The organism is Atopobium sp. oral taxon 199 str. F0494, from assembly GCF_000411555.1.
Taxonomy (GTDB): domain Bacteria; phylum Actinomycetota; class Coriobacteriia; order Coriobacteriales; family Atopobiaceae; genus Lancefieldella.
This window is the reverse complement of sequence record NZ_KE150486.1, coordinates 1,210,461-1,308,817: the sequence shown is the minus strand read 5'-3', so window position 1 is coordinate 1,308,817 and position 98,357 is coordinate 1,210,461. Positions and strand designations below refer to the sequence as shown.

96 protein-coding genes, 1 tRNA gene, 3 rRNA genes and 1 pseudogene are annotated in these 98,357 nt (G+C 50.0%); 33 read left to right on the top strand and 68 right to left on the bottom strand.

Annotated features, from left to right (window positions below):
- Positions 1 to 183 precede the first annotated feature (183 nt).
- The 22 genes from rrf to hpdB all read right to left on the bottom strand — a co-directional run bounded on the left by rrf (position 184) and on the right by hpdB (position 24,659).
- A 5S ribosomal RNA gene (gene rrf, locus HMPREF1527_RS05985) occupies positions 184 to 299 on the bottom strand.
- Between the two features lie 108 nt (positions 300 to 407).
- Positions 408 to 3,348 (bottom strand): 23S ribosomal RNA (locus tag HMPREF1527_RS05980).
- A gap of 229 nt (positions 3,349 to 3,577) precedes the next feature.
- Positions 3,578 to 5,089 (bottom strand): 16S ribosomal RNA (locus tag HMPREF1527_RS05975).
- Together the 16S, 23S and 5S rRNA genes form the textbook arrangement of a ribosomal RNA operon.
- Positions 5,090 to 5,417: 328 nt before the next feature.
- Entirely contained in the window at positions 5,418 to 6,842 is a 1,425-nt protein-coding gene (locus HMPREF1527_RS05970) for a hypothetical protein (RefSeq protein WP_016477809.1), read from the bottom strand.
- The gene (locus HMPREF1527_RS05965; protein ID WP_016477808.1) at positions 6,814 to 7,710 is read right to left on the bottom strand and encodes a UTP--glucose-1-phosphate uridylyltransferase; all 897 of its coding nucleotides are present in this window, start codon (positions 7,708 to 7,710) and stop codon (positions 6,814 to 6,816) included. The genes HMPREF1527_RS05970 and HMPREF1527_RS05965 overlap by 29 nt, the downstream gene beginning before the upstream one ends.
- Before the next feature lie 192 nt (positions 7,711 to 7,902).
- Positions 7,903 to 8,331: a metal-dependent transcriptional regulator gene (locus HMPREF1527_RS05960; protein WP_016477807.1), complete on the bottom strand. Its 429-nt coding sequence runs from the start codon at positions 8,329 to 8,331 to the stop codon at positions 7,903 to 7,905.
- Between the two features lie 254 nt (positions 8,332 to 8,585).
- Positions 8,586 to 9,776: an LCP family protein gene (locus HMPREF1527_RS05955; protein ID WP_016477806.1), complete on the bottom strand. Its 1,191-nt coding sequence runs from the start codon at positions 9,774 to 9,776 to the stop codon at positions 8,586 to 8,588.
- 5 nt (positions 9,777 to 9,781) lie between these two features.
- The gene (gene murA / locus HMPREF1527_RS05950) at positions 9,782 to 11,065 is read right to left on the bottom strand and encodes a UDP-N-acetylglucosamine 1-carboxyvinyltransferase (RefSeq protein ID WP_016477805.1); all 1,284 of its coding nucleotides are present in this window, start codon (positions 11,063 to 11,065) and stop codon (positions 9,782 to 9,784) included.
- Between the two features lie 11 nt (positions 11,066 to 11,076).
- Positions 11,077 to 11,514: an ATP synthase F1 subunit epsilon gene (atpC, locus tag HMPREF1527_RS05945; RefSeq protein WP_016477804.1), complete on the bottom strand. Its 438-nt coding sequence runs from the start codon at positions 11,512 to 11,514 to the stop codon at positions 11,077 to 11,079.
- An 8-nt stretch (positions 11,515 to 11,522) separates the two neighbouring features.
- Complete coding sequence (atpD, locus tag HMPREF1527_RS05940; RefSeq protein WP_016477803.1) at positions 11,523 to 13,004, bottom strand: F0F1 ATP synthase subunit beta; 1,482 nt, start codon at positions 13,002 to 13,004, stop codon at positions 11,523 to 11,525.
- Positions 13,004 to 13,918: an ATP synthase F1 subunit gamma gene (gene atpG / locus HMPREF1527_RS05935; protein WP_016477802.1), complete on the bottom strand. Its 915-nt coding sequence runs from the start codon at positions 13,916 to 13,918 to the stop codon at positions 13,004 to 13,006. The genes atpD and atpG overlap by 1 nt, the downstream gene beginning before the upstream one ends.
- Positions 13,919 to 13,924: 6 nt before the next feature.
- On the bottom strand, positions 13,925 to 15,601 hold the full coding sequence (gene atpA / locus HMPREF1527_RS05930) for a F0F1 ATP synthase subunit alpha (RefSeq protein WP_016477801.1): 1,677 nt from the start codon (positions 15,599 to 15,601) through the stop codon (positions 13,925 to 13,927).
- Positions 15,601 to 16,074, bottom strand: coding sequence for an ATP synthase F1 subunit delta (gene atpH, locus HMPREF1527_RS05925; protein WP_016477800.1), 474 nt, complete (start codon positions 16,072 to 16,074; stop codon positions 15,601 to 15,603). The genes atpA and atpH overlap by 1 nt, the downstream gene beginning before the upstream one ends.
- On the bottom strand, positions 16,061 to 16,672 hold the full coding sequence (atpF, locus tag HMPREF1527_RS05920) for a F0F1 ATP synthase subunit B (protein WP_016477799.1): 612 nt from the start codon (positions 16,670 to 16,672) through the stop codon (positions 16,061 to 16,063). The genes atpH and atpF overlap by 14 nt, the downstream gene beginning before the upstream one ends.
- 36 nt (positions 16,673 to 16,708) lie before the next feature.
- Entirely contained in the window at positions 16,709 to 16,903 is a 195-nt protein-coding gene (gene atpE / locus HMPREF1527_RS05915; RefSeq protein ID WP_016477798.1) for an ATP synthase F0 subunit C, read from the bottom strand.
- Positions 16,904 to 17,000: 97 nt separating this feature from the next.
- Positions 17,001 to 17,798: a F0F1 ATP synthase subunit A gene (gene atpB / locus HMPREF1527_RS05910; RefSeq protein WP_016477797.1), complete on the bottom strand. Its 798-nt coding sequence runs from the start codon at positions 17,796 to 17,798 to the stop codon at positions 17,001 to 17,003.
- 266 nt (positions 17,799 to 18,064) lie between these two features.
- Positions 18,065 to 18,655, bottom strand: coding sequence for a DUF4125 family protein (locus tag HMPREF1527_RS05905; protein ID WP_016477796.1), 591 nt, complete (start codon positions 18,653 to 18,655; stop codon positions 18,065 to 18,067).
- Positions 18,656 to 18,727: 72 nt separating this feature from the next.
- Entirely contained in the window at positions 18,728 to 19,498 is a 771-nt protein-coding gene (locus HMPREF1527_RS05900) for a tetratricopeptide repeat protein (protein ID WP_016477795.1), read from the bottom strand.
- Positions 19,499 to 19,543: 45 nt separating this feature from the next.
- Positions 19,544 to 20,155, bottom strand: coding sequence for a DUF4125 family protein (locus HMPREF1527_RS05895; RefSeq protein ID WP_016477794.1), 612 nt, complete (start codon positions 20,153 to 20,155; stop codon positions 19,544 to 19,546).
- A gap of 62 nt (positions 20,156 to 20,217) precedes the next feature.
- The gene (locus tag HMPREF1527_RS05890) at positions 20,218 to 21,534 is read right to left on the bottom strand and encodes a nitrate/nitrite transporter (protein WP_016477793.1); all 1,317 of its coding nucleotides are present in this window, start codon (positions 21,532 to 21,534) and stop codon (positions 20,218 to 20,220) included.
- A gap of 93 nt (positions 21,535 to 21,627) precedes the next feature.
- Complete coding sequence (hpdC, locus tag HMPREF1527_RS05885; protein ID WP_016477792.1) at positions 21,628 to 21,903, bottom strand: 4-hydroxyphenylacetate decarboxylase small subunit; 276 nt, start codon at positions 21,901 to 21,903, stop codon at positions 21,628 to 21,630.
- Positions 21,904 to 21,929: 26 nt separating this feature from the next.
- Entirely contained in the window at positions 21,930 to 24,659 is a 2,730-nt protein-coding gene (gene hpdB, locus HMPREF1527_RS05880) for a 4-hydroxyphenylacetate decarboxylase large subunit (RefSeq protein WP_016477791.1), read from the bottom strand.
- A gap of 278 nt (positions 24,660 to 24,937) precedes the next feature.
- Between hpdB and hpdA the strand changes: the two genes are divergently transcribed.
- The gene (gene hpdA / locus HMPREF1527_RS05875) at positions 24,938 to 25,930 is read left to right on the top strand and encodes a 4-hydroxyphenylacetate decarboxylase activase (protein WP_016477790.1); all 993 of its coding nucleotides are present in this window, start codon (positions 24,938 to 24,940) and stop codon (positions 25,928 to 25,930) included.
- 5 nt (positions 25,931 to 25,935) lie between these two features.
- Here the strand turns inward: hpdA and HMPREF1527_RS05870 are convergent, their stop codons facing one another.
- The 7 genes from HMPREF1527_RS05870 to prfA form a co-directional block, all read right to left on the bottom strand.
- Positions 25,936 to 26,850, bottom strand: a complete 915-nt coding sequence (locus tag HMPREF1527_RS05870) for a PleD family two-component system response regulator (RefSeq protein WP_016477789.1) — start codon at positions 26,848 to 26,850, stop codon at positions 25,936 to 25,938.
- The gene (locus tag HMPREF1527_RS05865) at positions 26,851 to 27,621 is read right to left on the bottom strand and encodes a LuxR family transcriptional regulator (RefSeq protein WP_016477788.1); all 771 of its coding nucleotides are present in this window, start codon (positions 27,619 to 27,621) and stop codon (positions 26,851 to 26,853) included.
- A 281-nt stretch (positions 27,622 to 27,902) separates the two neighbouring features.
- Positions 27,903 to 28,547 (bottom strand): uracil phosphoribosyltransferase, encoded by a 645-nt coding sequence (upp, locus tag HMPREF1527_RS05860; protein WP_016477787.1) that lies wholly within the window; start codon positions 28,545 to 28,547, stop codon positions 27,903 to 27,905.
- Positions 28,548 to 28,650: 103 nt separating this feature from the next.
- Positions 28,651 to 29,109: a ribose 5-phosphate isomerase B gene (gene rpiB / locus HMPREF1527_RS05855; RefSeq protein WP_016477786.1), complete on the bottom strand. Its 459-nt coding sequence runs from the start codon at positions 29,107 to 29,109 to the stop codon at positions 28,651 to 28,653.
- Between the two features lie 107 nt (positions 29,110 to 29,216).
- Entirely contained in the window at positions 29,217 to 29,858 is a 642-nt protein-coding gene (locus HMPREF1527_RS07890; RefSeq protein ID WP_016477785.1) for an L-threonylcarbamoyladenylate synthase, read from the bottom strand.
- Positions 29,859 to 29,875: 17 nt separating this feature from the next.
- On the bottom strand, positions 29,876 to 30,790 hold the full coding sequence (prmC, locus tag HMPREF1527_RS07885; RefSeq protein ID WP_016477784.1) for a peptide chain release factor N(5)-glutamine methyltransferase: 915 nt from the start codon (positions 30,788 to 30,790) through the stop codon (positions 29,876 to 29,878).
- 3 nt (positions 30,791 to 30,793) lie between these two features.
- Complete coding sequence (gene prfA, locus HMPREF1527_RS05840; protein ID WP_016477783.1) at positions 30,794 to 31,861, bottom strand: peptide chain release factor 1; 1,068 nt, start codon at positions 31,859 to 31,861, stop codon at positions 30,794 to 30,796.
- A 182-nt stretch (positions 31,862 to 32,043) separates the two neighbouring features.
- On the opposite strand from prfA, the gene HMPREF1527_RS05835 reads away from it, so the two are divergent.
- Positions 32,044 to 33,489 carry a hypothetical protein gene (locus HMPREF1527_RS05835; RefSeq protein ID WP_016477782.1) on the top strand — a complete coding sequence of 482 codons (1,446 nt, stop codon included), beginning with the start codon at positions 32,044 to 32,046 and terminating at the stop codon, positions 33,487 to 33,489.
- A 16-nt stretch (positions 33,490 to 33,505) separates the two neighbouring features.
- Here HMPREF1527_RS05835 and yfcE read toward each other — a convergent pair whose 3' ends face one another.
- Positions 33,506 to 34,057 (bottom strand): phosphodiesterase, encoded by a 552-nt coding sequence (gene yfcE, locus HMPREF1527_RS05830; RefSeq protein ID WP_016477781.1) that lies wholly within the window; start codon positions 34,055 to 34,057, stop codon positions 33,506 to 33,508.
- A gap of 173 nt (positions 34,058 to 34,230) precedes the next feature.
- Here yfcE and HMPREF1527_RS05825 point away from each other — a divergent pair, with 173 nt between their 5' ends.
- Both HMPREF1527_RS05825 and HMPREF1527_RS05820 read left to right on the top strand, forming a co-directional pair.
- Positions 34,231 to 35,067 (top strand): hypothetical protein, encoded by an 837-nt coding sequence (locus tag HMPREF1527_RS05825; RefSeq protein WP_016477780.1) that lies wholly within the window; start codon positions 34,231 to 34,233, stop codon positions 35,065 to 35,067.
- A 63-nt stretch (positions 35,068 to 35,130) separates the two neighbouring features.
- On the top strand, positions 35,131 to 36,213 hold the full coding sequence (locus tag HMPREF1527_RS05820; protein WP_016477779.1) for a zinc ribbon domain-containing protein: 1,083 nt from the start codon (positions 35,131 to 35,133) through the stop codon (positions 36,211 to 36,213).
- 18 nt (positions 36,214 to 36,231) lie between these two features.
- Here HMPREF1527_RS05820 and metA read toward each other — a convergent pair whose 3' ends face one another.
- Positions 36,232 to 37,215, bottom strand: coding sequence for a homoserine O-succinyltransferase (gene metA / locus HMPREF1527_RS05815; protein ID WP_016477778.1), 984 nt, complete (start codon positions 37,213 to 37,215; stop codon positions 36,232 to 36,234).
- Positions 37,216 to 37,330: 115 nt separating this feature from the next.
- On the opposite strand from metA, the gene HMPREF1527_RS05810 reads away from it, so the two are divergent.
- The 3 genes from HMPREF1527_RS05810 (at position 37,331) to HMPREF1527_RS05800 (ending at position 39,907) form a co-directional block, all read left to right on the top strand.
- The gene (locus HMPREF1527_RS05810; protein WP_035434075.1) at positions 37,331 to 38,653 is read left to right on the top strand and encodes a DEAD/DEAH box helicase; all 1,323 of its coding nucleotides are present in this window, start codon (positions 37,331 to 37,333) and stop codon (positions 38,651 to 38,653) included.
- A 48-nt stretch (positions 38,654 to 38,701) separates the two neighbouring features.
- On the top strand, positions 38,702 to 39,085 hold the full coding sequence (locus tag HMPREF1527_RS05805; RefSeq protein WP_016477776.1) for a DUF1304 domain-containing protein: 384 nt from the start codon (positions 38,702 to 38,704) through the stop codon (positions 39,083 to 39,085).
- 114 nt (positions 39,086 to 39,199) lie between these two features.
- The gene (locus HMPREF1527_RS05800) at positions 39,200 to 39,907 is read left to right on the top strand and encodes a hypothetical protein (protein ID WP_016477775.1); all 708 of its coding nucleotides are present in this window, start codon (positions 39,200 to 39,202) and stop codon (positions 39,905 to 39,907) included.
- A 198-nt stretch (positions 39,908 to 40,105) separates the two neighbouring features.
- On the opposite strand, the gene tadA is transcribed toward HMPREF1527_RS05800, so the two are convergent.
- Positions 40,106 to 40,672: a tRNA adenosine(34) deaminase TadA gene (gene tadA, locus HMPREF1527_RS05795; RefSeq protein WP_016477774.1), complete on the bottom strand. Its 567-nt coding sequence runs from the start codon at positions 40,670 to 40,672 to the stop codon at positions 40,106 to 40,108.
- A gap of 47 nt (positions 40,673 to 40,719) precedes the next feature.
- Here tadA and HMPREF1527_RS05790 point away from each other — a divergent pair.
- Together HMPREF1527_RS05790 and HMPREF1527_RS05785 are read left to right on the top strand one after the other, a co-directional pair.
- Positions 40,720 to 40,810 (top strand) — tRNA-Ser (locus tag HMPREF1527_RS05790).
- A 249-nt stretch (positions 40,811 to 41,059) separates the two neighbouring features.
- The gene (locus HMPREF1527_RS05785) at positions 41,060 to 41,611 is read left to right on the top strand and encodes a LemA family protein (RefSeq protein ID WP_016477773.1); all 552 of its coding nucleotides are present in this window, start codon (positions 41,060 to 41,062) and stop codon (positions 41,609 to 41,611) included.
- 93 nt (positions 41,612 to 41,704) lie between these two features.
- Here the strand turns inward: HMPREF1527_RS05785 and aepY are convergent, their stop codons facing one another.
- From aepY to HMPREF1527_RS05760, 5 genes are read right to left on the bottom strand one after another with little or no spacing between them, the layout of a single operon-like run.
- The gene (gene aepY / locus HMPREF1527_RS05780) at positions 41,705 to 42,832 is read right to left on the bottom strand and encodes a phosphonopyruvate decarboxylase (RefSeq protein WP_016477772.1); all 1,128 of its coding nucleotides are present in this window, start codon (positions 42,830 to 42,832) and stop codon (positions 41,705 to 41,707) included.
- A 4-nt stretch (positions 42,833 to 42,836) separates the two neighbouring features.
- Complete coding sequence (locus HMPREF1527_RS05775) at positions 42,837 to 43,604, bottom strand: NTP transferase domain-containing protein (RefSeq protein ID WP_016477771.1); 768 nt, start codon at positions 43,602 to 43,604, stop codon at positions 42,837 to 42,839.
- A 9-nt stretch (positions 43,605 to 43,613) separates the two neighbouring features.
- Positions 43,614 to 44,909 carry a phosphoenolpyruvate mutase gene (gene aepX / locus HMPREF1527_RS05770; RefSeq protein WP_016477770.1) on the bottom strand — a complete coding sequence of 432 codons (1,296 nt, stop codon included), beginning with the start codon at positions 44,907 to 44,909 and terminating at the stop codon, positions 43,614 to 43,616.
- Positions 44,910 to 44,930: 21 nt separating this feature from the next.
- The gene (locus tag HMPREF1527_RS05765) at positions 44,931 to 46,067 is read right to left on the bottom strand and encodes a 2-aminoethylphosphonate aminotransferase (protein WP_016477769.1); all 1,137 of its coding nucleotides are present in this window, start codon (positions 46,065 to 46,067) and stop codon (positions 44,931 to 44,933) included.
- A gap of 36 nt (positions 46,068 to 46,103) precedes the next feature.
- Positions 46,104 to 46,961, bottom strand: a complete 858-nt coding sequence (locus HMPREF1527_RS05760) for a Rossmann-like domain-containing protein (RefSeq protein WP_016477768.1) — start codon at positions 46,959 to 46,961, stop codon at positions 46,104 to 46,106.
- A 157-nt stretch (positions 46,962 to 47,118) separates the two neighbouring features.
- On the opposite strand from HMPREF1527_RS05760, the gene HMPREF1527_RS05755 reads away from it, so the two are divergent.
- Positions 47,119 to 47,763 (top strand): hypothetical protein, encoded by a 645-nt coding sequence (locus tag HMPREF1527_RS05755; protein WP_016477767.1) that lies wholly within the window; start codon positions 47,119 to 47,121, stop codon positions 47,761 to 47,763.
- 79 nt (positions 47,764 to 47,842) lie between these two features.
- Here the strand turns inward: HMPREF1527_RS05755 and HMPREF1527_RS05750 are convergent, their stop codons facing one another.
- The 4 genes from HMPREF1527_RS05750 to HMPREF1527_RS05735 all read right to left on the bottom strand — a co-directional run bounded on the left by HMPREF1527_RS05750 (position 47,843) and on the right by HMPREF1527_RS05735 (position 52,076).
- Positions 47,843 to 48,949: an ABC transporter substrate-binding protein gene (locus HMPREF1527_RS05750; protein ID WP_016477766.1), complete on the bottom strand. Its 1,107-nt coding sequence runs from the start codon at positions 48,947 to 48,949 to the stop codon at positions 47,843 to 47,845.
- A 75-nt stretch (positions 48,950 to 49,024) separates the two neighbouring features.
- Positions 49,025 to 49,864 carry an ABC transporter ATP-binding protein gene (locus tag HMPREF1527_RS05745; RefSeq protein WP_016477765.1) on the bottom strand — a complete coding sequence of 280 codons (840 nt, stop codon included), beginning with the start codon at positions 49,862 to 49,864 and terminating at the stop codon, positions 49,025 to 49,027.
- Positions 49,861 to 50,898, bottom strand: coding sequence for an iron ABC transporter permease (locus HMPREF1527_RS05740; RefSeq protein WP_035433740.1), 1,038 nt, complete (start codon positions 50,896 to 50,898; stop codon positions 49,861 to 49,863). Before HMPREF1527_RS05740 ends, HMPREF1527_RS05745 begins: the two co-directional genes overlap by 4 nt.
- A 209-nt stretch (positions 50,899 to 51,107) precedes the next feature.
- Positions 51,108 to 52,076, bottom strand: a complete 969-nt coding sequence (locus HMPREF1527_RS05735) for a lactate dehydrogenase (RefSeq protein ID WP_016477763.1) — start codon at positions 52,074 to 52,076, stop codon at positions 51,108 to 51,110.
- A 237-nt stretch (positions 52,077 to 52,313) separates the two neighbouring features.
- On the opposite strand from HMPREF1527_RS05735, the gene rlmD reads away from it, so the two are divergent.
- From rlmD to HMPREF1527_RS05645, 19 genes and pseudogenes are all read left to right on the top strand, one after another.
- Complete coding sequence (gene rlmD, locus HMPREF1527_RS05730; protein WP_016477762.1) at positions 52,314 to 53,792, top strand: 23S rRNA (uracil(1939)-C(5))-methyltransferase RlmD; 1,479 nt, start codon at positions 52,314 to 52,316, stop codon at positions 53,790 to 53,792.
- A gap of 138 nt (positions 53,793 to 53,930) precedes the next feature.
- Positions 53,931 to 54,674, top strand: a complete 744-nt coding sequence (locus tag HMPREF1527_RS05725) for an alpha/beta fold hydrolase (protein ID WP_016477761.1) — start codon at positions 53,931 to 53,933, stop codon at positions 54,672 to 54,674.
- Positions 54,675 to 54,705: 31 nt separating this feature from the next.
- Entirely contained in the window at positions 54,706 to 55,215 is a 510-nt protein-coding gene (locus HMPREF1527_RS05720) for a hypothetical protein (RefSeq protein WP_016477760.1), read from the top strand.
- Between the two features lie 79 nt (positions 55,216 to 55,294).
- Positions 55,295 to 55,801, top strand: a complete 507-nt coding sequence (locus HMPREF1527_RS05715) for a hypothetical protein (RefSeq protein WP_006525958.1) — start codon at positions 55,295 to 55,297, stop codon at positions 55,799 to 55,801.
- A 58-nt stretch (positions 55,802 to 55,859) separates the two neighbouring features.
- Positions 55,860 to 56,558 carry a transglutaminase family protein gene (locus HMPREF1527_RS05710; RefSeq protein WP_016477759.1) on the top strand — a complete coding sequence of 233 codons (699 nt, stop codon included), beginning with the start codon at positions 55,860 to 55,862 and terminating at the stop codon, positions 56,556 to 56,558.
- Positions 56,559 to 56,914: 356 nt separating this feature from the next.
- Positions 56,915 to 57,361, top strand: coding sequence for a helix-turn-helix transcriptional regulator (locus HMPREF1527_RS05705; protein WP_035433736.1), 447 nt, complete (start codon positions 56,915 to 56,917; stop codon positions 57,359 to 57,361).
- A 15-nt stretch (positions 57,362 to 57,376) separates the two neighbouring features.
- A complete protein-coding gene (locus HMPREF1527_RS05700) occupies positions 57,377 to 58,573 on the top strand; it encodes a GIY-YIG nuclease family protein (protein WP_016477756.1) in 1,197 nt (398 codons plus the stop codon).
- A gap of 99 nt (positions 58,574 to 58,672) precedes the next feature.
- Positions 58,673 to 59,347 carry a hypothetical protein gene (locus tag HMPREF1527_RS07880; RefSeq protein ID WP_016477755.1) on the top strand — a complete coding sequence of 225 codons (675 nt, stop codon included), beginning with the start codon at positions 58,673 to 58,675 and terminating at the stop codon, positions 59,345 to 59,347.
- A gap of 11 nt (positions 59,348 to 59,358) precedes the next feature.
- Entirely contained in the window at positions 59,359 to 60,807 is a 1,449-nt protein-coding gene (locus HMPREF1527_RS07875) for a hypothetical protein (RefSeq protein WP_016477754.1), read from the top strand.
- 318 nt (positions 60,808 to 61,125) lie between these two features.
- Complete coding sequence (locus HMPREF1527_RS05685; protein WP_016477753.1) at positions 61,126 to 61,671, top strand: hypothetical protein; 546 nt, start codon at positions 61,126 to 61,128, stop codon at positions 61,669 to 61,671.
- Between the two features lie 204 nt (positions 61,672 to 61,875).
- Positions 61,876 to 63,086: pseudogene (locus HMPREF1527_RS08035) on the top strand (RNA-binding domain-containing protein); the annotation flags it as partial.
- Between the two features lie 84 nt (positions 63,087 to 63,170).
- On the top strand, positions 63,171 to 63,284 hold the full coding sequence (locus HMPREF1527_RS07990; protein ID WP_198009242.1) for a hypothetical protein: 114 nt from the start codon (positions 63,171 to 63,173) through the stop codon (positions 63,282 to 63,284).
- 347 nt (positions 63,285 to 63,631) lie between these two features.
- Positions 63,632 to 64,411 carry an alpha/beta fold hydrolase gene (locus tag HMPREF1527_RS05675; protein WP_016477750.1) on the top strand — a complete coding sequence of 260 codons (780 nt, stop codon included), beginning with the start codon at positions 63,632 to 63,634 and terminating at the stop codon, positions 64,409 to 64,411.
- A gap of 175 nt (positions 64,412 to 64,586) precedes the next feature.
- Positions 64,587 to 65,297, top strand: coding sequence for a helix-turn-helix domain-containing protein (locus HMPREF1527_RS05670; protein WP_016477749.1), 711 nt, complete (start codon positions 64,587 to 64,589; stop codon positions 65,295 to 65,297).
- Positions 65,298 to 65,341: 44 nt separating this feature from the next.
- The gene (locus HMPREF1527_RS05665) at positions 65,342 to 66,130 is read left to right on the top strand and encodes a DUF4037 domain-containing protein (RefSeq protein WP_016477748.1); all 789 of its coding nucleotides are present in this window, start codon (positions 65,342 to 65,344) and stop codon (positions 66,128 to 66,130) included.
- A 50-nt stretch (positions 66,131 to 66,180) separates the two neighbouring features.
- Positions 66,181 to 66,447, top strand: coding sequence for a hypothetical protein (locus tag HMPREF1527_RS05660; RefSeq protein ID WP_016477747.1), 267 nt, complete (start codon positions 66,181 to 66,183; stop codon positions 66,445 to 66,447).
- A 111-nt stretch (positions 66,448 to 66,558) separates the two neighbouring features.
- A complete protein-coding gene (locus HMPREF1527_RS05655; protein WP_016477746.1) occupies positions 66,559 to 67,005 on the top strand; it encodes a hypothetical protein in 447 nt (148 codons plus the stop codon).
- A gap of 114 nt (positions 67,006 to 67,119) precedes the next feature.
- On the top strand, positions 67,120 to 67,794 hold the full coding sequence (locus HMPREF1527_RS05650; RefSeq protein WP_016477745.1) for a B3/4 domain-containing protein: 675 nt from the start codon (positions 67,120 to 67,122) through the stop codon (positions 67,792 to 67,794).
- A 20-nt stretch (positions 67,795 to 67,814) separates the two neighbouring features.
- Positions 67,815 to 68,339, top strand: coding sequence for a hypothetical protein (locus HMPREF1527_RS05645; RefSeq protein ID WP_016477744.1), 525 nt, complete (start codon positions 67,815 to 67,817; stop codon positions 68,337 to 68,339).
- Positions 68,340 to 68,354: 15 nt separating this feature from the next.
- Here HMPREF1527_RS05645 and HMPREF1527_RS05640 read toward each other — a convergent pair whose 3' ends face one another.
- From HMPREF1527_RS05640 to purE, 7 genes are all read right to left on the bottom strand, one after another.
- Complete coding sequence (locus HMPREF1527_RS05640) at positions 68,355 to 69,827, bottom strand: radical SAM protein (RefSeq protein ID WP_016477743.1); 1,473 nt, start codon at positions 69,825 to 69,827, stop codon at positions 68,355 to 68,357.
- Between the two features lie 131 nt (positions 69,828 to 69,958).
- Entirely contained in the window at positions 69,959 to 70,996 is a 1,038-nt protein-coding gene (locus tag HMPREF1527_RS05635; protein ID WP_016477742.1) for an acyltransferase, read from the bottom strand.
- A complete protein-coding gene (purN, locus tag HMPREF1527_RS05630) occupies positions 70,993 to 71,607 on the bottom strand; it encodes a phosphoribosylglycinamide formyltransferase (protein WP_016477741.1) in 615 nt (204 codons plus the stop codon). Before purN ends, HMPREF1527_RS05635 begins: the two co-directional genes overlap by 4 nt.
- A complete protein-coding gene (gene purM, locus HMPREF1527_RS05625; protein ID WP_016477740.1) occupies positions 71,597 to 72,688 on the bottom strand; it encodes a phosphoribosylformylglycinamidine cyclo-ligase in 1,092 nt (363 codons plus the stop codon). Before purM ends, purN begins: the two co-directional genes overlap by 11 nt.
- A complete protein-coding gene (gene purF, locus HMPREF1527_RS05620) occupies positions 72,669 to 74,168 on the bottom strand; it encodes an amidophosphoribosyltransferase (protein ID WP_016477739.1) in 1,500 nt (499 codons plus the stop codon). Before purF ends, purM begins: the two co-directional genes overlap by 20 nt.
- Positions 74,169 to 74,322: 154 nt before the next feature.
- Entirely contained in the window at positions 74,323 to 75,240 is a 918-nt protein-coding gene (srtB, locus tag HMPREF1527_RS05615; protein ID WP_016477738.1) for a class B sortase, read from the bottom strand.
- Positions 75,241 to 75,314: 74 nt separating this feature from the next.
- Complete coding sequence (purE, locus tag HMPREF1527_RS05610) at positions 75,315 to 75,776, bottom strand: 5-(carboxyamino)imidazole ribonucleotide mutase (RefSeq protein ID WP_016477737.1); 462 nt, start codon at positions 75,774 to 75,776, stop codon at positions 75,315 to 75,317.
- Between the two features lie 188 nt (positions 75,777 to 75,964).
- On the opposite strand from purE, the gene HMPREF1527_RS05605 reads away from it, so the two are divergent.
- Positions 75,965 to 76,843 (top strand): PfkB family carbohydrate kinase, encoded by an 879-nt coding sequence (locus HMPREF1527_RS05605; RefSeq protein WP_016477736.1) that lies wholly within the window; start codon positions 75,965 to 75,967, stop codon positions 76,841 to 76,843.
- Positions 76,844 to 76,853: 10 nt separating this feature from the next.
- Here HMPREF1527_RS05605 and HMPREF1527_RS05600 read toward each other — a convergent pair whose 3' ends face one another.
- From HMPREF1527_RS05600 to HMPREF1527_RS05505, 19 genes are all read right to left on the bottom strand, one after another.
- Positions 76,854 to 77,867, bottom strand: a complete 1,014-nt coding sequence (locus tag HMPREF1527_RS05600) for a hypothetical protein (RefSeq protein ID WP_016477735.1) — start codon at positions 77,865 to 77,867, stop codon at positions 76,854 to 76,856.
- A 47-nt stretch (positions 77,868 to 77,914) separates the two neighbouring features.
- Complete coding sequence (locus tag HMPREF1527_RS05595; protein ID WP_016477734.1) at positions 77,915 to 79,756, bottom strand: ABC transporter ATP-binding protein; 1,842 nt, start codon at positions 79,754 to 79,756, stop codon at positions 77,915 to 77,917.
- 102 nt (positions 79,757 to 79,858) lie between these two features.
- Positions 79,859 to 80,761: an NUDIX domain-containing protein gene (locus HMPREF1527_RS05590; RefSeq protein WP_016477733.1), complete on the bottom strand. Its 903-nt coding sequence runs from the start codon at positions 80,759 to 80,761 to the stop codon at positions 79,859 to 79,861.
- Positions 80,761 to 82,923 carry a phosphoribosylamine--glycine ligase gene (gene purD / locus HMPREF1527_RS08030; RefSeq protein WP_016477732.1) on the bottom strand — a complete coding sequence of 721 codons (2,163 nt, stop codon included), beginning with the start codon at positions 82,921 to 82,923 and terminating at the stop codon, positions 80,761 to 80,763. Before purD ends, HMPREF1527_RS05590 begins: the two co-directional genes overlap by 1 nt.
- 3 nt (positions 82,924 to 82,926) lie before the next feature.
- Positions 82,927 to 84,207: an adenylosuccinate synthase gene (locus tag HMPREF1527_RS05580; protein ID WP_016477731.1), complete on the bottom strand. Its 1,281-nt coding sequence runs from the start codon at positions 84,205 to 84,207 to the stop codon at positions 82,927 to 82,929.
- 207 nt (positions 84,208 to 84,414) lie between these two features.
- Positions 84,415 to 84,651, bottom strand: coding sequence for a type II toxin-antitoxin system death-on-curing family toxin (locus HMPREF1527_RS08025; RefSeq protein ID WP_369745366.1), 237 nt, complete (start codon positions 84,649 to 84,651; stop codon positions 84,415 to 84,417).
- A 56-nt stretch (positions 84,652 to 84,707) separates the two neighbouring features.
- Entirely contained in the window at positions 84,708 to 85,175 is a 468-nt protein-coding gene (locus HMPREF1527_RS05575; protein ID WP_016477730.1) for a Panacea domain-containing protein, read from the bottom strand.
- The gene (gene dnaB / locus HMPREF1527_RS05570) at positions 85,138 to 86,595 is read right to left on the bottom strand and encodes a replicative DNA helicase (protein ID WP_016477729.1); all 1,458 of its coding nucleotides are present in this window, start codon (positions 86,593 to 86,595) and stop codon (positions 85,138 to 85,140) included. The genes HMPREF1527_RS05575 and dnaB overlap by 38 nt, the downstream gene beginning before the upstream one ends.
- 482 nt (positions 86,596 to 87,077) lie before the next feature.
- Positions 87,078 to 87,632 carry a 50S ribosomal protein L9 gene (gene rplI, locus HMPREF1527_RS05565; RefSeq protein WP_016477728.1) on the bottom strand — a complete coding sequence of 185 codons (555 nt, stop codon included), beginning with the start codon at positions 87,630 to 87,632 and terminating at the stop codon, positions 87,078 to 87,080.
- Between the two features lie 14 nt (positions 87,633 to 87,646).
- Positions 87,647 to 88,747, bottom strand: coding sequence for a DUF2232 domain-containing protein (locus tag HMPREF1527_RS05560; protein ID WP_016477727.1), 1,101 nt, complete (start codon positions 88,745 to 88,747; stop codon positions 87,647 to 87,649).
- Positions 88,748 to 88,775: 28 nt separating this feature from the next.
- On the bottom strand, positions 88,776 to 89,048 hold the full coding sequence (gene rpsR, locus HMPREF1527_RS05555; protein ID WP_016477726.1) for a 30S ribosomal protein S18: 273 nt from the start codon (positions 89,046 to 89,048) through the stop codon (positions 88,776 to 88,778).
- 45 nt (positions 89,049 to 89,093) lie between these two features.
- Positions 89,094 to 89,570: a single-stranded DNA-binding protein gene (locus HMPREF1527_RS05550; protein ID WP_016477725.1), complete on the bottom strand. Its 477-nt coding sequence runs from the start codon at positions 89,568 to 89,570 to the stop codon at positions 89,094 to 89,096.
- 56 nt (positions 89,571 to 89,626) lie between these two features.
- Entirely contained in the window at positions 89,627 to 89,920 is a 294-nt protein-coding gene (gene rpsF / locus HMPREF1527_RS05545) for a 30S ribosomal protein S6 (protein WP_016477724.1), read from the bottom strand.
- A gap of 345 nt (positions 89,921 to 90,265) precedes the next feature.
- The gene (locus HMPREF1527_RS05540; protein WP_156825459.1) at positions 90,266 to 91,396 is read right to left on the bottom strand and encodes a DUF4013 domain-containing protein; all 1,131 of its coding nucleotides are present in this window, start codon (positions 91,394 to 91,396) and stop codon (positions 90,266 to 90,268) included.
- 229 nt (positions 91,397 to 91,625) lie between these two features.
- Positions 91,626 to 92,708: a site-specific integrase gene (locus tag HMPREF1527_RS05535; RefSeq protein ID WP_016477721.1), complete on the bottom strand. Its 1,083-nt coding sequence runs from the start codon at positions 92,706 to 92,708 to the stop codon at positions 91,626 to 91,628.
- A 119-nt stretch (positions 92,709 to 92,827) separates the two neighbouring features.
- The gene (locus HMPREF1527_RS05530) at positions 92,828 to 93,610 is read right to left on the bottom strand and encodes a DUF1828 domain-containing protein (RefSeq protein ID WP_016477720.1); all 783 of its coding nucleotides are present in this window, start codon (positions 93,608 to 93,610) and stop codon (positions 92,828 to 92,830) included.
- Between the two features lies 1 nt (position 93,611).
- On the bottom strand, positions 93,612 to 94,127 hold the full coding sequence (locus tag HMPREF1527_RS05525) for a hypothetical protein (protein ID WP_016477719.1): 516 nt from the start codon (positions 94,125 to 94,127) through the stop codon (positions 93,612 to 93,614).
- Positions 94,128 to 94,643: 516 nt separating this feature from the next.
- Positions 94,644 to 95,411 carry a type I restriction enzyme HsdR N-terminal domain-containing protein gene (locus HMPREF1527_RS05510; RefSeq protein WP_016477716.1) on the bottom strand — a complete coding sequence of 256 codons (768 nt, stop codon included), beginning with the start codon at positions 95,409 to 95,411 and terminating at the stop codon, positions 94,644 to 94,646.
- A 14-nt stretch (positions 95,412 to 95,425) separates the two neighbouring features.
- On the bottom strand, positions 95,426 to 96,070 hold the full coding sequence (locus HMPREF1527_RS05505) for a LexA family transcriptional regulator (RefSeq protein WP_016477715.1): 645 nt from the start codon (positions 96,068 to 96,070) through the stop codon (positions 95,426 to 95,428).
- Positions 96,071 to 96,182: 112 nt separating this feature from the next.
- Here HMPREF1527_RS05505 and HMPREF1527_RS07655 point away from each other — a divergent pair, with 112 nt between their 5' ends.
- Positions 96,183 to 96,377, top strand: a complete 195-nt coding sequence (locus tag HMPREF1527_RS07655; protein ID WP_084594825.1) for a helix-turn-helix transcriptional regulator — start codon at positions 96,183 to 96,185, stop codon at positions 96,375 to 96,377.
- Between the two features lie 281 nt (positions 96,378 to 96,658).
- Here HMPREF1527_RS07655 and HMPREF1527_RS07795 read toward each other — a convergent pair whose 3' ends face one another.
- Positions 96,659 to 97,012, bottom strand: coding sequence for a hypothetical protein (locus tag HMPREF1527_RS07795; RefSeq protein WP_156825458.1), 354 nt, complete (start codon positions 97,010 to 97,012; stop codon positions 96,659 to 96,661).
- 238 nt (positions 97,013 to 97,250) lie between these two features.
- Here HMPREF1527_RS07795 and HMPREF1527_RS05495 point away from each other — a divergent pair, with 238 nt between their 5' ends.
- Both HMPREF1527_RS05495 and HMPREF1527_RS05490 read left to right on the top strand, forming a co-directional pair.
- Positions 97,251 to 97,499, top strand: a complete 249-nt coding sequence (locus HMPREF1527_RS05495) for a helix-turn-helix domain-containing protein (RefSeq protein ID WP_016477713.1) — start codon at positions 97,251 to 97,253, stop codon at positions 97,497 to 97,499.
- 9 nt (positions 97,500 to 97,508) lie between these two features.
- Positions 97,509 to 98,276, top strand: coding sequence for a phage antirepressor Ant (locus HMPREF1527_RS05490; RefSeq protein WP_016477712.1), 768 nt, complete (start codon positions 97,509 to 97,511; stop codon positions 98,274 to 98,276).
- Positions 98,277 to 98,357: the final 81 nt, after the last annotated feature.

The following is a 98,357-nucleotide window of genomic DNA, read 5'->3' as shown; positions in this document are numbered from 1 at the left end:
AAAGAAGCGGCTCAAGATATAGAGATTTCATGTAGGGGCTGAACGGTCACACAAATCCGCCTATGCACACAGTTTCATCAAAAAAACTCGACACATCTTCCACATTTCATCTACGGCATCGTTCTTCAAAAGCCTCCACATACGCGCACACAAAAGTCCCTCTCTATGCAAATGCCCCTTGTTGGTCAGCGACGTCCTGCTCTCCCACGGACTTCCTCCGCAGTACCATCGGCGCTCGGGAGCTTAACTTCTGGGTTCGGAATGGGACCAGGTGTGCCTTCCCTGCCATAATCGCTGACCAACAAGGGGTATTCGACTTTCAAGCGAGGCTTTCGCTCACGTACCCTGAGGGCCGCACAGTGTGATTGTTCGATCGAAGAAGGATCGCGTTTGGTAAAAGTATGTTTGAAAAGAAGAGCTCGACCGATTAGTATTGCTCGACTAAATGCGTTGCCGCACGTACATCTGCAACCTATCAACCTCGTAGTCTACAAGGGGTCTTACCGAAAGGAAAACTCATCTTGGGATGGGCTTCCCGCTTAGATGCTTTCAGCGGTTATCCCAACCGGACTCAGCTACCGGGCTCTGCCATTGGTTGACAACCCGTACACCGGAGGTCCGTCCACCCCGGTCCTCTCGTACTAGGGGCAGCCTCCCTCAATTTTCCTACGCCCACAGAGGATAGGGACCGAACTGTCTCACGACGTTCTGAACCCAGCTCGCGTACCGCTTTAAATGGCGAACAGCCATACCCTTGGGACCTGCTCCAGCCCCAGGATGCGATGAGCCGACATCGAGGTGCCAAACCTTCCCGTCGATGTGGACTCTTGGGGAAGATCAGCCTGTTATCCCCGGAGTACCTTTTGTCCGTTGAGCGACGGCCATACCACTCTGAGCCGCCGGATCACTAGAACCTGGTTTCCCATCTGCTCGACTTGTAAGTCTCGCAGTCAAGCCTGCTTATGCTCTTGCACTCAAAAGAATGGTTGCCGACCATTCTGAGCAGACCTTACGTGCGCCTCCGTTACATTTTAGGAGGCGACCGCCCCAGTCAAACTACCCACCTGACACGGTCCCCACGCCGGATAACGGTCGCAGGTTAGGATGCCGAAACGTCGAGGGTGGTATTCCAAGGGTGACTCCCCAGAAACTGGCGTCCCTGGTTCAAAGTCTCCCACCTATCCTCTACACGACGAACCGGCAGCCAATGTCAAGCTGCAGTAAAGGTTCACGGGGTCTTTCCGTCCTTCTGCGGGTAAGTCGCATCTTCACGACTAGTGCAATTTCACCGGGTCTATGGTTGAGACAGCGTCCAAATCGTTACGCCTTTCGTGCAGGTCGGAACTTACCCGACAAGGAATTTCGCTACCTTAGGACCGTTATAGTTACGGCCGCCGTTTACTGGGGCTTAGATTCGCTGCTTCGCATACGCTAACAACTCCTCGTGACCTTCCAGCACCGGGCAGGCGTCAGACCCTATACGTCGTCTTACGACTTCAGCAGAGTCCTGTGTTTTTGATAAACAGTCGCTTGGACCTATTTACTGTGACCGGCCGAGGCTCAAAGAGCGTGTCTTATCACCCAAACCGGCACCCCTTCTTCCGAAGTTACGGGGCAATTTTGCCGAGTTCCTTAACCATAGTTCTCCCGATCGCCTTGGTATGCTCTACCCACCTACCTGTGTCGGTTTTGGTACGGGCTCCGACAAGCTCCCTAGAGGTTTTTCTTGGAAGTATGGGCTCACTAGCTTCACTCAGTTGCTTCGTCAGACACCTCAGCCTCATAAGAAGCGCGTTTTACTACTTCTTAGCCTACGTGTCTTCACGGGGACGTCCAGAACCCCGACCAGCTACCCTGCTCCGTCACCCCATTGGTGATAGCGCTTGTGCGGAGGGACAGGAATATCTACCTGTTGTGCATCGACTACGCCTTCCGGCCTCGCCTTAGCTCCCGCCTGACCCTGGGAGGATTAGCCTTGCCCAGGAACCCTTAGGTGTACGGCGGACGAGTTTTTTACTCGTCTTTCGTTACTCATGCCAGCATTCTCACTTCTGGTCAGTCCACAGCCGGTTATCCGACTGCTTCAACCCAAACAGAAAGCTCCCCTACCACTTACACATACGTGCAAGTCCGCCGCTTCGGTACTATGCTTAGCCCCGTATATTGTCGGCGCATGTCCACTCGACCAGTGAGCTATTACGCACTCTTTAAATGAATGGCTGCTTCTAAGCCAACATCCTGGTTGTCTGAGCAAACGCACATCCTTTGCCACTTAGCATAGATTTTGGGACCTTAGCGGGCGGTCTGGGCTGTTTCCCTTTTGAATACACAGCTTAGCCCACATATTCTGACTCCCGGACTTTGGACCCTATGGTATTCGGAGTTTGATTAATCTTGGTAGGCGGTGAAGCCCCCGCAACTATTCAGTGCTCTACCCCCACGGGTAAACGTCCGAGGCTAGCCCTAAAGCTATTTCGGGGAGAACGAGATATCTCCAGGTTTGATAGGCCTTTCACTCCTATCCACAAGTCATCCCCTCAGTTTTCAACCTAAGTGGGTTCGGCCCTCCACGGGGTCTTACCCCCGCTTCAGCCTGCTCATGGATAGCTCACCTGGCTTCGCGTCTACGGTATGCGACTCACGCGCCCTATTCAGACTCGCTTTCGCTGCGGCTCGCTTTTGAGCTTAACCTTGCCACATGCCGTAACTCGCTGGCTCATTCTACAAAAGGCACGCCGTCACAGACAAAAGTCTGCTCCGACTGCTTGTAGGCAAACGGTTTCAGGTACTATTTCACTCCCCTCATCGGGGTACTTTTCACCTTTCCCTCACGGTACTGGTTCACTATCGGTCACAAGAGAGTATTTAGGATTGGAGGGTGGACCCCCCAGGTTCCCACCGGGTTTCACGTGTCCGGCAGTACTCAGGTGCCACACGAGAAGACATCGCAGATTCGCATACGGGGCTTTAACCCTCTTTGGCCGGCCTTTCCATACCGTTTTGCTTCCACGATGTTTTGTAACTTCTATGGTGTGTGGTCCTACAACCCCGAAAGCGCTTGCGCAACTTCCGGTTTGTCCTATATCCCCGTTCGCTCGCCACTACTTGGGGAATCTCGTTTGATTTCTCTTCCTCGGGGTACTTAGATGTTTCAGTTCCCCCGGTTACCTCACTCCTGCCTATAGATTCAGCAGGAAGTACTAGACGATTAAATCTAGTGGGTTTACCCATTCGGACATCCACGGGTCAAAGGTTATGTGCACCTCACCGTGGCTTATCGCAGCTTATCACGTCCTTCATCGGCTTCTTGTGCCAAGGCATCCACCGTTTGCCCTTACCATCTTCTTTTAATGGTTTGAACATACTTGATTGCACTTTTGCCGTATCGGCAAAAGTATCTACAGATGCGATCTTCTTGAAGAAAATCGAATTAATCACACTATGCAGCTCTCAAGGTACGCGAGGGCGAACCCTCGAGACCGGATACTGACGCATATGCGGACAAAGATTTCAGTGTTGATACATTGCGAGGGTACTCAAATAAAGTAAATCAATCTAGATGAGGGTATCTCCCTAGAAAGGAGGTGATCCAGCCGCACCTTCCGGTACGGCTACCTTGTTACGACTTCACCCCCCTTACCAACCACACCTTCGGCGTCTCCCTCCAAACGGTTAGGCTGACGACTTCGGGTGCAATCGACTCGGGTGGTGTGACGGGCGGTGTGTACAAGACCCGGGAACGCATTCACCGCGGCGTGCTGATCCGCGATTACTAGCAACTCCGACTTCATGGAGGCGGGTTGCAGCCTCCAATCCGAACTGGGGCCGGCTTTCGAGATTCGCTCACCCTTGCGGGTTGGCAGCTCATTGTGCCGGCCATTGTAGCACGTGTGTAGCCCAGGACATAAGGGGCATGATGACTTGACGTCGTCCCCACCTTCCTCCGGCTTGACGCCGGCGGTCTCGTATAGGTGCCCGGCCGAGCCGCTGGCAATATACGACGAGGGTTGCGCTCGTTGCAGGACTTAACCTAACATCTCACGACACGAGCTGACGACAGCCATGCACCACCTGTATAGGCTCCTTTCGGCCACGACGTTTCCGCCGCTTCACCTATATGTCAAGCCCTGGTAAGGTTCTTCGCGTTGCTTCGAATTAAACCACATGCTCCGCTGCTTGTGCGGGTCCCCGTCAATTCCTTTGAGTTTTAGCCTTGCGGCCGTACTCCCCAGGCGGGACACTTAATGCGTTAGCTGCGGCACGGAGGAAAGGCTCCCCCACACCTAGTGTCCATCGTTTACAGCTAGGACTACCAGGGTATCTAATCCTGTTTGCTCCCCTAGCTTTCGCTCCTCAGCGTCAGTTATGGCCCAGAAGGCCGCCTTCGCCACTGGTGTTCTTCCTAATATCTGCGCATTCCACCGCTACACTAGGAATTCCACCTTCCCCTACCAAACTCAAGTCTGCCGGTATCGGGAGCGGACGGAGGTTGAGCCTCCGGATTTAACTCCCGACCTAACAGACCGCCTACGAGCGCTTTACGCCCAATGAATCCGGATAACGCTTGCCCCCTACGTATTACCGCGGCTGCTGGCACGTAGTTAGCCGGGGCTTCTTCTGCAGGTACCGTCACTTACGCCTCGTCCCTGCTGAAAGCGGTTTACAACCCGAAGGCCTTCGTCCCGCACGCGGCGTCGCTGCATCAGGCTTTCGCCCATTGTGCAAGATTCCCCACTGCTGCCTCCCGTAGGAGTCTGGGCCGTGTCTCAGTCCCAATCTGGCTGGTCGGTCTCTCAACCCAGCTACCCATCATTGCCTTGGTAGGCCTCTACCCCACCAACAAGCTAACAGGCCGCGGGCCCATCCTTCTCCGCAAAAGCTTTCTCACTTGAGTCATGCGGCTCAAGTGAAGTATCGGGTATTATCCTCGGTTTCCCGAGGCTATCCCCAAGAGGAGGGCAGGTTGCCCACGTGTTACTCAGCCGTTCGCCACTTTATACACACCTAAAAGGTGCTTTAATCGTTCGACTTGCATGTGTTAGGCGCGCCGCCAGCGTTCATCCTGAGCCAGGATCGAACTCTCCATTCAAACTGATACAGACACATGTGCCTGTAGAGGTTAAAAGAGGTGAGTATAAATCCTCGCTTAGATCACGCTGATCTCGGATTCGCTGAAATATAAGAATTGGCGTGAATTTGCATTCACATTCGATTATTTCGCTAGTCTGTCTTTGTCGATCTTTTACGATCTCAGTATCCGGTTTTCAAGGTTCGCTGCGCTGCGCTTTTAGTAGGTCTGTCAGCGTCGCGCGGGGAATAACTATAGTCTCTACCCCCCTTCGAAAGACCCGAAAAGGCCGTCTTCACAAATCCTCCACAATTCGGGAACGAGAGGGTGGGTGGAAGGGAGGAAACATCTACGCCTCTCTGCGCACAATCTCGCAGGCGGCGTCTAAAAGCTTGTCGCGCTGCGCCTCGGTCGACGCCTCAGCATAGACGCGTACCAGCGCGTCCATGCGAGACGGACGAATCAACACCCATGAATTATCGGCAAATTGCAGGCGCAGGCCATCGGCGTGGCTTACGGATACAGGTTCATACCCCGCAACATCAGCGGGATTCAATCCGGGAAGGATATTGCGGAACGCCTGTGTAGCCGCCGCGTCAAGACGTACACCGCGGCGCATATAGCACATGCGTCCAAGCTCCAGCGTATCCTCAGCAATAAGCTCTGCAATGCTTTTCTCGCTTTTTGCGACCATCTCGACTATATAGAGAGCCGCAAGCAGTCCATCTCTTTCGTGGAGGTGATGCGGAAAACACATGCCACCATACTCTTCGGCAGCAAGCAACACATCTCCCGCCTCAATTTCGTTGTAGATGCGCGCGAAACCCACGGGCACCGACACAGATTCCAAACCCAGACGCTCAGCCTGGCGAGAAATGCGTGCGGAACAGGTAATCGTAGAAATCACGCGCCCCTTCTCGCCACGAAACGCAGCGAGGTGCTTAATAACCAAAGGAACAAACTCGTGCGGCGTCAGAAGGTGCCCCGACCCGTCGACTATAGCGGCCCGGTCTCCGTCGCCATCGAACAAAACGCCTAAGTCAGCCCCTGTTTCCTGCACAACACTGGAACACTCATCAGCCCATGGATCCGCAGGCTGCGGATGGATACCGCCGAAATCATCCTGAGGTCCCGCATGGATTTCCTGCACGCTGCAGCCCGCGGCGCGGAGCAGCTCGGCAACGTATCCGGAAGCGGCGCCGTACATAGGATCCACAACAACACGCAGGCGAGAAGAAGTGATCGTCTCAACGTCCACCTCTGAGAGAAGCGTTTCAAGGTAGGGAGTCATAAGGTTGATTGTCTGATAGTTGCCGCGCGCTTCGGTGGGCTTCAGCGGGATCTGATGCTCAACCACATCCAAAAAACCGCGAGATACCGGACCCCCGTTGTAATCGCGCACGACGATGCCATTGTATTCGCAGGAAAGCTCGGTCGCCGTAATAATGATGCCGCCAACAGCATCGTCCGACGTCGCACAGGCGAACCCGACTGCCGGCGTGGGGCAAAAACGATCAGAAACCCGTACCTCTAATCCGTGTGCAGCAATGACCTGAGCGACAAGCCGCGCATATTCGGAAGACTGCGCTCGCGTATCAAAACCCACGATAACTGTGGCGCCAGGCTGCTCATCAGACCAGACGTGACCGAGGGCGTCCGCAAGGCGGACGATGTTTTCTTTGGTGAAGCTTTTATCATAGCGGGCTTGCCAGCCATCGCTGGAAAACCGCAGTATATCAGCTGACTTATCCAAGGTTCTCAGCCGCTTGGCCAAGCGCCTCCTTAAATGCATCTATTTGATTGGGATCCAACAGTGCCATACGGGCATTGGTAGCCGCCCATGCAGCAGGCGTCCCCGTGTCGCAGCCTTCGGCAGGGTCTACCACCAGCGCGTACATCTCTTCTTCAGCAAGCAGGCGCTCCATCGCGTCAGTAAGCTGTATCTCATTTCCGGCGCCGGGACCTTGCGTGGCGAGAAGTTCCATGATTCTGGAAGACAAAAGATATCTGCCGACGATAAACAGGTGCGATGGCGCGTCTTTAGGCTCGGGCTTCTCCACAAGTCCTGAAACTTTCCAAACGGCACCTTCGCTTTCAGCGTCCGCTGTCTCAGACCTGTTGGTGCACTCCCCTGCAATGATTCCGTAGCGATTTGTCTGATCTTCAGGGACGGGCGCAACGGCGATAACGGAAGCGCCGCCATGCTCCTTGGAAACCTCCTTCATACGAAGGCACATCTGGCGGTCCGGAACAAAGTAATCGCCCAGCAGTACAAAAAACGGCTCAGCGCCCACAGCCTCCGCAGCGCACAGTACCGCATGACCAAGACCGCAGGGGTTGTCTTGATAGACAAAAGAGACCGGAAGTGTTGAAGCCTCATGAACTCTTTGGGCTAACTCGTCTTTTCCCCGTGAGCTCAACATATCTTCAAGTTTTTCATCAATGGAGAAATAGTCCTCTATCTGTGGTTTTTCTCGTGAATTGACAATGATGACGCCATCGACGCCTTCAGGCTCCAGAGCCTCTTCGACAACATACTGGATGACGGGCTTATCGAGAACAGGAAGCAGTTCCTTGGGCATTGACTTGGTTGCAGGTAGGAATCGAGTACCGAGTCCTGCTGCCGGAATAATAGCCTTCATCACATTCCTTCCGCATGACGCATTACGCTCATCACAATACCCCAAACCGCTCGGTTTAACCGCATTGCGCTATGCCTATGTCGTAAACGGGCGGATTCGGCCGCCCTGCGCATGAGCGCCGCACAACAACGTGTCCTCTATATATCCTCTGCGCGAGTGCACTATACGAGAAATTCTCTGGAATTCGAGAGATTACCTCTCATCGATAGTAATTCCTCGGCTCTCGAGGAATTGCACCAGTTTGGACATGGTACTGTGCGAAAGCGAATGCTCCATCAGGCACGCCTCCGCGTCCGCGGTGTCCTCGTCCACATGCAGGTCATGCTCGAGAAACGTTCTGAGCGCACGGTGGGCGCGCCATACCTGCCGCGCGTTTTTCTCGCCTTCCTCTGTCAGTGTCACACGGCCATAGCGGCTCTGCTCAACCATGCCCTGCTCTTTAAGGAGGGAAAGCGCCTTGTTTACGCTTGCTTTGGAGACCTTGAGCGCCTCGGCAACATCGACCGAACGAACGCCTCTGTCGTCTTCAGGCTGGTCCAAAGCAATCCGATAAATCGCTTCCAGATAATCTTCCCCTGCCTTGCTTAGGGTATGGTCAGGGAGTATTGCGTCATTAGCCATGCGACCCTCCAACAATGTAGAAGCCGTGTTTTTTGATTAAGAGGAACTTTTACTCACTATGAATAATGATACCCCTATTACTTGAAACGTTACTTGAGTCGGCAGCGCACAGCATTACTTCACAATACGGCATGGCGCAAGACAGGCGGCACATCGGACAAACCGGAGCGAGCAAATGAGAGCGGCGACAAGCGCCAGCCCGAGCTTCGCCCAAAGGTATTTTGCAGATGGCTCAGAAACTGCCATCCCACGTTCTACTGAATGACGTCTTCGCTGTTGACTGTAACGGGATTGTCATTATGCCCGCTGTCTTCCTCGCTTTCGGAAGTTAAGCGAGAAGTGCTTGGCTCCTCAGATGAGCCTCCTTCTCCCGCCTCCTTGTCGGCCTCAGCGTCAGTCTTATCGTTGAGCGAAGAGGGATTTCCTCCCCGGTCAATGATTTCCATCATTTTGGCAAGCTTATCGTCATCGGCAATGACATAGGACTGGTCGCCGATGGTTTCAGGAGCCGAGGGTACATATGCCGTATAGATGCCGGTGTCCGCTCGCAGGCCTATCATCTGAGACGCAAGTGAGATTGCGTCGGCCACCGAGAGATCCGTGACCACCATATCGGCCGTAGCGTTAATGATGGAAGCAATCTTGACCGGATCACCCGAAGAAAGCACCTGCGCCAGAAGAGCCTTGATAAAGGTGCGCTGGTGCCGCATACGCGTATAGTCGCTGTCCGCAAAGGCATACCGGCAACGCGTATAGAACAGCGCCTGTTGCCCGTTGAGGATCTGCCTGCCCGCATAGAGCTCGGTCACGCCGCTGAAGTTCTCGGTGTCGCGCATGTATTGATCTACATCGACTGTCACTCCACCAACGGCATCGGTAATACCCGCGAGGCCGTCGAAATTCACTTCCGCGTAGTGCGCAATCTTAACGCCGCAGAGCTGGTTGACTATCTGCACCATTCCGGCCGCCCCGTCATAAAAATGGACGGCATTGATCTTCATCTGTGTGCCCTTCCATGTGACATAGGTGTCACGCGGAATGGAAAGCAAGGTCACTCGCTTGTTGGCCGGATCAACGCGAGCCAAGATGATAGAATCTGCACGATACTCAGTTTCTCCTGGCCGCCCGTCAGTGCCTAAAAGCAGCATATAGTATGGATCGGACGGAGCAGTCTGCTCTGTCAGAGTACTGCGGAGATTGTCATTAATGACTTCTGAGTTATTGAGGCGCATCTGAATGGACGCCACCCATACCACCGCCGCAACAACGGTGGCTATGACAAGGGAAGAAAACGTGACGAGAGCAGCCCTTTTGGCGACACTTCTGTGCGCAACTTTTTTACGGCGCTCGTGATACGCTTCCGCTGAAACTCGGCTGAACCGCGCCGTCTCGGAAACGAACGGCGTGCCTTTGTCCTTTTGAGTCTTAGCGGACCTTGGGCTCATGAACGTTACCCTTCAAAGATATCATCATCAGGAATGGACAGGCGCCGGGCAACCGCTCCGATTGAGACAAGCTTCTCGACAAAGCCCTCGTAACCACGGTCGATATGATGGATGGCCGATACCGTTGTTTCTCCTTCTGCCACAAGGCCAGCCATCACGAGCGCGGCGCCGCCACGAAGATCCGGTGATTTAACCTGGGCTCCTTCAAGCCCGGAAACACCGCGAACGATAGCGTGATGGCCTTCGATGGTAATATCGGCACCCATACGTTGAAGCTCGCTTGCAAGCATAAAACGGTTTTCAAAGACATTCTCCGTAACGATGCAGCTGCCTTCGGAAAGTGAAAGCAGCGTCATAGTCTGAGCTTGCATGTCCGTCGGAAAACCCGGGAACGGCAGTGTCTGAATATCAATGGCTTTCAAGGGTTTTTGGCGAGAAGCACACGCCCACTGTCTGCCGTATTCGATATTGATGCCCATTTGCTCATACTTCTTGAGCACCAGGCCAAGGTGTTTGGGGTCAAAGCCGTTCACGCGCACAGGGTCACCCGTAAGAGCGCCGATGGCTAGAAATGTTCCCGCCTCGATGCGATCCCCTACAACAGCGTGCACGCACGGATGAAGCTCCTTGACGCCGTGAATTTCAATGACGGGAGTACCTGCTCCAACAACGCGAGCGCCCATTTCGTTCAGGAGATTGGCAAGGTCAACAATCTCGGGTTCACGAGCCGCATTGTCGATAACCGTTGTGCCTTTCGCAAACACTGAGGCCATCATGAGGTTTTCCGTCGCTCCAACCGACGCGAACGCCAAAGAGACAGTTTCGCCGACAAGACCATTTGGAACGGAAGCGTGGATATTGCCGTGCGCTACCTTAAACGCAACACCTAAAGCCTCAAGGCCCAGGATATGCATATCAATCTTTCGAGCACCGATGTTGCAGCCTCCGGGCATTGCCACAATCGCCTTCCCGAAACGGGAAATAAGCGGTCCCAACACCGCTGTTGAGGCGCGCATCTGGGCAACAAGGCTGTACGGAGTTTCCCATTTATCGATATCGGAGGTATCAATCTTAAGCGTATGTTTGTCCACAACTTCGATGCGCGCGCCAAGGGTTTTTAAGACCTTTCCCATCACGTGCACATCGGCAATATCGGGTACGTTAGTAAGCGTTGTAACGCCAGGCGCCATGATAGTGGCCGCCATGAGCTTCAACGCAGAGTTCTTTGCACCCTCAACCGTCACCTGTCCTGTGACAGGATGACCGCCTTCAATCTGTATGACATCCATAAGTCTCCGAGCTACTGCTCCTGGGTGCTTGAGTGTTCAAGCACCTGCTTCAAGAGAAGGTTACACCATTTAATCTTATTTTCGTAATACGCACGCCTGTTGTCCTTCTCGTCCAAGGCATCCATCTTATCAATGGCGGCGTCGCGTGTCTCGCGCACAACATCAGCGTTAATGTCGTCCGTCCGGCGGGCGTGGTCAGCCAAAATAATAACGCCGGACGGATCAATCTCAGCATACCCGCCTGAGATAACAACTTTTTGAACAGCGATTTCTCCATCGGGACGCCTGATGTGAAGGCGCACGATTCCATCACCAAGCGCGACAATCTCCGGTTCATGACCGGGCCATACGCCAAGCTCACCATCAATAGTCGCGAGGATGAGACTTGCCACATTTCCCTCGTACAAAAGACGGTCGGGTCGCACAAACTGACAGGTTAACTCAGCCATGGCAGATCCTAATTCTGAGAGTCGCCATCGGCGGCCATACGAGCCGCCCGCTCACGAACATCATCAATAGTGCCGGCAAAACGGAATGCCTGCTCAGGCAAATCATCGCACTTGCCGTCAATGATTTCAGCGAATGAACGAACCGTCTGCTCAACGGTACAGTAGGTGCCGGGATTACCGGTGAACTTCTCGGCAACGTGGAACGACTGAGACAGGAACTGCTGAATCTTACGGGCGCGCGCCACCGTCTTTTGCTGCTCTTCAGAAAGCTCGTCCATGCCGAGAATGGCAATGATGTCCTGAAGATCTGAATACTCCTGCAAGGTCTCCTGAACAGCCATGGCAACACGATAGTGCTCCTCGCCCACAATCGAAGGATCAAGAGCGGAACTGGAGCTTGCCAGCGGGTCGACTGCCGGATAAATACCCAGCTCGGTAATGGCTCGAGACAGAACCGTAGTGGCGTCCAAGTGCGTAAATGTTGTCGCAGGCGCCGGGTCGGTTAAGTCGTCCGCAGGAACGTATACCGCCTGAACGGAAGTAATGGAACCCTCTTTTGTAGAGGTAATGCGCTCCTGGAGCTCGCCCATCTCGGTTGCCAGAGTCGGCTGGTAGCCAACGGCAGAAGGCATACGGCCGAGAAGTGCCGAAACCTCAGAACCTGCCTGCGAGAAGCGGAAAATGTTGTCGATAAAGAGCAGGACGTCCTGCCCCTGATCGCGGAAGTATTCGGCGGTGGTCAAACCGGCCAGAGCGACGCGCATACGGGCTCCGGGTGGCTCGTTCATCTGTCCATAGACCAGACAGGTCTTCTCGATAACTCCCGATTCGGTCATTTCAAGATACAGGTCAGTACCCTCACGAGTGCGCTCGCCGACACCAGTAAAGACGGAAGTGCCACCGTGCTGCTGCGCAAGGTTATTGATGAGTTCCTGAATAAGGACGGTCTTGCCAACGCCTGCGCCGCCAAAAAGTCCTGTTTTGCCGCCGCGGACATACGGTTCAAGAAGGTCAATGGCTTTGATGCCTGTTTCAAAGACTTCCGTCTGCGTGGTAAGTTCCTCGAATGCCGGCGCGGGATGGTGGATAGGATAGTATTCCACGTCATCTGGAACCGGTTTTCCATCAACGGGTTGACCCATGACGTTCCACACGCGACCGAGCGTTGAGCGGCCTACCGGCATCATCATGGACTCGCCGGTGTCGACCACGCGAAGGTTACGCTGCAGCCCATCGGTCGATGACATAGCAACTGTGCGGACAACGCCACCCGGAAGCTGTGACTCAACTTCAAGCACCGTGCTGACATGACCAACCGGCGTATCGTCTTCAACCTTGAGAGCGTTATAGATGCTTGGAACATCACCCTCAAACTTCACATCGACAACAGGTCCGACTACACGGACAATAACACCGTCTTTCACACGATGCGTATGCTTGCCGAGAAAAGCCTCTTCAAGAGCGGAACTCGCTACCTGGTTTTCTGACATTACTTATCCTCCAATGCTGCAGCACCACCGATGATTTCGTTCAGCTCAGTGGTAATTGCGCCCTGGCGTTCACGATTATAGGTACGGCTCAGTGAACTCAAAACCCCTTCCGCGTTATCGGTCGCAGACTGCATAGCGCGGCGACGTGCGCCGTGCTCAGCTGCAGCGGAATCGAGAAGTGCGTGGTAGATGACCGTCCGTATATACGCGGGCATCAAATAGGAAAGCACTTCTCCGGCAGAAGGCGTAAACAAATAGTTGGGATGTGCGATGCGCTTTACCGCTGACAGAGCTTCATCATCGCGGGGCTTATTGGGCATCGTCAACTGCTCTTCGGAAACGGGCAGAAGCTGCTCCGAAACCTGCATCTGGTCTACCCGGTTTTTGGCATGCCAATAGCGAATAATCACGCGATCAATGCGTCCTGCCGCATAGCCGTCCATAATGTAGGAGGCAATGCGGTCCGCCTCATCGGGTGTCGGTTCAGAAGAAATACCCACAAACGACATGACAGGATTGATGTCCCGAAACGCAAAATACTCTGTCGGCTTACGGCCACATGTAATGACCGAAGACGAAATCCCCTGAGCCTTAAGCTTTTCCATATCATGCTCGGTCTGACGCTCAAGCAAGATATTGAAACCGCCCGCAAGCCCACGATCAGACGCTACCACAAGATATAAAACGTGCTTGATGGTAGCGTGCGTATTTAAAAGCGGCTGCGTGGAATCAAACCCGGCGCTCGCGACATTTGCCAACATGCGCGTAATGGCCTCTTTATACGGCATGGCGTCTTCAGCCCTATTGAGCGCTTTGCGGACACGCGCCGTCGAAATCATCGACATTGTGCGCGTAATCTGCATAGTGCTCTTAATAGAGCTCATGCGCCTTTGTATTTCGTGAAGGTTTGCCATTCCGTATTACTCCTGATCAGGACCCTTTTGAGTTGCCGCAAGGTCACTCGGGTTTTCCGCGCTGGCAAGCACGTCCTCCACAACTTTGTTGGGATGTTCATCAAGGAACTTCTCCTTAAAGTGTTGTATGTGCATGCGCAGACGCGCGGCGGCATCATCTGAAATTTTGCCGTCCATGATGCTGTTGCGCAGCTGCGGGTGACGTTCGGCCATGTAAATGGCAAGCTCATCACGAAACGCGCCGACGTGATCAAGGTCAACATCGTCAAGGAAATTTTCCTTCGACGCGAAGATAACAATAACCTGATCGCGCACGTCCAGCGCCGCGTATCTCTGCTGCTTGAGAAGCTCCATGGTATGGGCACCGTGATTGAGCTGGTACTGCGTCGTCGCGTCCAAATCAGAGCCAAACTGCGAGAAGGCCTGCTTTTCACGATAGCTTGCGAGGTCCAAACGAAGCGTACCCGCCACCTGCTTCATCGCTTTGATCTGCGCGTCACCGCCGACGCGTGACACCGAAATACCTACATCAACTGCAGGGCGTTGACCTTGGAAGAAGAGGTTGGACTGCAGATAAATCTGACCGTCCGTAATGGAGATGACGTTCGTTGGAATATACGCCGAGACATCGCCTTCCTGCGTCTCAATGATAGGGAGCGCCGTAAGAGAGCCGGCGCCGTTGGCATCGGAAAGCTTGCAAGCACGCTCCAAAAGACGAGAGTGCAGGTAGAAAATATCACCGGGGTACGCCTCGCGTCCTGGCGGACGGTGCAGCGTCAACGACATCTGACGGTACGCCACTGCCTGCTTGGAAAGATCATCGTATACCACAAGAACGTGCCCGCCGGGATGCTCAGCGTCTGCGGGCTCGCCGTTTTTATCGTTATACATAAAGTACTCGCCGATAGCCGCGCCGGCCATCGGAGCAATGTACTGCATAGGTGCGGAATCCGCAGCCGTGGCGGCAACGATAACGGTCTTGTTCAAGACGCCGTGCCGCGCCAGAGACTCCTTGATTGACGCGACGGTTGAAGCCTTCTGGCCAATAGCGACATAGATACAGACCATGTCGGTCTTGGCCTGGTTAACGATGGCGTCAATGGCAATAGCGGTCTTGCCGGTCTTACGGTCACCGATGATAAGCTCACGCTGGCCGCGTCCGATAGGCACCATTGCGTCAATAGCGAGAAGACCGGTCTGCACCGGCTGGTTAACAGGCTGACGCTCCATAATGCCGGGCGCTTTGAACTCAACGGGACGGCGATGTGTCGCGTGAATCGGACCAAGACCATCAATAGGCTGACCTAAGGGGTTAACCACGCGTCCCAACATATCGTGGGAAACGGGAATGTCCATAACATGACCAGTTGTACGACACTCGTCTCCTTCTCTGATGTCGGAGACATCGCCGAACAGGACGGCACCGACTTCGGTCTCATCCAAGTTCTGGGCAAGGCCGTATACGGCGTGACCTGTGGAAGAGCTGGTAAACTGCAGCAGTTCGCCGGCCATCGCGGTTCGGAGACCAGCAACGCGAGCAATACCGTCAGCAACCTCAGTTACCACGGAAACCTCTTGCTGATCAACCATAGAATTGACCTGGGAAAGACGTTCACGCAGCAACTCAATGATGACGTCAGAGCTCAACGTCCCTTCCTCAATTGTGGCCTTTTCTTCAGTCATTACATTTCGCTTTCAACGTTATTCAATGAGAGCTTGTTCTTGATATTGGTAAGCTGGGCGCGCACGGACGCGTCATAGCGCCGGCCGCGCGTCTCAACAATAATGCCGCCGAGAATAGAGGGATCAACGCGCTCAACAAGATAAATTGCGGCGTTAAACTGCATGCCAAGCGTCTGTTTAATCTTGGAACGCAGCGTATCATCAAGGGGTACTGATGTTGTTACTACAACGGTGATGGTTGCGTCTTCAGTATCGAGAAGCTCCTCAAACTGGTCCGCAACATCCTTGATGAGGCTGAAGTCCTCGCTTGCCTGCATTGCACCGAGGGTCTCAAGGACTTCCGGTGAAAACTTGCGGACATGCTGCCACTGTATAAGATCGGCGTTCAGACGGCCTTCGGCGCGAGCGGCCTCAATGAGAGCCCTCGTGTAACCCTCTACCTTCTTTTCCTGTTCACGCTTATTTGCGCTCATCAGGTTTACCTACTTCCGCAAGATACTTCTCGGCAAGACGACGCTGCTGAGCTTCATCAAGCTCATTGCCAATGATCTTGCCGGCAATTTCAACGGATAGGTCCACTACGGAACCAGAAAGCTCCGTAAGGCAACGGCGGCGCTCAGAATCAACGGCGCTATGGCCTTTGGTGATGATATCGGACGCTTCCTTCTTCGCCTGCTCGATGATGCGAGCACGTTCTTCTTCGCCCTCACGTTTAGCGGCAGCAACAATCTCATCTGCCTTACGACGAGCTTCATCGATGCTTGCGGCGGCAATCTTTTGATCTTTCTCTGCCTTAACGTGAGCATTTTCTGCCGTGTTCAGATCATTTTGAATCTTTTCCTGGCGGCTCTCCATCATCTTGAGAATAGAAGGCCAGGCAAACTTGCCCAAAACAAACCAAATGATCAAAAACGCAATGAGCGCAGGAATGAACTCAGCGGGCTTAGGAAGAAGAAGGTCTGCCCCACTCGGCGACTCAGCAAGCGCGACGGAGGGAGCAAGCAGCTCATACGCCACGGTTGCCACTCCGGCAACTGCCGCGGTCTTCGCTCCCTTTCGTATCGTGTTCATGCGTTCCTCCAACTTAATGATTCAGATGCGGTCGGCCTACTGTGCAATCAGCGTTACAACGAAACCAATCAGTGCCAACGCCTCGATGAATGCCGATCCAAGAATAAAAACCGTAAAGAGACGACCTTGCATCTCAGGTTGACGAGCCATTCCTGAAGTTGCACCGTAAGCAGCAAGTCCAATACCTACGCCGGCGCCCAAAACACCAAGACCGTAACCAATAACGCCCACAATTCCTCCTTTTATTCGTCCTGATTCCAAGACGATCAACACACTACCTATTTCAAGCGACTGTCATCGCCCAAAACACTTTGTACCCCTGTTCTTCTTACTCACTCTCTACAAGCTGAATGTAGACAGATGAGAGCAAGGTAAACACATATGCTTGAATGACGCCGACCAAAAGCTCGACAGCGTAAATCACAATGAGGATAAGCAACCAAAAAGCAGATGCTCCGGCTTGGGCAAATGCAGTCGCCGAAAATCCTTGCAGAATAGGACCCATAAAGAGGGAGACCAGAATCGCAAAGACGCCCATAACAACATGGCCTGCGAGCATGTTACAGAAAAGTCGGACTGCAAGAGTGATGAGGCGCAGGAAGGTCGAGAAGAGCTCAATGACCCAGACCATTGCTCCCATGAAGGGATTGACGCCTTCCGGCGCAAGGCTCTTGATATATCCGAGAGGCCCCATACGCCTGACGCCAACCACGATAAAATAGACAAAGGAGCACAAAGCCAGCGCAGCCGTTACGCCAATGGTACCGGTGCCGGGATGGCAGCCGGGAATAATGCCGACAATGTTGTTCGCCAGGATGAAGAGAAACAACGACGCCAAGAAAGAAAAATGCTTCTTCCATGTATCTCCGAGAAGCCCTTTGACCATATCATCGCGGATAAACTCAACGAGATACTCAATGGAGTTCACAAAGATGCCTTGCGGAACAAGGGATCTTTTCTGCTTCTGGACAAAGATGAACATGACGACCATAAGCAGCACAAGCGCTACGCACATCCAAAAGATGTAGTTGGTAAAACCAACAGTCGTACTGCCAACAAGAGGATGAGTCATAAAGCTGTCAAGCAGCTCGTCCATCTTTTCAGGCAGCTGAGATAGCGGATTCACTTATCTCTCTTCCTTTCCCAACACAGCGGCACCTACCGGGTTCTTATCGCTGCACTCGCACGTAGAATGCAAAGACTTGCGATTATATGATGTATATCGTATACCACGCAAATCATTTCGCATACTCTGTATGCACAAGTGGCGATAGTAACACTTTACAAGCTCTCTCTTTTCGTAAAAAACAATATTTTTGAACTTTATTCAAAAATACATACTGTTTTCACGTTTATGGTTGAAGGCTCCCCTCATACCTCTCTTCATTTTCATCAGACGACCACCGAGCTTTGGAGATAGCTCATATTGTCGTACACCATCATACTTCCATTGATATCCTGTCGTTCCTGTATTATAAGATGTTTGAGATACAGTGAAAGTGTACGTGCTGAGTAAATTGAGAACTCTCCAAACAGGTATACATCCAAAGCAACTAAGGGAACTGACGCGGCATCCAGATTCTTTTGGCGAAGACTTCTTGCCTTCTCCTGCAGTAATCGGTAATGTCCGCACAAGTTTGCTTCCCACCCTAACAGTATGTCCACAGCTTCTTCTATGAGACGTTTATTCAGCAAATCCAATGGAGGTATTTCCAATGCTTCCCGTAAAGCTATTTCTCTCATTCGTGCATATTTCTCACTCATAAGATTGTTGCCATGCTTTTGTGCTTGCTCAAGATCGAGCTTATAACTTTCAAGCACTTCAATCGGCCATGATATATATAAAGCCCGTTGAAAAAGGAGTGCTTGTCTGTAGTCAGTTTGATATAACAGCTCGCTTTTGATAATGCCAGCCTTTAAAAGCATATTTCGCTCAATTTCCTCAATGGCGCCAATTAATAGGTCTTTTATAGCTCTTTTCACAATGATCACCTATTCTGCCAGTAATCGGCATGAAGGAAGCTCACGAAACACATTGCCTATGACACTTCGCTATCAATGCACATAGCTTTCACTGATGAGCTCATATATCTTGCGTGCGCGACAGGCCTGTAAAGAATCGGCACCCATATGAACGGTATAGAGAACTAGTGCCTCCTTGGCATCGTGATAAGCGCGACCAAAATCTCCTCGACGCAAATACTCGCAGAGAGCGCGGTTAAAGAGATTATTCGCGCGATACTCCGCATGCGCCGACATACCAATAATCGTCTGGACACGATCGTGCAGTTCAATAGCCTCGCCGTAGCGGCCCTGATTTTGGCGAAGCAAGGCAAGTTCATTGAGAACCGTCGCGTATAAGGGGTGTTTTGTCCCAACTGTTGCATCGTAAATCTGAATAGCCATAATAAATGCATACTCTGCCTGACCGAAATCACCCATCAGGCGGTATGTTCCTCCAAGACTACAGAGTGTAGCCGCCAGTCCGGGATCAATATGCTTTGTAGGCATAGTCTTTACCGATGAACATGCCGTGCACCCAGCGCTCATACAGCCATCGTCGTCTTGAAAAATCGGTATTGCATCCATCTGAATCTCAACGGCACGAAGAAGATCGCTGGCCGACTCATCTAAAAGTCCGGCATCTCTCTCAATGCTTCCTAGCTCATTAAGAACACTGATAAATTCTGAGCTCTTTTCACCATACTCTCTACCAATCTCACAAAGCTTCCTCCTCATAAGAGAAATTGCGGCATCATTATCTTTACTATCTGCATGGAATTTGAGAACCTCGTCAATCTCATCCAATACATCCTTGCCGTTCATAGTCTTTTCTCTCCAATCTCTCGCATAGCAAGAAGAGCGGTAATGCTATAGAGATGCTCCAAGCTGATCTGCCTCAGACGCACTTGGAAAACCAAGCTCGCGCGCAACGCCATGATAGGTTTGGATATTTGGGTTAAAACCCTCATCCCAACACTGCATAACAAACTCAAAATATGCACGGATAGTTTCGGTGGAATATGTCATGAGTTCTGCTCGAAGACGTACTTCGTATGACGGGCTCATTTGCGTATCCTCTTCAACAATAAGAGGCCCTATACATTTTGTAAAAAGCGGGAATTGCATCCTCGCGCGCGTTTCCCAAATTAAGGAGATTTTTGTAATGAAATCAACATACTTCTTAAACTCCAACGACCTCATAGGAAAACGATACCGGTGGCTCACCTCTTTTGAACACCCATACACATATACAAAACGTTCAATAAAGAGTGACGTATGATACATCCTCGCTTTTTCAAGATCTGCGCAATATGACTCAAGAACTTCAAGGCTCCAAGTCATAAGCTGAGGTCCTCGCATCCGTGTAAAAAATGAATTCAGGTTACACCCAATATAGGGAGGCGACCATTCTTTGACAGCATAGGAAAAATCCTCATATTCGTAGTGCCTAATGGTTTCAACAAGGTCAAGCGAAGCCATGTGCAACGCTCCTCACGCAACGAGCGTAGGGGAAGTTTCTTCCCCTACGCACGGGTAAAAACCTAGAGTGCGGAAGAGATTGTCTGCCGCTCCCGACAATGAGCCCCCGCCTCTTGGGCACGAGTTGGAGCTTTGACTTCCTTCGGAAGAAGCAGAGCCATAAGTGCAGAAAGGACAAACCCGCAGAGAGCAAAAATGACAGATGCAGTATAGTTGCCCGTTACATCGGCTAAAAATCCACCCATAAAGGAACCGGTCGCCGGCCCAACAAACATAACGATGAGCGTAGCAAATCCCCAAACTTTACCAAAGTACTTATTACCAAAAACCGATCCGGCATATCCAGCGCATCCACCTGGCTCAACCGCCCAATAGCAGGCAAACAATACGCAACAAAGTGCGCCGAGCCACAACTGATCAGCCTTCATCATAAGGAGAAGAACGCACCCGATAGCGCCAACGATAGGACCGGCAATAAGCACGATGCGGCGTGCTTCCGGTTCATTTCCTCTTGACTTTACAAGACGATCTGCAACCTTACCCAAAAGCGGCATCGTAAAGATTCCGCAGACACCGATGATAATATACATGTTGGAGGCAGTACCAAGATCCATATTCAGATTGACCGTCCAGTATTTAACAATTTGAGACCAAATGAGAAATTCACCAAGCATTGCAAAGAGAAACGCAAAAATATCACACCACATAGCGCGCGTATGAAATGCTTCTGCAACCGTGAAGTCATGGGTTTTCTCGTTTTTCTTTTGCGGAAGTTTTCCAAACGGTTCAAGGCCAAGATCACTGGGGTTTCGTTGAGCGACGAGAGCCGATACCGAAAGAAGCGCAAGAAAGACGAAGCCCATAATCAACATGACAGTGCGCCATGCGGATGCATTCTGAGCTAAGAACGGCTTCATAAAAAGCGTAAGCAATACCTGAGCGATAGGAGCCCCAGCAAAAGCGATGCCCCACGCCGTGGAGTAACGGTCACCTACAAACCACTTGCGACATGAGGTAGTCGAAGATACCCACAGCATACCGGTGCCGATACCTGCAAAAACACCGTAGCTAAAGAAGTAGAAATAAATATTATCAATAAACGAAGTAGCCACCATACCAAGACAGCAAAATACAGCACCTGCAAAATACACCGGCCTGCAGCCACTCTTATCAACAATCTTACCCGCAAAGAAAGCCGTTACCGCATACACCATCATCATAAGAGAATAGCCCAGAGATAGTTGTGATCCGGTCCATCCGAGATCTTTGCCCATAGGAACCTGAAGGATAGAAAATGTTGAACGGAAACCAAAAAGACAGAAACACGCAAGGAAGGCTGCTAGTACTACCTTACGCGAGGTTGACTTAGCATCTTTCATAAGATGTCCCCAATCATTGCAATGTATAAAAAACGCCCCAGAAACCCGCGAGAGTTCCCGGGGCGCCGTCCTTGGAGGGAAAATCAGCGTGTGCTACGCTTCAACGAGGTCCTTTGCCATCTCGAACGCCTCGCAGTTACGAGCACCGTTCTCTGCAAACGCCCAATACTCGGTTGTAAATCCGCTACATATTCCCATGTTCCTCTCAGTTTCTTTATAGTGCGCACAGAACTTGCACTTATGAGCGGGAACAAAGTCAACAGCAGCAATTTCTTCATCGCCCATTACTACAACATCACCGTGAGCGTGATCGATACCCTTTACGACATCAATGGGAATATAGAAATCGCAATCGCGATACTTACACATAAGGGTCTCCTTTCAATTACCTGAAGTTAAATGGATTCATACTCGGTACGAGCAATTACCTCATCCTGAATTGGCTTGCCAATCTCAACCCAATATTGTGTGAATCCTGCAACACGAATGAGCAGCGTACGGTAATTCTCGGGGTTCGCCTGTGCCTTTTTAAGTATGCGAGAGTCAATAATGTTGTACTGGATATGGAAGCCTCCCTTACGCATGTATGCGCGAGTAAGATCCATCAGTTTCCTTGAGCCCTCAATGCCTTTCGCGGCGCTCGGATGAAGCTTGAGATTCATCTGGCTGTTCTGGGACATAGAGTGATCCCAGCCGGTCGCTGATTCAAAAAGTGCATACTGTCCATGAGTATCCGTACCTGGATAAGCGGACATCGAAGCGTCGGCAAAAGTGGTGCCTTGGAGACGACCGTCGGCGGTAGCGGCAGTAACTGCGCCCTCGGGACCGTGAGTTGATACGGACATCTGACAGACGTAATACGGCTCACCATAGAGATTCTCAATAGTTGCCGGCAAATCGTTGCAGAACCACTGCTCCCAGTCATAGAGCATCTGATCAACATATGGGTCATCATTGCCATACTTCGGAGCGCGCAGACAATCCGCATGAATCTCATCGTAACGACCGTCGTCATCTGTGCGCTTTTCCTGATCTTTCAAAGATTCGGAACCAACTTCCTTAGAGGTTTTATAGCCGAAGTTGTTGTCAAGCGCATCCTTAAGCTGTTCAAGCGTGTACTTCTTATCTTCGTACACGAGCTTTTTAATGGCTGCCATAGAATTAATCTGATTGCACGTTCCGCAGCACTCGATATTAAACGTCGAATTGTAGCGGTAGCCCTTGTGCGCAATACCGAGACCCTTCTCGAGACAATTCGGTTTAAGCAGTGAATTGACCATGGACGGGGTGAACTTACGCCAGACATCATGCTGGATGTTCATGCACTTATTCAGAACTTCACAAGCCTTCTGGTAATACACTTTGTACTGCTCATCCAGCTCTTCGAACGTCTCGAAGGACTTATCGTGTGGTGGGAAGACCTGAAGTCCCGTGCGCTTATCAAGACCGTTATTGAGCGCAAGTTCAAGAATCTTTGGATTGTTTAGGAAGTGAATACCAACTGAAGTCGGCTGTGCAGATCCGCCAGGAATCCAGTAAAGTTTGCCGTTCAGGTGAAGCGGCATCCAAGTTCCGGGAGAAGTCTCAAGACAGCCGCCAACTGACCATGCGCGCGCCTCTTGAACCGTCATGCCTTCGTGAGCATACTGGTTCAGTAAGAATTCCATTGCTACGCGGTTGTTCATAATTGCAGGATAACCAGCGCCTGTCTTTACACATTCCATGCACTTCATGACGAACTCTTCGGGGTTCGCCTCGTCATACAACAGTGAAAGAGTCGGCTGGGTGGTCTGGCAGTTAATACCCGCGTCGAGCATAATCATCTCAAGACGGTTTGCTGCGGACTTGCCGTCGCGATCAACACCACCGATACAGACATTGTTGAATGTATTGCCCGAAAGGACACCTCCGACAACACCGGTACAGGCAAAAGCATCGATGCAGGTCATCTTAACGCGATACAGCTCTTGCCATTCTTCGACCTCTTCCTCAGTAAGAGTGCCGTTTTCAATATCCTGTTCAAAATAGGGGTAGAGAACTTGTCCTATACGACCAGGAGAAAGGCCGGACATTGCATCTTCATTGAGTTCTGCCAAATGCAAAAGATAAATGGTCTGGAAAGCGTCTTTAAATGTCTTTGGCTTCTCATGTGCCAACCGATGCAGGCGCTCGGAAATTTCCTTCAGCTCAGCAATTTCGGTTTCGTCAGTGGTAATAGAAATAAGGCGATCGGCTTCTTTTCCGTAATTGTCAAACCACTTGGAAAGACCTTGAACCAACAAGCCCATAGCAGTGTAATAATACAGCCTGTCCATACCGGCAATACCATCGCCACCTGGCTCACCAGCTACCTCACCGGCACGTTTCTTGCAAATATCAATGAGCTCATCGAATCCATGCTCAAGTACAAAGTAGTAATTCATAACTTCGCGGCCCTGAGGAATGGTGAAACCGGAGTCAAAGTTACTGACAACGGACTTCATGATGTTCTCTTTGATCTTGTATTCAGGAACCATCTGCTCATACTTACGAGCGACATCTTCAACTGACTTGCCGGCCCAAGAATACGCAAGACGATGCATCGCAGGAACGTTTTCAAGGCGTACGCCATACTTACCACCAACAGAAACAACGTTTCCGAAGCTCTGCGTAACGTTGCCGCCACCCGCGCCAAAGTGAGAAACCTCTGCGCTGGATTCGGCTCCCGTGTCAAGGGCTGCCTTGTACAAATCAGAATCTTTGTCCATAAAGAAACTTTCCGTCAGCCAAGGCAGAGGTGCAGAGCCGCGATAAAACCCCGCTTTTGCACCCACGAGCTGCTCATGCGGCCAAATCGGCGTATCAAGGTGTTCAAATACGCTCTGCAAAGCATAACCACGCCGCATGATAGGAACTTCTCCCTCGTGCTCGGCTGCTGCACGGGAGTACCAGTAGGACTCCTGAATGTCCAGCGAGGAGAGCGTGTCGAAGTAAATATCACGGAGGTAGTTAGCTCGCGGGGTTGGCTCCCTCTTGATCTCTCGATCAGTGATTTCAGCCGGTGCCTCTCCGTTTGCATGACTTTCAAGAGAAAGCCCGCGCTCAGCGAGAACTTCACTCAGCTTCATCGGTTGAAGTGTTGCCATCTCCAAGCCTCCCTTAAAACATCAGCGGCAGACCCTCTTAGCCTGCCCATTGCGATAATTTTTAATGAGAATGCTTCGCCAAACATGGGTCGAAATATCTAATAAAAAGTTGTATCTTTTTCTGAGAGAGATACGACTTTAAGACTACTGGTCCTAAAAGTCGTATATCGCCGTTTTGAAATAGGCGAATAGATAGGACTTCCGCTGTACGTATCCATAAAATCTTTTCCTGATAATGCTTTTTAAATCTTTTAGAAAGCATTATCAGGGGAGGATATATGAGAAGGAGTTTGTCTGCTCCCATAGCTCACGAGCAAAAAGACCTTAAAGGACGCATTTTTGATATTCAGTCGTTCAGTGTCCATGACGGACCGGGCTGCCGAACTCTCATCTTTATGTCAGGCTGTCCTTTGCGCTGCTCTTGGTGCTGCAATCCGGAAAGTTTCTATAATCGCCAGGGTAAGCTCTACATGGGTTCAAAATGTATCAATACGGCAAGCAAGCCCTGCACTCGATGCACAAATGCATGTCCCTACGGAGCGGTACATGACAATTCACAGGACCCTGAGCACCCCATGAAATTTGATTGGGAACTTTGTCATACTTGTACGACGCTCGAGTGCATCGACGCGTGTTTTGATGACGCACTCGTAAGAATCTCAAAGGAATATACTGTCGAAGAAATAATGTACATCCTTGAGCGAGATCGTCACTATTGGTCAGGTAACGGCGGTGTAACCTTCTCTGGTGGCGACCCAATGTTCCAGCCGGAATTCCTTGAAGCGGTTCTCGCAAGGTGTGATGAACTATACATTCATAAAGCAATTGAAACGGAGGCTCTTGCTGATACTCCTACGTATCTGCGCATCATGCGCTATATGGACTTTGCATTCAATGACCTAAAATGCATGGATTCTGAGCTTCACCGAGCCTATACAGGAGTTGGAAATGAGCGCATCCTCAATAATATCCGCGCTTTCGCAAACTCCGGAAATCACACACGGCTTATCCTTCGCGCTCCCGTTATTCCAGGGCTCAATGACTCCAAAGAAAACTTCTCCAAAGTCGCTGATTTTATGAACGAGATAGGCCTTGACGAATTCAATCTCTTGCCCTTCCATCGTCTTGGTGTATCAAAATGGGAAGAGCTCAGTATGGATTATGCATTCAAGAACGAGCAGCCAACTCCTCCTCATACACTAGCCAAACTCCAGAAAGTTCTTCTCGATAGAAATATCAAATGCTACCTGGGAAGCGATACGCCATTCTAGTGTCATCATACGCCTTGGTTAAAAACGCGATTCATAAAGGAATCCGCGGTAATAACGCGATTGAGCACATCCACCTCATCGGCGTTTATTGTTTCGATCTCATATAGGGCAGAAATAGCTTCCATCGGTGTTTGACCAGAAAGCAGATATGAGCAAAGCAGCAACATAAGCGCCGTAATGCCATCAGTGGTGTGGGTGCTTTTAGCATCCAGATGAAAATTTCCATGCCCATATTCAAAAAGCTTTTTGAATTCAATCCAAATGCTTGTTCCGGCCCACATTTCATTAAGGTGTTCAAGCACTTCTGCAATGGAGCCATACGTTGCGAGCAGGTCAAGGGTATAGTTAATCATTTCATGCACAATGGCTCGCTGTTCCTCCGCAATCCCGCTCTCCTTAGAAAGGATACCGGCCCAACGGAGAATATCGGACTTTCGCAAACTTCCCTTATCGGTAGTAATAAAATCATCTATCTCTCTTGACGCGCAGTACTCTCTATCGACGATTCTTAAAAAATCTTCAGCGGGAACACTTCTTTTATACCGGCGACGTCCGCTAACCAGCAGTGAAAGAACATAGTGTAGGCGGTCAAACTTCACAGGTTCAAAGGTAAAGATATTGGCTCCAGCTCTAAAGGCGGCTAAACGCAACTCTGCGGAATCTCTCAAGGCATGAACCACAATAGGATACGCGAGAAAATCATACTTGAGACGAACCAGACGGCAGGCCTCAAAACCATTCATATCCTGAAGCTCAAGTGAGAAAACAAGCACATCAACGGTGTTTTTTTCTATAATTCTCAATGCCTCTTCTCCGCGATAGCAAAGAACAACATCATAGCCATAATGTGAGAGCTCTTGCTTAAAGTTGTTTCTCGCATCGGGATCAACACATACAAATAAAATACGCGGAGTACGCACTTACATCACCTCCAGTTCCGAATGACCGTCAGCGTCCATAGCAGAAGAATAGTCACAGATAAGCTGTACTCGATTGCGAACACCAAGTTTTGAAAAAATATTACTTAAATGCGTTTTGATGGTTTTCTCGCTTACATACAGCTTTTTTGCAATTTGAGCATTTGACATGCCGCAACACACCAGTGAGGCAACCTCATTCTCACGACGTGTCAATTGACTTGAAATAGTCTGATCAGATGCAGGCTCTGTCATAGAGAGTTTGGTCGCATTATCAAGGTGAATGTCGAGCAAACGACAGATGATTATGAGCATGGAAAGAGCGCTCGTAAATGCTGCATGAGTAAGAATAGGAAGATCGAATTTGGCATGAAGCTGCTTGGCGTGAGGCGAATCTGCATACGTAAATCCAGGACAATGCCAAAATCCCATGAGTTCTCCATTAAAATACACAGGAGCCACAAAACTTGAAATACCGAAATCACAGCATTTCACTAATGGCTCAAAACTGTGAGTCTTGTCATAGTGAGCCGCAACATCATCCATATTAATTCGGTTAACGCCGCTGCAATCATGATCAATACTTGTCTTGACGAAATCACAAAAGAATAGTTTTTTTGAAGGAATAAGCAAGGGATTGCCTTTGCGGTCAATAAGGTGGATAGGAATGTGCGTATCCCTTGCAAAACAATCCTGATAATCTTGGAGAGATCCTCTGCCAACCATCCGGACCCACTCCGACGGCTGTAAGCCACGTGATACATTAGAAATCATTACACCCACTCCCCAAAACATAACCTTGTTTCACTCGCACTTCGGCCGCATACACGCATCAAAAGTTTTGCAACTACTTGTATATTTTCATATAGATTTCTAATTGTTAGTCACATAAAACAATAACTAATCGGCGACTTGCTTGCCAGTTCTTATACTGACCTGCAAATCGCCGATATACATGCGGATATATGGAGAGGTATTCTATGCCTTATGGTATTTTTTCCGTTTACCGGTTAGTAAGGAGGCTCAGTACTTCTCGCTGCGCGCTCTATAAACCGCTACTTAGTACCATAGATTCTGTCGCCAGCGTCACCAAGACCCGGGAGAATATAGGCGCTCTCGTCCAGCTGACGATCCACGGTGCACGTATACAGACGGACGTTGGGATCAAAATCAAGCACGGCTTTTACACCTTCGGGGCACGACACAATCGTGAGACAGCGAATGTCCTTTACGCCCGCTTCGCGTAGAAATTGAATCGCGGCCGTCAGAGAACCGCCCGTAGCCAACATGGGGTCAACCACGAGACAGGTACGGTTTTCCACATCGGGTGGAAACTTGCAGTAGTACTGATGGGGCTCATGCGTCTCCGGATCGCGATACATGCCCACATGACCTACGCGCGCAGAAGGAACCAGCTCAAGCACGCCGTCAACCATACCCAGCCCCGCACGGAGAATGGGGATGATCGCAACCTTCTTGCCAGCGATACGCTTTGCGGTCATAGTTTCAAGCGGAGTCTCAACCTCAACGTCTTCAAGCGGAAAATCACGCATCGCCTCGTAAGACTCTAAGATAGCCAGCTCGTTGACGAGCTCGCGGAACTGCTTGGTTGTAGTCGTCTTATCGCGGAGAATGTGGAGCTTATGCTGCACCAGCGGATGGTCCATCACAAATAAACGAGTTTCATCGTACTTTGCCATTAGATTTCCTCTCAACGTTCGGCTCTCAACGCTTACTCTTCAACGTCTGACTCTCAACGTCCAATCCTCAAAAACACGCTGCCGCGTACGGTATGTACACAGCCTACTTGACGCCCTCAAAGGCAGGATTATCTTCGCGCATAATCTTCACGACGCGGCCCGCGTGACGTCCGCCACCAAACTCCTGCGTCAGAAAGATTTTGACAATCTCCTTGTTAATCTCCACATCAACAAAGCGACCGGAAAGCCCAATAACGTTAGCGTTGTTGTGCTCGCGCGCCAGTTGAGCAAACTGGGGCGTCTGTATCGGCGTTGCGCGGATACCGGGAACTTTGTCAGCCGTCATTGCGATGCCAAGCCCCGTTCCACAGATAAGGACGCCGCGGTCAGCGCCGCCCGCTGCTACATAGCGAGCCACCTTGTCAGCATAATCGGGATAATCGACGCGATCGTCATTCTCGGGCCCAAAGTCAATAACTTCATGACCGAGCGATTTAACGTACTCAGCAATCGGAGCTTTCTGAATAAATCCCGCGTGATCGGATGCGATAGCTACCCGCATGAATCCTCCTTACGTCGTTCTCTCTAAAAGAGTACCGCAATGCGCACGTCCAGCACGTCCCAATACCAATTCTCTTGGCGCTTCTCACATTCCCTGGCGCTTCTCGCCTAAAAATCCGCTGTGGCGAGAAGTTCTTCCGGCAGAATCGCTCCCTCGCGCACAATGCGCGGAGTATCGCCTGTACAGTCGACGATGGTCGACGCAATCGCAAGGGGCGCCGGACCTCCGTCAATCGTCAGATCCGCTTGATCTATAAGCGCTTGCTCCAAGCTTCCTCCGCTGACAGCTGAGGGATGGCCATGAATGTTTGCACTGGTAGTTGCTAATGGAACGCCAAGTCGTTCGATGATTTCACACACAAGCTTCGATGCGGGCATGCGCAAAGCGATGGTGCGGTCGTCAGGCAAGACGTATTCGTCGGGAACCGCCTTTGCAGCCTTGACGACCAGGGTCAGAGCGCCCGGCCAATAGGTGTCGATAAGCGCGCGGGTCCATGCGGGAACATGTTGAGCGTAGCGCTCAACATCCTCCTTGGATCCAACAAGCCATGGCAGCGTTTGCGTGCGCTGGCGGCGCTTAATCTCAAAAATACGCTCATGCCCGGGATTTCCCGCAATCGCTGCGGCGCCAATGCCATACACGGAATCGGTAGGCACGATGAGCACTCCGCCCGCTCTCGCAATCACAACCGCTTGATCAACTACGCAGGACGCAGGGCTATTTTGATCGACGGTTACAATCTTTCCCATGACCACAACCTCCTCTGTTACCCCTGCGCTTGCTCTTTACGGTATGCGATAAGAATCCGGGGACGATGAGTAAGGTCCTCTCGCACCTGAATGCGCTCCCATGCGCCGGCAGCGCGCGCCAGCTCCGCAGCCTGCGCAAGGTGTCCCTCATACAGCTCGACGCACAGCATGCCGCCAGGGGCAAGCATGCGGTTGGCCTCCTTAAGCAAGCGGCGATACACGTCTAGGCCGTCAGTTCCACCGTCTAAGGCAAGTCGTGGCTCGTAGTCTTTGACTTCGGACGGCACCTGATCTTTTAATACCTCAGTAGGAATGTAGGGAGGATTGGATACGAGCACGGAAAATGTCTGGGCGAGCTCTTCCGGAACACCTGCCGCTAAATCACATTCCACAATGGTTACGTGATCGGTCAGTCCAAGCGCGTCACGGTTGCGCTCTGCAAGCGATATCGCCGCGGGAGCGATATCCGTTGCGGTAACCTCAACGCCTGGGCGCTCAGAGGCTATGGAAAGCGCAATACATCCGCTTCCGACACCCACTTCCAGAACCCGAAGAGCGTCAAAAGAGCCGCGCCTCTCGGCAGCCGCGTCAATGCCTTCTAACGCAGCATCGACAAGAATCTCGGTTTCGGGACGTGGAATCAGCACGCCCGGCTCACACTTCAAAACGATATGCCGAAACGGCATCTCGCCCGTAACATACTGAAGGGGCCGACCAGAGGCGCGCTGTTCAACTGCGGTGTGCATACGGTCAAGCTCATCGCGTGTAAGCGGCTTATCAAAGTTGGTATAAAGTTCTACGCGAGAAAGTCCTGTAGTCGCTGAAAGCAGCCATTCCGCCGAAAGACGGGGGTGCTTGTCGCCCTTGCGCTCAAGATATCCGCACGTCCAGGTGAGAATACGTTTGACGGTCCACGTCTGCTGATCGGCCATAGCTTAGACGGCCTGAGCCAACTTCTCGGCGCGCTCTGCCGCTGCCAAGGCCTCAATGACGGACGGCAGCGTATCGCCCAGAAGGACACCATTGTATGTGCCGTTAAAGCCAACGCGGTGATCGGTCACGCGATCCTGCGGTTGATTGTACGTGCGAATCTTCTCCGAGCGGGCGCCATGGCCAATCTGAGAAAGACGGTCTGCTCCCTGCTCCGCTTGCTGGCGCTCAAGCTCCTGCTCATAGAGGCGGGCGCGAAGCATCTGCATGCAGACTTCACGGTTTTGAATCTGGGACCGCTGGTCTTGCGACTGTACCACCGTATTGGTAGGCAGATGCGTAATGCGGACAGCCGAATAGGTAGTGTTGACGCCCTGACCTCCGGGGCCGGAAGCGCAGTAGGTGTCAATACGAAGATCTTCCTGATTGATTTGGATATCAATCTCGTCCGCCTCGGGAAGCACCGCAACGGTTGCCGTCGACGTTTGAATACGGCCCTGCGACTCCGTCTTTGGCACGCGCTGCACGCGGTGCACGCCGGATTCGAACTTCATCACAGAGTAGACCTTCTCGCCCGTCACCTTGAACTCAATGGTCTTAAAGCCACCAGCTTCCGAAGGAGAGCTGGAGAGAACCTCAACCTTCCAGCCGTGAGCCTCGGCAAAACGCTCGTACATCTTAAACAGGTCGCCTGCGAAAATACCTGCCTCGTCACCGCCAACGCCAGCGCGAATCTCAACGATAGTATCTTTCTCGTCGTTGGGATCGCCCGGAATAAGCATGATTTTAATCTCGTCCTCAAGCTCAGGCAGCTTCGCTTCATTTTCCGCGATGTCGGCCTGAAGCATCTCTTTTTCTTCAGGGTCGGTCAATCCGTTCAACAGCTCTTTCGCGGCCTCAATATCATCAAGAGCGCCAATGTACTCGCGAGATCGTTCCACCAATTCGGCTTGATTGGCATGCTCCTTGGCAATGCGGGCGTACTCCTTGGGGTCGGAAACAACCGCAGGATCCGCAAGCCTTGCCTCAAGGTCAGCGTAGGCCGAAAGAATCTTTTCTAGTTTGTCGCGCATAACGTACTCCCTATCGTGCCTTCGCGCCTGAATGACCTCGAGACCTTTTGCCCTTCTCGCCAAACCATACGCGAAGCAACATTTCATCCCTGTGAGTTTACCACCCGCAAGCTTGTTCTATTCGCTGCACCTATTTTCATACGAATGTGAGAAACTCTTTATAACGTCATAGGATGGTAGGAATGGACACGAAGCTCGATAAAATCGAACAGGATTTCTCGGACGCCGCGCAAGATTACGTCTTAGACGCAGGCCGCACTGGCGCGTTGCCCGATTTTGACGACGAATCGCCAACCGGTGAGCTGCCCTTGCGTGCCGAGAAGAACCTCGTATCTTCACACCGCTTCACCAACCGCACGGACGCTGCACCCAACGACGATGCCACCAGCCTGAAAGACATCGCGCACAGCATCTCATCCTACGCGCGCCACCGCCATCATGGGCTGATACGATTTGTTCGGCGCCATCGCATTGCCGTGGGTATCCTGAGTATCCTGCTTCTCGCGGCAATTTCCGCATTGGTTGTCGCTTTTGTCCGTGCAAACGACATTCCAAGCGTTGACGCCGTTACCGAAGATGCCCGCACTCATATTGAAACGCCAGACTGGACTCCCGGCCCCTTTGACGCCGATGAGGGACTGGTTCTTACGGGCATTGAGGTCGGTCAGCGCGGCCGTACTATGACGGCAATCTCAAGCGATGATGCCAAATTCGGCGCCACGGGATACGCGAGCGCCCAAGTTACCACAAGGTACTCAGGAAACGCGTTAGTGGCTGTGAAAACTTCTACCTTAGGGTACGCAAACGTCTCCGGCGCATGGCAACCCATCGGCCAGGAGAAAGACATTTCGATACACTATGAAGCAACCTCAGGAGTCGCAACGCAAAGCGTGCTTGACGCACACGAAGAGATCCTGAAAAAACTTGACGACATGTCTTCAACAAACAATAAAGCCGGCTCGACTTCATATCTCAGCACCTACGGAGAAGGCGCTTTTGAGATTGTCGACGCGCAGTTTGACCGTGAGAAACAAACCTGCTCAGTGATTATAAAGTGCACGCGTACCGACAAACTTTCAAAGACCTCCTTTGAAGCGCGTGCTCACTTTGATTTTGACAGAGGAAACGGTACCTGGTCTTTAAGCGGCGTTGAAGTCGCCAAGGCGGCTACGCATGATTACGGCAATCTTGTCGGCAGCTGGACGGGAACCTTCGAAAAAACCGAATCAAGTGATGGCGGACTGAACTATTCCGGCCGCTACAAGCCCTTCTCACTTACGATAACCTCCGCTGAATTTACATCTGACTCAACCGTAACCATTACCGGAACGGTATCCGGCGTCGTGCACGACCACGGGCCGGTAGCCGGATCGTACCGCGCATATGAGGGGGACGCGCCCTTTGACAGCCTTCCGTTTTCGACTTCTACTGATATAAGCGAGAAGGGACTGCTTGTTCCCGGAGGCACTATCTCGTTTATGGGCGCCTATCCCAACAGCTCCAAAAATCCCTGGATTACCCTGAGCTTTAACGATGCTGACGGCACAGGAACCGCTACGGTAGCCTCATACCATACCGAAGACGGAGCCACGACAATCTTTACGGATACCTATACGCTCACAAAATAACACCCTGCGGAGCATCCTACAGCAACACGTGTCTGAACTCACCATTTTCATATATGCCGCAGCTATGTGAGCCGTCCTTGGGAAGCCCCACCGATCCTGGGTTAAACACCGTTATGCCAAGATGGTCAGGAAGCACCTCATTGACTTTCTTGTGCGTGTGCCCATAGATAAACGCCGAACCCGACGGCAGTTGAGGCCATTGGTCAACGCTGTTGTGCAGGCCCGGACCATATATATGGCCGTGCGTAAGAAAGAGGGTCTTCTCGCCAAGCGGATATAACGGGTCTATCAGCGTGTTATACGTGGCCATGCAGGGAAAATCGAGAACCATCTGATCGACTTCCGCCTCACAGTTGCCGCGCACTGCAATTATGTGATCGGCAATGCCATTGAGCAGCTCTATGACCTGTTTAGGAGCGTAATCTTCAGGCAGATTGTTTCGTGGACCATGATAGAGGAGGTCGCCGAGAAGCACCACGCGGTCAGGCTGCTCAGCTTCAATGACGCCCATAAGCTTGCGCGCCCAACTGGCCGCGCCGTGTATATCAGAAGCAATAATAAACTTCATACGTTTCTATCCTTTATTGCCGCTATGCCTGCCATAGAGAACTTTCCCAACCATTTTCTGAAGGCCCACGAGGCCTTCTTTACCTATATATTCTACGGAACTTGCAAATAAAAGGTAAAATAAACTTCACGCTTGTATGAGAAACGACATACCTTTGTTCCTGAGGAGCTGTCATGAATAATAAGAATTACGATGTCCTCCGCTACGTTATCGCAGGTTTAAGTGCCCTTTTGGTCCTTTTCTTTGTCTTTCCCGTTCTTCGGCTGCACGCTGACGAAGCGACCTTTAACCTGTCGTTCAGCGAACTGCTCTCTCTGGCAAATGTTGTAAAAGACCTTTCACGCATGCCCTCGGCAAGCAGCTCAGTAGTTGCCCTTGCAAGTATGCTGAGCAGTCTCCATCTACTTATTTTCCTCCTCATTTTGCCGCTTGTGAATTGTGCGCTCGCACTGCTTCCTCCCGCGAAAAAAGTTTCATGGCTCGCAGGTATCCCCGCACTTATTTGCGCATACTTTTTTTTCATCCTGCGGCATCAATTCATCGCGAATATCTTTGCGTATAACGCGCGAAATGGCGGCGTATATGAAATCACCCCCTACCAGGAATATCCTATGGGATTTAATACGATACCCGGTCTCCGCCTTCAAACTACGGGATACGGTTATCTCTATTTTCTGATTTGCGGCGCAATTATAGTGTTAAGCGTCATACTTTTCGCTCGACGCGAAAAATCCAATTCTGTCCAAGCACTCACTAACCCGACACCAGACCAGACTTTGAAACCTGTTCAGCCGGCGCCACAGACAGCACTTGACACTCCTGAAAAACACAATACGACCGGTGCATCCCATGCACCAACAGTTCCCGGTGCGACCGCAACTCCAAGCATACCTGCAGTTCCCGGCGCACCCAGCGCTCCTGCTCCCAACGTACTCGGTATTCCGGGCGCAAATACTCCGTCCATACCGCAGCCCACAAAACCCGTACCGCCAACAACTCTCGACAACTAATCATTACATGACGCCCGGCTTCCCAGAGACTGGACAACACGCGCAGCCGTTAAGGAGAACGTTATGCTTTGCCCCCACTGCGGAACAGAAAACCAAGATGGAGCAAGTCTTTGCTCTCATTGTGAAGAGCCTCTTTCCGAGCAGAAGGAGGCTCAAAAACCAGAACTTGGCTCCTATACAATCACGTCCGCTCCCCTTTTCTCTGAAGAAGATTTCGACAGTACCGCATCGCATTCGCAGACAGCTTCAGATATTGACTATTCGCAATTTAAGGTAGTCTCAGAGGGAGCAAACTCGTCTTTTACAAAAGAGGAGCGCAAACCCAATGAGATGGTACGGACGGTGCTGGTCGTTTTGCTCGCCCTGATACTTTGCGCCGGTATTGGAACAGGCATCTTGACCTGTACTGGCACTCAACAGGACAATGCAAGAAGAGCTGATATTAAAAAGCTGGAAAATACGTATAAAACACAGATAGAGGACATTGACGTATCGCCGGATGAAAACAGCGACCGCGCTGAGCTTCTCGCGTCATACCAAGAACTCGCCGATATCCAAAATACAATAGATAACGATGTGTCAGCAGGCAAGTTCAAATTGAACAACGGCGCTGACGATAAGGACCTCACTGTCGTTACCAGCATGATTTCTGACAAGGAGCAGTTGATTACCGATTGGTTCTCGTCAGACTATAAAAAGCGCTTAAGCGCCAGCAGTTTTTCCGAAAGCGATTCCGCTGAAACTCTTGATGAGTCAGCTATCAACACGCGGCTGGATGAGCTCAAGGCCCTGCGCGATGATCTTGAAAACGAGAAAATCGTGTGGGGAGACAAGACCGGCAGAGGTTCCGATTACGATACCTACATTCACCGCATCACTGAGCAGACTTCGCGCGGTAACGTCCTTAAGAGAGATCTTCAGAGGAAGGCTCAAGAAAAGGCCGAGAAAGAACGAAACGCGAACAAGTCCACCAAGAAAGCTCAGACAAAGTGGGTGGGAAATGAGAACAGTTCTCAAATCTCATTCAACGGAAAAGTAAGCTCCATAAGTGAGCCGTTTACCATAACTTCTTCCGATGGCGGCAAGCATATCGCGGTAAGCTCCACCAATGCCGCCTGGCATACCGACTACCTGGAGAAACAGTAAGTTTGCTGCGGAGAAAACCTAGAATCGACCGGTCATCCGCGCGTCAGGATCAGCTACAGCGACATGTTTGCGCAGGTCGCAAATGGCTTCTGGAATCTTGGAGACGTCATACGGCGTCATCTGATACACCCAGTTAATCCAGTTGCGATAGAGCAAGTTGGCGTGTGCGCGCCACGTAAACAGCGGCTGCCGCTCGGGATCATCGTCAGGAAAATAGTTTTCCGGAATACGAATAGGCAGCCCCTTGTGAAAATCACGCCAGTATTCCTCCGCAAGCGTATCGCGGCCATATTCAAAATGGCCGGTAACGTAAATCTCGTGGAAGTCGCGCGTTGCCAGAAGCGCTGGACCGGAATCAAATCCCTCAGAGAGTACTGCGAGTTCGGTATGACCAGCAAGCTCTCCTGTATCAATAGCGGCGTGCCGGGAATGAGGCATATAGTGCACCTCATCAAAGCCGTTGGTAAGAAACGAATACTCATCGCACAGGCGCTGCGGAAAAATACCAAAAAGTTTGGATCCCAGCTGCTTTTTGGGAATGCCGTACAGATGATACAGTCCGGCTAAGGCACCCCAACAAAGATACATCGTAGAAAAGCAGTGCTCTTGTGACCAGTCGACAATCCGACAAAACTCATCCCAATAGTCAACATCCTCGTAGCGAATCTCTTCAAGCGGAGCGCCAGTGACTATAAGACCGTCATAATTTTTAGCCTCAAACGCATCAAACGTATCGTAGAAATTCACCAGATGATCTTCGGGCGTATGTTTGGAGACGTGACTTGAGACGCGCATAAAGTCACAACTCACCTGAATGGGAGACTTTGAAATGAGTCGCAGAATCTGCGTTTCCGTTTGAATCTTTGTAGGCATGAGGTTAAGAATGGCGATCTTTAACGGACGAATTTCCTGATGTTCGGCGACTTCTTCCTCAAGCGCGAAAATGCGCTCCTGGTGAAGCGTATGTTTTGCCGGCAAACCATCTGGAATGTTAATTGGCATGTAATGCCCTACTTTCTTCTCTCCGCAAGGACGTCTCGCCACACAGTATAATAGGTCAGTCAATGATTCGCATATCATACGCACGCGAAATTTAACAGACAGTATACTTATGAACATGGATACTACTTTTGCCGAGCTCGGGCTAAACGAGCACATCTTAGCGGGCGTGTCAGCGCTGGGCTTCAACACGCCAACCCCCATCCAAACAGCGGCGATTCCCGCAGTTCTGGCCGGCAAGGACGTTGTCGCTTCGGCACAGACCGGTACCGGAAAGACCGCGGCTTTTGCCCTGCCAACGCTTCAGGTTATCAGCGAACCGCAAGACGCTGGCAAAACCTCCCACACCAACGCGACTGGCGAGAAAATCGACCGCCCCAAACGCCGCCGCAAAAGACAGCGGAATCCGCGCGCGCTTATCGTTACACCCACACGTGAGCTAGCCGCGCAAATCGATCACGTTGTCAGCACTGTCTGCGAGCACACAAATCAGCGCGCGGTCATTGTCATGGGAGGCGCCAAGTTCAAGCGGCAGATAACGGAGCTACAGAAAGGCTGCGACCTGCTGGTTGCTACTCCCGGGCGCTTACTCGATTTGGTTGAACACCATCAGGTGAATCTCGAAGACATCAGTGTCTTTGTTCTCGATGAAGCTGACCGCATGCTTGACATGGGCTTTTGGCCGAGCGTTCGGCGCATCATGCTTGAGCTGCCAAAAGCGCATCAAACGCTGCTTTTCTCGGCAACAATCCCGCCGTCGATTCGCTCAACTGTTGACGCGATGCTGCACAATCCCGTGGCCATCGAGATTGCGCGCACTGGTCAGACGGCCGATACTGTCGAAGAGCATCTATGCCCTGTCACGCAGGGGCAAAAAATGGAGCTGCTTGAATCCCTCATACGATTTCTCAACATTGGCTCGGGGAGGATGCTGGTATTTTGCCGAGCCAAATCACGTGTGGATCACGTGTTTGAGACGCTTAAGAGCGCCGGATTCAAGGTGGACGTCATGCATGCCGACCGTCCCCAGAAGGCTCGAACGCGCGCGCTGGAGAAGTTTCGCGCCGGCAACGTGCAGGTACTTGTGGCAACCGATGTTATGAGCCGCGGCATCGACGTTCAAAACATTGACGCCGTCGTTAATTTTGACGTTCCCATGGACCCTGAGGACTATGTGCATCGCATCGGGCGTACCGGCCGCGCAGGAGCCACAGGTCAGGCATTTACGTTCATGGCGCCAGACGAAATTACGCCGCTTCGCGAGATTGAATATTTCACAAAGTCACTGATTCCCGTATGGGATCTCCCGGACTTCCCATACGACCAAGGGCGTATCATGTTGCAGCCGAATCGCTCCGTCAGTAAAACCATGCGCTCGATGTTTTCCGGCTCCAAAGCGCGCGGCCGCGGTTTTGGCGGTCGCTACGGCCGGCACTTTTAACCTCACGACCCGCTCCTCACTCGAACGGTTCGTCTCAAAGGAGATTTTATGTTTATCGCAGGCCTTGCTTTCTCTATCCTGGCAGCGCTTTTGCATGTCTTCATCTTCTATATGGAATCTATCGCGTGGACAAGCGAGAAGACCCGCGCAACATTCAACCTTACACAAGATGAAGCCGCCAACACTAAAGAGATGGCTTTTAACCAGGGATTTTATAATCTGTTTCTGGCGGTTGAGATTGTTGTCGGCATTATTCTTCACATCAACGGAAATCCCGCGGGAATGTCATTGATTCTCTTTGGAGCGGCGTCCATGTTTGCCGCGGCGCTTCTGCTGTTTGTAACCTCGCCCGATAAGCGCGGCACCGCTGCCAAGCAGGAAACCCTTCCTGTACTGGCTCTTATATGCCTTTTGCTTTCACTAATTCCGTAAGGGTATAGCCCTCCTCTGTAAGCGCGAAAGACGAGATTTCACTTAACGTTTTCTTTATTCCTCCGTGGATACACTGTGGGTGTTCTACAGACATCTCAGTTGAAAGGAAACGATATGAACGACGAAACCTCTCTGAAGCCAAGCGACTCGGCTATGGAGTCAGGCGATCCGGCTATGGGGCCAACCAACCCGGTTGACAATCTAAACAACGAGGCTTCTATGGAGTCGAGCGGGCCAGCTATGGGGTCAAACGATTCTGCCCCAAGCAATCCAGCTGATACGATGGATTCCCCCACACCTCCATCTGAGTCCGAAAGCCCCACCAAACCCGATGTTCCTCCCCAGCAGGCTCAGCCAACCTCTATGCCCACTTCCACTTCTGCACCCACCCCGACCTCATGCGTTTCTCACTCTCCTTTACTGCGCTCTCGAGTCGTCTATGGCATTTGCTGTGCCGTTGGCGGCGTGACTGGCCTGCAGAGGCTCTATGTTGGCAATTGGCAGACGTGGCTTGGTCTTACGGTATTTATGGGTGTTCTTAACCGTGTGTTGAGCAGTGCTGTATCGTCATACGCAACGGTTGTGCTCTTCGTCATTGTTGAGGCCATCAATATTTTTCTTGCGATTCAGGTTCTGATTAAGAGCGGGTTTACTGCCGACCCCGAAAATCAGCACCTCTTCATAGCTCAGGAAGACGAGAAGTCCAGCGCAAAAACAACGCTCATTATTGTGCTTATTGTTGTTGGAGTAATTACTTTGGCCACGCTGGTACTGCTGAGCGGATTTACCCTGACGCCGTATTCGTATTCTCGCATTAACTAGCGAGAACTCCTGCCTGATTGACCGTACAGGAATTGTCCGGCCATGCAAAGCTTGACCATACAAGACTGGTCAGCGGCACTACGGAGACAGACTCGGACCCTTGCACTCCGTATACCATATGAATTCACGCGACAGTCATTCGTATCCGGAACTTCTCGCCACAGCGGAGGTTCCGGATACCATTGTCACTTCCTGCGCTCACTTCCTATGCTCACGTCGTGCTTTGAAAAAATCTTTGAGCTGCGCTGCCGCTTCATCAGCAAGCACGCCCGATGTGACTTGAAACGTATGGTTTAACCTTGGGTCGCAGCTCACATCATAAAGCGTACCTGCGGCTCCGCCTTTCGGATCCGCGGCGCCAAAAACGCACCGGTCTACACGGGCGTTTACCATAAGACCCGCACACATGAGACACGGCTCAAGCGTCACATATACGGTACAGCCCGTAAGTCTCCACCGGCCCAACACGCGAGAAGCTTCTTGCAGAGCCAAAAACTCCGCATGGGCGGAAGGATCATTATCGATTTCGCGTCGATTATGCGCCGCCGCAATTACTTTCCCATCATGCACAACGACCGCCCCAATAGGAACTTCCTCCTCAGCCGCCGCGGCAGCCGCCTCATCAAGCGCCAAGCGCATGAACTTCTCATCAGACGCAGAAGGCGAGCTCCCACACGCATTATCAGCCTGAAGTGAATTCCCCAGATTACGCGACCCATCGGCTGAAAAGTCTTGTTGAGACTCTGTTTTTACAAATTCGTTCACGACTTGCTCCCAAAAGTGTCCGTTATGAGGTAGGATAATACCGCTTTGGAGAGGTGGCAGAGTGGTTGAATGCGGCGGTCTTGAAAACCGTTGAGCGGTAACACCGTTCCGAGGGTTCGAATCCCTCCCTCTCCGCCATCTTTATGGCAATAAGTGTTTTAACGCAAGACAGCATATCTCAGCTTGCCAAATCTTCTTTTTCTTCTTTTGTCGAAGTCTTCCTATCGAAATCTGTTTCCTCTTTTTCCCCTCTTTCCCCCTTTTGCCGAACTTCTTGTATCAAAATCCCTTTTCAGGTTTGATATCGGATTCATGTTTTGGGTAAACTTGAATCATCAAACGTCGCGAGTAGCACTTGGCTTATCGCCGCACGTGAAAGGATTAGATATGGGAATCGCAATTGGTGTCATCGTTCTTGTGGCCTTACTGGTACTGTGGGGCATTACGATTTACAACAAGATTATCCGTGCAAACAATAAAGTCGACAACGCATGGGCAACCATTGATGCACAGCTTCAGCGCCGAAATGACCTCATTCCCAACCTCGTTGAAACCGTCAAAGGCTATGCAACGCACGAGTCCGGCACCCTTGAAGCGGTAACTGCCGCTCGTGGAGCCGTTGCGTCCGCACGCACCCCTCAGGAAAAAATGGAGGCTTCCGGTACGCTTTCCAATGCGCTGACCTCACTTTTCGCAGTTGCTGAAAGTTATCCTGATCTTAAGGCAAACGCGAATTTCCAGCAGCTCCAGTCTGAGCTCACTGATACCGAGAACCGCATCAGCTATGCACGCATGAGCTACAACGACGTGGTCATGGACTACAACAACGTTATTGCAGTCTTCCCCAACTCCATCGTTGCGGGTTCGCGCTTTAAGCCTCGCCAGAGCTTTACCGTTGACGACCAGGCTGCTCGTCAGGCTCCAAAAGTGCAGTTCTAAAACGTACAGTTCAGTTCTACATGCAACTCTAATGAACGCTAAAAGTTGTTTTACTCTTTTCGCACCCGACACGCTACTCGCCGGGTGCGTTTGTTACTCGCTGAATGCGCTTAAATACCTCATGAAATTTTGCTTGTTCTCGAGAGCTGTTGTAGTCGGACGCCCTAAATCATCACGAGCTCCAATAGAACAACAAACTTCGATGCACGACAGTCCTTCTCGACTACGCACCCGCGCAAGCTCAGCGTCAAGGGCTTCGAGATCATCCACACGCACGGCATACGGATATCCGCAGGCCAAAGCGATGCTCACCAAATCAACGGAGTCCGCGACGGTGGGCATACCGCCTACCGTCTCATGAGCAGCGTTGTTGATAACCACGTGCACCAAGTTGGACGGCTTTTGCGCGCCGATAACCGCCATAGCTCCCAGGTGCATCAGAGCAGCCCCATCGCCATCAATACACCAGATTTTTTGCTCCGGTTTGTTCAGCGCTACGCCGAGCGCAATGGAGGACGCGTGCCCCATCGATCCCACCGTCAGAAAATCACGTTCATGGCCCTCGCCTGCGGCTTCACGAATCTCAAAGAGCTCTCGGCTTGCCTTGCCCGTAGTCGACACGATAGGATCATCGCCTGTAACCTGCGCAATATGGCGGATAATCTCTTCGCGCGCCATGGTGTTGTCATTCGCGTACTTAAGGGCGCCCTCAAAAGAAAGCGCGCCTTTTCTAACCACAAAGGCTACGTCGCGCCCCTTAGCAAGATCATCCCTGAACCCGTTCATGGTAACCACTAGTTCTTCCGCGGTGGTTTCAGAGCCCACCACAAAATGACGGATTCCCATGTCTTCCAGCAGTTTGAGCGTAACCTCACCCTGGTAGATGTGCTGAGGTTCGTCCTTAACACCGGGTTCTCCGCGCCATCCAATAACGAAAATCATCGGAATGGCATAGACCTTCTCGTTAAGCAAAGACGCGACCGGATTGATGATATTGCCCTCACCGCTGTTCTGCAGATAGACTACGGGAATCTTGCCAGTCGCAAGATGATAGCCGGCGGCAAGCGCGGTGCAGTTTCCCTCGTTAGCGGCAATGATATGGTGCTTGGGGTCAATGCCATACTCGCTCATAAGGTAGTTGCAAAGCGCCTTGAGCTGAGAATCGGGTACGCCCGTGTAAAAGTCGGCGCCGAGCACGTCAACAAATGCTTTTACCTGCATGGATCTAACTCCTCAAAAGATTTTCGTAGCTGCGGTCAAACGATGCCAGCTCCGTGACGGTATCAAGTTCCACAATCTGACGTGCGGCAACGGGGTGAATCTTCAGGTCAAACTCGGCAATGTGATCGTTGACCACATCATCCCAAAAGAGCTGTTCATGGCCGGGACGCGCCGAAGTGTTGCATATGCACTTTGCTAGGTACCGCGCGTCAGCTGCCGAGAAGTACGCCAGGCCCACCATAGCGTATGTATCGTCGCCGCCCTTGCCAATCCTGGTAATAGTTCCCGACGCGTCAAGGTCAAACGTCCAATCATCCGTATGCCCGTCGAACCTGCGTCCAAAATAGCCTGACCGCGTGGGCTTCGGCTGAAAGATATGCTCATCGGAGATGACCAAATCGGCCTCGCAAATGAACGTACTTCCTTGTTCAAGGATATCAGCGGCGGCATATATCGAAGAAATGTTATTCTTCTCCAGATATTCCGTATTCTCAATAAGCATTACGCACGGATAGCGCTCAGTAAGATAGCAAAACTGCTCTTTAAGATAGCCAACGACCACATAGATTCGATCGACGCCGCCTGTAACCAGCGCGTTTATAACCGTTTCAACCATCGGCGTTCCGTTGACCTTGATGAGGGGTTTGGGCGTCTTTTTGGTAAGAGGTGCCATGCGCGTTCCAAGCCCCGCGGCCATGACAATCGCGTTGGTCTTCTCCGCGGCGGCGTTGTTTTTCTCTGCAGTGGCACCGATTTTTTCTGTAGTAATCATTCCTGCCGCCTACAGCTCATCGATAAGACGGATGATGTCCTTGAACGGAAGGAGCTGCTCGTCAACTTCAAGTGCGCGGTGCGCCTTCAAGATGCCGCGAGCCGTCTCCTGCATGGCGGGAAACGCTGCGCGAATCAGCTGGTTGGCGTAGATGACGATGTTGATGCCGTGAGAAGCAAGCTCTTCTTCCGTAGCGCTGTTAAAGGAAGTAGGCACGACAACGATAGGAGTTACGGAGTCCTTCTCGCGGAACCGATCGCAGAACTCATAGATTTCAGCAGGGTCTTTTTTACGGCTGTGAATCATAATGCCATCGGCGCCGGCGTCTTTAAAAGCGAACGCCCTTGTCAGCGCGTCCTCCATACCGCGTTCAAGGATGAGGCTCTCGATACGAGCGATAATCATGAAGTCGTCAGTCAGCTGAACTTTCTTACCCGCAGAAATCTTGGCGCAGAAATCTTCGATGGGCGCCTGCGTCTGCTTGACCTCGGTACCAAACAGGGAGTTCTTCTTGAGACCGGTCTTATCCTCAATGATGACAGCCGAAACACCCATACGCTCCAGCGTGCGCACGTTATAGACGAAGTGTTCCGTCAGGCCTCCCGTATCTCCATCGAGAATGATTGGCTTAGTGGTAACTTCCATGATGTCATCGATGGTGCGCAGGCGGGCAGACATATCCACAAGCTCGATATCGGGCTTGCCTCGCTCGGTGCTGTCGCACAGCGAACTTACCCACATGCCGTCAAACTGGTCAAGGCGGCCGTTGTGATCTACGACGGTCTTCTCGGCAATGAGACCGGTCAGTCCATCATGCGCCTCAATAACCTTAACCGTCGGTGAGATGGCAAGCAGCTGTCTCAGGCGGCGACGGCGATATTCCGGCATTGCCAGCTTTTCTCGAAGCTGCCGGTCAACCTTACGTGCTTGTTCGCTTCTGGTGTAAGGAACTTCAATAAGTGTACCGCCATAGGTTGCGAGAAGTGCCTCTATGTTGTCACGAATAGCCCGTTCAGGACCGTTTTGCCAGTTATCGCCATGCACCACATAGTCAGGTTTAAGCGTTGCGATTACTTCGTCGTAAAGGTAATCATCCTGAACGACAACGCGGCTGACCCCTTCAAGAGACTCGTAGAGCTTCACCCGCTCTTCCTGAGAGACCGTAGGAAATCGACTGTATCTGATTAAGGCCTTATCGCTTAGAGCTCCCACGATTACCGTGCCGTACTCTCGAGCATGCTGAAGGATATTCAGGTGTCCTTCGTGAATGACATCGGTGCCAAAAGCGGCATATACAACTGGCATACAATCTCCTTCAAAACGCGCTTATTCAGCATAGATTACAGGCATGGAAACACCTGTGGCCACAAGAGCCTGCTCAAAAACTTCCCAGAACGCATCGATGTCATCTTCATCAATAGCTCCCAGGGCGCAGAGCCTGAACGTGCCGGAACCCTGCATCTTACCGGGATAGATAGTATATCCGCGCTCATAACAATAGTCGTGAACCCTCTCAAAGTCCCACGCCGGATCATTGGGATAGCGCACCGCGGCTACCAAACCTGACTGCACTTCTCGCCTCAAAGCTTCCTTCAGGCCCAGACGGTCGATGCCGCGCCTGATGGCGGCCATAACACGCTGATGGCGAGCCCACTTTGCGGCTTCGCCCTCCTGAAAATACTCTTTGATTGCCTGACGAGCGGCATAAATGGTCTGCACGGGCGGGGTAAAGTGCATCTCACCGGTAGTCTCAAAGTAGTTATACTGCAGATACAGATTGCAATAGTAAGACCTCACCGGAAAGTCTTTAGACGCCTCAATGATATCGCGGCGTCCGATGACATAGGAAAGGCCTGTCATACCCTGAATGCCCTTCTGAGCAGAGGCCATGCAAAAATCTATATTGTCCTCATACACGTTGATAGGAATCATCGCGTACGCCGAGGTGGAATCTGTAATGAAGAACGCACCGTATTTATGCGCAAGCGCGCCCACCTCGCGAACGGGATTCAGAAGACCGGAGCCGGTCTCATGGAAAGTCATATACACATAGCCCACATCAGGATTATCCTTGAGCGCCGCTTCAATGACATCGAGGTCAGGAGTGGTATCTATTGGCTGCTTAACTTCAACAAAGGGCATGTGATACGCCATCAGCACATCGCAGGCACGTTGGCTGTATGAGCCGTTGTTGACGACCAAGGCTCGCTTACCTTTCGCAAGCAGCGAATTGAGCGTAACGTCAATGCAGATAGTTCCCGACCCGCAGAACAGTACCGCTGTATATTCCTTGGGGTCTCCGTGCACAATGTGCACCAGATCATTACGCATCGGCTCCATAATAGACGCGAATTCTTTCTCACGCGGACAAATGTCAGGAACCACCTGCGCGTATTTGACTGAATCAGTTGTAGTCGACGGACCGGGATTGAGCAGAATATTTCTCTTTACGCTTTCTTGCATGGGATTGCCTCCAAATGGCGCGGGCTTGCATGCTGCCTATGATAACACGCACACCCTCATGCCCCCTGAACGCAAGGGAGAGTTACCCAGCTCGATAAAGGACTTTACCCGCTCGGAGTCCCCGACGATACTGCCGGCGATTTCATCAACACCCGCCAAAAACAGCGGGGCGGCAAGGGTCGCTGATGGCCCAATTAAAATCGTGTAAGCCTTCGAAGCAAGCTCCAACAAGCGAGGTAGTGTTTTATTTGTCTCCGTCATACCCGTTATAAGTACAAAATCGGCTTCCGGAATCACATACTCACAGGCAGAATCAGGCAAGTTGTACCCCTCGCGAAGCGAACGTTCCAAGACAAGGTAATCGGACGATTCTGCAATGTTCTTATCCCCCGGAAAACGCCCCACGGAAACCACTCTCGGATGACGACCTTTTTGAAGCTCAAACTCTTTAAAGCGTTTTGGAAGATACTGAAAAGGGTCGCTTTGCAAATCGGGCTTTCCGCAGCACGAATAGCCAAATTTGACGGCACAATAATCAAGGCACTCGCGCCTGTTATACCAGGCATTTATTGCCGCAACTCCCAGCGACGCCACCTCAAAGTCCCACGATTTGGAAAGCTTCGCTATCTCGCAAAGCGGTCGGGCGACTATGTCTTCCAACCGCTCGCGCGTACCGCCACGACAGGTACTTGCTACACCAGTGCCGCAATCAGCTTCAACATAGCTCCAATGCGCGCCCATGCACGCGCTACGCACCAGCGCGTCTTTAGGCATTTCATCAATCAGTCTGTCGTAAAGTTCCCAGTCGGCCATAACAGCACCTTTCACAAAGAAATCTACGAGCGTAGAGAGGTAAAACAATGGATTGCATACAGAGGCACATTCGTCATCCATGTCTCTTCACGATATCCTGAAAGCGAGAATCGGATAGCGTTTGTGAGACCATTCGCCTTACAAAATAGCAGAAAGCCCACCGCTCAGCCTCTGGAACGCACTCGCAACGCCTTTTAATTTCGCGATAATAGGACACACATCCAGCAAGGAGGTCTCCATGCTCTTTATTCTTACCGCGCCGCAGCAAACAGGCAAAACATGCTGGCTTGAGGCGCTCATTGCCGAACTTGATGGCTACCACATTCCCACCTATGGAGTCATCGCTCCAGGAAGATGGAAGTATATCGGCGAGAAGCGCGTAAAGCTCGGCATTGACAACATCTTGCTGCCAACACATGAACGCTTCAGTCTTGCCACAAAAGCCGCGGGAACCTCAGGAACATCCGGACTTGGCTGGACGTTTTCGGACACCGCGCTTAGCCGGGTTAACGCCCACTTCCACGAACTTAGCCATGCCGCAGACATCGGTTGCTTCAAAGATTGCGCTGCCGCCGCAAATTACCATAAAGATTCCGTCTGCAGCACCGATTGTCGCAACAGCCACGTTGGAGGCATCCTTATTGTTGATGAACTCGGACCCCTTGAGCTCTTACACGGCACCGGCTTGACAGAAGCGCTTTTGGTACTTCAGCAGGGACCTCGCCAAGAGCCCCAACCGCTTTGGTCTCATGCTGTCATTGTTGTTCGTCCCTCACTTGTCTCAGCTGCCAAGGAGCTGCTCCGAGGTTCTTGGGGCACCTCGGAGCTGATACAACCTACAGATTCCTCAAAGGCTCTTTTGCTTGAAACGCTTCTCGCCTAGCCGTTTTCTGCCGCAGACCTACGTTTGATAACTCTACGCTTGGTAGCCCAACACTCAACTGTTCTGCGCGCAAATGCTCCTATGACTGCTTGGTCGCAGTCGAAAACAGGTCTTTTACCTCGTCATTTTTGAGTTCATAGTTGTAGAACGTTTTGTAGTAGGTCTTGGTAACGTCTTCGGCAGAAGTGTTGAACTGTTCCGCGTAGCACAGGCGTGCGAACCACTGCAAACCCATAATCTGATTGACGGACGGAGGGCCGGAAAGCCAGTTGTACGGCTTGCTGGGAACCTCATAGTAGTTTTTGTTCTTGATAGCCGCAATATCCGCCCAGGCTGCGTCGTCACCGACAGACTGGTAAATGCTCTTGGGTCCAAAGACGATAAGCTCCGGATCAAAGTTTGCAATCTGCTCCAAATTGAGCTCATTGCCCGCACCCGAACCGGTCGGTTTATCAACGACGATACAGTTGTTTGCCACCATATCGATAACGCCTGCCTGAAAACTGCCCCTGGCCATGCCGTTAAGGCCACTGTCGCCCAACAGATATGCCGCCTTGACGCGCTTATCGTCAGAAAGACCGCTTACCACAGCATTAACCTCATCGTATGCGTTCTTGCAATACTCACCGAGAACCTTAGCACGATCTTCCTCGCCTAGAAGTTTACCGAGATTAGCGTAGGCGTCACTATAGGTGGAAAGCGACGATTCAACATGAACACACGGAATGCCCAGCTGTTGCTGGAGGTTATCCATATCCTCTTTGATAGTCTTTTTCGCTTCGCCGATATCAATGACAAGATCCGGCGCGGCATCAGCTACAGCCTCCTTGTTAAAATCGCCCTTACCGCCGTAAATGGCACCGAATTTGGGAAGATTCTCGGGAACGTCAGGAAAATACGCTGCGGCATTGCCGAGATCATTTGCAAGGCCACATAGCTTTTTAGGCGCAATGGTAATGATGACCTGTTGTGCAAGAGGTCCCGAAGGGGCGATTTTTTCCACCTTCGCGGGAATTTCTACCTCACGGCCACACGAGTCGGTAAATTTCCAGCTCTTAGCTTGTTCCTGCTCCTGCGCGTCTTCCTTCTTTTCTTCCGGCTTTGTGTTGGAACATCCCGCAATGCCGCCAACGGTGCCGGCGAGAAGCGCTGCGAAAGCCCTTCTCGTCATCTGCTGCTTTGCCATACCTATCCTCCTTTGCGCTCGGACGGCTCGCGACCCGCTCGCGATGGTACCGCCTTAGCTCAGTGCCTACACAGTTCAAACGTTCAAATGCCGAGAAGCTCCGTTCTCTCCCTGCCGCAAAAAATCTTGCGTAAGATTCTGAATGCTTGATTCCGGCACACACACCCGCACATGATCGTCGTAGAGTGAACTCACGCGTACGCCAATGTGATATAGCCTGCTGATATGCTCGGACGTCACCACGCTCTGTGGTGTGCCGTCCACGACCACGCGTCCTCCCTCAAGCGCAAGAACCGCATCTGAATAGAGATATGCCTGATCAGGATGGTGTGTAGAAAGCAATACCGATCTTCCTTCATCCGCAAGCGAGCGAACCAGATTTAAAATGCGCGAGGTATTCGCAAAGTCAAGCGCGCTGGTAGGCTCATCCATGACAATAGTATGTGAATTCTGCGCCACCGCGCGTGCCACCAGAACCAGCTGCTGCTGACCTCCCGAAAGCTCTGTCACGGGGCGATGAGCCAGATCGACAATACCTACGCGTTCAAGTGATACAAGAGCATGCTCCACCTGCTCTTTTCCAGGACTTTTGAGAACGCTGAGCTCACCGCCGCATGCCATCAGCACCACATCAAGAGCCTCGTAGTCAAAGACCGACCGGTGGGATTGTGGAATATAGGCTATTTCAAGCGCCCGCTTACGAACAGAAAGCTTCGATGCATCAGTTCCGTTAACAGCGACTGTCCCGCCATACCCCTGATTTAAGCCAAGAATACACCGGAAAAGCGTTGTCTTGCCGGTTCCGTTGGGGCCGAGCACGCAAGTCAGCGAGCCGTCAGGAACCTCAAACGACACGTCTTTGAGCACCGTGTGATTTCCGTATGAGAAAGAAAGATGTCGGACATCCAAGCTCATGCTGCCCTCTTTCTCGTGATAAGCCACATAAAGAATGGCGCGCCAACAAAAGCCGTCAAGATGCCGATGGGAATTTCGGAGGTACCGACGAGGCGCGCGATATTGTCAACGATTAAAAGGAAGGTAGCTCCCATCAGCATGCTCGCAGGCATAAGTTTTCGATAATCCGCGCCCACAAGGCCGCGGGCAAAGTGAGGAATTACCAAACCAATCCAGCCAATAATGCCCGTCACCGAAACACACGCCGCTGTCATCATAGTGGCAAGTATAATAGTCACTACGCGCAGTCGAGGTGCGTCAACACCCATAGTCAGCGCTTCATCGTCTCCCATGGTAAGAGCGTTTAGCCGCCATCGAATCGCAAAAAGACCAATGGTACCCACAAGAACAGGAGCCGCAACCAAAGCGATATCCTGCATTTTCGCGCTGGTCATAGAACCCATGAGCCAGAACGTAATCTGCTGAAGCTGAGCGCTCGGATCCGCAACCAGCTTAATGTAAGAAACGCCTGCCGAGAAGAGCGAACTCACCATAATGCCCGCAAGCACCGTGATGAGAATCCGATTGCCGCGGGCCGTCGCGCTTATCGCCAGCACCACCACAACCGAAATCATCGCAAACGCGAAGGCTGAGACAGAGGTCACGAGGCTGCTTGCGGAAAGAAGGATTGCAAGGCAGGCGCCAAATGCGGCTCCTTGCGAAGCGCCGAGAAAATCCGGAGATACCAGCGGATTTTGAAAGATACCCTGAAACGACGCGCCTGCGGCAGCCAGAGAACAGCCTACCATGAGCGTTAAGACAACTCGGGGAAGCCGCACGCCAAAGAAAATATTTGCCTGCTGACTTGTCCACGTTTGAGCCGTAGGGACAATACGGCTTATCAAAATCTTACATACATCGGACGGCGCGATACTATAGCGACCCAACGTCAGCGACACAACCGCAACAAATACCATAATTATGGCAAGACAGATAATTGCAACATCAGGATGAGAACGTACGAGGTCAAAACGCACACCTCTCCTGTTGTTCATATATAATCACCCGCCTAGCCTCAACATTTACGACGTACGAGCTTCCGCCATGTATCTACTCAATGATAGTCCGCAGTCAGGCATACGCAAACAGCGGCGCGGCGAGCGGTTACGCGGCAGAAATGTTGCACATTTGGGCTGGTTTTGCGATCGGGTTTTGGGGGCCGAGAAAAACGCGAGAAGGACGTCCTTCTCGCGTTTCCTTTCGCCTATGCTACGCGGGCGTCAACTTTCAGCCATTCAAGCTGGTCAATGTTTCCTTTAACATGCTCGCAAGACTTCTTCCACGCCGCGATTTCCTCCTCGGAAAGCTCAGGCACGAGGACCTTCTCGACACCGTCTTTGCCGATAACCGCAGGAAGTGAGGAGTAGAATCCAGACGCGCCATACACACTGTCAAGCAGCGTAGATACGGGAGTGATGAGCTTGGTGTCATTGACGATAGCGCCGATAACCTCAACAGCACCGTTAGCGATGGAATACTCGGTGCAATGTTTTCCCTTATAAGTAACGTAGCCGCCCATACGCGCGTCCTGCTCAAGCTGAGCGCGGTCAAATTTCACGCCGGTTCTGTCTTCAATCTCTTTATCGGTCAAGCAGCCAAACGTTACATGGGACCACAGGGCAAACTGGCCGTTGCCGTGTTCGCCCAGCATCCAGGCGTTGATGCAACTTGCCGGATAACCAGTCGCCCTAGAAAGCGCATGACGGAAACGAGCAGAATCCAGCGTAGTGCCGGAACCGATGACCTTCTTGGGATCGCAGCCGGTCAGATACTGAATCTCAGTAGAAACAACGTCACAGGGATTGGAGATGCTGACCCATACGCCGTTGAAGCCCGCATCTGAGATGCGCTTTGCAAACTTGCGCGCCTCATCGGTGGTCACAAAAAGCTCGCCGTCGCGACTTGCCGCCGCAGCCTCGATATGACCCGCTGCGTTCACGATAATGTCGCAATCGGCAAGTTCTTCGTAGCGCGCATCCACCTCAAAGACGCGCGCGGGATGCGGGTAGAAGGGCATAGCGTCAAGCAAGTCGTTAACCTGAGCTTTGCAGAGAACCTCATCGATATCGCTGATGTACAGCTCGGTTGCAAGACCCTTAAACAGCAGAGCGTTTGCGACATGCGCCCCAACGTGACCAGCGCCGATGATGCCGATTTTACTTACAAGTGCCATACGCTCTCCATTCACTCGTGCCCATTGCGCAGACGCCAACGGGTTGCGAAAAAGCCAGCGCCACGATTTTCTCGTACTGCGATTCGCTGCCGCGATTTTCTCGCGCCGAAATTCGCTGTCGCAATTCACCGTGTAGCCAACCTGCGCCTTGTTGCGCAATAGCCTACAATGTTTTGCAGACAAATTCGCAGAGTTTGCCATGTTGCAATCAATCTGACACATTTGGAGAGGATCTCCATGGGATATCGCACCCCTACATGCCCTGTTGCCCGCACCTGCGGAGGCTGCGAGTGGTTGTCGGTTCCCTATCCTATCCAGCTACAACGCAAACAGCAGCAGGTAGTTGAGCTGCTTGGTCCTCTTGGCGAGAAGTTCGGCATTTCTGTAGAAGACATTCGCGGTATGAAAGAACCGCTCGCGTTCAGGCATAAAGCCACCACTCCTTTTGCGCCGGGACGGGGCAGGTCTGTGCGCTCGGGCTTTTACAGCGCGGGAACGCATCGCATTGTGGCGTGTGAAGCCTGCTTAGCGGAGGATCCACGAGCGCGCGAAATCTTAAACGACGTCGCCCGGCTGGCCGCCCGTTTTAAGGTACCTGCCTACGATGAAGACCGCAACCGAGGAACGCTTCGCCATGCCGTCATACGCACGGGATACGCCACGGACGAGATGCTTTTAACGCTTGTCGCCAACGGTCAGCGCCTTCCTCACGAGCGAGAGTTTGTATCCGCACTTCAAACACTTCACCCCGAGCTAACCGGCATCGTTCTCAACAGTAACCAAAGACGCACAAACGCTATTTTAGGGCGAGCCACTCGTGTGCTCGCGGGTTCAGAAACCATGCACGATAAGCTCTTAAACTGCATGTTTGAGATTGGACCCACGAGTTTCTATCAAACTAACCCCGAGCAGACCGAGGTCCTCTATCAACTGGCGCTTGAAGGAGTTGGATTGCGCGAGAAGAGCCACGGCAACCGCAGCGTCCTTCGCGTCCTCGATGCCTATTGCGGTACCGGCACCATCGGCATCTGCGCAGCTAAAGAGGCCGGTTTGAACGACATTTCCACCGAACTCACCGGAGTTGACCAAGTTGAAAATAACATTGCCATGGCCAAGAGAAACGCCCACGCCAACACCCTTTCTGCACGATTTATCTGTGACGATGCCACGCGCTTCATTGCGAAGAAGGCTCAGCGCGGAGCTTCTTATGATGTTGTTGTTCTTGATCCGCCACGCGCAGGTTCCACGCCAACCTTTCTGAAAGCGATTGGGCAGCTGGCGCCAAAGCGGGTGGTATACGTATCGTGCAACGTTGTAACGCAAGCTCGCGACCTGGAGGTTCTTCTCGCCGGCGGGTACAGGCTGGAGCGTATAACACCTGTGGACATGTTCCCGCACACCAAACATGTGGAGACGGTAGCACTTTTGTCCAAACTCGATGTCGATAAGCATATAGATGTTGAAATTAAACTTGATGAGCTTGATTTGACAAGTGCTGAAAGTAAAGCGACTTATGCACAAATCAAGGAATATATATTGGAAAAATTTGATTTAAAGGTTTCGACACTCTATATTGCACAGATTAAAAAGAAGTGTGGAATTGTACTGAGGGAGCATTATAATAAATCAAAAAAAGAGAAACAGGTTATTCCACAATGCACACTGGAAAAGGAAGATGCTATTATTGATGCTTTAAGGCATTTTAAGATGATTTAATAGAAAAGGTACTAATTCAAGTTAAAAATTACCCGCTTTTCCATGTTGTATAGAGAAGTAAAAACCGATTGGAAAAATATGCTTGAATAGCACAACGATTTTCCTGCTTTAAATATCGTTTTAAGGAGCTTAGTGCACATGAACTATATTACATATGGAAATAAGAAAAACAAGTCCCTGTTATTTATTCACGGACTTGCTTCTACGGCGAAGTTATGCTTTGAATCGCTTCTGTCTTATTTACAGGATTATTATATCGTTCTTTGTGAACTGGATGGACATTGTGCCTCCAAACCGGATGATATGTTATCGCTAAAAGATAGTATCGATGATATAGAAAATTACATGCAAGAGGAAATGAACGGGAAGGTATATGGTCTTTGTGGTTTTTCCATGGGGGCTACCATGGCGGTTGAGTTGATTGCACGAGGAAACATCTCTGTTGAAAAGGTATTGTTGGATGCGGCAATTGTCATTGAAATGGGACTTATGGCGTTGCCGTTTCAATGGGTTTTTATGATCGGAACAAGTAGAATCAGGCATGGGAAACCAATACCTCGGTTTTTGCTGAATAAGATGATGGGAAAAGATAACCATAGCTTGATTGAAATGATGTATACGCATATTCGTAAAAAAACAATTCAGAATGCTTGTCAATATCTTTATCATTATAAGATACCTGAAAATTTAAAAAAATTTTCTAATCCGGTCTTATTTTGGCGTGGAAGTGAAGAGCTTATTCCGGCTAAGGGTGAAAAGAAATTGAAAGAATATCTGCCGCAAATGGCAAGCGAAGTTTTTGAAAACATGGGACATGGACAATTTTTGCACGAGCATCCGAAAGAATATGCGGAGAAGCTGAAAATATTTTTGCAAGAATAAAATGGATTTAATTTATAGGAGTATGAGTCAGATGATTAAGACGCTTATTATGCTGGGATTGGTGTGCCTATTCGCGACACTTATGATAATGGACTTTATTCTTGTGATTCCAAAATTCGGCTCTAAACATTTCGGCGCACCGGATGATATAAAGGAAATGATGGAAAAAATGCCGGATAGAGCTCCTTGGGTGAATTTACTTGGCGTATGTATTATGATCGCCGGTTTTGTAGGAGTAACGTTGGTACTTATATGGGCAATGGTTGATACGGTAAAAACTGAACTGTCTTTTATAGAAGCTTTTATCAGATTTTTCATTATCACTGAAGGATATAAATTATTTGATATTATATGCTTTGATTATCTTATGCTTACAAAGTTGAAATTACCTGAAAGAATTTATCCTGAAACGGCAGGGGCAAAGGGATATGATAACTTTGGATTTAATGCCAAAAGCCAGATAACTAAGCTTATTGTATTTTGTGGGATAAGTCTTCTTTTGGCGTTCATTTTAACGGTAATTATTCCCTTATGGCGATAAGTTTATGTACTTTGATTTTCCAAAGTTTTAAGCAGAGTACATGGCAAGAAAGAATAGAATTTAAGAAGGAGAGGGTTTTATGGATGTAATGCGAGCGATTCTGGACGGATTTGCAATAGCTGCAATCTTTAATGGTGCCGTGGCAGCTTTGGCACTAATCAATCCGAGATATTTTTTTGATTCTTATCCAAAGGCAATTCAAAAAGCTGCACCTGAACAGATGACCAAAAAAGAGAAAAACATAAATCTCATGCTAACAATTATAATTTGTGGGATTTGTTTCATATATTCAATAGCAAGTCTTTTTCATTTAGGCATTTCTGACTATTGGACTCTTTTTTGGATGGGGTATATTCAGTGGAGCATATTAAACTTAGGGGATTTTTTACTGCTGGATTGTCTGTTGTTTCTGGGGAAATATAAGGAAAAAATCGTCATACCCGGGACAGAAGGACACCCTGATTATGGGTTCGGCAATTGGATGAAGCATAGAGCCATTATGGAGCATTTTGTAGTGGCTCCGTTTTTGATTATACCGTTTGTAGCAGCGATTCAGGCTTTGATTGTTGCATTTTTCGGAAGATAAATTTATGTAGATAGTTTGTGCTGCGTAAAATAAATCGGAACTTATGAAGGTAAATATAATGAGTACATACTTGCAAGAGACTAAAATGCTTGATTTTTCAAATCTGGGCATTCAAAAATTAATAGAGATGAAGCGTTGGAAAGAAGAAAATAAGTTTGATTGTCTTAAAGCGATTTATAATTTCGTAAGAGATGAGATAGCATTTGGGTACAATGTGGATGACAGTATTCCTGCCTCTAAAGTTCTTGAGGACGGATATGGTCAATGTAATACAAAGGGAACTCTTTTTATGGCATTGCTTCGTGCCTGTGAAATTCCTTGCCGAATTCATGGATTTACCATAGATAAAAAACTGCAAAAAGGTGCGATGAGTGGATTCGTTTATAAAAATGCCCCTCAGAATATATTACACAGTTGGGTTGAAGTGTATTTTGAAGATAAGTGGTATGAACTGGAGGCTTTTATACTGGATCAAAAATATTTGTCAAAACTGCAGAAAAAATTTGCGGACTGTATCGGTTCTTTTTGCGGATATGGTGTTGCGGTAAAGGATTTTCAGCATCCAATCATTGATTTTGACAAAAATGACACATACATTCAAAGCGAGGGAATTACGCAGGATTTGGGAGTATATGATTCTCCGGATGAATTACTGAAAAGTCATTATCAGGAGATATCGGCAGTCAAAGCCTTTATCTACAGGAATTTAGGAAGACATTTGATGAACTGGAATGTGAAAAAAGTAAGGAACTCTTAAATTCTTGTATATAAGGCTTTTCATATGTTTAAAGACTTTGACATTAGTTTTAAGACATCATTTTCTATGGATATTAGCTTTGCGCGAGAAATATTAAGCTCCTGTCTTGTGTATAGTTATCATCAGGTAGTCTTGATACATGTGGAGACGGTAGCCTTGCTGTCACGCACAGATGGGTGACGTGGCTGAAACTCGCATGTAACAGGGGCTTTCGGCGATAGCTGCTTCTTGTGGAGAAGGGGTCGATCTCGCGAGATTGGGAGAATAGGAACTTATCGAGGCGAAAACATGAGTAAACCTTGGGTAGGCACAGACGATAACATCAGCCCCTGCGCACCGATTTTTCGGCATATTGGGTGGGCGCAGACGATGAGCACAATCCGCACAACAAGGCACTTAATGCCGTTGTGGAGAATGCTGCGAAATACGTTGCAAGGCAGAGACAACTCCCCAGGTTGTTTGCCGAATCGCTTGTCCAGCTCATGAGGGAGCAGAAGATGACGGTCGAAGCTCTCTCGGACAAATCACTCGTTGGCGTGAAAACCATACAGCGACTCCGCAACGATGAGGAATACCCAACCAGCAAGCAGACAGTTCTTGCACTCTGCGTTAGATTGAAGCTTTCGCCAGCTGAAGCGGAAGATCTATTCGACAAAACGGACTTCAAACTAAACACTAAGAAGACAGAGGACTACATTTATAAATGCGTGCTTGGTGCATGCTCCAATAATTCGATATACGCGATAAACGAAATGCTGAAAAAACACAAGGTGCCGCTGCTCGGCAGTTCGCCAGAAGAATAACAGGAAGACGAATCGATGCCATCACTTGGGAAGAGCATAGATTTATATTTGATGGACGGAACAGCCACCGGAAGGTGGCAGGCGACACTGTCCAATTGGAATTGCATCGCATATAAGATTCCGCGTGATGACGACGTGAAGAACTGCAATGACCTTCCGGAGCTTCATGCGCCGGGCGTGTATTTCCTGTTCGGTCGTGACGACGAGTCCAACCGGCAGTTCGTTTACGTTGGCGAAGGCGACGATGTCCTCAAAAGGCTGATGCAGCCGCATGGGTTCGAAAAAGGCGACACATTCTGGACGGAGGTCGTTGCTCTGGTGACGTCGGACAACATCCTCGACAAGGGCAAGATTAAGTACCTCGAGAATCGCTTCCACGGGATCATCTCGGATGCGAAGCGGTACATTGTCAAGAACGCAAATACACCTACTCAGTCCCAGCTTCCCAAGAAGACAAGAGACCTTCTTGAAGAGTTCATCATGAACGCTCAGATCGTCATGCCTGCACTGGGGCATAAGGCTCTGGAACCGCAGCCTTCGCACGACAACGGCGAGAAACAAGAAGACCTTCTTTATTTCTCTCGGAGTCATGGCAAAGGCGGTAAGGCAACGGGCAAGCTCGAGGATGATGGCTTCTGGGTGCTGAAAGGAAGCTACATTTATCCCGAAGCTGCAGACTACCTGCCTGCAGGAGTGAAGAAGGCGCGTGAACAGCATGCGGCCATTATCAATAAGGCCGGCATCCTTCAAGAGGACATTTCTTTCGGGAGCCCTTCGTATGCGTCATCGTTCGTATGCGGCAAGAACTCAAACGGGCTGATCGAATGGAAGAATGCCGACGGAGTCCTGCTAAAGGAGATGACAGAGGATGCACCTCCTGCAAAGAAAAAGGCACCGACAAGGAAGCCGAAGGTATCCGAAGATGCTGGTGATGCGATCATCCTTCACCTTGCAGGCAAGAAAGCGGTAGCGCACGGATACGTTTCTGGGGATGCCTTTATCGTGCTTAAGGGCTCGGAAATATGCCCGGAGGAATGTGCATCCTGTCGGGAATGGATAAAGATTCATCGCAAGGAACTGATTGATGCCGGAACGGTTAAGGACGGTGTTTTCACAGAGGATACGACGTTCAGCAGCCCATCTGCCGCAGCGGCATGCATCGTAGGCGGCGAATCAAACGGCAAATCATGTGAATTACAGACGAAGGCGTGAAACTTAAAGACTTATAGAAGGTGTTACATTCCGCTTCTACGGGACGTAGAATAGAGGCACATATTGTTTGCATCGTGAGTTAACAGGAGACATATTGCAATGTTTGAAACGAAGAAAACGCTTATCGTCGTCTACAAGGACGAGCTTCTGATGAATCAGCTCAAGAAGATGATCGAGACACATGATGATGCTGAAAATGAGGTTGTCGGCACAAGGGACAACTCCATCAACGTCGTGTCTTGGACGGAGAAGGTGTGGCTCGGTAATAAGAAGGCCGGAAACATACAAGGAAAGATCCTATTCCTCGGCGACATCAAAGGAACAGACAAGCTCATCCCCGTCATCGACGTGAAGTTCGATGACTGCGGCGTCAAATACGGATGGGCAGGCAATCAGGCTGTCCTCTATGTTGAGCCGGAAGCCTTGACCAGCCGAGAGGGCTACGACGAGTTTCTGAAGAAGTTGTCAGACCTCCCAGTTCCCAGTTTCCTGAAGACGATGAAGCAAGATATCGTTGAGAACGCCGGAGAGGAATCCGTCGGAGAGATCGCCAAGCAAGAAGAGACTGACGGTGAGAAGAAGGCTCCTGCCTTCTTGAATGCGGCGAAGAAGATTCTCGAAAGTGGAGCAGATGCCTTCGAGAAGGTCAGTGAGCAGGTCGCAGTCAAATCCGAAGAGATATTCAGGAACAAATCCCTCATGAAAAGGCAGATGCTCTTCTACGGGGCTGTCCATCTTTACAGAGATGAGCTTGAGAGCTTCATGAACAAATAGGGTAACTATCGATGCAGACGAAAAGCGAAGTACAACAAGGCTGGGAATTTGCCGCAGCGATAATGGGAGCGGACGTAGCCGCCCACATGGGCACGGAATACGTCAGTGCCGTTGAAGCGGCAATTAAGCAGCTTGAAGATAATATCAACAACCACCAGTACCGCAATCTTGGAATCGGGCAGCTGCAGGGCTACATGTTCGAGGAATGGGAAGCTGGCACATTTAACGTTGATGCGGTGGCGGCAGATTCGGCAGACCGCGCAGCGGTTCTTCACAGCACGGCGAAGGACTCCGTGGACATTCAACTGAAATCCGGCACGGATTACAGTGCCAAGTCCTACGGAACCGCCGAGCAGACCGCCAAGGCACAGGCTCGCTTCAATCCCGACACCGGTCAGGCGAGCTATCAGAATCAGGGCAGGCTCGTTCCGTCAGATCAGCTCGATGCCGCAAAACAGACCGCACATCGGGAAGCACTCCGAAACGAACCTATCCGTGAGGACGTGTCGAAAGCCTACGGCGAGACAGAGTCGAGACTGACCGACAAGCTTGCAAACGACGAGGGTGTGGAGTCCAGATCTGCCTCCAGAAAAGACCTCGAGAAGATGGCAAAGGAAAGCAAGAAGCAGGAGTTCAAAGCAGAGGAGCATGGCGTCACAGCTGAGGGCGCGATCAAGACGGAATACCTGCTGAAGCAGGCTCTGAAAGCCGGATACACTACGGCAGCCATAACGGTAGCCGTTCAACTTGCTCCGGAGATATATAAAGCCATCGACTTCCTCATCAAGAACGGAGAACTCGACCTTTCCACAGTCAAGCACATGGGTAAGAAAGGAATATCGGCAGGTACAGAAGGGTTCCTTCGCGGTTCGATATCGTCTGCGCTTCTCATCATGTGCGAGAGCGGTGCGCTTGGCGAAGCCCTCAAGGGAATCAGCCCGACGCTTCTCGGCACCGTTGTTGCTCTGGTTTTGCAGACCACAAAGAACAGCATTCTCGTCGCTGCAGGAAAGATGACCACACAGCAGATGGGTGCGGCATTCGTGGATATGGTCGTTGTGTCCGGCGGATACCTCGTTGGGGCACATATTGGAGGTATCATAGGTCAGGCACTCGGATTCCAGCTTCCTGTTCTCGGATACCTGCTGGGCAGCCTGATAGGAACATCCTTCTGCGTCATCTACAACATCGGCAAGAAGAAGCTAATCTCGTTCTGCGTTGATACCGGCTTCACCTGTTTTGGACTGGTAGAGCAGAACTATGAGCTTCCAGAGGACGTACTCCATGAGATGGGAGTCGAGACGATAGAGATACCACGCACCAGAATCGAGACCACGGAGATACCGAGGATCGCCATCGGTGTGGCTGAAATAAAGAAAGCGGACTACGAGACAATCGACATCACCGTCCTGCGCCGAGGAGTAATAGGCGTAAACAAAGTCGGGTATGTCTTCTCGTAACGATGTCAACCGAGGAAGTTTATTTACGCCTGATTGAATGGTCGAAAAACAAGCAGAAGATGATTTGGGGATTTCTGGACTCTCAAGGAGAATCCAAGATGGCTGACAGGGGGCAAGACGGTATCAGATTATCCACGCACATCCAGTCATGAGGAACAAGTCATAGGGCGGATATGTTTACGCAAACAGGCGAAAAACTGCCTTCATCTGTGCGCACACAACCCACATCGTTTCTCACGTCTCGTGCCATGTGAAATGCGTTTGCTTGATGTATAAGGTGTAGTGAAGAATTGAGATGGATGAAAAAGGAGCCATAACATGAATAATAAAGATTTTTGGAATTCGATAAAAAAATATGGCGGGCATAGAAATCGTAGTGATGATGAGCTTGTTTGCGATATGATGGTCAAGGAAGGACTTGGCCAAACAGTAGGCGGATATTTTGAAGTTGCAAAATATTCTAAATATAAAAGAATAATTGATAGAAGTAAGGCTGAGCCTTCACAAGCATTTCATTTTTTTGAATACTATATTGATAATGAAAAAAATAATCGCTCGGATAAAAAGCCAAGTTATAATAGTTTGAAGTGTCCTCAATTGATAATGTATATTGCAGAAATGGCAGGATTAGACAGACAAATATTGCTTGGGTGTCTTAAATATATTAGAGAAACTGAAGAGAGTAAGGGTCTTATTGGTATGCCAAAAGGAGGCGGATACTTGGAAAAAATAAAGTTGAACAATGATGAAAATAGATTAAAGGAGTTTAAAAAGAAAATACATATCAGTGAAATACAAAGTATTATTTCGGAAGGAACTTCTTATGAAGAAGTTGTACAAAAAGTCTCTTTGATAGCGAGGTAGTTTAGGTTTTAAGGTATCGACACTTTACATTGCGCAGGCTAAGAGAAAACACGGTTTAGACGTTAGGGAACACTATAATATTTCGAAAAAAATGAGAATCAGAAAGTTTTTCAGTGTCCAGTTGAAAAGAAAGAAGCTATTTCTGATGCGTTGAAGTATTTTAAGATGATCAAAGACGGTTTTTAGTGGATATGGGGGGCAGATATGAATTCTAAGGAGATAAAATACCTCATTTAAAATGGAGAAAAGACAGATGTCGAATTTAAAGAATCTAAAAACACTCTGACCAAAGATATCTTTGATACGGTATGTTCTTTCAACAATAGAAATGGAGGACATATTTTACTTGGTGTAAATGATAAAAGAGAGATTGTTGGCGTTAGTAAAGATAAAGTAGATAAAGTGATTAAGGAATTTACTACTGCAATCAACAATCCGCAAAAGATATACCCACCACTCTATCTGCTGCCGGAAATTTTTGAAATTGAAGGTAAGCAGATTATTTATATAAGAGTTCCTGAAGGCTATCAGGTATGCAGACATAACGGAAGAATTTGGGATAGGTCTTATGAAGGAGACATCAATATCACAGATCACTCAGAGCTTGTATATAAGCTATACGCAAGGAAGCAGAGCAGCTATTTTGTAAATAAAGTATATCCGAATCTTGATATTGATTTTCTTGATGCCACTATCATTGCTAAAGCCAAAAGTATGGCTACCGCCAGAAATAAAAACCATGTTTGGAAAAATATGAGCAATGAGGAGCTTCTTAGAAGCGCTAATTTGATTCTGACAGATCCAGAGACAAAGCGCGAAGGCATTACATTAGCTGCTATTCTGTTATTTGGGAAAGATAACTCTATTATGTCTGTTCTCCCGCAGCACAAAACCGATGCAATCTTTAGGGTTTGAAAATAAGGATAGATACGATGATAGAGATGTTGTCATAACAAATCTGATTGATAGCTATGGCAGGCTTATAGAGTTTGGACAAAAGCATTTGAATGACTTATTCGTTTTGGATGGAATTGTCAATGTCAATGCGAGAGATAGGATACTTAGAGAAATTGTTTCCAATACACTGGCTCATAGGGATTATTCAAGCAGCTATCCGGCAAAGATGATCATTGACAACGAGAAAATTACTGTTGAAAACAGTAATTTAGCTCACGGGCTGGGAGCATTGGATTTGCAGAAATTTGAGCCATTTCCTAAAAACCCTGCTATATCAAAGGTATTTAGAGAAATAGGTCTTGCAGATGAACTTGGATCAGGGATGCGAAATACCTACAAGTACACACAACTTTACTCAGGGCAAAATCCGTTATTTGAGGAGGGTGATATATTCAGAACGATTATTCCTCTGAAGAAGATAGCAACGCAAAAGGTGGGCGGAGAAAATGTCCCTCGAAATGTCCCTCGAATGTCCTCCGAAGAATTGAAGAGTAAAATTTTTGAGATGATAAAAAAAGGATAGTAAGGTTAGCCGTAAATTTATGGCCGAAGAATTGAAAGTTAATGAAAAGACAATTTCAAGGTATATAAAGGAAATCCCTTATATTAAATACGTTGGAAAAGATAAAAATGGCTATTGGGAAGTTTATAAATAAAAATTTATTCGAAAAGTTAGCATGACTAGTAAAGCTGTCAAAGAAATCTTCTCTGCAACAGGGCTTGACATTTCTGCTTGACTTCTCAAAGCAAGTACAACGTCTGGTGGTTTCTATTCTTACAAATCGCAAAGCAAGCTCTTCACAAATTTGAGCTTGTCTATAGTTTTGTTACTCAAGTAATTTTTGCGGAATCCGCAAAAATTACTTGAGTCGCTGGGTTCAGCGAGTCGTACGAAAAAGTAAAGATATATGTCCTGATTATTGCGCATATAGAAACTGGATGACACCATACTTCAAATATAATGTTGTATAAGACGCTATTCTCTTGCTAGATATGGAGAACAATGACCGTTCACGAGTTTGGCGAGAAAAACGAAGATGTTCTTGTTTTGTTCCATCCGCTTGGTGTGCGATGGGATGTTTTCAACTATGTGATACCAACATTGCAAAAGCACTACCACCTCGTTATTCCTGCACTACCCGGCTTTGACCCGGATATGCCCAAAACTGACTTTACCAGTGTGGAGCAGATTGCCGACGAAATGGCCTCATGGCTTATACATCACGGCTTGAACACCACCAAATACCTCTATGGCTGCTCTTTGGGTGGAGCCGTCGTAGCACGAATGCTTGCCACCAGAAAGATATCCGTTGACTGTGCCGTAATAGACGGCGGTATGACCCCTTATCAACTCTGGAAACCACTGACATACCTCATTGGTATTCGCGATTTCATAATGTTGGAAATCGGTAAACACATGAGCATCAAGGCGTTGCGAGGCATGTTCGATCCTGAAAAATATACGGAAAACGACATTGCATACATCAAAGAGGCTATGTCCGGCATGAGCGCAAAAACCATCTGGCGTTCGTTCTACTCCTGCAATAATTACTCCATGCCAAAATCCGCTCCATCCATTAATTGCCGCATAGCATATTGGTACGGCTCTGCTGAGAAAGGGCCACGAAAATGGGACATCGCATACATTCGCAAAATGTTCCCCCATGCGCAAATCATTGAAAATGCAGGAATGGATCATGCTGAGTTTTTTACGCTGCATCCGGAAGAGTTTTGCAAAAAGCTGACCGCGTGGATTCATTTATCGGCACGCGATAAGAGATAAATTATCCATGGTAATTACCTATGATTTGTTTTACAGCGAGACTATACCCTATTATTTATAAGGGACATAACATGTCCTGTGGACAATATAGCTCATAAAGAGTATTGCTCACTTTATGTCCTGTTTTGTAAGAGCAGCCGACGGTAAGATGGGCTCGAAAGGAGGTCGCCAATCCATGGATATCGTAAAAATAGGAAAAGTTCTTCAGGAGTTACGAAAAGAAAAAGGACTTACCCAGGAACAGCTTGCAGAACAAATGGGTGTTACGCGCAGAACGGTTTCTCGATGGGAAACCGGCAGCAACATGCCGGACCTGGACATCCTGATGGAATTGTCTGATTTTTACGCGGTCGACCTTCGAGAAATCTTATGCGGAGAAAGGACACGTGAGCATATGGACAAAGAATTACGCGAGACCGTATTGGAAGTCGCCGATTACAGTAACGACGAAAAGGAACGGTTGTTGCAAAGGCTGCACTGGCTCTTTATCGTTGGACTTCTGGGGTTTGTAGCGTTTCTCGCAATCCAGTTGTTAAATCTTGGCTCCATTGCGCCATACGAAGTTGTGGGAGATTTTGGCCTGGGACTTGCTTTTGGCATGACTATTATAGGGGTGATTTTTACCCAGAAACATGCAGCGAGGATCAAAAAGGCCAAGATACGGGTACTCAAAAAGCTACAAGAGAAATGCCATGCGACCCCTGAACAGTCCAAAAGAGAAAAATCGATAAGCAAAATTACCATACTCGGCGTCGTACTTGGCGCATGCGTAATCCTAACGGATCAATGTCTTTATCGGCTTCCTCTATGGCTTGCAGCTGTGTTGTTTATTTGTGCTTGGATACTGATTATTTTTGGGCTCATCATCAACAGGAGAAATCTGTAGAATTTACTGAAGTCAGAGCAGCCATGGAGCGATACGGAGCAGCCATGTATTTCGAGAAACTTTGCGCCTACTTGTCTGAACTGCCGGAGGTCGAATCGATTGCTCTGGGAGGTTCGCGCGCCGGCGCCCGTTATGACGAGAAATCCGACTACGACCTCTATGTATATGAGAAAAGCCCTCTTTCTGAAGAAACGCGTCTCCCTATTCTCAAAGAATGCTGCTCTTACATAGAACTCGGCAACCATTTTTGGGAGCTGGAGGATAACTGCACGTTAAAAGATGGCATCGACATTGACATCCTGCATCGCAACCTGGACGCATTCTCAAAAGATATTTCATCGGTTGTTGATGACCATATTGCACATAACGGCTACACCACGTGCATGTGGCACAATTTGCTTCACAGCAAGATACTCTTTGACCGAGAAGGAAAATTTCGCGATCTACAGGAGAAGTACGCCGTTCCTTATCCCGCTCAACTAAAGAAAAACGTTATTGAGCGCAACAAGCGACTGCTTTCAGGAAATCTTCCGTCGTATGACAAGCAAATCATAAAAGCACTGAAAAGAAACGACATTGTTAGCGTCAACCATAGAACCGCTGCCTACATGGAATCATATTTCGACATCATCTTTGCCATGAATGAACTCACTCATCCCGGCGAAAAACGCATGGTGCAAATTGCACTTGAGCAGGCTCACGTTCTTCCTCAGGACTTTGAGAAAAACCTTACCGCCCTCTACCAAGATCTCTTTGCGCATCCACAAAATGTTGAACACGACATTGTTACACTCACGGAAAATCTCAAATCCTGCTTAAGCACTTTGGCATAGTCTTATGTATGATTCTTTTGTTTCATGTTGTGTAAACAGATTGGATTTTCATGGGTTACCTTATCAACGCACTCATCCACACGGAAGCAACAATGCCTCAAGCTCTTTTCGAGGTAGTTGTCATTACCACAATCGCGTGTATTATCTCCGTCTTGCTCCAGCGATCTTCTAAGCATGCTTCCAATGCTGCCGTGAAAAAGGTGCTCGGGGTCTGCAGCGGTTTAATCTTTGTTGTCTCTGCCGCTATCATTATCGAAGATTTAGCTGGACAAACCAATATTTTCATGCCGATTGCTCAGATGGTTTTCCCTGGATAAGCACCTCTAGGGCATGGAGCTTCTCAGCGCTCCCTTCTCTGCACGTTCTTCTCGGAATGCCCTTTTGATTTGCTCTTCTCGATTCGCTTTTCTTGGTTTGTGGGGAATAGTATGGACTTATCAGAGACTCGCGACGCTTTAACTGTATTGATTGGCGCTGGCTTTGTGTTGGTAGCGCTCTTGGCGTTTATTGGGTTTGCACGGCCGCAACTGCAGAAGCTTGCCAAAAACACCATTTGGCAAGTTCCTCAAATGGGACTTAAGGGGCTTATCGGCCTCTTGCTATTTATGCAGCTTTGTATGGTATTTGCCGAATCTTTGTCGTATCCGGAATCAAAGACGGCCTTTCTCCCCTACATTTTGGGATATGTTGTCGTCTGTCCCATACTTACCAAACTGATACACGTGGCTCTCAAACAACCGGCGGTGACCAATAGATATGTTGCCACTCTGAGTGACATCACTGCATCAGTTGTATGGCAACTCGGAATTTTGTTTCTTGCTCCTGTATGCTATGAACTTGTGGCCACAGCGTCGCATATGCACATTATCCATTAACCGCAAACAAATCCTTATGTCATCCATTCTTTTTTACGTCGCCTGCTCTGTCTTGTTTTTCTCGTTTTATCAAAAAGTGCGTCAAATGGTAATTACTAAGGCGGATCGATTTTTATGAATATGACTATTGATGGTAGCCTTGCTGCCTTGGGAATCAAAAGTGTCGTAATAGGCATTGCGCGTAATGTAGATCCACAGTCTCCTTTTTCTGACGCATTTCTAGCAAAACGAGAAAAAATGGAGAAGTGGGCACTAAGCTGTGATATCGATGCTCTTCTCGGTCATCCAATCATCAAAGGCTATACGGATTTATTACAAAGTGTAGGGCGAAGCGTAAAAAGAAATCCTCCTACCGTTCCTGCGCTCATTCAAAATATCCGGCATCGGGGTTCTCTGCCTCATATCAACAGTATTATCGATATTTACAACGTTGAAGCACTGCATTCACTGCTGGCAATTGGAGGGCATGATCTTGATAAAGTACATGGCTCGATAGAGTTTACCGTCAGCGGCAACGAAGATTCCTTCCTCCCAATTCTGTCTAAGGAAAAACACGTTGCTAAAACGGATTATATCTATCGTGATGCAAGGGGAATCATGGCGTGGCTTGACATTCGAGACGGAGAAAACTACAAATTTAGCAACGAGACAAAAAATGCGATTTTCGTCATTCAGGGTAATGCAAATACTTCTGTTGAAATTCGCCTCGAAGCGCTTGAACGTATTCGATATGATTTAGCTGAGAGTATGCCTGACATGGAGTTTGATACACATGTCATATACGCATAAGAACGAGGTAAGGGGACATCATGCACGAAGTAGACATCAAGAGCCTGCAGCTTAATCCGTGGTCGCTCATCGGAGACCGATGGATGCTCATTACCGCGGGCAATAAAGAAGACGGCTTTAATACCATGACTGCAGCTTGGGGACACTTTGGCACCCTCTTTGGCTCACGCGAAGGTTCCAAGAATACCACCATCTGCTATATCCGACCCCAACGCTACACCAAGACCTTCATGGATAGCCACGACATCTATACCCTCTCATTTCTTCCTGATACAAAAGACAACAAGAAGAAACTCGCATACCTAGGCACAAAATCCGGACGCGACGAAGACAAGGTTGCACACGCCCAACTGACTCCTTTGTTTATCGATGGAACAACCACATTTGAAGAGGCTGAACTCACGTTTGTATGCCACAAAATTTACGTTGATGACCTTATACCGGATAACTTCGTCGACAAAAGCATCATCGAGCAGAACTATCCGCTCCATGACTTCCACACCCGCTACATTGGCGAAGTCCTTAAGGTATACGTTGCAGATTAAGCCGGCATCTGAAACTCATCCGGTAATTGCTTGATTCTTGGCGTCTTCCTCGGCAATAACTTTTGCTTTATAGGCAACATCTTTATCAGACATCGCGTCCTCATAAATTTTTTCACCCGTAGGATGTTCTTCCAGCCAAATCCTTGTAGCTTCAGGCGCCCATTTCTTAGCATAAGGTGTTGTACGAGCGCAAAGATCTTCGGCGCTTTCGGGCGAGACGTATTCCGATGTATGCGCATCGGCATCCTTGACAATCTGAGGTAGTATCTCGGGATTTTCAAGCATCGGACAAGGCTGTAAAAGATTCTTATTCCACGGATAGTGACTGCGGTATGCCTGGAAAATAGGTTGTTTTAGACAGTCAAGCCAGCTATCGGCAGTTTTAATGTTGACATTTGAGTAGTGAATAAATACGCACGGCTCTACATCGCCACGAGCGTTGACATGGCAGTATACACGACCTCCGGCAATACATCCCCCAACAAACTCACCATCGTTCTGAAAATCCATGGCAAAGATTGGTTTACCGCCTTCAACGCTACGAATCTCACGAATTCGACCCAGCATGTATTTACGCTGTTCAACGGTCGGCATAAGATCGGCATTCGCGCCCTCTCCAACAGGCATATAGTGAAAATACCATGCCCAGCGGCAACCTTTTTCAATAATCAAATCAAAGAATTTTTCGGACGAAACACGCTCGGTATTCTCGCGCGTATAACAGGTGGACGTTCCATACAGCAAACCATATTTGTGCATTAAATCAAACGCTCGCATAACCTCCTTAAATGACCCGTCACCACGACGACCGTCATTGACACTTGGCTCATAGCTTTCAAGTGAAACGGAGAAGATAATATTGCCAAGCCTCTGCACGTCTTGACAAAATTTCTCATCTACCAGCGAAGCATTGGTAAAGACGTTAAAAAGGCAATCATTGTGCTCCTCAGCAAGTCTTAAGACATCATCTTTACGTACCAATGGCTCACCACCGGTAAGCATAAACATATGCGTACCTAAATCAGATGCCTCAGTAACCAGCTTATCCATGTCCGCATACGAAAGATTCAAGCGATTTCCATAATCGGCTGCCCAGCATCCGACGCAATGTTTATTACACGCGCTTGTAGGGTCAAATAAAATAATCCAAGGTACATTGCACTGGTATTTCTCGGCATTTGCCGTGGTATTACGTAACCCTCGAAACGCCGCTTCATAACCGCCATCCAAAAGAGTGGTTTTGAGCACGTGCGGATTGGTGGTGTCGATAACGTCAAAAAGGAACTTCTCCCATTTTGACCCTGGATACAAGCCCTTTTTGATACCTCGCGTCGCACCGGGAGACGTGTCTTTCATGAGTTTCCCGGCCATATTGACCAAGTGATCGATGTTTTTCTCGCGATCTTTACTTGAAGCGCTCTTCATAATTTGATCAAGAGCAATGCCGAATGCCTTACGCTCGGCCACATGCGCAACCTTTGACTGCATGCGAAAACATCCCCCTCCTGGAGAACGTCTCTGGGCGTTCTCTTTTTTGAACAAAGTTCAAATTTTTACTACCATACTCCTTGCAGGGAGAATAATCAAGGATTTTTTTGAACGGTAGTAGAAAATAGTGCTCAGCGAAGCGTCTGTTTCTGGCGGATGTTCTTCTTGAGTGGTCTCACGATGACGGCGTAATTGAGAAACGCTCCGCAGATTGCGAGAAGAGCTGCGCAGACAGCGTTGCCGTAGATTGGCCATGTGGGAAACAGCTGTACCAGTGTCTGCTGAATGGGAAACGCCCACAGATATATGCCGTATGAAAGCTCAAACTTTTTACCGAAGTTGCTGAAGCGGCCGCCGGTTCCGTATCCCAGCCAAAAACAAACATACGGAAACAGCAGCATCGTTGCCAAGACGTCGAGCTTCGCATAGAGTAAGACGCAAAACGCGGCTGTCGCAACAATACCGGCAGCGGTATGTATTCTTATTTTGTCGCGGAACACCCAAAACGCTACACCTATATAAAAGAGGACAACAGCACGAACCACACTCAGCTGCTGCGGAGAAAACTTCCAAACATACAAAACGATTAAAGCAACAACGGGAACGGAAGCCAGAATGAAGCGCTTCTGATTAAATCTGGTCAGCTTAAATCCTATAAAGCACAGGATATAGCAACAAAATTCAACAGGAAGTGTCCACAGAGAGGCGTTAACGGTATTGCCCAGGGGGTTATTGGTAAAAACTCCGGGCAGCTCATGAACCATGATAAGAAAGCTGTTGAGAAAATACCGATACGTTTGGGGATTTGTAAAATACTCTCCAGGAGCAAGAGTGCTCACAAGGGGACCCAGCACCAAAGCGGACGCCGAAACTACAAAGATCAGCTCCGGAAACAAGCGAGAAACACGCTGTTTGAAAAAGGTCTTCGCATCACTATGATGCTCGCAGCTCCGCGCGATGAGAAAGCCTCCAAACACAAAGAAAAGACCTACGGACATACCTCCGAAGGTCAGCTGTTTCGTATGCCTATACACAAAGTCCCCCGCGTCGCTGCCGAGCACAACGCTATAGCAGTGGGAAATAATGACAAAGATTGCCGCCACAAAACGCATAAGATTGAGATTGTTAACGCGCGACTCAGCGACATCAGACAGCTTTAGTGAAGTCATACCCTCTCCCGTATATGAACATAATTTGCCTCAACACGCACGCGTCCCTCAGCAATCGCTTGAATGACCTCGGGATAAAGCCGGTGTTCAACTTCATGAATGGCTGCTTCGAGCTCATCGAGACTCCACTCCTCCTGAACTATAACCGGCCGCTGCGCAATAATTGGTCCGCGGTCATACTCATAATTAGCCAGGTGAACGGTCACACCCGTCACCTTAACTCCGTACTCATAGGCCTCTTGAATGGCATGCGCCCCGCGAAAACTCGGAAGAAGCGCAGGGTGAATATTAAGCACGCGATTGGGAAAGGCGTCCAGAAGCGCCATGCCCACTTTGCGCATGTAGCCAGCCATCACCACATAGTCAACGCCCTTACGCTTAAGCTCCGTTGCGATAACCATATCTGCCGTCAAAGGATCGGCGTAAATCTCCTTTGAAAGCGTAAGCGTCTGAATGCCGGCGGCCTCAGCGCGCTTAAGCCCCTGCGCAGAGGGGCGAGAAGAAACAACCAGTTCAATAGTGGCGTCCAGCGAGCCGTCGGCAATGCGATCTATCAGCGCCTGCAAATTGGTACCCGAGCCTGAGATAAGAACACCCAGCTTAAGCGACATCTCTGTAGACCACCTTTCCAGTGCCCGGAACGCACTCTCCCATCACGAAGGGATTGCACCCCTGCGCAACAAGAGCTTCCGCCACATCGTCAACGTCGTCGGGATCAACGATAAGCGCCATTCCGACACCCATATTGAAGGTGCGGTACTGCTCGTCAAGCGAAAGACGTGCCTGTTCGGAGACGTAGGTAATGATGGGAGGAACGCTCCAGTTGGGACCTCCCGATTCGCCCAAACGGTCCACCAGCGCGTCTACCTGCGCAGGCAGAGCGCGATTGAGATTTTCCGTAATGCCGCCTCCGGTAATGTGCGCCATCGCCTTGATGGGCGCGCCGGCCTTAAGCACCGCGAGCAAACTGCCGGCATAGATGGTTGTGGGACGGAGCGCCGCATCAGCAAGCGATTCGCCGCCCAGCTCTTCCAGCGGTTTATTGAGTTCTTCAACCGTCTTGTTCTCGATGACAGCCTTACGCACCAGCGAATAGCCATTGGAATGAATGCCTGATGAGGAGAGGCCGAGAATAACATCGCCTGCAGATACCCGCTCCGGTCCTAAAATCTTGGGGCGGTCAACAACGCCCACTACAAAGCCGGCCAGATCATACTCATCGGGGTTCATAACGCCGGGATGCTCCGCCATCTCACCGCCCACGAGCGCACATCCGCTCTTGCGGCAGCCTTCCGCGATGCCTCCCACGATCTCCGCCACCGCATCGGCCTTAAGTTTACCGACGGCGATATAGTCCAGGAAAAACAACGGTTCGGCGCCCATGGGAACAATGTCGTCCACGCACATGGCCACAAGATCTTGACCCACCGTATCATTGCGACCTAAAAGCTGCGCTATAGCCAGCTTGGTACCAACGCCATCAGTGCCGCTGACCAGCACGGGCTCTTCCATGTCTTTGAGCGCCGCCGCGGAAAAGCAAGAGCCAAAGCCACCAAGGCCTCCAATGACCTCGGGGCGTGAAGTGGTCGCGACAGCAGCCTTAATGGCATCTACCGCACGAGCCCCCTCATCAACATCAACACCGGCATCGGCATAGGTGATGTGGCGGTCATCATTCAGAGCGTTGGACATCTTGCTTTCCTTTCTGTGCAAGTTGTGCCTCTACCTGGTCAAAGGTGCAAGCGTAGGAATGGCAGAGGTTACAAGGGCGCATGCCGGACAAAAACCGTCCATGAAAATCGTCAGGGATCTCTACCGGATAACGTCCGTTAAAACAGGCGGCGCAGTAGCCTCGTTGAGGCACGCAGCTCAAAAGTCCCTCAAGGCTTAAAAAGCCCAGTGAGTCAGCTCCTATATATTCGCATATCTCCTGCGTTGTTTTGCTCGCCGCAATAAGCTGATCCTGGTCAGCGGTGTCAATGCCGTAGAAGCAGGGCCATATAACCTTGGGAGAAGCGCTACGAACGTGCACCTCTGAGGCGCCCGCGTCGCGCAGCAGCTGCACAATCTGCTGAGAGGTAGTGCCGCGCACAACCGAATCGTCCACCATCACCAGCCGTTTACCCTGAATGACATCGGCAAGGGCATTCAGCTTCAGGCGGACGCCGAGCTGCCGAAGCTGCTGCGTGGGTTGAATGAACGTGCGTGCCACGTATCGATTTTTAATAAGCCCCGTGCCAAAGGGAACGCCGAGCTCAGCGGCAAATCCTTCAGCCGCAGGAACGCCGGAGTCGGGTACGCCGATAACCAGGTCAACGTCGGCCGCCGCTTCACGCGCTAGTTGTCTGCCCATGTCGTGACGCACGCGATAGACGGATTTTTCATTCACAACCGAATCAGGCCGCGAGAAGTACACGTCCTCAAAAATACACGCCGCCGGCTCTCGGCTTGCAAGACCTCGCTCGGAGCGCATGCCTTCATCTGAAATACGGATAATTTCTCCCGGCTCAACTTCACGAAGAAACGTTGCTCCTACGATGCCTAAAGCGCATGTTTCCGAAGCGATCACCCAGTTATTGTCTGCAGGGTCTCCCAGACGCCCGATCACCAAAGGACGTATGCCGTTGGGATCGCGAAAGGCGTAGAGCGCGTTTTCACGCACCAGCACCATCGCATAACCGCCCTCCAGAAGCCGCATCGTCGCTGCAATACCGGACCGAAGACGGTGCGTTTTTTGCGTAAAGTAGCCAATGAGCTGCGCTGCCACCTCAGAATCGGTATCCGACCGGAAAGAAATGCTGCGGGCGGCAAGTTCTTCTCGCAACGCATCAAAGTTGAGCAGCGTGCCATTGTGTGCCAGCGCAATAATGGTCTCATCAATCGAAGAAAGATGCGGCTGAGCCGACTCCCATCCTTTGGCCCCGGCAGTCCCATAGCGACAGTGCCCGATCGCGGCTTTCCCCGGCATGGCATCAAGATCCGACCCGGTAAAGACTTCGGTCACCAGACCAAGATCTTTGCGAATCAAGACAGTCTGACCATCGCCGACCGCTATACCAGCTGAATCCTGCCCCCGGTGCTGAAGGGCATGGAGCGCAAAATACGTCAATCTAGCCACGTCACGCTGCGGCGCCCATACGCCAAAAACGCCACACTCCTCGTGAAGCTCCATGAGTTCCTTTCTGATTGCCTCTCATACGCACTCGTAGAGCCGCTTGCCTCTCTAGTGTACTCGCTGGCGAGAAGAAAAGGCACCTCAAACGCTCTTTGTTCGAGGTGCGTAACAATATGGTATCGATAGTCTTCGGTTTTAAGCGCGCGCTTGCTTACGCGGAGGGCTGAAGATCCGATTTCTGCACGCATACCAAAGCGGCGCGACCATACTGATCAGAATAGTTACAGGTTACAAGAGTCATAACGTGGTCTACCCGGTCAATAATCTCAGACGCGCCGGCTCGAGCGTTAACAGCTCGGCCCAATTTTTCCTTCAAATAGCTGCGGAATTCCTCCGGCGTCGAAAAATTAAACTGCCTGACGCTGTCATCATCGTCCGACGCATGATAGATAAACAGCGGCACTAGCTCATATTTTTTCTCGGGAGTTTCATACCAAATGGTATCCACGCTGTCAAAGACGCTCTTGTCGTTCATCTTGCCAATGTACTTGAACATCGAGCCGTTCTTCATATGATGGCCATACACGATAGTTTGCTGATCGACAAGGCCATGGGGGTCGTTTTCGTAATCCAGGAAAATCTGTCCTCCGACGGAATACTCGCCCTTTGCATTAGTGTGCAGATAGTGCTCGTTATCGGTTGTCTGATACACAGGATAATTCACCGGAGAGTTTGGAATTTGAATCCACCCGACAATCTGCGAATTAATGGCGCGCAGACCCTCCCAATCAATCCCTGGAGCCTCCGTGTCATTGTTCTCGGGAATTGTCGCATACTGAGCCAGCTCTTCGTTGATAACGTCTTGCTGGTGGTAGTCCCATTGCGACTTTGCAAAAAGGCATGCGGACGCGACAATGAGGAGAATGCCGATAAGCAACAGAAGGTTCGACACGATACGAGCAGAACGCTTCCCCTTCCGCTTGTTCTTGCCACCGTGGCTTTCATTTCCTCCTTTTGTGCCGCTCTTCTTCAGGTCATACGATAAAGGTTTCACGGCCGTGGAGGCTGAGCTGCGGGTGTCCGATGGAGTGGTATTTCCCGCAAAATGTCTGCCTCGTGTTTCTGTCATAAACTATCCTGCCTAACTTTCTTTCTGTATGCCGGTCCGCATCATCTGTATGCTGGCCGGCGCCATGAGATACCTTACGCGTCAGCCATTTCTTGCTTCAGCCTTATAATCTTCTCGCGATATTCCGGAAGCGAGGAGCCCAGAACTTGCACAGCATAGAGGGCCGCGTTTTTTGCCCCGTTAATAGCCACGCACGCTACGGGCACGCCCGACGGCATCTGCACCATCGAAAGCAGTGAGTCCATGCCGCCTAAATCGCTGGTCTTCATAGGAACTCCGATGATAGGAAGCGGAGTATACGCAGCTACGACACCCCCAAGATGCGCGGCTTTTCCCGCGGCGGCGATAATCACCTTGAGGCCCCGATCAGCTGCCGTTTTTGCCCATTCGTGAACTTTCTGTGGATTGCGATGCGCGGAGGCGACGACCAGCTCGTAGGGAACGCCCATGCGTTCGAGCTCCGCCGTGCAGCCTTCCATGACAGGAAGATCAGACTTAGAGCCCATAATAATCCCAACAACCGGCTGTTCCGCCATAGTTGCTCCTTCACTACTCCGGCCTGTATCAGCGCCATTGCTACCAGCATATCCTCACTAAGTATAAATTACTCAGCGAGAAGCACCTCCGTCACCTGACGAGAGTCACACAAGCACTATATTTTCTTCCTATTTTCGTTATCATGTTCTCTGGCGTTGGTCCATCAGTCCACGTGAAAGGAAATCCTATGAGTAACGCTAATCCTGTCTTGTTCAAACGTAGAGGCGCGTATATTCCGCGCATCGCCGCAGTTCATGATCTGTGCGGCTACGGAAAATGCTCACTTGGCGTAGCGATTCCGGTGCTTTCCGCAGCTGGCTGCGATGTATGCCCTGTTCCCACATCGCTCTTCTCGGCGCACACTCGCTTCCCTAAGTTTTACATGCACGACACCACCGATATGCTGGCTGACTACCTTGACGCGTGGGTGGATGAGGGTATCGAACTTGACGCCGTTTACTCCGGATTTTTAGGCGCTGCTGAGCAAGTTGCAAGCATTCAGCGCTTGTATCGCGAGCATCCAAAGGCGCTTCGTATCGTTGACCCGGTAATGGGTGACGGCGGCGTCATGTATCCAACCTACACGCAGGAACTCTGCGATGCTATGCGTGGCCTTGTTGACGGCGCTGACGTTTTGACGCCAAATCTTACCGAGGCAAGCATTCTCACCGGCATCGAATACGAAGGCCAGAACCTTACTGATGAGCAGGTCGGGCGCTATCTTGACGCGCTGCTTTCGATGGGCGCAAAGTCCGTGGTGCTCAAAGGCATTGTTCGCGGCGACGGCTTTATCCGCAATTACATCGCTGTTCGTGGCGAGAAGGGCACCGAGGTCACCGAAGTTGCCGATGAGCTACTGCCGTATATGCTGCACGGAACCGGTGATCTTTTCGCTTCGGCTCTCCTTGCTGCCCTTATGTGCGAGCGCGGTCTTGCAGACGCCTGCGCATTTGCCGGCGCGTTTGTTCGCGACGCCATGAAAGTCACACGCGAACAGCCAGACTTTGAGGTCCGCGGCGTTTCTTTTGAGTCCGTACTTGGAGAGATTACACAGCTCGTACAGTAGTTCTAAAAACTTAGTTTGAGCCGTTTGAGCTGTTCTTTGCTCCGACTCCTGAACCGTCACTGGCTCCCGATCCAGATCCGGAAGCGCCGGAATCACTGGTGGAGCCATTGGCGGTTCCGTCTGTCGTTTCTTTATTGCCGCCGCCACTGCTCTTTTCGGCACCGGTGCTATTGCTGTTGCTCTTTCCGGTACCGGAGCCGGAGCTATTGTTGCCGCCATTAACCAGGTTGTCCAGAACGCGCACCGGCGTATACGATGTGGCAATCTGGTCACGAAGCTGAGTCTGGGTATCTTCATCGGCGCCCGTAGTTACACAGGTAATGGTAACGCCCGCAGCGGACTGCGTCTTGGAATAGGTAAAGGTAAAGATGGGTGTAGCATCGCCACTTGGCTTCAAGAAGCCAAAGAGCTCCGATTTCTTGAGGTGTCCCTCGTCGCCGCGATGGGTGTTTACGTGATAGACAACCGTATTGATCTTGGGGTTCAACAGGCAGTTAAACGCGAAAGCCTGAGCTTGAACAGACGACGCCGACAGGCATTCCAATACATTGCCGGAGCTGGTATCTGTAACCGTCACCTCAACGCGCCCGGTGTTCTCATCAGCCTCCTGGACGGAAAAGTCTTCCGGAAACTGCGTGAAGCCGTCTCCCCATTCAACACCGCCGCGCAAAGCGGACGCTACGGTACGAACGGTAACCGACTCGGTCAGGTTTGCGGTGTTGGCTCGACGGATGAAGCCACAAGAAATCTGCATGAGTACAACGGCCGCAAGAAACACCAGCATAAAAATAACGGCGGTCTTCGTAATGACCTTCTCGACATTTGACCCTGAAGGATCGGTGCCACTCAGAGGGTCAATATCAACGGCTTCGGCGCCGCCTGCACGGCGAGCCCGTTCAACAGCGGCGCGCTCCTCGTTAGGATGGCCGGTTTCATCAACCTTGGTAAAGAGCTCCTCAGCGGCATCCGCGTCAAGTGCACCGCGCTGCCTGCGAGCAAACTCTTTTCTTTGGTCTGTAGCCATAATCCTCTTTCCGTCCACAACGAGATGATTATACGTTATTTCCGTCTTTATCTCGCGCGCACAACGCTACCTGCTTCAGCGCCCGCTCCAAACTGCATGCGATAGTATGTGGCGTACGTTCCTTCTTTGGCGAGAAGCTCCTCGTGGGTGCCGCGTTCAACCGCTCGACCTCCCTCAATGGTGATAATCTCATCAGCCCCCATGATGGTGGAAAGGCGGTGCGCGATAATGAGCGTTGTGCGGTTTTTTGCAAGCTCGGAAAGAGACTCCTGAACCGCACGCTCCGATTCGTTGTCCAGCGCCGATGTAGCCTCATCCAGAATAAGCAGCGGTGGATTCTTCAGAAAGACACGGGCGATGGAAATGCGCTGTTTTTGCCCGCCGGAAAGCCGTGTGCCGCGCTGCCCAACCTCCGTATCGTATCCGTCAGGCAAGCTTTCCGCAAACGCCGCGATATTGGCGCGCCTAGCAGCCGCTTCAATCTCTTCTCGCGTTGCTTCAGGGCAGCCATATGCGATGTTTTCCGCGATAGTCCCGTCAAAAAGATAGACGTCCTGCTGTACAAGGCCAATGGCATCGCGAAGCGAATGCTGAGTCACGTCGCGCACGTCCTGACCGTCAATGGTAATAGATCCTGACGTTACATCATAAAATCGCGGTAATAAAGAGCAGGTCGTTGACTTTCCGCCGCCGGAGGGGCCAACAAGGGCAACTGTTTTCCCTGGCTCGATGTGAAGATTCAGTCCTCTGATGACTTCATCGTCACCGTCATAAGAAAAGTGAACGTCCTCGTAGCTAATCTCGCCTGCGAAAACCGCAAGATCAGGGGCGTTCGGTTTATCTTCAACATCAGGGCGCGTGTCCACTATCTCCGTAAACCGCTGAAAGCCCGCCAGACCCTTTTGGAACGTTTCCGTAAAGTTCAGAATGTTTGAAATAGGGGTGGTAAAAAGAGACACATACAACGCGAAAGTAGCCAGGTCAACGGCGCGCATCTGTTCGTGCGCGATCATCCAGCCGCCGAACACCACAATGGTGGTATTGAGTATGCCCATCATCGAATCGATAGCACCGTGATAGCGACCCATAGCAAAGTACATCCGCGCTTTGGAATCCAGATAGGCGTCATTGCTTTTGCGAAACTTAGCCCGCTCATGGTCTTCGGCGGCAAAGCCCTTAACCACGCGAATGCCCGCCAGCGAATCCTCAAGCTGAGTATTGACGTTTGAAATGCGGACGCGATTCTCGCAAAAAATAGCTCTCATGTGCACATTGGCGAAGAAATTAAAGACTACCAGCGCCACAGCGATAGCGACCATAACGAGGGTAAGCGGCACATTGATAAAGGAAAGGATAACGAATGAGCCCGCAATCTCCATAACACCGATTACAAGGTACTCAGGACCGTGATGCGCCGTCTCAGAAATGTCAAAAAGATCGGACACCAAACGACTCATCAAATCGCCCGTCTTATGGCGGTCGTAATACGAAAAACTCATGCGCTCATAGGCGTCAAACAGGTCTTCTCGCATATGGCTTTCCATGCGAGCCCCCATGATGTGCCCCCAGCTAATAACAAAGACGCGGCAGAAGAAATGCAGGGCATACATACCAATCAGCCCGACAGCCACCAGCGCGAGAGATCCTACAATAGCGTCTTTGTCTTCCGTGAACAGACCTCCCGCAAGCTGCCGTAAAATCTGCGGAAAAGCAAGCTCGGTACCTGCAATTACAAGCGCGCAGACCATGTCCATAAAGAACAGATGACGCTGACCCATATAGTACGAAAGAAAGCGCAAAAAGATATTCTTATGCAGCGCGACTTGTGTTTTGGATCGTCTGTTTTTCTCGCCATCGCTGTTTTGCTGGCGAGAAGTACTGTCTGTCATGAGTAATCCTGTCTGATATACGAGGCTGCCGCGCTACCGAGTACCGCGACAGCCAGACTGCTCTATGTGAGAATTGCCGAAGACCACTTCAAAGCCTGTAGCCTACGAAGCCTGCAATCTGCGCGAGATAGAGTCACACAAAAGCGCTCCTACCACGGTTTTCGCATCTTCAATGCGCCCATCAAGCACCGCATCAATGAGCTCAGAGACTTCCACCAAATCAACGTTTATGAACTCATCGGCATCGGGGTCGGAGCCGACAAACGTGAGACCTGTCGCCATGTAAATATGAATTATCTCGTCAGTAAACCCATCCGAAGTGGCAATGCTCGTCAAAAACGCCATTTTTTCCGCCTGCATACCGGTCTCTTCCAGAAGCTCTCGATGAGCGCAGTCAAGAGGATCCTCGCCGGGGTCCAACTTTCCCGCAGGCAGCTCAATCGTAACGCGGTCAATTGCCGTCCGGTACTGACGAACCAAACAAATACGGCCCTCGTCGGTAAGAGCCACAACCGCCACGGCTCCGGGATGGCGTACGACATCGCGCAGCGCTACGCGACCGTCCGGCAACTCAACACGCAAGCGGTTGACATTAAAGATTCGACCGGTCCATGCAACGTCTTCGGAAATCGGCTTTTCTGCAAGAGCCGCGTCGCGCGGATCATCATTACCAAAGACCAGCTCACGTTCTACAGGCATCCCCGACATATGCGGAGCAGCGCCCGCAACGGTCTTTCGGTCGCCGTCATAGGTGAGCAATTCGGCCGCGGCTCGCAAATCGGAGACGGCTCCGCTAATTGCGCTCTTATCCTCTGCGGAAAGAACGGCCTGCGCGGAAGCATCGTTCTTATCGGCATCAGGTTCAACAATCTCTGGCTCACACTCAAGGTGAGCGTCCTGCTCGTCCTTGATCTCGGGCTGCTCGCCCTTGTGTTCAAGCGAGTCCTTCTCGGCCTCAAACGGCTCTTTCTTGGTTAAAAACTCTGCGTTCTTTTTTTCAGTCATCAATGCGCCTTACGTGGTTCAAGTGCCTTACGTCCAATATCGGTGCGATATTGCTTACCGTCAAAGTTGATCCGATCAACGGCCTCATATGCCAAACTGCGCGCGCTCTCAAAGTCAGGAGCCAGAGCTGTAACGTTAAGCACTCGGCCTCCGGCGGTCACAAGACGGCCATCGGGTGTGCGAGCGGTGCCGGCATGGTTTACAAAAATACCCGGCTCCTGTTCCGCAGACTCAATGCCGTCAATCTCCTTGCCTGCTTCATACGAACCCGGATACCCCGCGCTTGCCAGCACCACGGAAACCGCGACCATATCGGACCAGGATATCTCCTGCTCATCCAGGGTACTCTCATCACAGGCGAGCATAATTTCAATGAGATCCCCTTGGAGCCGCGGCAAAATGGCCTGCGTCTCGGGATCTCCAAAACGCGCGTTGAATTCCAGAACTTTGGGCCCTTCGTCAGTCAGCATAAAGCCACCGTACAAGCAGCCTGAATAGGTGATTCCCTCCGCCTTAAGCTCCGTGATTACTCGCTTCTCAATGGCAACCATGGCTGCGAGTTCATCGCCCGTAACATGCGGACTGGGAGAAAAAACGCCCATGCCGCCGGTATTGGGCCCACGGTCACCATCAAAGGCACGCTTATGATCCTGCGCTGTCGCAAGCGGTACAAGCGTTGTGCCATCAGTAAGCGCAAGCAACGAGCATTCAGGTCCCTCAAGGAATTCTTCGATTACCACTGTAGTGCCCGCGGCGCCAAACTGGCCGGAAAAACACTCGTGTACGCCTTTAAGAGCTTCTTCGGTCGTAGTCGCGACGATAACGCCTTTACCGGCCGCCAGGCCGTCAGCCTTGACGACTATCGGAGCGCCCACCTCGCGCACATAGGCCTCACAGGAAGCTTCATCGGTAAACGACTTCCAAGCTGCTGTGGGAACACCCGCGCGCTGCATAACGCCCTTGGCAAACGCTTTCGATCCCTCCATCTGAGCGGCTGCTTTGCTGGGTCCAAAACAGGGAATGCCCGCCGCGCGTACGACATCGGCAACACCTTCTACAAGCGGCGCCTCCGGGCCGATAACCACAAGACCCAGGTTCTTCTCGCGAGCAAATGCCGCCACTTCCTCGGGATTGTTTTGGTCTATCGGCGCGGTTTCCGCTAGCACGGCCATGCCCCCATTGCCGGGCGCGACGTAGAACTTTCCCGCATGCGGCGACTCACGCAGCTTGGTCAAAAGCGCATATTCACGGCCACCGGCTCCTAAGAGCAAAACGTCGGTTGTATCCACGGCCAGCTCCTCCGCTTTGTCATACAGATTTTTAGGAACAAACGCGACGCCCACCGAAGTTGTCCCGATATGCGGAGAAAATTCCTTTGAAGCCGGTCGGCGCGCGAGCAGCGCAGCCTCATATTCATTGGTATCCAAAGGCTTTTCCAGCGCAAGTCTGGCCCGATGGTCACCTGAAGAAATGATGACGTAGACAAGCGGCCCCTCAACCACATACGCCGCGCTCAGCGATCGAGAAATGCGCGCGGTAAGATCGGAAATGTCGTGACTGTGGGCAATCTCTTTCAATAAACCGTTTGCCAACAGATAGAGATACATCTCCGATGAAATGCGACGGCGCACATGCTCAAACTGCTGGCGAAAGGAAAATCGGTGAGGACGATGCTGATGGCGCACAAGTTTCTCGCCGTTCATGGAGATAAAAAGCGTGCTGGCCGCTTCGCTGAGCTCACGCCCATACGCCGCAGCCGCCTTCAGGTTTGCTCCAGCCGCGCGCGCAGCGCTCAGTCGTTCCAAAATGATGCCCTGCGCTGCAGGTGCGTTTCCGGTATCGAGAAGCACGATCTTCTCGCCAGGAACATCATGCGCTTCGCGCTGATTTGCAACACCATCGCCGACAATATTTCCCCGGGCATCCTCCGCTGTCTTATAGGAAAGCGCCAGCTCTGAGCTCACATGAACGGACAGAATACCTGTATATTCTTCACTCAGCAGCTGACGATAGAACGCCGCGACTTCTTCAGCACGAGCGTTCAGCCTGTTAGGAATCAAGAGAATCTCTAATGCCTCAAGATCTTCGCGTTCAAATCCGCAAGGGTTGTCGGCTACGAGAGCAAACGTCCGGCAACCAGCGCAGTGCGCAGCGCGTACCACGTCTTACCTCCAGTAGCGGTCGATGGTCTGTTCACGTTCGGGTCCAACGGTAATGATGGAAACACGCACGCCGGCGAGCTGCTCGAGGAAATCGATATAATCCTTAGCCTCGCGGGGGAGCTGATAGAAGTTGCGCGTTTCGGAAATATCGCATTCCCAGCCCGGCAGCGTTTCGTAGACGGGTTTTGCGTGGTAGAAGACACTCTGATGCTCAGGTACTGTCTTATAAACTTTACCGTCACACTCGTAAGCTACGCACACCTTAATTTCAGGCAGGCATCCCAAAACATCCAGCTTAGTAATGGCGAGGTCGGTTAGGCCATTGACTCGCGCGGCGTAGTTGACCACCACCGCGTCATACCAGCCGCACCGACGCTTGCGACCCGTAGTAACTCCATATTCATGCCCTACCTCACCCAAACGGTCGCCCGTTTCGTCAAAAAGCTCCGTGGGGAACGGTCCTGAACCCACGCGGGTAAGATAGGCTTTTGCGATGCCCAATACGCGATCGATATTGGTGGGACCTACGCCAGAACCGGTAACGGCACCTCCTGCCGTGCAGTTTGAAGATGTCACGAACGGATAGGTGCCGTGATCAATATCGAGCATGGTAGCCTGAGCGCCTTCAAAAAGAATATTCTTGCCTGCCTCAAGCTGCTCATTCAAAAAGATTGAGGACTCCACGATATAGGGACACAGACGGTCAGCATAGGGAAGGTAGGTCTCACAGATTTGGTCAACGGTATAGGTTGGCATGCCATAAACCAGCTTAAGGATAGGATTGGTATACTCAAGCGCCGCCTCAAGCTTTTTGCGGAAGATCTTCTCGTCAAGCATATCCTGCATGCGCAGGCCGGTGCGATTCATCTTGTCCATATAGGTTGGCCCAACGCCTCGCTTGGTGGTGCCGATAAGATTCTTGCCGAGCTTCTTCTCGTGCGCGCCATCAAGATCCTTATGGTAGGGCATAACAATATGCGCGTTGCCGGAAATCTTCAGCGCCTCACAAGAAATGCCCTGACTTTCAAGCATGTCGATTTCGCCGAGAAGTATCTCCGGGTCAACGATGCACCCGTTACCAATGACGGGATAGGTATTGTCGTACATAACGCCGGAGGGAACTTGGTGAAGCGCCAGCTTAGTGTCTCCGGCAATAACCGTATGCCCCGCGTTAGCGCCGCCCGCATATCGGCAGACTACGTCGAAATCTCCGGAAATAAGGTCGGTAACTTTACCCTTGCCTTCATCGCCCCACTGGGTTCCCACAAGAACAGAAGCTGACATACGTTCTCCCTATCGCACTCTATGGCGGCTCATACGCAATCACATGGGATTGCTCATTTAGTATAGAGGTTCTTGGCGTTCTTAAATCTCCAAAAGTTTCCTAGCTGTCATTCTCTGTCCGAAAAAGTTCATAAAAGTCACAAGTCCGGTATAAGTTCGGTATTTAGGATGTACCTATGCTTAAAGAATATCTTTTCAGGCTAGTCTTTATTTGAATACAATCTTCTGCTTGAGCCATGTAGCAAATTCTACTTGTGAAACTTCCCCTTTAGCTATCCCTTGTATCTCATCATACATTTCGTTGTCACTACACTTAATATCATCAAATCCCTTAAGCCACCGCGAGAACATAGTTGATGGTATTTGCTGTGCCGTTCTCTTGTTGCCGTCTGAAAATGCGTGGTCTTTTGCGATAAATACGGTAAGGGCTGCTGCTTGTTCAATAAGAAACGCTTCCAGTTCTTCTTGACGGAGTTCGATTGCTTTTTGACTAATGCCTATCAGCTATCGGCAAGCATGTCGAGAACATTTGCCCACCGCTTAGAGGACTTACTCATAGCGTCCGCAAAGGTTCCTTCAAGCTTCGGAAGTTCGCTACCATCAGAAGACTGTCTGATATCGGAATCATCAACACGTATGTGACGTTGACCGGGAATATATTTCTTTTCCCATACCCCACCCTTGCGATGACTAAATTCCATGATATCCATAGCTGTCATGAAACCATATTTGCCCCATACGTCCTCTGCGACAAGAAGAGCCTCTTGTGGAACCTCATCTAACGGCAAGAACTTAATCTGCCCACTGCCATAATGAGCAAACTCTTTATAGACGCTAGGCACGACTGGGCCGAAAGCCCACACTTCAATATCGTCATCAAAAAGCTTTTTTCCAGCCTGAAGAGCGTTCGCGTAGGCAAAGTACACGAGTTTATTGATTTTCATATTTGTAAGGTAACTGTCGCGCACATGAATTTTCCCGCGCCGTCAGGGCGTCAGCGTCATCATACCCTTCGATTACCTCTACAAACTTGGTAGAAGATCCCACGAACGTGAGAGAAATATCCGCAAGCGACCCTGAGCGGTTCTTCGCGATAATGAGATTAGTGATGCCCATGTCGGGACGGTCATTACGAGAGGCTTCGTCCTCGTTCATCGAACGGTCTAGCAATATAACGATGTCCGCGTCCTGCTCGATAGCGCCCGATTCGCGTAAATCGGACAGCTGCGGGCGCTTGCCGGTGCGATTCTCCAGCGTACGGTTAAGCTGAGAAAGCGCAATAACAGGCACTTTAAGATCTTTTGCCATAATCTTGATACCGCGTGACATCTCAGATACCTCAGTAGCGCGGTTATCCACCCGCCTTTGATTTGCGGGAGGAGAAAGCAGCTGCAGATAATCAATGACAATAATGCCCTTTGGTTTGTTGTGGAGCATGCGGCGAGCCTTGGCGCGAATTTCGGTAACTGTTATGCCGGGCGTATCGTCAATCATAATGTCAAGATTGGAAATAGCCGCGGAAGCCGCCGCGAGACGAGGCCAATCGTCAGGCGCTATCTTCGCGGAGCGAATTGACGTAAGGGAGACACGCGATGAAGACGCTAAGAGGCGCTGAGCGATTTCCATCTTGCTCATCTCAAGCGAGAAGAATGCCACATTCGCGCCGGTCGCAGCAGCCTGCACAGCAAGATTGAGCGCAAACGATGTCTTACCGACACCGGGGCGGGCACCGACAACAACCATCTGTCCCGGACGCAAGCCTAGGAGCACGGCATCAACAGAAGGAAAACCGGTCTGAACGCCAAGCTCCACTTTTGATTTGTTTGCGTTGTCCGAAAGTTCTTGATAGAGATTGTTCATGACAGCGCTGATAGGCTGCTCACTTTCTGAGACATCTGAGTTAGTTACGTCAAAAATAAGCTTTTGAGCCGCATCGACAACTTCTTTGGTGTCTTCAGGAGCATCATAGGCAAGCGCCGATATCTGCGCTGAAGCGGAAATCATTTTGCGGAGTGTCTTGTCGCGGTGGAGCATCTCTGCATGATACTGCCAGCCCACACGAGCAAGCGGATCTCCGCCAAGTTCCGCGATGCGCTCAGGTCCTCCCGCTTTCTCAAGTTCGCCTTTACTTTTAAGCGTGTCAGATACCGAAAGAGGGTCAACGGCGTTGTTATGATTAAACAGAAAGCTGATGGCGTTAAAGATACAGCGATTAGAGGGTGTATAGAAGTCTTCTTCCGTAAGACGGATGAGACATTCCGCGCGAGCTTCTTCATCGTTCATCATCGCTGAAAGGACAGACATTTCCGCCTCAGGATCCTGAGGCATAGCCACCTTCTCAAGCGCATTCAGTCGCGTTGGATTAATCTCATCTACAATTTCAGACATTCTGGTTCCATTTCTTTCAGTCTTGGAAAGAGAATACTAGCGCATTTTTCCTCAAAAAGGCCCTCTTTTTTTGCCGGCGGTATGTCAGAAAAAGTATTCAACAGTTTTTTTCACAACATAGTATCAGTGATATGGACTTCAGCTAGTTTTCAACATTTTCAACATTTTGTCGACTTTTTGGTAAACGGTAAAACTCCACAATTTGCCGCCTGGTAATGTTATGCAGAGTCCACTGCAATTTTGCAGGACTTTGCTCCACTTTATACATGGTTTTACAAAACAGCAGATAAAACATGGTATAAATTACCAAGCCTTCTTTAAGTTACGAAAATACCCCGCTGCAAACAATTACAGCAGGGGCATTTTCTGGTGTTTCAAAACCTTGGCATGAGACTTATTTTTTTCTTCCAACTGGCATTTTTGTAGAAAACCCCAGTTGTCAAAAGAACATTCGCGACGATCAAAAAATCGCGTGAAAAAAGTTATTCTGTGGTCTCTGCCTTCTCAGTCTCCGTCTCAGGAACAACTTCTTCGGACTCCACAGCGACACTTTCGTTCACCGCAACGGCAGGCTCAACCTCTTCCGCGGCCTCTTCAGGGCCAACCTGAACAGAAACCGTAGCCTCAACCTCACGGTAAAGGTCAACAATCACCTTGTGGCGACCGGCGGTCTTGATAGCGGCGCTATGCACAATGCGCTTACGATCAATTTCAACGCCAAGCTGATCTTTGATGGCATCGGCAATCTGCGCGGGAGTGACAGAACCAAACAGCTGTCCCTCCTCGCCAATCTTGGCGTCAACGGTAACGAGCTTGCCGTCAAGGGCGGCCTTTGTAGCCTCCGCATCCGCAAGACGCTCGGCTTCACGCTTGGCGATATTGTGGCGACGCTCCTCAAGCTGTTTAATGTTGCCTGGGGTAGCGGGCTGGGCAATCTTTTGAGGGAACAGGAAGTTCTCTGCATAGCCCTGGGCAACCTCTACGATGTCGCCCTCTCCGCCCTTACCACGAAGCTCGCCCAAGAGAATTACTTTCATGGGAACTCCTTCGGTCAGTCAGCCGAAGCCGACTGATTTTTTGTTTGTGCGGTCTTCTCGCCGCCAGGCCTCTTCCCACGCGAAAGGCGCCGGAAGTTCGCCCAGATATCGGCTAGACCGACAAAAGTTACTATACCAACCTGAATTTCGAGAAACGCCGCGAATATAAATAAAGCCATCGTCAGCACGGGTGATACGCCATGGCGCCGCAAGAACCATACGACCACAGCGACGCCCTGAACAACTAAGGCGAACCGTATTGCCGTCAGTACGTTAACAGACGCCTGAAACGCCTCGTCTCCGTAATACGGAAGCGTTGGACTTGCCGCATATACCGCAAGCGTCAAAATGCCCAACGCCACAAGCCATAGAGGCACATCGTACTCCGCAAGCTGCGGCAAAAGCGTACGGTTTCCTCCAAGGCCGCGATAAGCACCTCGTGCACCAATACGCGCGACAACATAGTATGCCAGCGCAACCAAGGTAAAGCTTGTGGGCCAAAAGAGCTTCATTAGGCCTTTGAGATACGCAAAACCAACTGAACCGTTCAGGGACACATTGGCATACTGCGACCGGTAAAATTCAAACGCTTCGTCAACGCTGGCGGAAAGTGTCGTCCCGTCTAAGGTAGCGAGCAGGGCATATCCCCCCAGAATGAGGAGGGCTCCTGCGGCAATAATCACCAAATTTATGCTAGTTGTCGATAGACCACGCGAGACAGAAACACCAACGCATACCGCGATAAAGCCGGCGCAAAACGCGCTTGTCAACGCGGCAAAGCCTCCAGAAAGATATCCTATCCCGCCAACCGCAAGAAGCGCCAACAATGAAGCGCCCAGTGCTTCTCGCCAACCTCTCTTATAGCAGGTAACAACCATGCCATAGCTTACGAGGGCTGCGCCGACAAAGGTAAGATATGAGCAGACCAACGCTCCTAAAGCCACTAGTAAGAGCCCCTGCTCAAACGAAGGCTGCTCATGAGCCGCCGAGCGCTTCGCGTCATAAGACCCAAAGCGTTTCTCTGAACCTTGCGCATCACGAGAACCCTGGGTATGAGTTCCCTGTGTACCGCGCGGAACAGGAGGTAGGCCCGTATTATCTCGCTTGCCTTTCATACGTTATCGCATCGTTTCTCAACCACGACTATCCGCGATTACGACCACCGCGGCTTGAAACAACCGCAACGGTGTAAGGCAGAAGAGCCATCTCACGAGCGCGCTTGATAGCAAGCGCAATGTCGTGTTGATGCTGCGTGCAGGTGCCAGTGACGCGACGAGGTTTGATTTTACCGCGGTCGGTCATGTACTTGCGAAGAAGCTGAGTATCCTTATAGTCAATATACTCAGTATCCTCCTTGCAGAACTGGCAATACTTGCGACGCGGCTGACGCTGAAAATCTTGTTTCTGCTGAGCCATGTCATATACCTTTCTGTGGCAACCGAATTTCAGCTGCCGTATTCATTAAAACGGAATGTCCTCGTCGTAGACATCAGCTGCTGGCGCGGCAGGTGCCTGCGGAGCGGGGGCGGCAGCCTGTGGAGCGGGCGCCGCGTATGTGGGCGCCGATGGCTGCTGTACGGGAGCGGGAGCAGCGCTTGCCTGCTGCTGATTCCTGGAAAGGAACTCAACTTCGTCCACAACAACCTCAAGTTTGCTGCGACGCTGTCCCTCTTTCGTCTCCCAAGTGCTGTAACGAAGCTTGCCTTCAATGGCAACCTTCGAACCCTTGGAGAGGAAGCGGGAAAGCGCATCGGCACGCTGGCCAAACACCACGCAATCAATAAAGTTGGGAACATCTTCCCACTCGCCGGTCTGTACATTTCTGCGACGATCGTTAACGGCAACCCCGAATGAAAGAATCTGGGTGCCGCCCGCTGTTGAGCGAAGCTCAGGGTCGCGAGTCAGATTGCCCGAAATATTCACTCTGTTAATGCTCATACTCTCACTGCCTCTCATCGTGGAAACGCTCTCTGCGTTCCACCTTCCATTAGGACTTAGTCCTTGTCGACACGGCGCACGATCATGTGGCGCTTTACGGCGTCATTGATGCGCAAAACTCGATCGAGCTCTGCAATCTGCGTTGGATCTGCATGGAAGTTGATAAGGGTGTAATCACCCTCGGTAAGTTTGTCGATTTCAAAAGCAAGCTTGCGCTTACCCCAGTCCTCGACGTTGTCGACTACGCCTCCATCGGTGGTAATGGCAACGTCAATACGCTTCATAACACCGGCGCGAATCTCCTCGGAAGAGGACGGATCGACAAAATACAACAGTTCATAGGCCTTCATATGGTCACCTCCTCTGGGCTAATGGCTTCGGAAAGTGAAGGTGCGTCCGAAGCAGGAAAGGTTCGACCAAGCATCATACCACATACCTGCGCCTCTGTCCGCATCACCTCGAATTCTCCTTTTCTCTCTTTCCAGACAAATCCGGCACTTCAAGCCTACCGTACGGTTCTGACTGCAATCTGTCCGCATTCTGACGAGGCGCACCACAACTTTCAACAATCCGCTGGCGAGAAGGCCTTCCGTTCCATATCACCGCTTATATAAGAAAACGGCCATCACACAATCTGCATGATGGCCGTTCAAAGGCATTTGTTCTCAATGCCTAGATCAAACAACGTTCGTCAACTACTGTTGTGTTGGCGCGAACGGATCGGTATTTGTTCCCTGCTCACCAGCGGATTCTTTAGCGGGCTTCTCGGACACCTGTCCTGACTGTCCAAACGGGACAACCTCTACGTCAGTTTCGGTTGTTGGAGCTGCCGGCGCTGCCACGTCAGTTGCCGGAGCCGCTGGTTCTGTGGTTTGATCAGGCACAGACTGCGCTGGGGCGGGCTGCGTCGAAGCAGGCTGTACGGGAGTAACAGGCTGAGCGACTGGCTCTTTTTCGGCAGCCGTAGCCTGCCGCGCTTCTTCAGCAATCGCTTCATCGCGAGGATCATACAGATACGGCGGCAAAGGATCGCTGCTTTTACCCCAGGAGGGAAGATTAAACTGGCGCATCCACAAAGCAAACGCCGCACTGATTACTAAATTCAGCACAACAGAAATAGCAGCAATAAGAATAGCGTTCACCAAGAAAGAAGGAATCGTCGCCATCAGCGCGGCATTGAGCATACGATAGTAAGCGCTTAACGTCATACGGCCGCCAAAGACAAATCCTTCATTCAGCAGGGCGGAAAAGTACGCGATAAACGTACCTCCCATAAACATCGATCCAAGGGATCCGACAATAAACTCTCCAACTATGCTGAGTGCATAAATCCGGCATAAACCAGGAAATCCATGCTTAAACATCTGAACGACAGCCCTGACGTTAAAGCCCGCGCTCAATTTCTGATAAATGGTAGCGCGGAGCTGAGCAACAATCACAAAGTAGCTCAACAAAATGCCTGCAATAACAAAAAACGGGAACAGGATGCCGTTAAGCACTGGAATAAAGAGAGCCGCTATACCCAAAAGGCCAAATGCGAGACAATATACAAGCCCCACAACAAACATACGCCAACCGCTTGAGATTGACTGACCAACACTTGTCTTGTTATCTGTAATGCTGATGTTGTTACCCCATGCAACCGTGCGCATCCATTCGGCAATATACCCTGATACGCCAAGCGGTCCCACAACAGGAACAAGGCACGCAAGAGTCAGCAGCAGCGCGGTTTTCCACCAACCCTTATTCTTCGTTGTAAGGGTCCAGGCGCGGGCAAAATAGCGATCCCGACGGAAGCCCTCAAGTTCCTGAGCAGATACCATCATCATTTCTCCTTTCGGAATACACCAAAAATTGTGTTCATGAAAAGGCTAGCATTTCTGTAAAAAATAGACAAATCAACTCATAGACACGCAGTAACTTTCCAGTTAAATCGGTATATACAAGAAAAGTAAAATGGCGGAGGAGGAGGGATTCGAAGCCGTAAAAATAGAATATATGTTCTATCCTATTTCTACTGTTACAGTATTAAAAATGAGCTTTTCCGACCGTTTTTTAATCCCTCTTTTGTCCCACACTCAAACGATCAAACTCCTCTTGAATGTCATCAACCTTATATCGCACGTAACGGCTTACGGTCGTTGATATCTGGGTATGTCCGAGCATGCGCGACACCTTTACGATATCCATGCCTGCATTCACACAAGCAGTCGCAAAGCTATGGCGCATATTGAGTATACTGACTTTTTCAAGATCATGCTTCTGAAGATACTCTGTCCATCGCTCGGCACATTTATTTGGACTCGCTCTATATCCATATTTGTTGATAACGACCGCACCTGTTGGCTCTCCCCTGCTCTCATAGAGGTCCTTCAGATACTCTGTCGCCACGTAGCGCAACGGTATGTATCTATCGCTTTTAGCGGTCTTTGGCGCCATGAGCTTGTAGCCACTGCCCTCCATAACATAGGTCTGCTTGACATGGACCACCCGATGATCTAGGTCAATGTCCTCCCAATCAAGACCGAATATTTCACCTTTACGAAGCCCTAGGCTTAGGCCAAGTACGCAGACTGTCTTAAAGAGTTGGTTGTCTATTTTCTCAATGAACTCATCGTGTTGTTCGAAACTTGTGAGCCACGTACCGTTGTGGTCCTCAGGACGGATGGCACGCTCCGGAAAGTCATACGTAAGCGCGGCCACGTTCTGTTTGACATAACCGTACTTCATAGCCATATTGAGGATTTGGCGCAACACATCACGGGATACCTTAGCCATGTTCCTGGTATCGCAAGAGTCAAGAAGTGCCTGTATATCTCTCTGCTTGATATCTTCGAGGTACTTATGACTAAAAGCCGGCAGAAGCCGCTTTTTAATCTCTAATTTATAACGTCTTACTGTGTTGTATCTCAGGTGCTTTTCTTTGTCCGGAAGATAGTATTGAATCACAAAGTCATCAAAGCGCATGTGATCTCTGATAACAGCATCGGTTCGCGCCATCTCTGCCCACATGTGTTCAAGCGCTCGGGCTTCCCTCATGGTTGGAACCGTCTTAGTATTCCTAAGACGCTTGCCGTGAAGATCGCGCCCCATATCGACGCGAACACGATATTTACCAGTAGAAGTCTTCTCTATCATTTATGCTAAGAACACTTTCTATTCTAAAAGTATACGAGTGTTACCCTCTGTTCACATTCTGGCAGACACAGAGGGTATCTTAATGTGTACAGAGAAACATAATGAATAAGGTAACAATCTTATGCAGCAAGCTCGCCTATGTAGGCGTTCTCATTGATACCCCACTGAATAGGCTTCATCCCATAGGCAGAACAGGCACTTATAACTGACTGTTCAATCTTTCCGTTTTTCCCGTTACGTGAATTGAGAAAGATATACCCAGTGGAACCCTTTCGGCTACTCTCAACATCTTTCCAACCAAAAAGAGCATTACAGACATTAGTCTCAGTAGGATTATTGACGGTCTTTATAAGCTTCAACTCATTTATCTTTGCACCAGCAATTGCATAATCAAACTTGTAATAAAGTCCAGATCTACCTACATATGAAGGTCCTGCAATAGGCTTAATATTATGCTCATACATCCACATCCCAACATCCTCGAAAAAGAGAGAACGCACGGAATCTTTGTTTAGAAAGAACAGATCGTCAACAGAAATCATAGCCTGTAGCATCATATTCATCTTGATTGAAATATCATCATCGCTGGCAGATATGAATAGTTCATTAGCATCTGTCTTGCTAACCCCAAAACCAGCAAGCACCTGATCAAGCTTTGCGCTTCTTGTCTCAGATGAAAGCGTTAGTCCCGAAAGCTCAAGATCTGAAATCGTCTCTCCTAAATCAGTGAGCGAATATCCACCATTTGGTGACTCACCAATTAAGATGGACATGCAGTCGTTATTACGATCAAGCATAGGGGTAATGATGCGTACAGCATTTCCCTGCTGTACAGCGAACATATTTGAAATAACCCACTTGGAGTAGTTATCAATAATTTTGTTGGCCTGCTCAACTAGCATCTTACACCCCCAAAGAATAGTTCATATATAGTTTATTACTAACCGTATCGACTTTTAGTAGCGACTGGAAAAGAGACTGAATTGAATTACTCCCATCACTAGATACTATAATATCCTGTTGACTAATCGGGACAGCAAACTTCGTTCCATATTCAGGAACATCCAGGTGAATATGGTTTCCTCTTATAAGAGTTCCATCAGGATTTCGGTGTACCAAAAGAGCTTCGTTATCCGCAATATCAATTCTGATCATTTGGCGAGATGCAGCTCGCGCTTGTGCTTTCGATTTTCTATCACCTTGTATGCCCACCAAAACTGACGAAGTCCTCTTTGACTCAGAAATATCAAGAAAGAACTTAATCTCACGGTCTACACTAGACTGAAGCTCAATATTCATTCCCGTTCCCGGTTGTGGCCAGTAAATAGGACCTGTAATTTTTATAGGATCTTTTGGCATTTTGAGAAGAGATTGTGTTTCTAAAGTTAAATCAAAAAATGAATAAAATTTATTTGACATTACAGTCCCTTCAAAATCCTTACCTAAAAAGCCTTTTCAGCAGATCGCCCAAGCTGAACGTAGTACGCCGATAGATACGGTTATAGATCGACTTACGAGGATCCTTGACAAGTCCTGCCCCTTTCTTTCCATATCCAGGGATGAAGGCTTTCTTAATCCGTCGTTTGAGTTTCCCTGTTGTACGAGCCTTTATAGAGCGTTTGATGCTCGGCTTACGTATACCAAACTTCATGGTTTATCCTGCGCTTGCCCTTAGTTGGCATTCCATACATAGCCGCAATTCTGGCACACACACTTACTCATGGTCTTCTGCTTAATCGTCTTACGGCGGAAGAACAGCTTAGCGATAAGAGCGGGAACAGTAAGCCATATCCACTTCACAGGCAGCCACCACCAGCCTATAAAAATCCACCATAGAATATTGTGGTGATGGTTAACGAGTTGTACTTCCTGTACGATCTGAACTACAACATTCTCAGAACCGCATTTTTTACATTGCATAGTATTTCCCAGCTCCTACACTTCTTCGTTGGAAACTTTTTTCTTTACAACCGTCTTTTTCTCTTCTTTTTTCATCTTTTGAATAGCTTTTCGATTGTCATCAGTGATCTTTTCAGGTAGGAATAGACGCATAAGAAGAGCTTCGGCTATCTCAGAGTTTTTGAGGTTTTGGCCTGTGGTGTTCTTTATGGCAATTCTCAATTTGTTCATAACTTCAGGAGAAAGAATGTGATCAGCAAGGTTCTCGCCGGAAAGGGCGATGCGTCTCTGGTAGTAATCTTCGATCTCGTCTTTGCGATGGGCTTCTTCGGAGAGGAGGTAAAGTAGGTCAGTCTTCTGTGCTGGCAGCATTGTCTTGTCTGATATGGTCACTCTGAATACGAGCTTGGTAACCGGAACTTTGCCCTCTAAGGTTGTGCGGTAAACCTGCCAGTCATCGCCATTGGTAAGGATAATCCAGTCGATACCTTCATCAACAGCATACTGACGAGCTTGATTGAGGTGGGTTTCTTTAAGCTTGAGTCCAATCTGCTTCACTTCAACTACGAAGACTTCTTCATCTGAGGTCTTAACAACATAATCCGCAAACCGAGAGCCAATCATTTGCTCCGCTGTAACGTTATCAAACCTATCCCAACCAAGGTATTCACACAAAATATCAGAAACGATTTTTCGCGTATCAGCTTCTTTGAAGTCTTCTGTACGTCCTTTCTCAACAATGTTGGTCATGCGCCTAAGACCTTTTTTAATACGCTCTTTAGCCCTCTCCTGATATACAGCCATTACAAATCCCCAATCTATTCCATTTCCCTAGCTGCCTGAAACCAAACGACAGCTCCGGCAAACTTTACTTCATGATCTTCCGGATTGCTTACTACGATATCCTCAAATCCCTCTACATACGTGTCAGGAGAAAGTACAAGCGTATTGGCACCACGATAAAACCTTCTCATGACATAGTCAGCACCATCAATAGACACGACGGCGATAGAGCCGTTCTGCGGCACTACATCCGGGTCTACGAGAACATAGCAGCCCTCAGGATATACATTGCCCATGCACATACCTTCTACTTCCAAAAAGTATGCATTTGGTCGATGCTTCATTACTTCATAGGGAGCAGATATCTGCTCATCAAGTATGACAGGCTCTTGAGCGTCTCCGGCATGCACTCTCCCAAGTAGCGGTGCGTAAGCAATTCTTGAGGGCGTGGGAGTGATAGCCGATGCAGGACGAGAAGAGCTTGTATCGCCATCAATAAGGCTGCCTTTAGTAACGTGAAAGTAATTTGCAATCCGCTCGATTGCGCCCATACGAGGAACTGCTCTCTCATTTTCCCACTGAGAGACAGCTATCGCTGACACCCCAGCAATCTCTCCAAGTTCTTCTTGCGTCATGTCGTGTTCAAGACGTAGCTTTTTAATTGCCTGAGCAACGTTCATGGCACTCCTATCTGAAACTAAATGCTTTTCTATATTTTATGAAAAAGTTTCTTTACATTCACTATATGTTTAATTAGACTACCTATAAGTAGAAGTTAGGAGGTTTGACACCTTGGAACTTATTGAAGCACGAAAAGCAGCAAGTTACACACAAGCCCAAGCTGCTGAAAGATTAGGCATTTCAAGACCAACATATAGGCATATGGAAGCTTTCCCAGATAGTGTTTCTGTAGAAGATGCAAAACGTATAGCAAAGCTTTTCAGCGTTTCCGTTGAGGAAATTTTTTTCAGTGATAACGATAGTTAAACTTTAAGTTTCTCATCCTCCCTGTGTGCACTCGATGACGTAGATCTAGCCTCCTTTGTCTGCCGTCACTTCTCGCCAACAGTGCGCCCCCGAGTGCTCACAGCACACGTACTTTGACAATTACAGACCAGACGTAACGGCGCAAACCGGGGGATCCGGCAGCGTCCTTTGTCTGCGTGTTGACAGCTCCCAAGGGGAACTGCCGGCGCAGCTGCCACTGTGAGCACGACTGAGGGCGTGCAGGTGTTACGCGGTCACCAATAACCGCGGTTGAATGAATACTAATGTCGCCAAAAGGAGATTACTATGACGACTAGGGAAACAAAAGCAACGGCAAGCGATGCCAGTGAGATCCAACGTGATACGACAGCTGATTTTCCAGCATCGCAAACATATTCACGAAATGCATCGTTTTGTTCATGTAAAACAGTTGCTTGCTCACGAAGCGTGGATAGCAGCTCATCTATGTGTAGCCGTTCCTCCAAGGGTCCAAGCCTAACAACATCTGGCATGTTTTGTTCGGGTATGTCAAAGCTATCTAAAGCAGAGAAGTGTACGTCCGGAACGTCAAACTTCGGAACATTGAGCGGCTTGAACGACTTCAGAATGTTTGTTAAGTCTGGCAAATTATCCACGTTCCACTACTTTCAGATAGCTGTTTTTATCGGCTCGATTATCTCACTTATTTTTGCTATTTTTTGCTTTTTGTTCGGTACAAACGATCAGACTCTGATTTCACTCTGTATTTCTCTTTTTTTGATTGTTATTTCAATTGGAAGTTATGCAACAGCGTAACTAAACCAACGCTAGAAACAAAAAGTTGCCCTTACACAGCTGCCACTATGTAAGGGCTTGTCCGAAAGGTTGTCCCCTATGGACCCTGTAATTATACCAGCTGAACAGAAAAAGCCGGCAGTAACGCCAGTGAGTGTCTCTCACGTATTTCTCACGGTTCCTGAAGTCGCGCGTCTTTTGGGCGTGCATCCGGAGCGTATACGTGAGTGGACGAAGCGCGAAATAAATCCTCTTCCGGCGCTTCACCTTCCTGGAGTAAGAAATGACCGCTATCACCGAGATGCAGTCCTTGCGTGGGCTGCATCCCTCAAGCCTTTTAACGTTTAGGAGGTGTACATGCCTACAGATACCTTGACTATCTTTACTAGTGCCCAGTTTGGAAAACTGAGGGTCTTGCCAACTGATAAAGAACCCTGGTTTGTAGCTCGTGACGTAACCGATTCTCTTGATCTCGACAGGACCGCAATTAGGCGCCTAGACGACGATGAAAAGGGTGTGCGTTTAACACACACCCTTGGCGGTAAGCAGGAAGTAGCCTATGTAACATTTCCGGGACTGCTTTCGCTTACCTTCTCTTCTCGAAAACCTGAAGCCCGTGAATACAAACGCTGGGTCACCCATGAAGTGCTGCCAGCCATACATCAGACCGGCGGATACCTTGCAGCGCGTGCTGATGATTCCCCAGAAGACATACTCGCCCTTGCCCTTAAGGTGGCAGACGCCACTATCAAGCGACGAGACGAGCGTATTCGGCACCTAGAAAGCGAAAGGAGGACTCTTATGCCAAAGGCATGGTTTTATGACGCGGTAACTGAAAGTGACGACACGATCCTTATAGGCGAGCTCGCAAAGCTGATGCGTCAAAACGGTATCGGTATCGGTCAGAACCGGCTTTTTGCCTGGATGCGAGAAAACGGATACCTAGGCAAATACGGAAGTCACAGAAACATCCCTACTCAGTACGCAATGGACATGGAGCTCTTCCGAATCAAGGAGTCCACAATCCCTCGCTCTGATGGATCCTCAATGATTAAAAGAACTCCGAGGGTTACCGGTAAAGGGCAAGCATATTTTTTGAAAAAGCTTAAGGAGGAATGGCTGTGATTACGAAGGAAGAGCGTCAAGAGGTAGCAGCACGGCTACGTGACGTCAGAATTACACACCGTAAAAATAAAGATGACATTC

Coding starts and splice junctions, on each gene's coding strand:
- purE (WP_016477737.1), bottom strand. CDS start 75,776: ATGGCGGAACAGCCGGTTGTTGGGATTATTATGGGCTCTAAGTCTGAT.
- HMPREF1527_RS05745 (WP_016477765.1), bottom strand. CDS start 49,864: ATGAGCTTGGATGTCCGACATCTTTCTTTCTCATACGGAAATCACACG.
- HMPREF1527_RS05960 (WP_016477807.1), bottom strand. CDS start 8,331: ATGGCTAATGACGCAATACTCCCTGACCATACCCTAAGCAAGGCAGGG.
- HMPREF1527_RS05650 (WP_016477745.1), top strand. CDS start 67,120: ATGAATATGACTATTGATGGTAGCCTTGCTGCCTTGGGAATCAAAAGT.
- purN (WP_016477741.1), bottom strand. CDS start 71,607: ATGTCGCTTAAGCTGGGTGTTCTTATCTCAGGCTCGGGTACCAATTTG.
- HMPREF1527_RS05525 (WP_016477719.1), bottom strand. CDS start 94,127: ATGTCAAATAAATTTTATTCATTTTTTGATTTAACTTTAGAAACACAA.
- dnaB (WP_016477729.1), bottom strand. CDS start 86,595: ATGTCTGAAATTGTAGATGAGATTAATCCAACGCGACTGAATGCGCTT.
- HMPREF1527_RS05750 (WP_016477766.1), bottom strand. CDS start 48,949: ATGGCAAAGCAGCAGATGACGAGAAGGGCTTTCGCAGCGCTTCTCGCC.
- HMPREF1527_RS05835 (WP_016477782.1), top strand. CDS start 32,044: ATGGACACGAAGCTCGATAAAATCGAACAGGATTTCTCGGACGCCGCG.
- atpG (WP_016477802.1), bottom strand. CDS start 13,918: ATGGCAAACCTTCACGAAATACAAAGGCGCATGAGCTCTATTAAGAGC.
- srtB (WP_016477738.1), bottom strand. CDS start 75,240: ATGACAGAAACACGAGGCAGACATTTTGCGGGAAATACCACTCCATCG.
- murA (WP_016477805.1), bottom strand. CDS start 11,065: ATGGATGTCATACAGATTGAAGGCGGTCATCCTGTCACAGGACAGGTG.
- metA (WP_016477778.1), bottom strand. CDS start 37,215: ATGCCAATTAACATTCCAGATGGTTTGCCGGCAAAACATACGCTTCAC.
- HMPREF1527_RS05735 (WP_016477763.1), bottom strand. CDS start 52,076: ATGGCACTTGTAAGTAAAATCGGCATCATCGGCGCTGGTCACGTTGGG.
- HMPREF1527_RS05755 (WP_016477767.1), top strand. CDS start 47,119: ATGCTCTTTATTCTTACCGCGCCGCAGCAAACAGGCAAAACATGCTGG.
- HMPREF1527_RS05540 (WP_156825459.1), bottom strand. CDS start 91,396: ATGATGGTATCTGCTCAGGAACTTGAGGGCTTCCGTCGGGATCGCTAT.
- HMPREF1527_RS05645 (WP_016477744.1), top strand. CDS start 67,815: ATGCACGAAGTAGACATCAAGAGCCTGCAGCTTAATCCGTGGTCGCTC.
- HMPREF1527_RS07990 (WP_198009242.1), top strand. CDS start 63,171: ATGGCCGAAGAATTGAAAGTTAATGAAAAGACAATTTCAAGGTATATA.
- HMPREF1527_RS07875 (WP_016477754.1), top strand. CDS start 59,359: ATGCAGACGAAAAGCGAAGTACAACAAGGCTGGGAATTTGCCGCAGCG.
- HMPREF1527_RS05605 (WP_016477736.1), top strand. CDS start 75,965: ATGAGTAACGCTAATCCTGTCTTGTTCAAACGTAGAGGCGCGTATATT.
- atpD (WP_016477803.1), bottom strand. CDS start 13,004: ATGTCAGAAAACCAGGTAGCGAGTTCCGCTCTTGAAGAGGCTTTTCTC.
- atpC (WP_016477804.1), bottom strand. CDS start 11,514: ATGGCTGAGTTAACCTGTCAGTTTGTGCGACCCGACCGTCTTTTGTAC.
- HMPREF1527_RS05785 (WP_016477773.1), top strand. CDS start 41,060: ATGGGAATCGCAATTGGTGTCATCGTTCTTGTGGCCTTACTGGTACTG.
- HMPREF1527_RS05580 (WP_016477731.1), bottom strand. CDS start 84,207: ATGTCAGCTTCTGTTCTTGTGGGAACCCAGTGGGGCGATGAAGGCAAG.
- hpdA (WP_016477790.1), top strand. CDS start 24,938: ATGAGAAGGAGTTTGTCTGCTCCCATAGCTCACGAGCAAAAAGACCTT.
- HMPREF1527_RS05890 (WP_016477793.1), bottom strand. CDS start 21,534: ATGAAAGATGCTAAGTCAACCTCGCGTAAGGTAGTACTAGCAGCCTTC.
- rpsF (WP_016477724.1), bottom strand. CDS start 89,920: ATGAAGGCCTATGAACTGTTGTATTTTGTCGATCCGTCCTCTTCCGAG.
- HMPREF1527_RS05825 (WP_016477780.1), top strand. CDS start 34,231: ATGAATAATAAGAATTACGATGTCCTCCGCTACGTTATCGCAGGTTTA.
- HMPREF1527_RS05760 (WP_016477768.1), bottom strand. CDS start 46,961: ATGGATGACGAATGTGCCTCTGTATGCAATCCATTGTTTTACCTCTCT.
- HMPREF1527_RS05635 (WP_016477742.1), bottom strand. CDS start 70,996: ATGACTTCACTAAAGCTGTCTGATGTCGCTGAGTCGCGCGTTAACAAT.
- hpdB (WP_016477791.1), bottom strand. CDS start 24,659: ATGGCAACACTTCAACCGATGAAGCTGAGTGAAGTTCTCGCTGAGCGC.
- prfA (WP_016477783.1), bottom strand. CDS start 31,861: ATGCGCGACAAACTAGAAAAGATTCTTTCGGCCTACGCTGACCTTGAG.
- HMPREF1527_RS05660 (WP_016477747.1), top strand. CDS start 66,181: ATGGGTTACCTTATCAACGCACTCATCCACACGGAAGCAACAATGCCT.
- HMPREF1527_RS05560 (WP_016477727.1), bottom strand. CDS start 88,747: ATGAAAGGCAAGCGAGATAATACGGGCCTACCTCCTGTTCCGCGCGGT.
- HMPREF1527_RS05495 (WP_016477713.1), top strand. CDS start 97,251: ATGGACCCTGTAATTATACCAGCTGAACAGAAAAAGCCGGCAGTAACG.
- HMPREF1527_RS05955 (WP_016477806.1), bottom strand. CDS start 9,776: ATGAGCCCAAGGTCCGCTAAGACTCAAAAGGACAAAGGCACGCCGTTC.
- prmC (WP_016477784.1), bottom strand. CDS start 30,790: ATGGCCGATCAGCAGACGTGGACCGTCAAACGTATTCTCACCTGGACG.
- HMPREF1527_RS05895 (WP_016477794.1), bottom strand. CDS start 20,155: ATGGCTTCGCTTGACCTTGTTGAAACCATTAGGCACTACGAATATGAG.
- HMPREF1527_RS05490 (WP_016477712.1), top strand. CDS start 97,509: ATGCCTACAGATACCTTGACTATCTTTACTAGTGCCCAGTTTGGAAAA.
- rpsR (WP_016477726.1), bottom strand. CDS start 89,048: ATGGCTCAGCAGAAACAAGATTTTCAGCGTCAGCCGCGTCGCAAGTAT.
- HMPREF1527_RS07890 (WP_016477785.1), bottom strand. CDS start 29,858: ATGGGAAAGATTGTAACCGTCGATCAAAATAGCCCTGCGTCCTGCGTA.
- aepY (WP_016477772.1), bottom strand. CDS start 42,832: ATGCAGGTAAAAGCATTTGTTGACGTGCTCGGCGCCGACTTTTACACG.
- HMPREF1527_RS05685 (WP_016477753.1), top strand. CDS start 61,126: ATGAATAATAAAGATTTTTGGAATTCGATAAAAAAATATGGCGGGCAT.
- HMPREF1527_RS05900 (WP_016477795.1), bottom strand. CDS start 19,498: ATGAACGGCAAGGATGTATTGGATGAGATTGACGAGGTTCTCAAATTC.
- HMPREF1527_RS05765 (WP_016477769.1), bottom strand. CDS start 46,067: ATGCAAGAAAGCGTAAAGAGAAATATTCTGCTCAATCCCGGTCCGTCG.
- HMPREF1527_RS05810 (WP_035434075.1), top strand. CDS start 37,331: ATGGATACTACTTTTGCCGAGCTCGGGCTAAACGAGCACATCTTAGCG.
- rpiB (WP_016477786.1), bottom strand. CDS start 29,109: ATGCGGGTAGCTATCGCATCCGATCACGCGGGATTTATTCAGAAAGCT.
- HMPREF1527_RS05675 (WP_016477750.1), top strand. CDS start 63,632: ATGACCGTTCACGAGTTTGGCGAGAAAAACGAAGATGTTCTTGTTTTG.
- rlmD (WP_016477762.1), top strand. CDS start 52,314: ATGGGATATCGCACCCCTACATGCCCTGTTGCCCGCACCTGCGGAGGC.
- purF (WP_016477739.1), bottom strand. CDS start 74,168: ATGGAGCTTCACGAGGAGTGTGGCGTTTTTGGCGTATGGGCGCCGCAG.
- HMPREF1527_RS05595 (WP_016477734.1), bottom strand. CDS start 79,756: ATGACAGACAGTACTTCTCGCCAGCAAAACAGCGATGGCGAGAAAAAC.
- HMPREF1527_RS05670 (WP_016477749.1), top strand. CDS start 64,587: ATGGATATCGTAAAAATAGGAAAAGTTCTTCAGGAGTTACGAAAAGAA.
- HMPREF1527_RS05530 (WP_016477720.1), bottom strand. CDS start 93,610: ATGCTAGTTGAGCAGGCCAACAAAATTATTGATAACTACTCCAAGTGG.
- HMPREF1527_RS05965 (WP_016477808.1), bottom strand. CDS start 7,710: ATGAAGGCTATTATTCCGGCAGCAGGACTCGGTACTCGATTCCTACCT.
- HMPREF1527_RS05700 (WP_016477756.1), top strand. CDS start 57,377: ATGCCATCACTTGGGAAGAGCATAGATTTATATTTGATGGACGGAACA.
- HMPREF1527_RS05720 (WP_016477760.1), top strand. CDS start 54,706: ATGATTAAGACGCTTATTATGCTGGGATTGGTGTGCCTATTCGCGACA.
- HMPREF1527_RS05775 (WP_016477771.1), bottom strand. CDS start 43,604: ATGATTACTACAGAAAAAATCGGTGCCACTGCAGAGAAAAACAACGCC.
- HMPREF1527_RS05590 (WP_016477733.1), bottom strand. CDS start 80,761: ATGACTGAAAAAAAGAACGCAGAGTTTTTAACCAAGAAAGAGCCGTTT.
- atpF (WP_016477799.1), bottom strand. CDS start 16,672: ATGAACACGATACGAAAGGGAGCGAAGACCGCGGCAGTTGCCGGAGTG.
- HMPREF1527_RS05535 (WP_016477721.1), bottom strand. CDS start 92,708: ATGATAGAGAAGACTTCTACTGGTAAATATCGTGTTCGCGTCGATATG.
- HMPREF1527_RS05740 (WP_035433740.1), bottom strand. CDS start 50,898: ATGAACAACAGGAGAGGTGTGCGTTTTGACCTCGTACGTTCTCATCCT.
- HMPREF1527_RS05820 (WP_016477779.1), top strand. CDS start 35,131: ATGCTTTGCCCCCACTGCGGAACAGAAAACCAAGATGGAGCAAGTCTT.
- HMPREF1527_RS05710 (WP_016477759.1), top strand. CDS start 55,860: ATGAGTACATACTTGCAAGAGACTAAAATGCTTGATTTTTCAAATCTG.
- aepX (WP_016477770.1), bottom strand. CDS start 44,909: ATGCCAGTTGTATATGCCGCTTTTGGCACCGATGTCATTCACGAAGGA.
- HMPREF1527_RS05805 (WP_016477776.1), top strand. CDS start 38,702: ATGTTTATCGCAGGCCTTGCTTTCTCTATCCTGGCAGCGCTTTTGCAT.
- HMPREF1527_RS05640 (WP_016477743.1), bottom strand. CDS start 69,827: ATGCAGTCAAAGGTTGCGCATGTGGCCGAGCGTAAGGCATTCGGCATT.
- HMPREF1527_RS05505 (WP_016477715.1), bottom strand. CDS start 96,070: ATGAACGTTGCTCAGGCAATTAAAAAGCTACGTCTTGAACACGACATG.
- yfcE (WP_016477781.1), bottom strand. CDS start 34,057: ATGAAGTTTATTATTGCTTCTGATATACACGGCGCGGCCAGTTGGGCG.
- rplI (WP_016477728.1), bottom strand. CDS start 87,632: ATGAAAGTAATTCTCTTGGGCGAGCTTCGTGGTAAGGGCGGAGAGGGC.
- HMPREF1527_RS05600 (WP_016477735.1), bottom strand. CDS start 77,867: ATGGCTACAGACCAAAGAAAAGAGTTTGCTCGCAGGCAGCGCGGTGCA.
- HMPREF1527_RS05800 (WP_016477775.1), top strand. CDS start 39,200: ATGAACGACGAAACCTCTCTGAAGCCAAGCGACTCGGCTATGGAGTCA.
- HMPREF1527_RS05725 (WP_016477761.1), top strand. CDS start 53,931: ATGAACTATATTACATATGGAAATAAGAAAAACAAGTCCCTGTTATTT.
- purM (WP_016477740.1), bottom strand. CDS start 72,688: ATGTCCAACGCTCTGAATGATGACCGCCACATCACCTATGCCGATGCC.
- HMPREF1527_RS05510 (WP_016477716.1), bottom strand. CDS start 95,411: ATGGCTGTATATCAGGAGAGGGCTAAAGAGCGTATTAAAAAAGGTCTT.
- atpA (WP_016477801.1), bottom strand. CDS start 15,601: ATGACTGAAGAAAAGGCCACAATTGAGGAAGGGACGTTGAGCTCTGAC.
- HMPREF1527_RS05865 (WP_016477788.1), bottom strand. CDS start 27,621: ATGATTTCTAATGTATCACGTGGCTTACAGCCGTCGGAGTGGGTCCGG.
- HMPREF1527_RS05715 (WP_006525958.1), top strand. CDS start 55,295: ATGGATGTAATGCGAGCGATTCTGGACGGATTTGCAATAGCTGCAATC.
- hpdC (WP_016477792.1), bottom strand. CDS start 21,903: ATGTGTAAGTATCGCGATTGCGATTTCTATATTCCCATTGATGTCGTA.
- HMPREF1527_RS05550 (WP_016477725.1), bottom strand. CDS start 89,570: ATGAGCATTAACAGAGTGAATATTTCGGGCAATCTGACTCGCGACCCT.
- atpH (WP_016477800.1), bottom strand. CDS start 16,074: ATGAGCGCAAATAAGCGTGAACAGGAAAAGAAGGTAGAGGGTTACACG.
- upp (WP_016477787.1), bottom strand. CDS start 28,547: ATGGCAAAGTACGATGAAACTCGTTTATTTGTGATGGACCATCCGCTG.
- HMPREF1527_RS07880 (WP_016477755.1), top strand. CDS start 58,673: ATGTTTGAAACGAAGAAAACGCTTATCGTCGTCTACAAGGACGAGCTT.
- HMPREF1527_RS05665 (WP_016477748.1), top strand. CDS start 65,342: ATGTATTTCGAGAAACTTTGCGCCTACTTGTCTGAACTGCCGGAGGTC.
- HMPREF1527_RS05655 (WP_016477746.1), top strand. CDS start 66,559: ATGGACTTATCAGAGACTCGCGACGCTTTAACTGTATTGATTGGCGCT.